This window comes from Agrococcus phoenicis (assembly GCF_047302415.1).
GTDB lineage: Bacteria > Actinomycetota > Actinomycetes > Actinomycetales > Microbacteriaceae > Agrococcus.
Genome location: NZ_CP154854.1, coordinates 1,681,454 through 1,794,634, shown reverse-complemented (window position 1 = coordinate 1,794,634; position 113,181 = coordinate 1,681,454). Strand labels below are relative to the sequence as shown.

Genomic DNA, 113,181 nt, shown 5'->3' with positions numbered 1-113,181 from the left:
ACGATGATGAGGGCGCTGACCCAGTCGGCGCCGAGGATGCGGATGCCCACCAGCATCGGCACGACCGCCGCCGCGATGACGGCCGGGATCGTCTGCACGTAGTAGTCGTCGAGGTCGTCGAGCCCGTCGGTGGCGAGCACCGCGGTGCCGCCTCCCGCGGTCCCGGTCGCGACGCGGGAGGCGCCGTCGGCTCCGGCTGCCGCTGCGGCGCCGCGTCCGCTGCTCGCGGGCCCTCCCGCCCGGTCGCCCGTCGCGATCTGCTGCCAGAGCTGACCGCGGATGCCCCGCTTGACGTCGGTGGCGATGCGGCGCGCCAGCACGGAGGTGCCCCACTCGGCGCCGGATCGCAGCAGCGCGCCGGCGATCCCGACGATCAGCACGACGCGCAGCGCCTCGGCGCTGAGACCCACGCCGCCCGCATCCGCCGCGGCCAGGCCCGCGATGCCGCGCGCGATCGCCTCCGCGATCAGCACGAGCCCGGCGGCGCGCAGGGCTGCGAGCAGGCCCAGCAGGTAGGTGCGGATCCGCGGCACCGGCCCGAGCGTCGGCCGCCGGAAGCCCGGCGTCGACGCGGCGCGCTGCGCCTCGATCACCCACGGGTCGCGGCTCGGCGGCTGCGCCGCGCCGTGCTCGACAGGTGTCTCGGATCCGGGGCGCGGCACGCATCCATCGTCTCATTCGCCGCTATGCGCCACCCATCGCTCGGACTCTGCCATCGGGGGCGGATGCGCGCGGATACGATGACGGCCATGACAGCCCCCGACCCTGTGGAGCGCTTCATCCGGGAGCACGTCGCGAGCGGTCTGGCGCTCAACGCCACGGACGACCCGGGCAGCCACGCGGCGTACATCGTGGCCGCGGCGAGGGCGCGAGGCTTGCGCGTCGAGCAGGTCGGGCAGCAGCACTGCTACTTCTTCGGGCCGCACGGCGTGGTGGGCGGCATCAAGAACATGGCGACGTCGCTCGTGAGCACCACTGCGATCTCGGCGTCGAACTCGAAGCACGTGTCGAAGCTGCTGTTCCTGCAGCACGGGATCCCGGTGCCGCGCGGGGAGCGCTTCGCGCGCGACGCGTACGACCGGGCGCTCCAGCACCTGCGTTCCGCGAGTGGGCCGCTCGTCGTGAAGCCGGATGGGGGCCGCGGTGGCGAGGCCGTCGCTGTCGGCGTCCGCAGCGAGGCGGCCTTCGCGCAGGCCTGGCGTGCCGCGGCCGCGTCGAAGGAGAGCATCGGTGTGGTCGTCGAGGAGCAGGTCGAGGGGGTCGACGTGCGCGTGCTCGTGGTGGAGGGCCGCGCGGTCGCCACGGCCTCGCGCATCCCGGCGTTCGTCGTCGGGGACGGCGCGAGCTCGATCACCCGCCTCGTCGAGGCGAAGGGCGAGATCCGCAAGCGCCACCGCTACCTCGCGCGGCTGCCGATCCAGCCGGATGCCGCGTGGCTGGCCCAGCGCGGGCGCTCGCTCGAGACGGTGCCGCGCGAGGGCGAGATCGTCACCGTCAACGGCGCCGCGAACCTCTCGCAGGGCGGTGAGCACATCGACGTCACCCAGCGCGTCCACCCCGACGCGCTGCGCCTCGCTGTGCGCGCCGCTGCGAGCATCCCCGGCATGGGCGTGTCGGGGATCGACCTCATGCTCCCGGCCCTCGAGTCGGCCGACGGCGCGGTGGTGCTGGAGGCGAACACGGGCGCGAACCTGTCGATCCACCACGTGCCGGGCTACGGTGCGCCCGTCGATGTCGGCGCGGCGATCGTGGATGCGATGCTGGCGCGGGAGGCCGCGAGCGTCGGTGCCTGGCGGCGCTTCCGGCGCACACCCGCCGGCCGGCGCGCCGCGCGAGTGGCTCGCGCGATCACGCGCACGCGATGATGCAGACCTGGTCGTCGCCCTGAGCCGCCGGAGCCCGCGCGCCGCGCAGACGACGCGCGTCCGTGCGCGACGTGGAGCCGAGGCCCTGCACGTTTCCTGACGGGATCCTGCGTTGCGCTCGCGGTGCGCACCGGTGAGGCTGAGCCCCATGGAGCGGATCAGGCTGACCCTCGACGACGCCGAGTACGGCGCGGTGCACGACGCGCGCCGAGAGCTCGAGGGCGCCGGAGCGCTCGCACCCGACGAGGTGGTGATCACCACGCTGGCCGGCGGCAGGGGCCGACCGAACCAGGCGTTCATCGCCGAGACGCTGCTGATCGTCGGCGGCGTGCTGGCGCTCGCGAAGCTGCTGCATCGCTGGTGGCGCGAGGCGCAGCCCGGCATCGTCATCGATCTGCGAGCGGATGCCGCCCGGAACGTCTACCGCGACGACGCGCTGCCGGGCAACGTGGTCGTGACGATCACGGCCGACGGCGCCGCTGCCACCGTGCAGGTGCTCGACGAGGGCGTCGATGCCGTCGAGCGGATCCTCGGCAAGATCATCGACGCCGTGGCGACGCCCGCAGCGACGATCGGGGATCGGATCGTGGACCTGCTGCTCGATGCGCTCGAGGGCGAGCTCGCCGACGTCGAGGCGGGCGCGCAGGGCACCACCGAGCGCGTGCACGGCGTGCGCTAGCGCGGGTCGCGCCTCATAGGAAGTCGGCCAGGCCCCTCAGCAGCCGGTCGATCTCGGCGTCGTCGTTGTAGGGCACGAGGCCCACGCGCATGCCCGCGTCCACGTCGAGCCGCAGCGCCGCGAAGGGCTCGAGGGCGTAGAAGCTGCCGGCGGGGGCCACGACGTCGCGCTCGGCGAGGAAGCGGTAGCCGTCGAAGGGATCGCGGTCGGCGAAGGTGAAGAAGAGGGTCGAGGTGCGGTCGCGCGCGACGGAGTGCAGCGCGACCCGGTCGCCGAAGCCTGCCAGCCCCTCCTCCACGCGACCGCGCAGGCGCAGCTCGTGCCGCTCGATCGCCTCGTTGGCCGCGACGAGGCGCTCGCGGCGGGTGGTGCCCTCGCCGAGGCTCGCGATGAAGTCGACCGCTGCCGCGGCGCCTGCCATGAGCTCGTAGGGCAGCGTGCCCAGCTCGAAGCGCTCGGGCACGGCGTTCGACGACGGCAGCAGCTTGTCGGGCTCGAGCGTCTCGAGCAGCGCCGGCGCTGCGGCGAGGGCGGCGCAGTGCGGCCCGTACAGCTTGTAGGGCGAGCACACCAGCAGGTCGGCGCCGAGCGAGGCCATGTCGACGCTCGCGTGCGCCGCGAAGTGCACGGCGTCGACGAAGACGAGTGCGCCGACCTGGTGCGCGCGGGCGGCGATGCGCGCGACCGGCGGCATGGTGCCGATCAGGTTGGATGCGGCCGTGACGGCCACGAGGCGCGTGCGGTCGTTGACCAGCTCGTCGAGGGAGCCGAGGTCGAGGTCGCCGCTGGCGGGGTCGAGCGGCAGCCATCGCACGACGGCGCCGACGCGCTCGGCCGCCTGGATCCAGGGGCGCACGTTCGAGTCGTGGTCGAGCTGCGACACGACGACCTCGTCGCCCGCTGTCCAGGTCTTCGAGAGCGTGCGGGAGAGGTCGTAGATGAGCTGGGTGGCGCTGCGGCCGTAGACGATGCCGTCGGGGTCGGCCCCGAGCAGGTCGGCGTAGGCGCTGCGGAACGCGGCGACGGCCGCGTCGGCGTTGCGCTCGCTGCGCGCGACGGTGCCGCGGTTGGAGAGCGGTGCGGTGATCGTGCGGGCGATCGCCTCGCCGACGACAGCCGGCGTCTGCGTGCCGCCCGGTCCGTCGAAGTGCGCGAGCCCTGACTCGAGCGACGGGAACTGGGCGCGCAGCGCTGCGACATCGAGGCTCGCGGTATCGAGGCTCACGGTGCTCCTTCGGCGGCGGCTCGCTCGGATCGAGCCGGGTGCTGCCACTCTCTCACCTCGACGGTGTGATCCCGGAGGTGCGTGGCATCCCGGGCGAGCGCGATGCGCGCTGCGCGCGAGTGCGCCCGCGCCGACTTGTGGCGTCGGCGCGGGCGCGGGCCGCTAGGCCGCGGTGGAGCCGTCGGGCTTCGGGATGACGGTGAGCACCCGGCGCACGAACTCGTCGTACGTCTGCATCCAGGTGGAGAGGAACTCCTTCGACGACTCGTCGGCGACGGCGTCGTCGTCGTCGAGCAGGTCGTCGGTGAACTGGATGTAGGCCTCGATCTCGTTCATGATCGGGGCGTTGCAGAACGACATGATCGACTTCAGGTGCTGCTGCGCGACGGCGGTGCCGATCGCCCCGGGCGAGGTGCCGATGATGCCGACCGGCTTGTGGCTCAGGGCGTTCTCGCCGTAGGGCCGCGAGGCCCAGTCGATCGCGTTCTTCAGCGCGCCGGGGATCGAGCGGTTGTACTCGGGGGTGACGATCAGGATGCCGTCCGCGTCGGTGATCGCCTGCTTGAGCGCCACCGCCTCGGGCGGGTAGTCGTCGTCGCGATCGCGGTCGTACAGCCCGAGGGTGTCGATCTCGATGAAGCTGAGCTCGAGGCTGTCGGGCGCCAGCTTCATGAGGGCGTTCGCGAGGCGGCGGTTGATCGACGAGGCCGCGATGCTGCCACAGATCACGCCGATCGTGTACGGGGGTTCGTGGTGGTAGGTGTCAGCCATGGCGCCAGCATGCACCCGTGACCTGGACGCCCCGTGACCGCCGACGCCGATTCTCCACAGGTGTGGAGTGTGTCGCAAGCGGATTGCAAGGGAGGCGGATCATGATGAGCGCATGACGATCTACACGCTCGACAACGGAGTCGAGTACCAGGTGGCGGAGTGCCCGCTGTGCGAGCTGCGAGCGCCGCGCGTCCGCGCCTGGGACGGGCTCCTGCACTGCCACCGCTGCGACATGATGTGGCGGGAGACGCCGACGGCGGCCGCGCGTCCGGCGGCACACGCCCCGACAGGGTCGCGGCGCCCCCACGCCGCATGAACGGGAGGTGCGGGGTCCTCCGGGCGAGGGTGCGCAGCAGTCGCGTCGCCTCGACGGCCCCGCCCGCGTCAGGAGGGCTGCGCGACCCCGGCGACGATCTCCTGCAGGGCCTCCACGTGGCCGCGGTAGGCCCGCTTGCCCGCCGGCGTCAGCGTGAGCCAGATGCGGCGGGAGTCGCGCGCCGCGCGCTCCTGCGCGACGTAGCCCGCCTCGACGAGCGCCGCGACCTGCTTGCTGAGCGCGGAGGCGCTGATGCCCACCGCATCCTTGACGACGGCCAGCTCGACCGTCGCGCCGGCGTCGAGCATCGCGCAGATGCGCAGCCGGTGCGTCGGGTGGATGACGGGATCGAGCTGCGCGGTCACCGGCGAGTGCTCCGCAGGTGCAGCACGGAGGCGAGGGCGTAGGCGACGATCGCCCCGACGGTGCAGGCGATGATCGCCCAGGGCAGCTCGGCCGCGCGCGCGAGCATGGCCAGCAGCACGAAGGCCCCGGATGCCGCGACGAGGATGCGGAATCCGCGGCTGGTCGGGATGGCGAACGGCGTGCCCATGCGGCGGCCCGCCCCGTAGTTGAGCGCTGCCATGGCGCTCGCGAGCGCGACCACGACGATCGCGCCGATCATGGACGAGGGGATGAGGCCGGCGATCGCCACCCCGCCCAGCAGCAGCGCGTTGGCGGGGTAGAGCCAGAGCGGCCAGGGGCGGTCGCGCACGGCACGCTCGGCAGCGGCGACCGCGGCGAGGCTGGCGGCGGCATCCCCACGGTCAGGTGTCTGCTCGATGGTTTCCATGGTGGAAACGATAACCGATCGTTTCCGGCCGGGCAACTACTTCTGCGAGGCGGCGCTGCGTGGGCTCGGCGCGCGGTACCTCCGGCAGCTACGCCTCCGCCTGCTCCGGCTCGCTCAGCGCGGCATCGCCCTCCGCGATGAAGCGGTAGACGAGCGCGTCCACGCGCTGCTGCTTCGGCAGCGACAGCGCAGCGACCAGCAACCGGCGCGACGACAGCACCGGCGCGGGTGTGGTCGCGAGGTCGTACTCCGAGTAGCCCGCGGCGCCCCACTTCGACATCCGGTGCTCCCAGTGGAAGAGGTCGTAGAAGTCGTACCCCCGCAGCGCCTCGACCGAGAAGTCGCAGAACTCCATCCAGCGCCCCAGCTCGGCGATGAGCGCCGGGTCGTGCTGGAAGGCGGAGGAGGTGAACTTGCTCGCCAGCAGCTCGGGCCGGAGGTCGCGGTCGTCGGTGGTGCGATACATGCCGGTGATGATCGCCCCGCCGACGCCGAAGATCGTCGCGGCCTTCGCCGGCGCGGCGAGGTACAAGGCGTTCGCGAGGTTCGCGTACCGCTGCCAGGTCGGGAAGGTGGTGCGGTACAGCTTCGCGAACTGCGACGTCGGCGACAGCTGCGGCACGTCGAGGGTGAGGTGCCGCAGGCCGGCGGTGACCGCGATGCGATCGGCGGTCAGCAGGTCGGTGCGCGTCGACTTCTCGGGGCGATGCAGGGGGTGATAGGTCAGCGCGACGGCGTCGGCCTCCCGCAGGTCGGCAAGGCCCGCCTGGAGCACCGCGCGCGAGTCGCGCCCGGCGGTGAGCGTGAGCACGGTGACGTCCGCGACCGAGATCCAGTTGCGCACCTGCTGCCCGAGCTCGTCGCGGAAGGCCTCGGCGGCCTCGCGCGCGGGCAGCTCGACGCGGTCTGCGCGGGGCCAGAAGCGCTCGTGCCGCGCATCGGTGCCGCGGATGCTGAGGCGCGCGTTCGCGAAGACCTGGCCGACGTCGTCGTGGCCGGTGATGAGGCCCGGCAGCCACCTGCCCGCGGGATCCTCGTAGTCGGGGTGCGCGGCGACCCAGCGCTTGCGCGAGCTGCCCAGCCCGCCGGCGAGCTGCGACAGGATCTCGGTGTGCGAGGCGATCGCGACGCCGCCGGTGCCGCGGTGGAAGAAGGCGGAGCGCGAGGCGAGCGGATCGCCGTAGACGTCGAGCCGCTCGCCGCGGGCGACCAGCACCACGTACCTGCCGGAGACCCACGCGATCGACTCGTCGAGCGCATCCGTCTGCGCCGCATGCCCCGTCTGGCGAGACAGCGCCTGCAGGATGCGCTCGGCGACGCGGTCGCGCCGCTTCGGGCCGGCGTCGTCGAAGGCCTGGCCGAGCACGAGCACCTCGGCCACCGCGGAGCGCGCCGCCTGGCGCTCGAGCACCGGGTCGAGGCGCACGTGCCAGCGGCCGACGGTCAGGTGATCCCAGCCCTCGCGCGGCGCGAAGGGCGTGGGGCCGTCGGTGACGACGAAGCCCTTGGCGAAGGTGTTCGCGTAGCCCCACACCTTGTAGCCGGGGCGCAGCTGCTGCTCACGGCGACGGAGGTCGGCGAGCGCCTGCCGTCGCCGGTGCTCGCGGCGCTTGCCGAGCAGGGCGTCGAGCATGGCGGGCTCCCGGGAGTGGGCGGCGCGGTCGAGTGCTGCGACCGCCGTCTGCCTCGAGCGTAGTCGGCGGAGGCGACGCGCTCAGGCCGCTGCGCGCGCCCGGTGAGCGAGCTCAGGCGTGGCGCGGCGTGCGGGCCGGGCGGACGCCGTTGGCAGCACCAGCGGCAGCACCAGCCGCAGCACCAGCGGCAGCGCCCACAGCGGCCGCCGCGACCCCGGCGCCGAGCGCCAGCGCGCCCGTCGCGAAGTCGTGCTCGACGCCCGACAGGTGCGCGTCGAGCGGCTCGCGGGCCGTCTTCGCCCAGCTGCGCACGCCCACGGCCTCGCGCACCAGGCTGATCGCGAAGACCGGCCACAGCACCCAGGTGTAGGCGAGGTAGGGGAGCAGGTAGCCGAGCGCGATGATCGGCCGCAGTACCCCGGCGGGCGCGATCGTGACGAGCGAGGCGTACACCGGCGCGGTCGCGAGCACGACGAACGCGGCGAGGAACCACAGCCCGCCGCCCACCCACGGCACCCCTTCGACCACGAACAGCCACAGCGAGCCGACCAGTCCGAGGCTCATCACCACCTGCAGCACCGGGGTGAGCAGGTAGTGGGCGTGGTCGACGCGCGCTGCGGCCGACGCATCCATCGCCCCGGTGCCGCGCAGCATCGGCACCGACTGCCAGGCGCCCTGCGCCCAGCGGATCCGCTGGCGCCACAGGCGGCGCAGGCTCGTGACGCCCTGCTGCTCGACGGCGGTCAGCACGGTCTGGGCTCCGCGCCAGCCGGCGCGCATCAGCCGGATGCCGATGTCCTGATCCTCGGTGAGGCGGTCGCGCCACGGGCCGCGGTCGATCTCGCGCGGCAGGTGATCCTCGGCGACCACGTCGTCGAGGGCGGCGAGCCGCACGTACTGCCCGTTGCCGCCCATGTTGGCGGTGCCCCAGCGCGAGCGGCCGAGCTGGAAGACCTGCGCGGTGATGGCGAACTCGATGTGCTGCGCCCAGGTGAGCGCGTGGCGGCGGTTGTAGATGCGCACGAGCGACTGCACGCCGCCGACCCGCTCGTCGGCGAACGCCGCGGCGATGGCGGGCGGCGAGTCGGGGGCGATGCGCCCGTCGGCGTCGACCACGCCGATGATGACCCGGTCGGTGCTCCAGCGCGAGTACTCCGGTCGCAGCAGCACATCCTCGTGCAGGTGCCGCCAGGCGTCGTCGAGCCCGGCCGACTTGCCGTTGCGGGCGTTCGGCATCGTGCGGCGCAGCACGTGCAGCCCCGGCATCTCGAGGGCGAGCTCGGCGAGGATCGTCGGCGTCGCGTCCTCGGATCCGTCGTCGATCACCAGCACGACCTTGTTGCTCGCCTCGACCGCGGCCAGCCGCGTGACGCTGTCGCGGATCGTGACCTCCTCGTCGAGCGCGGGCACGACGTAGACCCAGAGGAACTCCGACTCGTCGGCGCCCTCCACGGCGCGCGCCTGACGGCGGCGCTCGCGTGCGCCCTGCACCAGCAGCACCGTGACCATCACGATGCCCAGCAGCGCGACGAGCAGCAGCCCGAGGAGCGCCAGCTGCACGGGCACGGGCAGCCCGGCGTAGGGGTTCCAGGCGGCCGAGGTGACCGAGATCGCTGCGTCGAGGGTCGACGCGACGCTCGTGGATGCGGTGGACGGTGCGGTCGCGACGCTCGCGAGTGCGCTCATGAGATGTGCCTTCCTGGGCACGGCGAAGCGAGCCGGAGCGTGATCCCGGCTCGTCGACGTCGATGCCACCCGGGCGTCTCAGCGCGACCCTGTGTCGCCCGGCGCTCCGGTGAGGAAAACTTACGTCCGGCGCATCAATGCGGGCGCGGGTTTCCACCTGAGGAAACCCCAGGTTCCTCCGAACGTCGTCTCAACCCGAGCGGATTGGCTGCGACACGTCGTTCAAATCTTAAGGTTCGCTCAGTGAGGGCGGCGAGCAGCACGCCGATCGCGGCCCCCGTGCCGTTGGCGACGACGTCCTTCAGGGAGGCGACGCGACCTGGCATGAAGTGCTGGATCGCCTCGATGCCGACGGTCAGCGCGAGGCAGAGCGCGAGCGCCACCCACCATCGCCGCGCGCCGAGCACGAAGGTCAGCAGCAGCGCGAGCGGCACGAACATCGCCACGTTGGCGAGCACCTCGAGCCGGGTCCAGTAGATCCACTCGAACATCTCGCGGTCGTGCAGCCACTCGATGCCCCGCACCACCCGCGGCTTGAAGCGCAGCAGGAAGTGGGTCGGCCACAGCGTGATGAGCGCGATGACGGGCACCGCGAGCAGCAGCCCGATGACGCCGATGTGCCGCAGCGGGGCAGATGCGCGGCGCGCGCCGCGCACGATCGGTCGCGTCGCGCTCATGGGTCGATTCTCGCGGCCTGACCTGTGACGCGCCTACGCTCGCGAGAGGATGGGGGCGTGAAGCCCTTCCAGACCCTCCGAACCGGCCTGTGGCACCTCCGCAAGGGCGGGGTGCAGCAGCTGCGGTCCTGGTCGCGGCGCCGCGGTGTCGCCCAGCGCAACAGCGCCGTCGCGCCGCCTGCGAGCGGCGCCACCTCCTTGCCCGCCTGGCCGGTCGCCGAGCGCCCGACGCGCCGCCCGGGCATCCGCGTCGGCACCATCATGGATACCTTCTCGGCCAGCGCCTGGGGATACGAGTTCGACGTCGTCGAGCTGAAGCCCAAGGAGTGGCTCGAGCAGGTCGAGCAGCAGCCGATCGACCTGCTCTTCGTCGAGTCGGCCTGGTCGGGCTCGCGCGGCGCCTGGAAGTTTCAGCTCAGCGGGCCGAAGGCGCCGCCCGAGGCGCTGCGGGCGCTCGTCGCCCACTGCCGTGACCACGGCATCCCCACCGTCTTCTGGAACAAGGAGGACCCGCCCCACTTCGAGGACTTCCTCGAGACGGCGCGGCTGTTCGACCGCGTGTTCACCACGGACGCGAACATGGTCCAGCGCTACCGCGAGGTGCTGGGGCACGACCGCATCGACGTGCTCGGCTTCGCCGCGCAGCCGGCGCTGCACCACCCGATGCGGCAGAAGGGGCTGCACCAGGTGCGCGACATCGGCTTCGGCGGCAGCTACTGGTCGCACAAGTTCCCCGAGCGGCAGGCGCAGATGGAGCTGCTGCTCGGCGCGGCCGCAGAGGTGGCCGAGCGCCGGGGGATCGGCTTCGACATCTACTCGCGCTTCGAGGACGATCCGAAGTATCGCTTCCCGGAGGTCTTCGAGGGCTTCGTGCGCGGCTCGCTCGACTACGACCAGATGCTGACCGGCTACCGCGCGCACAAGGTGATGCTCAACGTGAACTCGGTCGTCGACAGCCCGACGATGCTCGCGCGCCGCGTCTTCGAGATCCTCGCGAGCGGCACGCCCGTCGTGACGACCCGCAGCCCCGCGGTCGAGCACTGGTTCGACGACAGCGAGATCTCGATCGTCGACGACCAGGAGGAGGCGGCACTGCTGCTGCGTGCGCTCGTGCGCTCTCCCGAGCTGCGCGACCGCCAGGTGCACCTGGCGCAGCGACGGATCTGGCGCGAGCACACGTTCTCCCGTCGGGCCACGCAGGTGCTCGAGTCGGTCGGCATCCCCGACCCCGCCGCCTGGCAGCGGCCGAACGTCAGCATCATCGCGCCCACGATCCGCCCGCACCTCGTGCCCGGGATCATCGCGACCGCCGGCCGCCAGGTCGACGTCGACGTGCAGCTCGCACTGCTGCTGCACGGGTTCGACGCCGATGAGGCCGAGCTGCAGTCGCTCGCGCGCGAGGCGGGCATCGCCGAGCTGATCGTGCTGCGGGCCGACCGCGAGACGTCGCTCGGCGCCAACCTGAACCGGCTGGTGCGGGCGACCGACGGCGACGTGATCGCCAAGCTCGACGACGACGACGTCTACGGCGACCACTACCTGCTCGACTCGTGCTTCGCGCTCGACTACTCCGGCGCCGAGCTCGTCGGCAAGGAGGCCCGCTACCTGCACCTCGCGGCGATCGACGCGACGGTGCTGCAGAACCCGCAGCGAGAGCACCGGTGGTCGGATCTCGTGGGCGGCCCCACGATGGTCGGGCCGCGATCGACCTGGCAGGCGACCCCGTTCGACGACCGCACGCTCGGCGAGGACACCACCTTCCAGCGCGCGATCCTCGCGGCGGGCGGGGGCATCTACAGCGCGGACCGCTTCAACTTCATCCAGATGCGCAGCGCCCGCGCCGGCCACACCTGGCACACCGAGGACGAGCGGATCCTCGCCAACAGCGACGTGCTGAGCTTCGGGCTCGCGGAGGCGCACGTGCGGCTCTGAGGGCCAAGGGTTGGCAGCGCCCTCGCGATCATCGGCCACGAGCCTCGAGACGGTGCTCCGGTAGCATCCAGGGGGTTTCGGAGGCGTGCCTGGATGTCGAGCGCGCGAGGGAGTGGTGGCCGGTGAGATCGATGGTGCAGGCGGAGGGTCTCAGCCGCGCTGACGTGCTCGCGGGTGACCGCGTCTCCTATGCGAGAGGCTTCGTCGTCTCCGATGGCGAGGTGCTCGCACCCGAGCACTGGTCCACGCTCCAGCTCGACAGCCGGTGGCAGCTGCGCTGGGACCCCCGTGTCGCCATCGCGCGTGCCCAGCATGGCGCGTCCCACATCGTGGTGATCGGCACGCCGCTGCACCTCGACGCGCCGAGGGAGAGCGGCAGCGCCATCGCAGCGCGCCTGCTGCACGCGCTCGCCCGGAGCCTCGACGAGTTCCAGGACCAGGTCGATGCGCTGTGCGGGCGCTTCGCCGTGCTGCGGATCGATCGCGATGAGCTGCGCGTGCAGAGCGATGCCGCTGGTCTGCGCACGATCGCGTTCTCGACGAGGGGCGCGCACGTCGTGGGCTCTCACACTCGGCTCGTCGCCGAGTGCATCGGCGTGCAGGCGAGCGCTCTGGCCTACGCCACCTACTTCCGTGACAACGGCATGTTCCAGTTCCCTGGCCGCCACACGGAGTACGACGGTGTCCTCTCGCTCACCCCCAACACGGAGCTCAGTGCGGTGAGCCGGACGACCGTGCGCGTGTTTCCTCGCGGACCTGTCGTGCCGTGCACGATCGACGAAGCGGCGCAGGCCATCATCGAGGCGGCTGACGCGCAGGTCGGGTGGCTGCGGCAGCGCGACCGCGTCGTGCTCTCGATCTCTGCCGGTGTCGACAGCCGATCATCGCTCGCACTCCTTCGGGGGCTGACGCCGAACCTCGAGCTCTTCACCTATGACCTCACCTACGCGCAGAAGAACGCGGGCAACCGATTCGATCGCGAGGCCGGAGAGGCGCTCGCCCTGCTGGCAGGTGTCGATCACCAGGTCGTCGCTGTCGAAGACCGCGAACCGGCTGGTCCACTGCACAAGGCGATGCACAGCAACAGCCGGGCAGTCCACTCGCGCAAGCTCGCGAACGCCTACGTCGAGCAGCTTCCCATCGATGCGCTGCACGTGCGTTCCCACGTGCATGGCGTCGTGAAGGGCCACTACCAGAAGTTCAACTACGGCCACCGCGGCTTCGACGGCGGCGTGCTGGCCCGCATCGCCAGCGCCGACAAGGCGGTCGATCCGAAGATCGCCGACGCCTTCGAAGCGTTCCGCCTCGAGACGGCGTTCGATCAGCGCTTCGACTACGACCCGCTCGACCTCCTCTACTGGGAGTATCGCGGCGCCCTCATCCAGGCGCCCGCTCTGCTGGAGAGCGACCTCGCGCTCGACACGCACGCTCTGTTGGCGAGTCGGCGGCTGCTCGCGCGCGTGCTCGGGCTTCCGGTCGGCGACCGCAAGGCTGCTTCGGTGTTCCTGCGGGTGATCGAGCTGCGATGGCCGGAACTGCTCGAGGTGCCCCTGAACGGTCGAGATGCACGGGCTCAGGGCTACCGCTGATCGCCTCGCTCCACCGGGTAGGATGAACAGATGCACGATCAGCAGAACTCCGGAGGGGCCGCCGGGGCCACGATCGGGCTCGCCCACGAGACCTGGGGCGCTCTGGACGACTTCGACGTCAGGGCCGCGACCGACACGCCAACGCGCCACGACGTGCTCGGGGCGGAGCTCCCGCTCTCCGCGCTGGCGGTGCGGCGCCCCGGAGCGCGACGCTTGGTCGTCCACCTCCACGGGACGCTGAACCGCGCTTCGGTGACGCTGCCGCGCTTCGAGCGGCTCCGCACGCTCTCCGAGCTCGACACGAACCTGCTGCTCCTCGCCGACACCACGCTGACCGTCGAACCAAGCTTGCCGACAGCCTGGTACGTGGGCACGCCCGAGGTGGCGCTCACCGACCGGTACTCGGCACTGATCCGAGCAGTCATCGAGCAGTGGGGCATCGAGCACACCGTGATCGCCGGCGCCTCCTCAGGCGGGTTCGCCGCACTTGCGCTGGCGCCCAGGGTCCCGGAGGCCCTGTCCGTCGCCTTCTCGCCGCAGACGAGGATCCGGCTCCGACCCACGGCTCGCCCGTTCCGCCAGTTCGTCTACAACCGGTTCGGCGGCTGGGACGGCATCGAAGCCCGGCCGGAGCTCCGCCCGCGGGTGGATCTGACCCAGCTCTACGACGAGCTTCCGGGTGGCCGCACGTGGTACGTCCAGAACACCGGGGATGCCGAGCACATGGAGCAGCACGCTGCTCCCTTCATGGCGGCACACCCCGATCGAGTCACGATGATCGAGGAGTACCACTGCCCCGGCCACAACCCGCCCAGCCCCCGCCGCGTGACCGAGTGGATCCAGCAGGCACTGGATTCGCCCGGCAGCGATCCGCTCGAGTTCGTCAAGCGGCCCCCGCCTGAGGTGCCGATCATCGTGCGCTGAGCAGCGCACTCATCCTTCGGGGTCGTGAAGCGCTTCCACGCCGTGCTCCTCGTGCAGCTGCCTCAGCACCTCGCCGTAGACAGCGGGCATGTAGTGGAACGGCGCCAGCCCCCAGCGGTGGCTCGGATCTGCGAGCACATCGTTCACCGAGAGCTCCACCATGGGGAAGCCCTGCTGGCGCAGCGCGTCGTAGTACCGCAGGTAGCGCTCGTTGGCGTCTGCCGCCCGGACGCCCATGCTCCACGGCGTCGGCTTGCCCTCTGTCGTGCGAATCGCCCACGGGACCTGCAGGACGGCCGTTCGTTCGAGCAGCCCACGCTCGCTGAGCATCGCGTGCATCTGCCGCGCGCGCTCGGACCAGAGCTCGAAGTGCTCGTCTGATCCGAAGGGGAGGTGCTCCGCCTCGTCGAGGAGCTGCGCGACCCGCTCTGCGCGGATGGTGTCGATGCTGCGCGTGACGAACGTCCCGTCGGCGAAGCGGTGGACACCGTGCCGTTCGTCCGCGAGGTCCCACAGGAGCACGTCGATGTCGTCGGCGTGCTGGTCGAGCCGGTCGTGCAGCGTCCCCGCGAAGTCAGCGCGGATCATCCGCTCCTGGAACTTCGACGCGATGCCGAGGTCGACGGGCAGGTGCGACGAGGCATCGCTGCCCGCGGAGAGGAGTGACTGCCGTGCGATGTAGCCGCGAAGATCCACGCTGTCGCGCGGAGCGAACTCGATGGTGTCCCTCGCGACGCAGCTGCCGTAGACGAGCACTCGCGCCGCGCGGTCTTCCGAGTAGGTCACAGGTCTCCAGCACATCCGGCGCCCGCCCACCGCGGCCGGGCCATCCGCTCAGACTACCGGGAGCGGCTTCGGACGACGGGGGCTCTTCAGAAAGATGCGGTTCGCGATAGATTCGAGAATTGCGCGTCCTCATTCCGCAGTGCGCGCAGCACCTGGCCGCACTCGGGGCGTGCCGGGCACATCGCTGATCTGGACGAGGACCGCTGCATGGAACCTGCCATCCCCAACGTCTGTGTCGTGGGCATGGGCTACATCGGCCTCCCGACCGCGGCGATCCTCGCCGCCACCGGGAGCACCGTGGTGGGAGTCGATGTCAATCCGCACCACGTGCGAGAGATCAACGCCGGTCGAGTGCCGTTCGTCGAACCGGACCTCGAGTCCGTCGTCGCGGGCGTCGTCGCCCAGGGACGACTGCGGGCGCAGGCTGAGGTGCCGCACGCGGCCGCCTACATCGTCGCCGTGCCCACGCCCTTCACCGAGGACTACTCGGTCGACCCCTCCTACGTCCGCGCAGCCTCGGAAGCGATCGCCCCGCAGCTGAGAGGCGGCGAGCTCATCATCTTGGAGTCGACCTCGCCGCCCGGGCTCACCGAGCAGATGGCAGATTTCATCCTCGCAGCGCGACCGGATCTGACGGCTGAGGGCGGCCAGCAGCACAGCCTGTACTTCGCGCACTGCCCTGAGCGCGTGCTGCCCGGTCGCATCATGGTGGAGATCACCGACAACGACCGCATCATCGGGGGTGTCACCCCAGAGGCAGCGGAGCGCGCTCGCGAGCTGTACGCCACCTTCTGCAAGGGCGATCTCCTGGTGACGGACGCACGGACGGCAGAGATGGCGAAGCTGGCGGAGAACTCGTACCGCGACATCAACATCGCCTATGCCAACGAGCTCTCGATGATCAGCGAGCGGCTCGACATCGATGTGTGGGAGCTGATCGCACTCGCGAACCACCATCCGCGGGTCAACATCCTGCAGCCAGGACCGGGCGTCGGCGGGCACTGCATCGCGGTCGACCCGTGGTTCATCGTCTCCGCCGCTCCCGAGGAGGCGAAGCTGATCCGCCTTGCGCGCGAGGTGAACGATGCCAAGCCGGGCTATGTGCTCGAGAAGGTCATGGCGCAGGCAGCGCGATTCCGCGACCCCGTGATCGCAGCCCTCGGCATCGCGTTCAAGGCCGACATCGACGATCTGCGGGAGTCGCCGTCGAAGCTGATCGTGGAGCGCCTCGGTCGGGAAGTCCCTCACGCACGGATCTTGGTGGCGGAGCCGCACATCGAGACGCTGCCCGAGAGCCTGGCCTCGTTGGGATCGGTCGAGCTGCTCGATACCGAAGCTGCGATCGCAGCCGCCGACATCGTGCTGGTGCTGGTCGATCACAGCGCCTTCAAGAACCTGGATCGCGATCTCTTCCGCGAGAAGATCATGGTCGACACCAAGGGACTGTTCCGCACCGCTCAGGCTGCGGAGTCCAGGGCATCAGCGCTGCGCTGATGCCCCGCTACGCTTGTTCCAACCCCTGCACAACGCTCGCAGCGCCGTGACCGGCGCCCGCGCGCACCATCGGAGACACCACGCATGAACGACACAGCAGGCGCGATCGACGGGATGGCTTCGGCCGACGTCGACTACTCGTCGATCGACATCCCGAGCATCGAGCAGCAGCGCGAGGGCCTTCGCGGCGCAGTCTTCGAGTCGGAGAAGAAGCACCGGATCGTGTTCGTCGGTCGATTCTTCCAGGGCTCCACCGGCATCGTCGCCTCCCTCCACCGCGCTCTCGAGGGAGTCGGGCACACGGTCTTCGAGCTGGAGTACGCACGGCACAGGGCTGCGTTCGATCGCTCGAGCGGCGCGAACGGCGGATACGGGCCGGTCTTCTTCCGCCCTGAGGCGGTGGAAGCGGTGTTCCGCAGCTTCCGTCCTGAGATCGTCGTGTTCTGCGCGGGAGGCGTGGTGCTGGACGAGGAGGGCCAGCAGTGGTTCAAGGAGCGCGGCATCCTCACGATCGGTCTGACGCTCTCAGACCCGGACGTGCAGGACTCGGTGATCGACCACATCGGTCGCTTCGACTACCACACGACGAACGCAGAGCTCTCGCTCGACCGGTACCGGGCAGAGGGGCACTCGAACACCTTCCTCATGCCCTTCGGCATCGACCGCGACTACATCCTCCGCGAGGTGCCACCCGCCCCAGAGCTGACCGCCGACGCCATCTGCATCGGCCACGCGGCCGGGCGCCCGGAGCGCCACGAGGTGATGACCCGTCTCGCTGAGCTCGTGCACGTGCGGGTCTACGGCAACGGATGGCCGTTGCCGGGAGCCGAGCCGGTCTCCGGTGACCGACTCCTCCAGGCCGCCCATGAGGGGATGATCCACGTCAACTTCCCCGCGACGCGCGCCGGCTTCACGAACGTCAAGTGCGGGGTCTTCGAGACGATCGGCGCCGGTTCCATCCTCGCGACCGCCCGCTTCGACGAGATGTCGCACCTCTTCGACTACGGCGACGAGATCCTCGGATACGACGATGCTGAGGACCTCGCGCAGCAGATCGCGGCGCTCAAGGCCGATCCCGTCGCGCTCGAGCGCATCCGCCGCAAGGGATTCGCGAAGCTCCTCGGGCATCACCTGTACGAGCACCGCTGGTTGCGACTGTTCGCGGACATCGAGGCAGACCTCGCCAGCGAGGACGGCAGCAAGGACTCGGCGGAGCGCGATCGCCTCAGCGCGATCCTCGCTGTCACCCATGGTCGCCCGCGGCACGTCATCATCTCCGGCTTCTACGGGGCTCAGAACCGGGGCGACGACCTGCTGCTCGACGCCATCGCAGGGTCGCTCCAGCGCGCCGACGAGGACGTCAACGTCATCGTCGCCGCGGTGCAGCCCACCGAGGTCGAGCGTGCCTCCGGCTACCAGGCGTTCCGTCGCACGGACATCCACGTCGCAGAGCGCTTCGCGTCCATGGCGACCTCCGTCATCCTCGGCGCCGGCGGCCTCTGGCATGACTACACGATCGCCAAGGCTGGCGGCGTGTCGGGCATCATGACGAGCGCAGCGGTATCGCCGTCGCACCTCGTACAGCTGCCCCTGATGGTCAAGGCCTACGGCGGTTCCTTCCACGTCTACGGCATGGGCGTCGGGCCACTGACCGACGAGGCCGCCAAAGCGGCTGTCCGGCTCTCGGGCTCTCTCGCCTCCAGCGTCACCGTCCGCGACGACGAGTCGAAGGCGCTGCTCCGCGGCGTCGCCGATCATTGGAGCGCGCAGCCCGTCGTCGCACCAGACGCCGTCTACTCGCTGCCGATCGACACGGCGGAGCCGTCGATCGACCTGCCGGAGCGCTACGTCCTCCTCAACGTGCGACCGTGGGCGGACAACGGAGCCTCGCTGAGGCTCCGGGACGTCGTGCTGCGCATCGCAGAGCGCCTGGGCGTCGCCGTCGTGGGCCTCCCGATGCAGAACATCGACGAGAAGCACCTCGCTGCTGCGGAGGGCGAGACCGAGATGCTCACCGCGATGGTGCCTGCGGGGATGTCCGGCCCCGAGTTCTTGGGCGTGATCGACGGCGCGGCTGCGATCGTCTCGATGCGCTTGCACGCCAACCTCCTGGCACACCGGCTCGGCCGCCCCGCAGTCGGCTTCTCCTATGACGAGAAGGTTCGCTCGCACTTCGCGCAGCTCGGCAGGTCTCGCATGGTGCTCGACCTGGACGCAGAGGAGGCGGAGATCGAGGACGCGATCCGCGCAGCGCTCGCCGAGCAGGAGCTGCCCCTGGCGGTGAGGGAGCGCGTCCGGGAGCTCGAAGCCGCGTCGTTCGACGCGATCGACGGCGTGGCGAGGTCGATCGCTGCCGGGCCCGTCCAGATCTCCCCCATCGCGGGCATGGTGCACGTGCCGGCCGAGACCGCGAAGCCGACGGCGAAGAGCGCTGACCTCGGAAAGGTCATCTGGTCCGACGATCAAGCCCTCGACCTCGGTCGCGCTCGTGTGAGCTCCGGCAACGCGCTCGATGCTGAGGCGACCGTCGAGCACCGCAGGAAGCGCGTGCGCGGTGAGGACACCTTCGCGCTGGACGCCCGCGCTCCCCGCAAGGGAGACTTCGTCGAGTGGGACCTCGTGCTGCCGGCGTCCGAGGAGGGGCTGCGGGTCGAGCTCTGGATCAAGCAGAAGTATCCCGAGCGCCCACGACTCCGCGGCTACCTGGCGTACACGGTGACCGCGGACGACGTCGAGCTGTTCACGCAGGATGTCACCGCCTGGCAGCCGCGGAACACCGTGTGGGTGGCCATGGGTCCCTCGCTGCTGCAGCGCCACATCAAGGTGCGCCTGCATGCGCTGCGGGACTGCCCGGACTGGAACTGGGGCCCCGCTTCCGAGATGACGATCGAGCGTGGGCGCAAGGACGCATGGCACGGCGACGAAGCGCTGCGCTGGGGTGCTTCCAGCCCCTACGCGCAGGATGGCGCGCAGCCGGCGTTCGACGCGCTGGAGCAGCTCGCCGCGGCGACTGCTGCGTCGTTGCGTCAGGTCGCAGGGCACATCCCAGCTGGGGCGCACGCGGTCGAGGGCGCGGTCTCCGATGCTGGCACCCCGATCCGCTTCTCGGCGGCGCAGGTTCGCGCGGGCAACCTGCACGACGCGTCACGAGAGGTCGACTCCTTCCGCAGCACGTCAGAGGCTGGCGACACCTTCGGCCTCGTCGAGGGAGCACCGAAGCGCGGAGACTTCGTCGACTGGCGCTATCGCGTGCGCTCGGTCGAGGGCCAAGGCGTTCGTGTCGAGCTCGCGCTGCAGCAGAAGTACGGCGAGATCAGGAACGTCGCCGGCCACATGGCCTACTCCGTGATGGTCGGGGACGAGATCCTCTTCACCCAGGACATCACGGCCTGGCAGCCGCGGAACACGGTGTGGATCGCAGTCGGCCCCGAGCACTCGGACCCGGTCGTCACCGTGCGTCTGCACGCGCTCAAGGATTGCCCCGACTGGAAGTGGGGCGAAGCATCGCCGCTGACCGTGGAGCGCGGGCGCGCACTGCAGTGGGCTGGCGGAATGGGGCTCGCATGGGGCGCTTCGAGCCCCATGGCGCTCGGCCTCCGCGCCGAGCCGGAGACCGCGACGGACTAGCGGAGCTCGAGGACACGCACCCCGGTGGCATGCATCGGCACGGGGAGCGTGTCCTCGACCACGCGTGCGTCGAGCTCGAAGGCTGCTTCGGGCGTGATGCCCTGCAGCGCGCCACGGTACTCGAAGCGAACCCGGAGGCGATGCCTTGCGGAGTGCGGCGCGGCGACGGCCAACCGCGTCGCGCCAGCCATGCTGCTGCTCCAGACCGGCTCGCCGTCGAAGAGGATGCTCGCGACGAGTCCGGCGCTCGTCGGCGCATAGCTCCGAGGACCGACTCCGAGCCGAACGATCGACTGCGGCCGCCAGCCGAGCTCGTCGAAGGAGATCTCGCACGAGGCGCCTCGCTCGAGGAGCTCCCCGGACGAAGCGAGGCGGAGCCCGGGGAGGGGGCCAACGAGGGGCGCGCGGAGGAGCTCGTCGACGGCGCGGACGGCGTCGGTCGCCTGGCGCAGCGCGGCGTGCGCGGCGTCGATCGAGCGACCCGCGCGCCGGGAGGTCTCGAGCCTCCAAGCCTTGCGCCCCAGCTCCGACGTCGACGCGAACTGCGTCGTCGCGTCTGCCAGTGCCGGCCAGTGCGACAGCGCAGCGGTTCTCGGCATGAGCGCTCGCCCGACCGCCGCTCGAACGTGGACGAAGAGGTCGTCCAGCTGCGGGTTCCCGCGCGGTCCCCGAGGGACGATGACTCCGGCGTCAGCGGTGACCGCGGCAGCGAGCTCGGCAGGGGCGAGCGCGGCGAGCGCCTCCCACGTCTGCAGGGGGATCGCGGCTGCTTCGAGCACGCCGTCGAGCCCTGGCACGCTCGTTCGCTCGGCTGCGGCGTCGACCGCGATCCTGACGGCGGTGCCCGACGCGCGTGCTCGCTGCGCCTCGATCGCGCGAGCGAACGTCGGCGTGATCAGGCGCGGCAGGCTGACGACATGCCGGAACCCCGCGTCGCGGAACTTCTCGACGGCTGCCTGGCTGGTCAGTGCCACGAGGTCGTAGGAGGCGACGACGGCGGCGGAGGCGCGAGTCGGCGCGTCGAGGTCGGCGATGAGGATGGCGCGGTCGCCGCCGGCAGGAGCGGGCAGCTCGGGGAGGTCGACCACGATCACGCACGAGGTGGATCCTGGCACGACCTGCCGGCCGACCTCGAGGGGGTCGAGTGGAGCAGATGCGGCGGGCACCGACTGCACCGCCACGCCCAGCTCCTGCAGCGCCTCGACCACTGCGGTCGAACGACTCACGGGACCCGCGCCCGATGGCGTGACGACGACGGCGCGCTCCGGCACCGGGTGCGGCTGCCCGACGATCGCGCCAGGCCGTGCCGGTCGCGCCTCGGCCCGCGCCGAGGCGGTCGAGACCGAGTCGCGAGCGAGCGTCGCGTCGACGACGTCGGCGAACCATCGCGTCCGAGCCGTGGCGTCGAGCGCCATCCAGTCGTCATCCAGGAGGAAGCGCTCGATCGCGATGGCCCGAGAAGAGGCTGAGAAGTGTCGGTCGAAGCGTCGGAGCACAGCGCTGCTCTGCTCGGCCAGGCGCACCGCGTCCCACGAGGGATCCCTGACGATGTCGATCGCCTCGTCGACGCTGGATGCGACCAGCATCTCCGGATACGTCTCGAAGCGCGGTCGTCCTGCGACGATGGAGATGGTCGGGATGCCCATCGCCATCGTCTGCACCACTCGGCTCGGATACTCGAAGTGCCCGAGCTCGTCCAGCCCGGGGAACCAGGTCTCGAGCCCGCGGTGATCCGCGAACCGCTGCGGGATGTTGATCGCCCAGTCCGTCCTGGCTCCGGCCGCGATCACCTCGGCGTCGGTGTCGAGGTAGCCCGCCGCGCGCCGGGCGTAGTCAGAGCCGACCTTGCCGTGGATCCGGATGTCGTCGCCGAACCGAGCGAGCTCGAAGTAGCGCCGTCGACGCACCTCGTCGTGCACGTTGCCCAAGAACATCGCCCGGGACTCGGCCGGCTCCTCGCCCCACACAGCAGGGAACGCCTCGTGGTCCGTCCAGAACGGCAGGTTCACTCCGGTCGGCCGGCCGAAGAAGCGCTCGTAGTGCTCGAGCACTGCCGTCGATCCGCAGTGCAGGATCCGGTCGTACTGATCGACGACAGGGGCGTACGACAGGTCGAACAGCACGGGGTCGTCGGAGAACCAGGCCGTGAGCCGTGCTCCGGCATCACGCAATCGCTGCAGCATGCGCGGCGGCAGCGAGGCTGGCCGCATGACGATGACCCAATCGGGCTCGTGCGCGATGGTCTCCGCCACCGCCCGGTCGAGGTGCGACACATTGGTGTGCGGCGCGGGGAAGCGGAACCCGTGACCGATCTTCCCGGTGGTGTGCACCGCGTGCCCGCGGGCGACCAGCGCGCGCTCCAGCGATTCGTGCAGGTGATGCTCGAGGATGCCGTCGAAGATCGCGATGCGCATCTCACGCCTCCCAAGCTGACGGCGCGTCGTCGTCGGCCGCGATGAACGAGAAGGGATCCGCAGCGTACGCGCGAGCCGAGAGCGCGGCTCCCGCGCTCTGCTCCAGCTCCAGCAGACGGGTGGCGGCGCCGGCGCGCGCGACCCATGCCCCTCGTCGAACCTCGTCGACGTGCTGCTCTTCCGGCGTACCGGCGTCGAGTCCTCGCCACGACGCCTTCGTCACGACGTCTCCGACGGGATATCGATCGAGCAGCATGACCAGGTCGGAGAGGTAGTCCGGCGCGTACTGGTGCTTCGCATCCATGCTCGCGACGAGCGTTGTCGCCAGCGGGACGCGCGGCGAGTGCGACGACAGCTCGAGCTCGGGCCACTGCGCTGGATCGAAGCGAAGGTCTCCGCCATCGCGGGCGCGGACGCCGACGCGCAGCGGGCCCTCGATCAGGTCGTGCACCCGCTGGCGTCGCAGCGTGAGCAGCGCTTCGGACACGTCGTGGTCTGATGCCGTCAGCACGACGCTCAGCGAAGGACGCCGCCGTGCTGCGTCGAGACCGATTCGCTGCGCGATCTGCTCGACTCGATGCTCGTAGAGGTGGGCCCGGGACACGCGGCGCCAGGCACGCTGACCGATGCGGCGCCGCTCCAGCGGGTCACCGAGCACGAGCTCGAGCGCATCGCGCACCTCGTCCTCCGTGTCCGCGAGCAGCACCTCGTCCTCCGCGAACACCGCTGCTATCGCTGGGGAGCGCGGTGAGACGACGACGGTCTTGCTGGCGGCGAGCTCGAAGATCCGGCGGGCGCACATCGTGCGCGAACCCTCGACCGAGTTCACGTTCAAGAACACGCGGTGACGCTTGTACTCGCGCACCATCTCCTCGTACGGCAAGGAACCGCGGATCCGGTCCGCGTAGCGGTCCGGGAACTGATAGCGCTCGTCTCCGCCTTGCATCCTCGAGTAGATCGCGAAGTCGAAGTTCGCCGCGGCTGAGAAGAGGACATCCATCTGCGCCCTGCGCTCGGGGTACTTGTGCCGGAAGTACTGACCAGCGAAGCAGACACCGCCCTCGCGCATGCCGTCGACAGCGATGGGGTTGTGGATCGTCGGCGACGCGGCGAACTGCAGCACCTCCGCCGACCCGGCACCCGCAGCGAGGTACTCGTCGACGAGCCGGCCCTCGGTCGTGAAGACGTGGTCGAACGTGCGCGCGAGGGGGAGGAAGTCCTGGAAGTGCGGCGGATCCTCCTTGTTCCAGAAGACCGTCGGGATGCCACGATCCCTGGCCTCATCGATGAGTCGCATGACGCTCGGCTTCGGACCGGATGTGCCGGTCAGCTGATGCAGCCAAGCGCCGTCGTTGCCGCTCCACGCGGACTCGACGAAGAGCAGGTCAGGAGCGATCAGGTCGAGGTCTGTGGCGACGTTCGAAGGCTCGATGGGCCAGAGCTCGAGCGCATCGGAGAAGCTCGAGTGCGAGAAGCGGTCGAGCACGCTGACTGCGCGAAGGCGGCCCCGGCCGGGCTCCGGAGCAGCGGACGGCGGAAGGTGCAGCGCGGCGAGCGGCGTCGTCGGTTCGATCATGCGCGCCCCCAGTCGCTGCCCCCGCCGAAGGGTGCCCAGACCGCCAGCACCCGATCCCTGTGCTCTGTCGCCAGCGATGCCCCGATGGCAGCGCTGAGCGTGTCGATGCCGACGCTCCCGGACCTCGTCGGTATGGCGATCACGGTGTCGTGCTGCCAGCGGAAGGCTCGGCGCAGCCATCGGAGCTCTTCCGGGTCGCACTGCGCGAGGGCAGCCGGCTCGATCAGCACGTGGGTGTGCGAGCCGTGAGCCAACGAGGGCAGCGCCGCATCGCCGGGTTCCACCACCTCCACGACGTCGGCGTCCTCGGGCAGCGACTCGGGCAGCGGACCGCCGATGAGGAGGATGCGCGCTCGCATCGTCGCCCCGGCGATCAGGTCCAGCACGTCTCGGGAACGAGCGTCGGCCGGCTCTCTCGTGGTCGGGGAGACCGGCTGCTCGGCACGCTCGCTCCGGAGCGACTCCAGCGTCGCGAGGATCTGACGCATCCGCTCGTAGCCAGCCTGCTGTGCCGCTCTCTGCGACCGCAGGAGACGCAGCGTGGCTCTGCTGTCGAGCGCGGTGCTGATCGCGAGCGCACCGAGGCTGAGCGAGAGCGTCGCGATGGCTGCTGCTTCCAGCGCGAGAATCCCGAGCACGGCGGCTGCGAGGGCGAGCGACACTGCGGCCACCGTCAGCATCCTGGGCCAAGCAATCGGCACGAATGTCCTCTCGACGGGTTTGGCGGCTCGTTCGACTCTAGTCGCGCGCGGTCGAAGGTGGCGAAAGCACCGAGCGGATACGGTGGGCAGGTCCCCCGAGCGAGAGAAGACCACCACTGTGCTCAGCACTGACGCCGAATCGACACCGCGGGGCAGCACCGAGCGCCAGCGCGCAGCGTGGTCCGCGCGCGCCGAGGGCGAGCGCCTGACCGCCGACGTCGTCGTCGTCGGGGGAGGGCTCGGCGGCATCGCCGCCGCGGTCGCGGCCGCGCGGCGAGGAGCGAAGGTCATGGTGGTGGAGGGCACGCACATGCTGGGCGGGCAAGCGACCGGGGCTGCTGTCTCCGCGATGGACGTGACCAGCATGTACGACAAGTCGCTGCACGAGTACGGGCTCTGGAGCGAGTTCGTCGATCGAGTGAAGGCGATCTATCGCGACGAGCTGCAGCGCAACGTCTACACGTCGCGCTATCGCGTGGACGGCTTCGCACCCAACGTCGTGGTCGTCGAGCGAGTGCTCGGCGAGATGCTCGACGACGCTGGGGTGCGATGCTTCCGCAACGCCCCGCTCGAGGGCATGGACCGGACCGTGCATGGCGTGCGCGTGCGAGCGCGCGGGATCGAGATCATCACGACCTTGGCCGTCGACGCCACGGAGACGGGTGCAGTGCTGCGCGCGGCGCGCGCCGGCTACCGCCTCGGCAACGTCATCGTCCCCCCGGCGGCGGAGCCGCCGGACGAGCTCCACACGGTGATGATCCAGGACATCACCCTGGCTGCAGTCGTCCGACGCTACGACGGAGGCTTGCCCGAGTGGGCGCGCATGACCGCAGCGCCCCCGTCGTACTGGCGCTACCGAGGCGAGGCGCGGGAGTACTTCCCAGACTCGCCCGGACACCAACGGGAAGGCCTCAACGGCTTCGCCGGCTACCGTGGCACCCCGGATCTGCTGAGCGACGACGACTACTCGGGCCTCGACTGGGAACGCATCTCGAAGACGTCGCTCAACTTCCACAACGACCAACCGGTCACTGCCGCCTACCTGGAGGACGACGCTGCGCGGGCTGCGGGTGATCGCGAAGCGCTGTTGCGCACGCTCGCGATCCTGTACTACCTCCAGGTCGAGCTCGGACTCCCCTGGGGGCTCGCTGACGACGATGGGTTCGACCATCGGCTCGACGAACCGACCTTCGACGACGATCTGGTCCCCTTCGCAGCGATGCTCAAGCATCTGCCGCTCGCTCCGTACGTCCGTGAATCGCGGCGGATGCTCGGAGTCGCGACGCTGACCGGCAAGGACATCTTCCGTCGCGTGCATCATCAGCCTGCGCGGTGGGACGTGGATGCTGTTGCGGTGGGCACGTACCCTCCGGATCTTCACGGCGGCCGTGAGGAAGCCGATCTGGAGAAGGATCTCGACGAGTCGCTGAGCGACAAGCCGTCGACCTGGCGTGAAGGCCCCTTCCCCATCCCTCTTGGCGCGCTCGTGCCGCGTCGGGGCGGTCGGATCCTCGCCGCGGAGAAGAACATCTCTGTCAGCCGCATTGCCGCTGGCGCTGTCCGGCTCCACCCCACGGCGATGGCGACGGGTGAGGCGGTCGGCGCTCTCGCAGCGCTGGCGGTGCGCCATGACGTGCCGGTCGACCAGGTGCCGAGCACTGCGGTGCAGCTGAGCCTGGCCCAAGGCGGCGCGCTCCTGGCGCCGGTGCAGATACGCGGGATCGACGCCCGGGATCCGCGCTTCGTCCCGATATCGCTGGCGGTATGCCGACGCGTCGTGGATTGGCGCTACGTACGCCCGGTCGACGACCCCCACGGAGAACCATGGGTCGAGGTCGACCTCGCCCGCGCTGAGGTCGCGGGCCGGTCGCTCATCGCCCTGCAGAGCGACTGGGATGCGACGCCCGGGCGAAGCGACGAAGAGGAATGACGTGACAGATCTGAGGAGAGCGATGAACGCGACGCGACGGATCATCTCGAACGTGCTGAGCCGAGACGACGCAGCCTCGGTGGCGCGATCCGGCAGCGACGCGCACGTCCAGCAGCCGGAGGAGGCGGAAGCCATGTCGCAGCCACCCCGCTGGGCGCTTCCGACGCGGCCCGAGCGGGCGGCTGCAGCGCCGACCCGGATCGATCGAGCCGACCTCGCCGCCATGGAGGTGCCCGGCTCGACCCCCGACCAGCTCGCGTCATGGCAGGAGGTCCCAACAGCGCTCGAGCTCGAGACCGATCTCGTCGTCGTGGGCGGGGGCCTCGGTGGCGTCGCCGCGGCGATCGCCGCCGCACGTCGAGGAGTCGAGGTCGTCGTCGTCGAGCCGACGCACATGTTGGGCGGCCAAGCGACCGGTGCGGCGGTGTCGGCGATGGACCTCACCACGTACTACCACCGCACCCTCAACGAGCACGGGCTCTGGGCGGAGTTCGTCGCACGCATGAAGCAGCTCTACGAGCTTGAGCTCGATCACACCCTCGCGACCGCGCGGTATCGCGACGACGCCTTCGCCCCGAACATCGTGGTCGTCGAGCGCGTGCTCGGCGAGATGCTCGAGGAGGCCGGTGTTCGCTGCGTCCGCAACGCGCCGATCGAGAGCGTCGATCGCGGAGCCGCGAGCGTCCTGGTGCGCTTCCGCGGCGCGCGAGTCCGCGCAGCGCTCGCGGTGGATGCGACGGAGACCGGAGACCTCCTCCGAGTGGCGGGTGTCGCGTACCGCATCGGCAATCGCCTGGTGCCCGCCGCGGCGGCCACGCCCAGCGACCTCGATGAGGTCGCCATCCAGGCGGTGACGCTGGCTGCCGTCGTGCGGCGCTACGACGCTGGCTTGCCCGCGTGGGCGCGGCTGCCGGAAGCGCCCCCGGACTACCGCAAGTACCGCCTCACGATCTCGCGCAGCTACCCCGATTCACCAGGGCATCAGTTCGTGGGGATCAACGGGTTCGCGGGCTACCGCGCGACCCCCGATCTCAAGAACGTCGAGAGCTACTCGGGGCTCGAGTGGGAGAAGATCACGAAGACGACGCTGAACTTCCACAACGATCAGCCGGTCTCCGCTGCCTACCTCGAGGATCCGGAAGCTCGCGCTGCGGGTGACCGCGCAGCGATCTTGCGCTCGCTCTCGGTGATCTACTACCTCCAGGAGGAGCTCGGGCTCCCTTGGGGCGTCGCTGACGACGACGGGTTCGACCACGCGCCGGTCGAGCGCGAGATCGACAAGGATCTGCAGCCCTTCGCGGACTCGATCAAGCATCTGCCGCTCGCGCCCTACATCCGCGAGTCGCGGCGCCTGCTGGGTCGCACCACGGTGACGGGCAAGGACATCTTCCGGCGCAGCCATCATCAGCCCGCCCGCTGGGACGTCGACGCGATCGCCATCGGCACGTATCCGCCGGACCTGCACGGAGGCCGGAAGGAGGAGAACCTCGAGGCGGATCTCGGTGAGGTGCTGCAGGACAAGCCTCCCGTCTGGCGCGAAGGTCCGTTCCCGATCCCGATGGGCGCGATCGTCCCGCGCGACGGTGGACGCATCCTCGCGGCCGAGAAGAACATCTCGGTGAGCAGGATCGCGGCTGGCGCGGTACGTCTGCACCCCACCGTGTTCGCGACGGGCGAGGCAGTCGGGACGCTCGCGGCGATCGCGATCCAGACCGACACCCCGGTGCACGAGGTGTCCACCGTCGCGGTGCAGGCGAGCCTGATCCGGGGCGGCGCGCTGCTGTCACCGGTGCAGATCCAGGGCGTGAGATCGACCGAGGAGCGCTTCCTGCCGATCTCGATCGCGGTGTGTCGTCGCCTCGTCGACTGGACGTACGTGCGTCCGGCGGGCGATCCGGCGCCGGAGCCTTGGGTGGCGGTCGACCTCGACGAGGCAGAGCGCATCGGGCGCTCCTTCCTGGAGGCGCACGCCGCCTCATTCCGCTGAGTCGTCGACCGGCACGCTGCCCGTCGTCTAGCATCGACAGAGGCGCGACGGTCCTGCCCTTGGGTCCCCTGCGCGCAACGCACCATGCACATACTCCTGCTCACCCATTACTACGCTCCGGAGAACGGCGCTCCGCAGCGGCGATGGACTGCGCTGATCGAGCGCTTCACGGCTGCCGGACACCGAGTCACGGTCGTGTGCCCGCCGCCCCATTACCCGCACGGAAGGCTCGCACGCGGGGACCGGGGCGAGCACCGGGCGGGTCGCGAGAGCGTCGATGCAGCCGGGGCGCAGGTGATCCGGGTGTCGTTCCTGCCGCACGACGGGCGCATCCACACGCGGACGCTGGACCACCTCTGGGTCGCTGCGGCGACGATCCGTCGCGTCTCGAGCCTCATCCGCACCGGCGACCTGCGTCCCGACATCGTCGTCGCGACTGCCCCAGCGCTTCCGTCGCTCCTGGCTGGGCGCACGATCGCGCGTCGGTTCGACCTGCCCCTCGTCGCGGAGATGCGCGACGCGTGGCCCGACTTGGTCTCGCACACCCCTGGCCTGACCGCCGGTCGGGGGCCCGCGCATGCCATGAAGCGGTTCGTGCACGAGCAGATCACGGTGCTCCAAGCCGGCGCCGCGCATGTGGTGACCACGACGGAGAGCTTCGCCAGGGTGCTCGCGGATCGCGGCATCCGCCACATCAGCGTGATCCGGAACGGCACGAGTGCCGCACGCTACGACGTCGTGCCGCCGCGCGAGGCCGGCCACGCAGAGCTGCGCGTGCTCTACATGGGCACCATCGGTCGCAGCCAGGGTCTCGACACCGTCGTGCAGGCGGCTGCGCGGGTGCGTGACCTCGGCGTGCCCGTGGAGGTGCGGATCGTCGGTCACGGAGCCGGCCTGCGCAGCCTGCGCGAGCTCAACGCCCGGCTTGGCGGCCCCGCCCAGATCCTCGGCCCAGTCCCGGGCTCGGGTGTGCTCGAGCACTACGCGTGGGCCGACACCTGCGTGGTCTCGCTGCGCGACTGGGAGCCGTTCACGTGGACGGTGCCGTCGAAGCTGTACGAGCTGATGGCGACCGGCCGTCACGTCACCGCGGTCGTCGCAGGAGAGAGCGCTGGTCTCGTTCGCGAGTCGCGCAGTGGCGACGTCGTGCCGCCTGGAGACGTCCCAGCGCTCGCCGATCTCCTGCGACGGCTGCAGTCGAACCCCGAGCTCCTCGACGTCGGGGACTCCGGTCGCCGGTGGGTGGCCGAGCACGCCGAGTACGACGCGCTCGCCGAGCGCTACTTGGGCATCCTGAGCGCCGCGGCCGCCTGAGCGGTCACACAGGCCTCGCGAAGTCCAGAGGATCCCCGTCGGGGCTCTCGAGCGCCCGCTCGATCCATGCCCGGACACGCGTCCGCGTTGGTGGGTTGTGACCAGCGCAGTGGAACTCGTCGATGAAGGTGACGCGCTCGTCGCCGAGCTGCGCGAACGGATCTCGCTGCTGCTCGACATGCGTCTCGTCACCGCTGTTCTGGATGTACCAGACCCTGCCACCCTGCACATGGCCGTAGAGCGCAGCCAGGTCCACCCTCGGTTTCAGGGCGGGGTCGTCTTCGAGCGACTCGAACGTCGAGCGATCCGGAAAGGCTGCGCGCCGCAGGGCGTCTGCCCACTCGTCACCGAAGCGTCGAACGCTGACTTGGGGCGAGAACGCGAGCGCCAAGGAGTTCGGGACGTGCGGTGTGAGCGCCATGGCTCCGAAGCCCCCTGCCGAGGACCCCGCGATGATCACGCGTTCGACCCCGAGCTCTGCAGCGATGTGTCGCACCAGGGCTGCCAAGTGCTGCGTCGCGTCGTCGTCCTCGGAGCCGATGTACCAGCCGATGCGAAGGTTCGGGTTGAGCGCGAGCGTCGGGTCCGCGAGCAGCAGGACGTGCGCATCGAGGTCTTCCAACGAGGAGAGGCGCTCGAAGCGAGGCAGCTCGTAGCGCTGTCGCTCGATCGACCCGTGCAAGTGCACGACGAGCGCAGGGCTGGACTCGCGGCGGAGCAGCAACGATTGCAACGCGAGGCGACCGCGCGCATGCACATCATGACGTGCGCGCGGCGGCGCGCCGAGCACATCGATGTCCTCGACGGCGCCCCATGTCAGATGGGCTGCGCCGTGGCGGTCGTCGAAGGCGTTCGTCAATGAGCCTCGAAGGTGAAGTCGGGCTCGCGCTCGCCCACACCGAGCAGGGCGGCGATCGCGGCGACGGAACGAGCCGATGCCCTCCCGTCGCCGTACGGGTTCACGGCGTTCGCCATGGCGGCGTAGGCATCAGCGTCGTTGAGCAGGTGGTTGGCTTCGAAGACGATGCGCTCGTAGTCCGTTCCGACGAGGCGAACGGTGCCCGCGTCGACGGCTTCGGGGCGCTCCGTGTTCTCGCGCATGACGAGCACGGGCTTGCCGAGGCTGGGCGCTTCCTCCTGCACGCCACCCGAATCGGTCAGCACGATCCGGGCCGCGGCCATCGCCTTCGTGAACTCGGCATAGGGGAGCGGCTCGGTGACGATGACGTTCTCCTTGCCCTCCAGGTGCGGCAGCACCGCTTCGCGGACCACCGGGTTGCGGTGCACGGGCAGGATCACGATGTGGTCGCTGTGCTCGTCGGCCAGCGTGGCCAAGGCTCGCCCGATCGCATCCATGCTGTCGCCGAGGTTCTCGCGTCGGTGCATGGTGGCGAGGATGATGGGCTTGCCGCTGTCGAGGGCTCGCGCCACAGCGGGATCCGTGGGCACGGTGTCCCATGACGACGCCTCGAGGAGCGCGTCGATCACGGTGTTCCCCGTGACCACGATGGTGGACGGCTCGACGGACTCATGGAGCAGATTGTCCCGCGACCCCTTGGTGGGAGCAAGGTGCAGCTTGGCGACCTGGCCGATGAGCTTCCGGTTCGCCTCCTCCGGGAACGGAGAGTCGATGTTCCCGGTGCGGAGCCCGGCCTCGAGGTGCACGACCGTCACCTGGCGGTTGAAGGCCGCGATCGCAGCCGCCATGGCGGTCGACGTGTCGCCCTGCACGATGACGACGTCCGGCTGCTCGGCGAGGATCAGCTCGTCGATGCCTGCGATGGCGCGCGACACGATGCCGTTGAGCGGCTGCCCCGGCTTCATCAGGTCCAGGTCGTGCTTCGGCGTGATGCTGAACATCGCGTTGACCTGATCGAGCATCTCTCGGTGCTGACCGGTCACGACAGCGATCGACTCGAACCTGTCATCTCGCTCGAGCGCGTCGATGACGGTCGCGACCTTGATCGCCTCGGGACGCGTGCCGTAGACGGTCATGACCTTGTGCTGTGACATGTGTACTCCTTGTCGCCGGGCTCAGCTCGAGCTACGAGCCGAGTGCGGGTGGATGAGATGTGGTGGCGCTGATGAGCGCGTTCTTCGCGGCCTCGAGCTTGCCCCGCGCGATGCTGTGGGCGTAGTAGCGGTACATGTTGGCGACCTCGTCGGCTGGTCCGTCGGCCACGAGGCTGCCGGCGTCGAGCCAGATGGCTCGGGTGCACATGTCTTCGATGGTCTTCGCTGCATGGCTCACGAGGAAGACGGTGCCGGCTCGGGTGATGAGCCCGTGCATGGCCTCCTTGGCTCGCTCGGCGAAGGACGCGTCACCCGTGGAGAGCGCCTCGTCGATCATGAGGATCTCGGGATCCGCCGCGACGGAGATGGCGAAGCGGAGCCTCGCACCCATGCCCGACGAGTACGTCTTCATCGGCTGCTTGATCGCATCGCCGATGCCTGCGAGCTGCTCGATGCGCTCCTTGGCGAAGTACGCGTCGTCGGGCGTCATCCCCATGGCGAGCGTGCCGAGCCAGATGTTCTCCTCGCCGGAGAGCTCCGGCACCAGGGCTGCGCTGACGCCGAGGAGCTGGGGCTGCGCTGACGCGACGACGGTGCCGGAGGTCGCGGGCTGCAGTCCGGCGAGCACGCGGAGGAGCGAGCTCTTCCCCGATCCGTTCAGCCCGACGATCCCGACCATCTCGCCTTCGCGAGCCGCCAGTGAGATGCCGCGCAGCACGGGCCCGGTGACGGCCTTCTTGCTCCCTCGACGCCACCAGCCGCTGCCGCTGGAGCGGCTCACCGTGTAGCGCAGGCGCAGGTTCTCCGCTGCGATCGTCACCTTGGGCTCGCCGCTGAGGCGCCAGCCGGTCGTCAGTTCACTCGCGGGCATATCGTTCCTCATCCCACCAGAAGAGCGTGAACCCGATGATGAGCGCGCCGAACGCCCATGCAGACAGCTGCAGCCAGTTCTCGAGGGGCGGAGCGGCGCCATCCATGAGCGTCATCCGGTACATGTCGAGCACGACGTAGATCGGGTTGGCTTGGATGATGGCGAGCAGCGTCGGGTGGTCGACGAACCGTTCGATGGGGAAGATGACGGCGGACGCGTACATGAGGAACCGAGAGACGAAGCTCATCGCCTGGGCCAGGTCAGGCAGGCGTGCGCCGAGCCACCCGAAGAAGAGCACGAATCCGAGGCTCATCGTGAGCTGCAGCCCGAGGATGAGGGGGAAGAACGACCATGCGACGTTCGGGGATTCGTGCGGCGGGATCGCCATGATCATGATGAGCATCACGATCATCGCCGGTGCGGAGCTCATCACGTCGCGGAGCACCATCGAGATCGCCAGCGCCGCACGCGGGAAGGCGAAGGCTCGGATCATCGCCTTGGAGCTTCGGATCAGCGTGACACCAGCGGTGATGGCGCGCGCAGACAGCTGGAACATGAACACGCCGATGATGATGAAGGCGAGGAAGTTGTCCATGCCTCGCGACATGTCCAGGATGAGTCCGAAGACGACGCCGTAGAAGGCCGCGTCGAGCAGCGGACGCAGGACGTACCAAGCGACACCGAGGCGCTCGTTCGAGTACCTCGTGACGGTCTCGCCTCGCGCGGCCGCCCAGATGAAGTGCCGGCGGTCGAAGAGCTCGGTGAAGTACTCGCGCAGAGGAGGCCGAGTTCCCACGCGCCGGAGGTGCGAGAGGTCTCCGTACTGCGAGCCGAGCTGCGTGCGAAGCGGCGTCGACAATGCGGAAGCGCCAGCTTTGCGCGTCGACCAGGCCCTCTTCCACTTTGACCGGAGTCCTCGGGACTCAGGGCGCTGCGACGTGGCGACCATTCGCGATCCTGGGCATTCCTCTTGAGGGACGGGACGAGGCGTGACGCCTACCGGCGCACTGCTCGATCCTCTCACACGCCTCGATTCGCGACGACTTCCGCGAACCTCTGCTCGTAGGTCGCGCCGATCGCTCGCCAGGTGCGCGTGGCCGCCCGGGCGGCGCCGAGGCGGACGTGCTCGGCAGCGAGCGTCGGGTCGGCCATCAGCGCGGTGACGCGCTCAGCCAGGGCTGCAGGGTCACCGGGAGGCGCCGCAGCGCCGAGCGCATGCAGGTCGTCGCCGATGGTCTCGAGCAGCGGTGGCAGGGCGCTGACGAGGGTGGGGCGACCGCTCGCCATCGCCTCGATGGGCTTGAGCGGCGAGACCGTCCTCGTGACCTCGCGGTCGTGCCGCGGGATCGCGAACGCGTCGAGCGCCTCGCGGTAGCCGGCGACCGCCGCTCGATCGACGCGGCCCGCGAACCTGGCGTGCTCGCCGAGCCCGAGCTCGGCAGCGCGCGCTTCGAGGGCGGGGCGGGCGGTGCCGTCGCCGACCAGGAGCACGCGCACGTCGTGCCCGTGCCTGCGGGCGATGGCCGCCGCATCCAGCAGCACGTCGAACCCCTCGTACTCGACGAGCGACGAGGTCGAGCCGACCCAGAAGCCGTCGCGCGGCAAGCCCAGCGCTGCGCGCGCGTCGGCGGGCGAGGGCGGGGTGTGCGCGAGGAGCGCCTCGTCGATGCCGTTCGGGGTGAGCGCGATGCGCTCGCGCGGCACGCCGCGGCCGACGAGGTCGTCGCGCATGCTGCTCGAGAGGGTGAACACGGCATCGGCGGCGCTCGCGAGCTCTGCCTCGCGCTCGCGGGTGAGCCGGAAGCGCTCGCTCCGGGTGGCGCGCTCGCGGGCGGCGTCGCTGCCGAGGCTCGCGATCCAGGTCTGCTCGAGCATGCCGCGCACCTCGTACGCCCAGGGCAGGCGCAGCGCGTCGGCGACCTCGCGCACGACGATCGCGTTCGGGTAGTGGGTGGTGGTCTGGAGCACCGCGGGCCGCGCCCGACCCGCGAGGGCCGCCAGGGCATCCGCCTGCTGACCGAGGCGGCCGTCGGGCGTCGGCGCGAGGCGAGCCGGCAGAGCGCGGTGGTAGTCGATGCCGTCGATGGTGTCGACGCCCGCGGCGGCCAGCCCGCCGACGACGACCGGGTAGCCCACCCGCGTCATCGCGACCGGGTCGAGGCCGGCGGCGCGCTGCGCCCGCAGTACCTCGTGGGAGCGGACGGTGTAGCCGGACTGCGTGTGGGGGAGCGAGTTCGTCAGGAGGTGGAGCACTCCTCGGCCAGCGGGCGCTGGCGCATCGCCCCGCATGATCCAGCGGAGGCGGGTGCCCGGCGTCATCAGCGCGAGCTCGGCCCGCAGCGCGCGGTGCAGGCGCGACCCGGGCGCGTGGCGCTCGAGCAGCGCGATCGCTGCCGTCGCCTCGCCGATCTGCCACGCGGCGCGAGCGCGGGCGACGGGGTGCACCCGCTCGTCGTCGACCACGAGCTCTGGCCGACCGGCGGCCTGCGCGATCTCGGCGGCGAGCCGGCTCAGGCTGCCGTGCTGCGCGGTCTCGTCGAGGTGCGCGCGGGTCGCGGCCAGGTCGCCGGAGAGCCAGATCTCGACGAGTCGACGATCGGCTCCGCGAGCTGCGCGGGCGGCGGCGAGCAGGGGGCCGCGGGCGGCCGGGAAGCGGCGCGCCAGCTGGATGCCGAAGGTCAGCGGGTCGTCGAGGACCGAGCGCGCTGCCGTCGTGGCGGCCATGCCCGCGTTGCCGAGCAGGCGGGGCGCGCGCTCAAGGATCTCGGCTGCTGCATGGCGTCGGTCGGCGTCTGCGGGCATGCGTGCAATCATCCCACCTCGCTGTCGGCGTGTGCCGCTCGCGCGGATTCGCTGAGGAAAGTGAAGATCGCGCACATTTGCATTCGTGCGATGACCTGACTTCAGTCGCAATTGCGCGGAATGGGATGCGGGATTCGAGCGGATGATGCGATAGATTTCTCGTCATGGCTAAGAAGACCTTCGTCCAACTCGTCGACGACTTCTCGGGCGACAGCATCTCGGACGGCGAAGGCCGCACGGTTCGCTTCGCATTCGACGGGGCCGAGTACGAGATCGACCTGACCAACGAGCACGTCGAGGAGTTCTCGAGCGTGCTCGAGCGCTATGTGCACGCATCCCGCCGTGTCTCCGGGCGGCGCAGGACCGGCGGCAGCACCACGAGCCGCGCCAGCGGCGGCAACTCGGAGACCGCGGCAATTCGTGAGTGGGCAGAGTCGCAGGGCCTGAAGGTCGCGACTCGCGGCCGCATTCCTGCTGACATCGTGGAGCAGTACAAGAACCGCTGAACCACGCCACGAGAAAGCGCCGCACCGTCACCCGGGGCGGCGCTTTCGGTATCTGGGGGACAAAGTCGGGTTACTGCGCTACTGCACTCAGGTTCCACCGGCATCACGCTCGCGAGGAATGCAATTGCGGTCGAGCGGGCATGCCTGATCGATGGGGAGCGGGCGGCGGCTTCTGCGCGGGGACCCGCAGCGTCGGAGCTCTGTCGCCGCCCTCCACCGAGCGGCCGGCGGCCCGCTCGTGCAGCGCCAAGCATGCCGTGTGCGCGTCGTCGAGCGAGCCCCAGTAGCCGACGAGCGTGCGCTGCTCGCGACGGGGGTTGGCGGTGACGGCGCGGTAGTAGGGCTCGCGCCGGGGCCCGAGCCACACGAGCCGGATGATCGCGAGCGGCTGCCCCGAGAGCGGGTGCAGGACATCCCACTCGGTGGGGCGGAGGGTCATGCGGCGACCGTAGGGGTGGCCGCTGACGTCGCTCGGCTACCGCGTCAGGACGATGGTCAGGACGAGCACCACGAAGGCGGCGGCGATCGCGGTGAGGGTGATGATGCGGCGGGACATTCGCGGGTCCTTCGGTCTCGTGACGCGTGCAGGCCTCGCCCGCGCGCTCCTCAACCTACGCGGGTGGGTGCGCTTCGCGACCTCCGGGGTGCGGGGTGGGGCTACGGGGTCGTCAGGAGGGCGCGGACGGCCTCCAGAGGGACGGGCAGCCAGTCGGGGCGGTTGCGCAGCTCGTAGACGACCTCGTAGAGCGCCTTGTCGAGCAGCAGGGCGCGGAGGACCGGATCCTCCGGGTCGACGCGACCGAGCGCCTCGCCGTAGCCCTCCAGGAACTCCGCCTGGCGAGCCTGCACCCACTCGCCGGCGACGCTGCCGTCGGCCTCGGGCTCCTGCTGCAGCGCCGAGCCGGCGGCGTAGTCGAACGAGCGCAGCATGCCGACGACGTCGCGGAGCCGCGGCTCGCGCACCATGCGCTCGTGCATCGGTCGCAGCGGCTCGCCCTCGAAGTCGAGCACGCGCCAGTTGCCGTCGGCGGCCCGCAGCACCTGGCCGAGGTGCAGGTCGCCGTGGATCTGCTGCAGCTCGCCGATCGAGTCGATCGCGCGCAGCCGCTCACCCGCGTCGGCCAGCCCGTCCTCGAGCCCCGTCAGGGCGCTCGCGGCCTCCTGCCGCGCCCAGGCGAGTCGCTGCTCGAGGCCGCTGACGAACCGCAGGGTGTCGGCCTCCTGCGACTGCGCGGTGCCCAGCGCATCCGCCAGCGCCTTGTGCACGGAGGCGACGGTCGCGCCGAGCGCACGGGTGTCGGGCACCGGGCTCGCGTCGCCGCGCAGCGTCGCGCGAGCGTGGCGGCGGTAGAGGTCCCAGGCGTCGTGGGCGTCGGCGACGAACTCCGAGACGGCGAGCAGGTGGCCGGTGACGCTCGCCTCACCCGCCTGCCACGTGGCCGTGATCGAGGCGAGCAGGCTGGGCACGCTCGCGCAGCCCGCGCGGGTCAGCGCGCCCGTGACCAGCACGTCGGGGTTGTCGCCGGGGGAGACGACGCGGAAGACCTTCGCGATCCAGGTGTCCTCGTCCGAGGTGCCGGAGCCGCCGATGATCGACGTGTTCGACTGCTCGCCGGTGATGACGTGGATGTGCCCGGCGGGCGCGGGCGCGGCGGTGGCATCGCCCTCGAGGCCCTCGACCGAGCGCGTACCGGTCGCGACGTCGACGAGCGCCTGCACGACCGCCTTGTCGGCGCACGCGTCGACGAGCCAGCGATCGCCGAGCTGCGCGATGGGCGCTGCGGTGCGCTCGTCGCGCCACGCGACCGGCACCTGCAGCAGGGTGTCGCCCGCTCGCAGCAGCAGGATCGCCGCGTCGCCCAAGTCGTAGGCGTGGGCGAGCGTGACGTCGACCTGCTGATCCTTCAGCGGGTACCAGCGGGTGGTCGGCATCCACGCTGCGATGGCGTCGATGACGGAGGGGTCGTCGAAAGCGGGCGCGTCGGGCTCGGTGGGTGCGCTCATGGGGCCACTATGCCCCGTGCACATGCACGCCGGCTCCGGATCGCACGCTCACCGTGTGCCGGGCGCTGCGCTGCTCCTGTCGCTCGCTGGCAGTGCGCTGCCATCAGATCGCGCGCTGCCACGCGCCATCGCGCAGCATCAGCACGATCGGGGCGCCGAGCTCGTCGTGCGCGGAGAGGGTGATGTAGGTGAGGTCGTCGCCGGCGACGACGCTGTCGAGCGGCAGGTCGGTGGTCTCGGACCACTGGTGGAGGCTCGTCGAGCCCGTGACGCTCGACTGGAGGTCGGAGAGCACGGCGGCGATGTTGGCGCTGCTGTAGAGCTGTGGCCTTGGGGGATCCTTCTGCATCCCAGAAATGTACCCCAGTGTGTCCCCCAAATGGCTGGGAGGTGTCTGGGCGGAGGGCGGGCGTCGGATCGACGCGATTCAGCGCGCGGCTGGCTCCGCAGCGCTTCGGCTCGACGCGACCGGGTTGCCGACGACGGTGCCGTCGACCGCGCTGGCCCGGGACGGCATCCGCTGCAGGATGCGGCGCAGCACCAGCCAGGCGATCAGGCCGACCACCGCGAGCACGACGAGCGCCGGCATCGACTGGCCGAGGCCATAGAGGAAGGTCGCGCCCCACGCGAGGAGGCCCTGCCAGCCGGCCACGAGGCCATCCCAGAAGCTCGGGGTGCCGGTCGGGCCCTGCACGGTCGTCGAGCTGATCTGCACCTCGATCGTCGACATCGACACGCGCTCCGCGAGGTCGCGCTGCTGCGACAGCAGGCTCTCGAGCTCTGCCGTGCGCTGCGTGAGCTGCGCCTCGACCTCGAGCAGGGTCTCGGTGTCGGCGGCAGTGGTGAGCAGCTCGGTGAGTCGTTCGACGGATGCGCGGGAGGCATTCACCCGCACCTCGAGATCGCGCACCTGGTTGGTGACCACCTCCTCGCCGAGGTCGAGCGTCGTGACGTCGGCGAGGCCGCGCAGCGCGTCGAGCATCGCCTCGACCTCGGCAGCAGGCACGCGCACGGTGAGGATGGCCCAGGCCGGCTCGAAGTCGGTCGAGGCACCCTCGGCACGCCGGTCGATGGTGCCGCCGCGCTCCTCCGCGGCATCGCTGACGGCGTCGGCGACCCGCAGCGGCTCGCTCGCGCGCATCTCGACGCTGCCGGTGACGATCACCGCGCGATCCTCGACGGCGGCGCCGGGGAGGCCGGCCGCGCCGGTGTCGCCTGCGCCCGCGTCGTGCGCGGCGGATCCCTCGGCCGGCTCGGCGCCGCCGCCGCCCGCGGGTGCCTGCTCGGCGGTCACGCCCCAGTCGGGCGATGCGCCCGATCCGGCGATGCCCGCCGCGCCGCCCGTGGCGGTGCAGCCGGCGAGGAGGACGGTGCCGGCGATGACGAGGCCGGCCATCGGGACGAGTCTGCGGCTCATGCATCCAGCGTGCTCGCGCGGCCGCCGAACCGCAGCCCAACCTTTGCGGCGGCTCGGGCGTCAGCGCGCCCCGGGCCATCGTCGACCTCCTCCGGCGCTCGTGTCGATCGAGCGCGCATCCGCTCGTCATCGCCATGACGGGCCAGCACGGCACGCGGAGAGGAACGACCATGACCACCATCACCGCCTTCCAGAGCATCACCCTCGACGGCGTCATGCAGGGGCTCGGGCGCCCCGACGAGGACACGCGCGGCGGCTTCGCGCACGGGGGCTGGGGCGACGGCTACCAGGACGACGTGTCGATGCGGTTCGCCGCCGAGGGCATGAGCGAGGGCGGCGCCCTGCTGCTCGGCCGCCGCACGTATGAGGACCTGCTCGGCTTCTGGACGAGCTTCGACCAGCCCAACCCCTTCACCGACGTGCTCGTGCAGTCGACGAAGCACGTCGTGACGCGCGACAGCGGTGCGACGGCCGCCTACCCGAACACCGCGCTGCACGTGGGCGAGGCCGTGCAGACGGTCGCGGCGCTCACGGCCGCTGGGGGTGAGGACCTCACGATCATGGGCAGCGGCGAGCTCACCCGCGCGCTGCACGCGGCCGGGCTGATCGACGCCTACGTGCTCCAGATCCACCCGATCGTGCTCGGCTCTGGCACGCGGCTGTTCGGCGAGGGCGACCGCACCGACCTGCGGCTCGAGCGCAGCATCCCGACCGGCACGGGCGTGATCATCGCTCAGTACGCTGTCGCCTGAGGGGTCGAGACCGAGATCCCGAGCTCTCGAAGCACCGACGCTGACCGGAGGCACCCATGCGCTACACGCTGCTGCTGCACTACGAGGAGCACGACACCGCGTCGCTCGGCGACGAGGCCATGGCCGAGGGGCAGGCCGCGTTCGCGAGCTACGCCGCGACGCTCCACGCCGCGGGCGTGCTCGTGGCCGCCGAGGTGCTGCAGCCCTCGACGGCGAGCACGACGGTGGGGATGCGCGACGGGGCGCTGCAGGTGCAGGACGGCCCCTTCGCCGACACCAAGGAGCAGCTGGGCGGCACCGTCGTCATCGACGTCCCCGACCTGGATGCGGCGATCGCGATCGCGCGCGAGGCGCCGCCCGTGCACTGGGGCACCGTCGAGATCCGCCCCGGCGCGGTGTTCGCCGTCGACGGCGTCTGGGTCGCCAACGCATGACCGCTGCGGAGGCCCGCAGCGCCGCCGAGGGCGCGGCTCGGGCCTCCTACGGTCGGCTCGTCGGGGTGCTCGCCGCATCGACCGGCGACCTCGCGCTCGCCGAGGATGCGCTGTCTGGCGCCTTCGAGCGGGCGCTGACGCGGTGGCCCGCCGACGGTGTGCCCGACAACCCGGAGGGATGGCTGCTCACCGTGGCTCGCAACGCCCAGCGCGACGTGTGGAAGTCGTCGGCGGTGCGCGCATCCGCCCCCTTGGCCGAGGACAGCGCGCACGTCGACCCGCTCGCCGAGCACGACCCGCTCGCCATCGGCGATCGGCGGCTCGAGCTGCTGTTCGTCTGCGCGCACCCGGCGATCGACCCGGCCGCGCACACGCCGCTGATGCTGCAGGCGGCGCTCGGGTTCGAGGCGGCCGAGATCGCGCGGGCGTTCGCCGTGCCGCCGGCGACGATGGCGCAGCGTCTCGTGCGCGCGAAGCGGCGCATCAAGGATGCGAGGATCCCCTTCGCGGTGCCCGACCGTCGTGCGATGCCCGAGCGGCTGCCCGCGGTGCTCGAGGCGGTCTACGGCTGCGCGGCGCTGTCGTGGCGGGGCGATGCGGCATCGCTCGCGGGGGAGGCGCGGTACCTGGCGGTGACGCTCGCGTCGCTGCTCGAGCGGGAGCCGGAGGCGTGGGGGCTCGCGGCGCTGACGACGCTGACGCTGGCGCGCAGGGGCGGCGCCGATGGCACGCGGTTCGTGCCGCTCGACGAGCAGGACACGACGTCGTGGGATGCGGCGCTGATCGCCGAGGGGGAGGCGCACCTGCGGCGGGCATCGGAAGCCAGCGCGGCCGGCGCGGCGGGTGCGGCAGGCGTGGCTGGCGACGGAGGCTCGGGCGCCGCTGCCGCTCGACCCGGGTCGCCCGGGCGGTTCCAGCTCGAGGCGGCGATCCACGCCGTGCACTGCGACCGAGCGCGCACCGGGAGCACCGATTGGGCCGCGCTCCGCGTGCTCTACGACGCGCTGCTCACCATCGCGCCGAGCCTCGGCGCTCGTGTCGCTGCGGCGGTCGTCACCGCGCGCATCGACGGTCCAGGGGCCGGGCTCGCGGCCCTACCGGACGACGCGGAGGGCTTCCAGCCCTGGTGGGCCGCGCGAGCAGCGCTGCTCGCGGCCGCCGGCGCGGACGCCTCGGCGGCATACGAGCGAGCGGCGGCCCTCGCCGAGGATCCAGCGGTGGCGGCGCACCTGCGGGAGCGGGCACGGGTGTCACACCGGCCGTGAGCGGCCGCGGCGCTAGGCGTCCAGCCGCGCGATCGCCGACTCGACCACCGCGATCTGGGCGTCGTTGAGGTGCGCGCGCTGATGGGCCAGCAGCAGCTCGGTGGCGTGCGCGCTGAGCGGCGGGACGGCGTCGAGGTCGGTCGAGCCTGCCAGGAAGCGCACGAGCGCCGCCACGATCGGCTCGGTCTGCGAGGGCGGCGCATCGGCCTCGAGGTTCGAGAAGCGCTCGAGGAAGGGCAGGTAGCTCGCCTGCTCCTGCGAGAGGCGCCCGAGCATCGCGACGAGCCAGGCGAGGCTGGCATCGCCGCTCAGGTGCGCGACGAGCGCGAGCTGCTCGCGCTCGTACTGGCGCTCCCGGGCCGAGACGCGTGCGCCCCCGGTGAGCAGCGCGGCGAACGGGATGAGCGCATCCGGCATGTCGGGTGCAGCGCCGTCGTCGCGCAGCGCGGCGATGCGCCTGCGCCGCTGCTCGAGCCGCTCGATCTCGGCCGCCGCCTCCGCGTCCACCTGCTCTAGCAGCGCAGCGGCGGCATCCGGGTCGTCGATCACCCGGCGCACCTCCGACAGGGGGATGCCGAGCTCGGTGAAGCGCCGGATGCGCAGCAGCGCCGCCAGGTGCTGCACGCCGTAGCGGCGGTAGCCGTTCGCCGACCGATCAGGCTCGGCGAGCAGGCCGATCTGGTGGTAGTGCCGCATGGTCCGCACGCTCACCCCGGCGAGCGCGGCGATCTCGGTGCTGCGCATCTCAGCGGCTTCCCTCATGCTCGAGATCCTGCAACGACCTGGTTGCGAGCACGCTGAGCAGCGCCACCGCCCAGACCCCGGTGACCGCGAGCCCGGCGATGACGGGCGAGCTCAGCTCGGCGATGATCCCGGCGCCGCCGATGCCCAGCGGAGCCGCCAGCTGCAGCGCCGTGTTCTCCAGCGCGAGCACGCGGCCGCGCACCCGGTCGGGCGTCTGCTCCACCAGCAGCACGCCCAGCGTCGCGCCGACGAGCGCGCTGCTGAGGCCGACGATCGCCGCGCTCGCGAAGATGACGGGGGTCGAGGCGAGCGTCGAGAGGGAGGCGTAGCCGATCGTGAGCGCGCTGAAGCCGATCGTGAGCCACGCCCGGCGGCTGAGCCGCGTGCCCAGCACCGAGAAGCTGAGGCCGCCGACGAGCATGCCGGCAGCCATCGTCGACAGCACGAGGCCGAGCAGCTCCGGTCGCTCGATGGTCGCGAAGTGCAGCGGCAGCACGAGACCCTGCAAGCCGCCGCCGACGGTCGTCAGGCCCACGATCAGCACGATGACGCCGATGAGGAACCGGCTGTGCCGCAGCGCCGTGAACCCGCCGGTGATCTGCTGCCACGGGGTCTCGGGGCTCGCCGGGCTCCCGGGCCCGTGGGCGCTCGGGGTGACGCGGCCGGCCTCGCGGGGGATGACCAGCGTCAGCAGGGCCGCGCCAGCGGAGGTGCCGGCGGTGATGAAGAACACCGCGCTCGGCCCCAGCAGCGCCACCAGCGTGCCCGCGAGCGCCGGGCCGAGGATCAGCGCGACCGAGGTGAGCGTCTCGCGCACCCCCACCATGCGATCGAGCGAGACGCCGCTGCGGCGCACCACCGACGCCACCAGCACCTCGCGCGCGGTGCTGCCCGGCACATCCCCGAAGGCACCGATGATGCCCAGCACCACGAACCACCACAGCTCCAGCCCCCACAGCATGTCCACGACGGGCAGCGCCGCGATCGCGGCGGCCGAGATGATGTCGGAGGCGACGGAGAGGTTGCGCCGGTTCCACCGGTCGAGCACGAACCCGGCGACCAGGCCGATGAGCACGGCGGGCACCGCCGTCGAGGCGGCGATGATGCCCATGCTGAGCGGGCTGCCGGTGACCTGCAGGACGATGAGCGGCAGCGCGATCGCTGCGATCCCGTTGCCGAGCAACGACAGGAAGTGGGAGCCGAGGTAGGCGAGCGCAAGAGGGTGCATGACCCCACTGCACACGCTGACGTCGCGTCAGGGTCAAGGCGGGCTCCGCCGCTGCTACTTCCGCGCCTTCGCCTCCGCCTTCGCAGCCTTGAGCGCCGCCTTCGCAGCGTCGCGCTCGGCGGTCGCCTCGGCCTTGGCCTCGATCCCGCGCAGCCGCTCGGTGGCCTTCGCCACCGCATCCGCCGCCTTCGCCTCCGCCTGGCGCAGCTCCATGCGCGCCTTCTCGACGAGCTTGGCCGCCTCGCGCACCTGCTTGTCGCTCGCGATCGCGGCGGGCAGGGCGGCGATCGGGGCATCCTGCTCGTTGCGCTCGAGCCAGCGCTCCACCCCGTCGAGCAGGCGCCGCAGGCCGAAGCCGAAGCCCACGTCGGCGTCGGTCTCGCGATGCTCGAACACGCCGGCGCGCACCGCCGGTGCCAGCAGCGGGAACCGCTCGTCGGTGACGAGCGCCGGCAGCGCCTGGCGCACGGCATCGTCGACCGCCGCGTTGCTCGACGCCTTGGCGTAGAGGCCGATGTAGCCGAGCAAGAGGAGCAGGGTCGGCAGCTTGCCCGCGTCGGGCATGCGCACGCCCTCGAGCGCCGCGAGACCATCCTCGATGATCGCGAGCCGGTTCGGGGTCGTCGGGATCGACGACGGCGGCAGGTCGGCGAGCCACGGGTGCGCGTCGTAGGTCGTGCGCACGAACATCGCCCACTCGGTGAGGCGCTCGCGCCACGTGCTGCCCGATCCCGGCACCGTCACCTCGCTCGCGGTGTCGAACATCAGCAGCAGCAGGTCGTCCTTGCCGGTGACGTAGCGGTACAGGCTCATCGGTGCCGCGCCGAGCCGCGCGGCGACCTTGCCCATGCTCACGGCATCCAGGCCGTCCGCGTCGGCGAGCTCGATCGCGGCCTCGACGATGCGCTCGGTGCTGAGCTCGCGCTTGGGGCCCCGGTGCGGCAGCGCGGCCACGCCCCACGTGACCGCGTGGGCGTGGGGGAGCGCGGGGCTGTCGGGATGCTCGTCGTGGTCGGCCGTGCGCGAGGGGTCGATCGGCTGGTGCGGGTCGATGCTGCGGTGCTCGTCGGTCATGCGGTCACTGGCGATCGTCGGGGTGCGTGCCGGTGCGCTCGCCGGTCTCGAGGGCGGCGAGCTGCGCCATGTCGTCGTCGGTGAGGCTGAAGCCGTCGACGTCGCGGTTCTCGGCGAGGCGGTGCGGATGGGTCGACTTGGGTATGAGGGCGCCGCCGAGCTGCAGGTGCCAGCGGATGATGGCTTGCGCCGGGCTCACGCCGTGGCGCTCGGCGATCCGGCCGATCGTCGCGTCCTGCAGCACGCGGGCGCGGCCCAGCGGGCTCCAGGCCTGGGTGACGATGCCGTGCTGCTCGTGGAACGCGCGCAGCTCGTGCTGGGGCAGCCACGGGTGCGACTCGACCTGGTTGATGGCGGGCGCGACGCCCGTCTCGTCGAAGAGGCGCTGCACGTGCTGCTCGGTGAAGTTGCTGACGCCGACGGTGCGCACCCGGCCCTCGCGCTGCAGCGCGATGAGCTCGCGCCAGACGTCGACGAAGCGATCGCGGGCGGGCCGCGGCCAGTGGATCATGTAGACGTCGATGCGGGTGCCGAGCGCGCGCTCGCTGGCGTCGAAGGCACGGCGGGCAGCTTCGGGCGTCTGCTCGGGGTCGCCCCAGAACTTGCTCGTGACCGTCAGGTCGTCGCGGGCGACGCCGTCGTCGACCGCACGGGCGAGGGCTGCGCCGAGCGCCGCCTCGTTCCCGTAGAACTCCGCGCCGTCGATGAGACGGTAGCCGGCGTCGAGGCCGGCCGCCACGACCCGCTCGGTCTCCTCGCGCGGCACCTTGTACAGCCCGAAGCCGAGGGCCGGCAGGCTGCCGGTGCCGTCGTTGAGCTCGAGCGTGCGGGGCATGTCGTCGATTGTGTCAGGCGATGGGTTGCGCGCGGGGCGATGGTGTCTCGCACCGCGGTCGCGGCGGACGCTCTCGCGGCGCAGATCCGACCTCGATACGGTGGCGACGCACGCTCGATCACCGCGCGATTGGAACCACGATGACGACTCCCGCATCCAGCTCCCCGGCCGCCGGCGGCACCCCGGGGGCCACCCCGGAGCTCGGCCGCATCGGGCTCTGGCGCAGCGGTCCGCTCCTCACGCCCGAGCTGGCCACGAGCGTCGAGCGGCTCGGCTACGGCACCATCTGGATCGGCGGGTCGCCCGCCGCCGACCTGCGGATCGCCGAGCAGCTGCTCGATGCCACCGAGCACGCCACGGTCGCCACCGGCATCGTCAACATCTGGGCATCGCCCGCGACCGAGGTCGCCGCCTCCTTCCACCGACTCGAGCGCGCGCATCCCGGCCGCTTCCTGCTCGGCGTCGGCATCGGCCACCGCGAGGCGGTCGGCGATCGCTACCAGAAGCCCTTCGCCGCCCTCGTCGACTACCTCGACACCCTCGACGCCGAGGGTGTGCCGGCCCGGCGCCGCGTGATCTCGGCCCTCGGGCCGCGCACGCTCGAGCTCGCAGCCGCGCGATCCGCTGGCACGCACCCCTACATGACGACCCCCGCGCACACGCGCTTCGCGCGCGAGCTGATCGGCGCGGATGCGCTGGTCGCGCCCGAGCAGCGACTCGTCCCGGGCACGGATGCAGCGGCGGCGCGCGAGGCGGCTCGCGGGTTCCTCGAGCGCTACCTGGCGCTCGCGAACTACCGACGCACGCTCGAGTCGCACGGGTTCACCGCGGCAGAGCTCGACGGCGGCGCGACCGATGACGCCGTCGATGCGCTCGCTCCGCACGGCACGCCCGCAGACCTGGCCCAGGCGGTGCGAGCGCAGATCGACGCCGGGGCCGACCACGTCTGCGTGCAGCTGCTGCCGCAGCGCGACGACCCGCTGGCGGGACTCGAGGCGCTCGCGAGCGAGCTCGGCTTGCGCTGACGCGGCGACCGCAGCGGTGGCGCTCGCTCAGCCCTCCTGCACCAGCCGCATCGAGACGAGCTCGCTGAAGCCTGCCCGGCGCGCGAACCGCATCGGACGGCGCTCGACGACCGTGAAGCCGAGCTTCGCGTAGAGGCCGAGGGCCGCGACGTTGGTGTCCTTGATGTCGGCGAGCACGTACTCGCTGTAGCCGGGCAGCGCGAGCAGGTGCTGCAGCAGCGCGGTGGCGACCCCGCGCCCCTGGAACGCCGGCTCGGTGGAGACGAAGCCGATCTCGGCCACCTGCGGTCGCTGATCCTTCGACGGCGGCATGAACCAGCGCCGGATGACTGACGCTGCGACGCTGCCGCGCAGGAGGCCCAGGTGGCGCCTGATCTCCACCGGGCGGGGGTCGAAGAGCGTCTCCGCGCCGGAGGTGAGCGAGGCGAGGCCCGCGGGCTCGTCGTCGATGAGCGCGACGAAGAAGCGCTCCAGCAGCAGCATGTGCTCGAACGCGTCGGCGAGCTTCCCGGTGTCGCGGGAGAAGCCCGCGAAGTCGTCGGCGAAGGCGCGCACGTAGACCTCGGCGATGCGGCGACGGAAGGGCTCTTCGAGCTCGTCGCCGCGCTGCACGGTGATGGTGTGGGCCACAGCGATCCTCCGCGCGCGCCTGCTCAGCCGGCCGGGGTGGTCGGCTGCCGGTGGCTCCAGCCGTCGCCGCCGCGCAGGTACTCCACGCGCACGTGCTTCCGATCCAGCGTCGCCTGCAGGAACACGAACCGCGTCGGCTCCAGCGCCCACAGCACCCAGTCGGGGTTCGGCTCGCCCGCGTAGCTGGGGCGCTCCTGCCAATCTGCCTGCGACGCATCCGGGCCCAGATCGGTGACGAATCCCGACACCTCGACCTGTCGGCCGAGCTCGCGCCAGAAGAACAGGGCCGTCGCGACGGGGCGCGCCTCCAGCTCGCCGGCCTTGCGCGAGCCGCGGTTCGACGAGAACTGCAGGCCGCGCTCGTCCACGTCCTTGACGATGAGGGTGCGGCTCGCCGGAGCACCGTCGTCGCCGATCGTGCTCATCGTGAAGGCGCTCGGCTGTCGCTCGCCGCTGTCGATCGCGTCCTCGAGCCAGGAGGTGAAGAGCTCGAGCGGATGCTGCGGGACGCCCTCCGGATCGAAGCTCGGCATGGCCTCGGGGAACGTGGGCAGCGCGCGCAGGCGCTCACGGAGCTCGCTCATGCGGCCACCCTATGCCGCGCCCCCGGGCCGCTGCCCGCTCTGCTGGCTGCGGATCGGCGGGTCGGTGAGCAGCAGGCCGGCGGCTCGCGGCCCGGCGACGGGCGCGCCTCAGCGGGGCAGCTCGACCGGCGCGGTCTCGGGTGGCTCGCCGATGCCGTGCCGCAGGTCGGGCTGATGGCGCCGGAACACGGCCGCGATCGCCGCCGCGATCGCCACCATCGCGACCGCCACCCAGATCGCGCCGACGCTGCCGACCGCGTCGATCGCGACGCCGGCGACGGCAGAGCCGAGCGCGGCGCCCAGCAGCTGGCCCGTGCCGATCCACGCGTACGCCTCCGGGGTGTCCGCGAACTTCACGGTGCCCGCGATGATCGCCGAGAACGCCGCGAGCGCGGGCGCCGTGCCGATGCCGGCGATGAAGAGGGCGATCGAGAGGCCGACCACCTCGGTCATCGGCACCGCGATGGCCATGCCGAGCATCACGATCGCGAGCCGGATGGCGACCGACCACCGCGTGATGGCCCGGCCGCCGAGCGCGAACCCGCCGAGCAGCGAGCCCAGCGCCGAGACGCCCAGCACCAGCCCCGCCTCGAGCGCCCCCTCGCCGAAGGTCGCGACGACACCCGCCTCGACCGCCGAGAAGCCGCCGATGAACATCGCCGAGACGACGACCGAGAGCAGCACGGGCGGCTTGCGCAGCACGCGCCCGAGCTTGCGGGTCGTCGGCGGGATGCGCAGCTTGCGCACCTCGGGCGACGCGATGAACAGCAGCGCGCCGAAGAGCTGGATGCCGAGCGTGACCAGCAGCGTCGGCCCGGTGCCCATGATGGACACCAGCAGCGTCAGCAGCACGGGCCCGAACACCCAGATGATCTCCTGCAGCGCCGCGTCGAACGAGAACAGCGGTGCCAGCAGGCGCTGCGGCACCATGCGCGGGTAGAGCGTGCGCACTGTCGGCACGACCGGCGGCATCGCGGCGCCCGCGACGATGCCCGCCAGCACATCGGCCCACAGCGGCACCTCGAGCACCGACATCGCCAGCAGCGCCCCGATCGAGACGAGCGTCGTCACGACGAGCACCTGCACGGTGCCGAAGCGGCTCATCAAGCGCGACACGAAGGGCCCGGCGACGGCCATGCCCACGGAGAACGCCGCCAGCACGAGCCCGGCGGCCGTGTAGGAGCCGTGCTGGTGCTCCATGTGCATGAGGATGCCCAGCGAGTACATGCCCGCGGGGAAGCGCGCGATGAGCTGGGCGATCATGATGCGCGCCAGCCCCGGAACCCTCAGGACCTCGCCGTACGCATGCACCAGCAGATCCTATGGCCAGCGGGCGCGGCTGGTGGAGCCCGCCTCAGTCGTGTCTTGGCGTCTTGATCAGCAGCCCTGCGACCAGGAAGACGAGCGCCACCACGAAGTGCGCGGCTGCCCAGAGCGTTCCCTCGAAGGCGAACGGCACGACCGGGTTCCAGGCGACCGCGATCGCGAGGAACACGGGCACCCACCACCAGTGCTTGGCCTGGATCGCGAACCACATCACGATCAGCGCGAGGATCGAGACGACGAAGCGCACCGGCTCATCCCAGGTGCCGGCGAGCCATGCCTGCGCGATCACGAGCGCGAGCGCGGCCAGCAGGCCGGGGGCGAGCGCGTTGCGCTGGAAGGCGGGGCCGTATCGCTTGTCGTCCATCGCATCCAGGGTATTCGTGGTGGGGCCGGGACGCGTGCGGGCGCGGGTGAGGTGCGGGAGGCGCCACTCACGTGCCGGAGGCGCCACTCACATGCGGGAGGCGCCATTCAGGTGCGGGAGGCGCCATTCAGGTGCGGGAGGCGCCACTCACGTGCGGGAGGCGCCGCTCGGGTGCGGGAGGCGCCAGTCGGCGGTGGGCGGCGCTACGGGGCGAGGGCCTTGCGGATGCGCTGGGTCGACACGGGGCCGGAGGTCCCGAGCTGCTGCGCGAAGAGGCTCACGCGCAGCTCCTCCAGCAGCCAGCGCGCCGCGACCAGCCGCTCGGCCCTCACCGCGCCGTCGGTGCCGGCCACCGCATCCGTCACCGCCTGCGGCAGCGGCAGCGCGCCGCCCGCCGCCGTGAAGAGGGCCGTGGCCTGCTCGACCTCGGTCATCCAGGTGCGGTCGCGGTTCGCGGTCTCCGGCAGCCGCTTCACGCGGTGCTCGATGGCCCGCACGTAGACCTCGAGGCGCTGCAGCCGCCCGAGCCCCGTGCGGCTGACGAAGCCGTCGAAGATCAGCTGGTCGAGGTGCGACCGCGCATCGGCGAGCGCCGCCATGTGCGCCAGGCTCGCGCCCTCGCGGATCGCGCGGTCGGCGTTCCGCGCAGCGGTGAGGATCCGCGCGACCTGGCTCGCGAGGCCGAACATGCGGTCGACGAGGCCGTCGGCGACCCGAGCGCGCAGCGCCTCGAACTCGGCGACAATCGCGGGAGGCGCCGCGCTGCCGCCCATCTCGGCGTCGATGATGGCGAGCATCAGGTCGTCGAAGAGGCGATCGGTCGAGGCGTAGGGGCTCGCGCCGAGCGCCAGCTTCTCGGCGCCGGTGAGGTGGGACTGCACGTACGGGCCGGGGCTCGGCACCTGCCGCAGCAGCAGCTGCCGCACGGCGGCGCGCTGGTCGCGCTGCTGCGCCTCCCGCGTGCTGGCGAGCCGGATGCCGACGGTCGGGCCGGAGCCCTTGCCGGCGCCAGCCTTGGGCGCGCCGGTGATCGCGTACCCGGGGTAGGCGCGCACCGTGTTGCCGCCCTGCTTCACGTCGATGTGCGCCGGCAGGTCGAGGTTGAAGCCCGCCACCTCGTCGCGCTCGAGGTCGCTCGTCACCTGCACCGCGACCTTCGCGACCTGCGCGGTCGCCTGCGCGCCGAAGCGCCGCTTGAGCGCCTCGAGGTCCTTGCCCTGCCCGAGCCGGCGGCCGCGGGCATCCTCGACGGCGAAGGTGGGCTTCAGGTGGTCGGGGATGCGTCCCCAGTCGACGTCGGCGGCGGTGGCCTGCACGTAGGCGGTGCGGCTGATGCGGGTCGCGAGCACCTCGGCGAGCGAGCGCGGGGCGTCGGAGGGGCCCGCGGCCGGAGGCTCCGCGGGCAGCTCGGCGAGCATCCCGCGCGCCCAGTCGGCCGCGGGCACGACGTGCTTGCGCACGTGCTTCGGCAGGCTCTTGATCATCGCCGTCAGCAGCTCCTCGCGCATGCCCGGCACGAGCCAGTCGAAGCCCGCTTCACTCAGCCGCGGCAGCACCGCGAGCGGCACGTGCACCGTCAGCCCGTCGTCGGCGGTGCCCGGCTCGAAGCGGTAGCTGAGCCGCAGTCGCTGCTCGCCCTGCTGCCACTTCGTGGGGAACTGCTCGTGGTCGACCCGGGCGTCCTCGCCCGTGAGATCCTCGCGGGTCATCGTCAGCAGGTCGGGTGTCGTCGTGCGCGCCGTGCGCCACCACCCCTCGAAGTCGCGCGTCGAGGCGACGTCGGCGGGGATGCGCGCGTCGAAGAACTCGAAGACCGCCTCGTCGCCGACGAGCAGGTCGCGCCGGCGCTGACGCTCCTCGAGGCGCTCGATCTCCCGCCGCAGCTCGCGGTTCTTGCGGTCGAAGTCCTGCGGGGAATCCCACTCGCCGTCGACGAGCGCGTGCCTGATGAAGAGCTCGCGCGCATGCTCCGGGTCGATCCGCGAGAACTGGATGCGGCGGCGCTCGACGATCGGCACGCCGAAGAGCGTGACCCGCTCGAAGGCCACGACGGCGCCCTGCTTGCGCTCCCAGTGCGGCTCGCTCACCTGCCGCTTGACGAGGTCGCCCGCGAGCGGCTCGGCCCACGCGAGGTCGATGGATGCGGCGTTGCGCGCGAACAGCCGGCTCGTCTCGACCAGCTCGGCGGCCATGACGGCGCGAGGCGGCTGCTTGGCGAGTGAAGAGCCGGGGAAGATCTGGAAGCGGGCACCGCGGGCTCCGAGGTACTCGGCGCGCTGGCGGGTGCGGCGGCCGTGCTGGCGCGCGCTCTCGCCCGGCCGGGGCTGCTGCGCCTTGCCGGTCTCGTCGATCACGCCGATGCGGCCGAGGAGGCCTGCGAGCAGCGCCTTGTGCACGGCGACCGCGTCGACGCCCTCCGCGGGGCGAGCAGCGCCGTCGGCGCGCGCCTCCGCAGGTCGAGGAGCGTCGGCGCGCAGCGTCGACGCGTCACGAGACCGGGTGGCGCCCTTGGCCTCGTGGCGCGATCGTGCTGCGCCCGCTCGCTCCTCGACCGGCGGAGGCTGCGGGGCGCGCTTCAGGCCCAGCGCCCTCGTCAGCTGCCGCACGACGTCCTGCCACTCGCGCACCCGCAGGAACGACAGGTGCTCCGCCTTGCAGAGCTTCCTGAACTGGTTGCCCGACAGCTGCGCCTGCTGCTCCTGCAGGTAGCGCCACAGTGCCAGCAGCGTGATGAAGTCGCTCGTCGGGTCGGCGAAGCGCGCGTGCGAGCGATCCGCCTCCTCGCGCCGCTCGAGCGGTCGCTCGCGCGGATCCTGGATCGTCAGCCCGGCGACGATCGCGATGACCTCGTGGGCGACGCCCGCGTCCCTGCCGGCCACGGCCATCCGCCCGAACCTCGGGTCGACGGGAAGCCGCGCCAGCTCGCGCCCGATCTTCGTGATGCTGCCGGCCTTCGAGATCGCGCCGAGCTCGAGCAGCAGGTCGTTGCCGTCCTTGATGTCGCGCGCGGCGGGAGGCTGCAGGAACGGGAACTCCGCCAGCGGACCGAGCCCCAGCGACGCGGCCTGCAGGATCACCGCTGCGAGGTTCGTGCGCAGGATCTCGGGGTCGGTGAACTCGGGCCGACGCTCGAAGTCGGCCTCGCCGTAGAGCCGGATCGCGATGCCCGGCGCCACCCGCCCGGCGCGGCCGGCGCGCTGGTCGGCGCTCGCCTGGCTGATCGCCTCGATCGGCAGCCGCTGCACCTTGCTGCGCACGGAGTAGCGCGAGATGCGGGCCGTGCCCGTGTCGATGACGTGGCGGATGCCTGGCACGGTCAACGAGGTCTCGGCGACGTTGGTCGCGAGCACGACGCGGCGGCGGATGCCCGCGCGGCTGCTGCGCTCGAAGACGCGGTGCTGGTCGGCGGCGCTCAGCCGGCCGTAGAGCGGCAGGATCTCGGTGGCCTGGCCGAGGCGCCCCTCGAGCGCCGACTGCGCATCGCGGATGTCGGCCTCGCTCGGCAGGAACACCAGCACGTCGCCCGCGTCCTCGCGCGCGATCTCGGCCAGCGCGGCCGCGATCCCGTCGACCGGGTCGACGTCGACGTGCGCGTCCTCCTCGTCGTCGTCGCGCGCGCCCGCGCTGCCGGTGCGGCCCGACCCATCCGTCCCCTGCGCCTCGGCGACGAGCGGCCGGTAGCGGATGTCGACGGGGAACGTGCGGCCCGACACCTCGATGATCGGGGCGTCGTCGAAGTGCTTCGAGAACGACTCCGGGTCGATCGTGGCGCTCGTGACGATGACCTTGAGGTCGGGGCGACGGGGGAGCAGCCGCTTCAGGTAGCCGATCAGGAAGTCGATCGTCAGGCTGCGCTCGTGGGCCTCGTCGATGATGATCGTGTCGTAGGCCCTCAGGTCGCGATCGCGGTGCATCTCGGCGAGCAGGATGCCGTCGGTCATCACCTTGATGCGGGTCTCGGCGCTCACCTGATCGGTGAAGCGCACCTTGTAGCCGACCTCGCTGCCCATCTCGACCTCGAGCTCCTCGGCGATGCGCTCGGCGATCGTGCGGGCGGCGAGCCGGCGCGGCTGCGTGTGGCCGATGCTGGTGCGGCCGAGCTCGAGGAGCATCTTGGGCAGCTGGGTCGTCTTGCCAGAGCCGGTGGCGCCTGCGACGATCACCACCTGGTGGTCGCGGATCGCCGCCATGATCGTGTCGCGCGCCTCGCTGACCGGGAGCTCGGCCGGGTACTCGATGCGCATCCCGCCATTCTCCCGCACGGCGGGCTGTGCGCGGCGCGCGGCCGCTGCCGCCGCCGCCGCCCTCGCAACTCCGACCCCGCCCGCCACGATCGACCTGGTGCACCGGGTCGGCATCGGCGGGAGGGGTCGGCGTTCGGTGCGACCGACCGGGCCGCGGGAGGCGGCTCGCGCGCAGGCCCGCTGACTCGATCGCGCGAGTAGCGTGAGCGCATGAGCGGGATCAGCGTGCGAGCAGCGGCCGAGGGCGACCGGCAGCGGTGGCAGGAGCTCTTCCGCGGCTACCGCACCTTCTACGAGCACCCTCGCGACGACGCCGTCGCCGAGCGCGTCTGGAGCTGGGTGCTCGACGCCGCTCGCCAGACGAACGCGCTCGTCGCCGAGGTCGATGGCACGATCGTCGGCTTCGCCCACTGGCGCCGCTTCGAGCGCCCATCGGTGGGCCAGACGGGCATCTACCTCGACCACCTCTTCGCCGACCCATCCGCTCGAGGGCTCGGCGTCGGGCACGCCCTCGTCGCGCGGCTGCAGCAGATCGCGGCCGACGAGGGCGCCGCGGTCGTGCGCTGGATCACCGCCGACGACAACCACACGGCGCAGCGCCTCTACGACCGCGTCGCGACCAAGACGCGCTGGCTGACCTACGACGCGGCGCCCGCACCCCGCTGAGCACGCATGCTCCCCGGGGCGCTCGGCGTCGTGGGGTGAGGCGAGGCTGGGCTCCCTAGCGTTACCCAGCCGAGCCGGGCAGGATGCGACGCATGGAGATCCACGACAACGGACCGCAGCGCAACGCGTTCGACATCGAGACCGCGACGCGCGAGAACACCAACTACCGCACCGTCGCCTGGTCGGGCGCGCACCTGCAGGTGACCCTCATGTCGATCGAGCCGGGCCGCTCGATCGGCCTCGAGGTGCACAACGGCACCGACCAGTTCCTGCGCCTCGACGCCGGCCAGGGCCGCGTCGTGATGGGGCCCTCGAAGGACGACCTGCCCTTCGAGCAGGACGTCACCGACGGCTGGGCCATCCAGGTGCCTGCCGGCACGTGGCACGACGTCATCAACACCGGCGACGAGCCGATGCGGCTGTACGCCATCTACGCCCCCACGCACCACGCGGCAGGCATCGTGCAGGAGACGCCCGATGATGCGGAAGCCGATGAGGACGCCGGGCGCGACGAGCCCCCGACCTGGGCAGAGGAGATCGACACCAAGGGCGAGGAGAAGGCCTGACGCCTCCGCCCCCGCGACGCGACGACGCCCGCCGGTCGATCCGGCGGGCGTCGTCGCGTCTGCAGCGGTGCTGGCGGCGGGATGGGTCAGCGCCGAGGAACCGTCAGGGCCGAGCGACGGTCAGGGCCGAGCGACTCCCGAGTCGTCGGAGGCTCCGTGGTCGTCTGCGGCATCCGAGCCCTCGCCGCTGGCGCCGTGATCGCCGACGCCTCCGGAGCGGTCTCCTCCGGTGCCGCCCTCGGGCGACGCCTCGACGTCGGTCTCCGCCGGGTCGGTCGTCATGTCGGGGTCGGCTCCGATCACCGCGGTGCCGTCGTCGGCGTGCTCGCTCGGCCCGGGTCGGTCGCTCGTCGCGGCGCTCATCGCTGCTCCCCGTGCTCCTGCTCGGCGGGCCGCTCGTCGGTGTGGGCAGCGGGGTCGCCGCCACCGGCGCCGAGCGCGGCGCGCAATCCGGCATCCATCGCGGGGTTCGCGTCGGCCCCGGCGGGGTCGACCGCCTCCGCCGCCTCGTCGTCGGGGATCCGACCGGTGTCGCTCGTCGTCATGCCTGCCTCCTTCGATGGCGGTGTGGTCTCGTCGGCCGACTCCCGAGCGCGCGCATCCGCGGCCTCCGCGGCGAACGCATCGGTGCCCGCAGCGCCCACGCTGGCGCTCGCTGGCGCACCTGCGGCGGCTGCGCCGGCCGCGCCGGTCGCTGCAGCGCCACCCAGCACCGCCGATGCGGCCGCGTCGCGCGCCGGGTCTGCTCCCGGGCTGTCGCCTGCGGCAGCCCACGCACGCCCCGCCGCGGCCGCCGAGGCCCGATCCGGCGCGGTTCCCGGAGCCGGGTCGTCGCTGTCGTCGGTGTCGCCGTCGAAGGGGTTGTCGCCGATCAGCGGCGGCAGCTCCTCGCCCTGCGCGCCGCGGCGCTCGAGCACGAAGACGGCGCTGAGCATCGTCATGATCGAGATCCCCACGTAGATCCACCCGAGGATGCTGTTGGGCAGCAGTCCCAGCGGATCGGTGACGCGCGTGTAGCTGAGGATCGCCAGCAGCCCGCCGAGACCGACGAGCACGCAGGTGGTGACCACGAACCACGTGGGGCGGGTGCGGCGGGTCGCGATGATCGCGCCGAGGACGAGTGCCGCGAGACCGAGCAGGTAGTGCATGCGGTCAGCCTAGGCGCACGCCCTGCGAAGCGCATCGGGTGCGGCACCGCGGGGCGACACGCGCAGCGGGCGACGCGTGGGCGCTCGCGCCTACGATGGAGCGAGTGACCAGCCAGACCACCCAGCCGTCCGCCTCCGGGCACCAGGCCGCCGGTCACGCCGCCACCGGAGGCGCGCAGGGTCATCCGGGGTTCGGCACGTGGGCGGCCGATCACCTCTCGCCCGCCTACCCCGAGCGCGCGGCCTGGGGCACCGCGCAGCCGCTGCGGGCATGGCAGCAGGAGGCGCTCGAGCAGTACTTCCGCACCGAGCCGCGCGACTTCCTCGCCGCCGCGACCCCCGGCGCCGGCAAGACGACCTTCGCGCTGCGCCTCGCCTCCGAGCTGCTGCGCCGCGGGGCCGTGCAGCGCCTCACCGTCGTGGCGCCGACCGAGCACCTGAAGCAGCAGTGGGCTGACGCCGCGCACCGCGCGGGCATCAAGCTCGACCCCGACTTCTCGAACGCCGACGGCGACTACCCGCGGCAGTACCACGGCGTCGTCGTGACCTACGTGCAGGTCGCGGCCCGCGCAGCCGTGCACGAGCGCATCACGCGCTCTGCAGCGAGCCTCGTCATCCTCGACGAGGTGCACCACGCGGGCGACGCGCTCAGCTGGGGCGACGCGGTGCTCGAGGCGTTCGGCCCCGCCGCCCGGCGCCTGTCGCTGACGGGCACGCCCTTCCGCAGCGACACCTCGCCGATCCCGTTCGTCGAGTACGTGCGCGACGAGCGAGGCATCCGCACCTCGCGCACCGACTACGCCTACGGCTACGACGCGGCGCTGCGCGATCACGTCGTGCGCCCGGTGGTCTTCATGGCCTACGCCGGCACGATGCAGTGGCGCACGTCCATGGGCGACGAGATGAAGGCGACGCTCGGCCAGGGCGACACGAAGGACATCACGAACGGCGCCTGGCGCACCGCGCTCGACCCGGGCGGCGCGTGGGTGCAGCAGGTGCTCCGCTCGGCCGACGTGCGGCTGACGCACGTGCGGCAGACGGTGCCGGATGCCGGCGGGCTCGTGATCGCGACCGACCAGGCGCAGGCGAGGCAGTACGCGCAGCTGCTGCACTCGATCTCCGGTGAGGCGCCCACGATCGTGCTCTCCGACGACGCCGGCGCCTCGGATCGCATCGCGACGTTCTCCGACGGCGACGCGCGCTGGATGGTCGCCGTGCGCATGGTGTCCGAGGGCGTCGACGTGCCGCGGCTGGCGGTCGGCGTCTACGCGACGAACGCGTCGACCCCGCTGTTCTTCCAGCAGGTGATCGGCCGCTTCGTCCGGTCGCGGCGCCGCGGCGAGATCGCCACGGTCTTCCTCCCATCGGTGCCGCCGCTCCTGGCGCTCGCGGCAGAGCTCGAGCGGCAGCGCGACCACGCCCTCGACCGCGAGCAGGCCGACGACCAGCTGCTCGACGACGACCTGATGGCCGCTGCCGAGCAGGGCGACCGCGAGGAGCGCGAGGCCTCGCCCTTCACGTGGGAACCCCTCGAGTCGAGCGCGACCTTCGACCGGGTGCTCTTCGGCGACGCCGAGTTCGGGCAGCTGGTGGAGCCCGCGAGCGAGGAGGAGCTCGACTTCATCGGCATCCCCGGATTGCTGGACGCAGAGGACGTCTCGGAGCTGCTGAAGCGCCGGCACGCTCGGCAGGCGGCGCGCATCCGCGAGCGGCCCCCGGTCGCCGCGGCCCCCGAGCCGCTGTACCGCACCATGCGGGAGGAGCGACAGCTGCTCAACTCGCTCGTCGCGATCGTCGCGAAGCGCCGCGGCGAGGCCCACGCGCTCGTGCACGCCGAGTCGCGGCGCGTGTGCGGCGGTCCGCCGGTCGCGCAGGCGTCCATGCAGCAGCTGCGCGACCGGATCCACTACCTGCGGAAGGTGATGGATCGCGGCCGCTAGCCCAGCGCGGGCCTAGTCGTGCTCGACCCAGCAGTTCAGCACCGCGGATGCGACGGCGTACGCCGCGCCGTCGTGCGTGGTGGAGCCGGCGAAGCCGTCCGGCAGCGCGGTCGCGTCGACCAGCAGCGTCTTGCCGTCGCGGATGAAGGCGACGATGCCGTCGCCGGTGGAGAAGGAGGGCAGGCCCAGGCCCAGCAGGCCCTCGATCTCCTCGGCGCCCGCGAGGGTGCTCTGCAGGCCGGAGAAGTGCGCCTCACCGGCCGCCGGATCGGACGTGTCGTGCACCGAGAGCCGCAGCGGTGCGCCGTCGATCTCATAGGTGCAGGAGTACATCGGGGCATCCCAGGAGGCTTCGCCGACCGCATCGCTCTCGAGGTCGAAGATGCCGGTGATGGCGTTGACCACCTGCCCGGCGCAGATCATCTGGGCCGCGGGGGAGGGCTCGCCGTCGGTGGCTGCGTGGGCCTCGTCGCCGTGCTCGGCGTGGTCCACGTCGCTGTGGTCACCGCCGTCGGCGCTCTCCTCACCGCCATGGTCGTGCTCCGCGCCCGACATGACCGTGCCGTCGGGCATGGTGTGCGAGGGCTCGGGCGCCGACTCCGGCTGGGTGGCGGCGGACGTCGCGCAACCGGTCAGCACGAGCGCCGAGGCGATCAGCAGCGCGATCCGGGTGGTGCGGGCCATGAGGTCTCCGATCGGTGGGATGCGTTCTCGAGGCGTTCGTCGCGGCGCGCACGACGGATTGGACCTGCTCGGGGAAGAATCTCCGACACGTCCAATCCGCACGATCGCCCGCGCCGAAGAGCCTTCTACGGGACGCAAACCCTTGCATCCCCCGATCCTTCGAAAGAGGTATCAGCATGAAGAAGAAGTCAATCCTGCTGGCCGCGCCGATGCTCGGCGTGGGCATGCTCGCGCTGAGCACCGCTCCCGCGATGGCACACGACGTCACCGGTTCCTACTGGTCGGACCTGGGCGAGATCAACAGCTCGGGCGCCACGGGTGAGGCGTGGATCGATGTCGAGGGCGACATGGCCACCGTCACGATCAACGCCTCCGGCCTCGCCGCCGAGTTCGACGGCGCTGCCTACCCGCACGTGCAGCACATCCACATCGGTGCGCAGGGCGTCTGCCCGTCCGATGACGCCGACACGAACGGTGACGGCATCATCAGCACGACCGAGGGTGGCCCGTCGTACGGCGACATCGGCACGACGCTCTCGATCGGCGACGCCGACAAGAGCCCGGCCGCCGGTCTCGACCTCATGGTCGCGCCGTCGGGCGACACGATCTCCTACGAGGAGACCTTCGAGATGAACCACGAGACGCGTGACGCGCTGGCTGACGGCACCGCCGTCGTCGTCGTGCACGGCCTCGACCCGGCCACGCAGCCTGAGGGCGCGACCGAGCCGAGCGACCTGGTGCCCGAGCTCCCGCTCGCCGCCACGTCGCCCGCGCTCTGCGGTGCCCTCGCCATGGCTCCGGCCGGTGGCGTCGACACCGGCGTGGTGACCAGCGGATCGAACGGTGCCGAGCTCGGTGCCGTGGCCGCTGGTGGCGCGCTCGTCGTCATGCTCGCCGCTGGTGTCTACATGGTCCGTCGCCGCACCGCGACCGACAGCTGAACCATCAGCAGTCTGCATCGATGATGCTTCACGGATCGGGCCGTCGCCTCCGCCTCACCGCGGTGGCGGCGGCCCTCCTGCTGTCCCTGACCGCCTGCTCGGCCGCGAGCGACGACGGAGCGGCCCCCGACGCATCCGCCACCGCGCCGGTCCAGTCGCAGAGCCCCGCGCCGGCGGAGACCCCGCAGGCGGAGACCCCCGCCGCGGAGCCGACCGAGGAGGCGCCGCTCGAGATGGCCGCCTCGACGCCGGTCCGCGTCCAGATCCCGGCGCTCGAGCGCGACGCCGAGCTGATCCAGACCGGCCTGCGCGCAGACCGCACGCTCGAGGTGCCGCCCGACGCCGAGGGATCGCCGGCCAGCTGGTACGACGGCTCGCCGACGCCGGGCGAGCCCGGGACCTCGGTGCTGCTCGGGCACGTGAACTCGCTCACCGACGACAGCGGGGTCTTCTACGACCTGCAGTCGCTCGTGGCGGGCGACGAGGTGCGCGTGCTGCGCGAGGACGGCTCGACGGCCGTGTTCGAGATCTACCGCGTCGAGTCGTTCGCGAAGGACGAGTTCCCGACGCGCGAGGTCTACTACCCGGCGTCCGAGGCCGAGCTGCGCCTCATCACCTGCGACAACCTGGGCGGCACGACGGACGGGTTCCCGAACAACTTCATCGTCTTCGCCACGCTGGTGGAGGCGGCGTAGCCGCATCCGCCCGACCCTGATCGACCGGCTGCCGCCGCTCGATAGGGTCGGGAGCATGCAGCAGCACGAGGTCAGAGCCCACAGGAGCGCCGAGAACCTGCCCCGCGAGGAGCAGCTGGCGTGGAAGATCGCGCAGGTCGCCGTCGACCCGGTCGAGGTCGACCCCGAGGTCGTCGAGATGATCGCGAACCGCATCATCGACAACGCGTCGGTCGCGATCGCATCGCTCAACCGGCCGCCGGTCGTCTCCGCCCGCGAGCAGGCCCAGCGCCATCCCTACCAGCCGGGCGCGGCGGTCTTCGGCATCGAGGATCGGGTGAGCCCCGAGTGGGCGGCGTGGGCCAACGGCGTGGCCGTGCGCGAGCTCGACTACCACGACACCTTCCTGGCCGCGGAGTACTCGCACCCGGGCGACAACATCCCGCCGATCCTCGCCGTCGCGCAGCACGCGGGATGCGATGGCCGGGCGCTCGTGCGGGGCATCGCGACCGGCTACGAGATCCAGGTCGACCTGGTGCGCGCGATCTCGCTGCACAAGCACAAGATCGACCACGTCGCGCACCTCGGTCCGTCGGCTGCAGCGGGCATCGGCACGATGCTCGAGCTCGAGGCGGAGACGATCTTCCAGGCGGTCGGGCAGGCGCTGCACACGACCACCGCCACGCGGCAGTCGCGCAAGGGCGAGATCTCGACGTGGAAGGCGCACGCGCCGGCCTTCGCGGGCAAGATGGCCATCGAGGCCGTCGACCGCGCGATGCGCGGGCAGACGAGCCCCGTGCCGATCTACGAGGGCGAGGACGGCGTCATCGCCTGGCTGCTCGACGGCTGGGAGGGCTCCTACAGCGTGCCGCTGCCGGCGCAGGGCGAGCCCAAGCGCGGCATCCTCGACACCTACACGAAGGAGCACTCGGCCGAGTACCAGGCGCAGGCCTGGATCGACCTCGCGCGCAAGCTCTCCGCCGAGCGCCCCGAGCTGCGCGAGCCCGAGAACGTCGCGTCGATCGTGCTGCACACGAGCCACCACACGCACACCGTGATCGGCTCCGGCGCGAACGACCCGCAGAAGTACGACCCGACCGCCTCGCGCGAGACGCTCGACCACTCCATCCCGTACATCGTCGCGGTCGCGCTGCAGGATGGCGGCTGGCACCACGTGGGCTCCTACGCGCCGGAGCGCGCCCAGCGCCCCGACACGGTCGAGCTGTGGAACAGGATCACCACGCTCGAGGACCCGGTGTGGACGCAGCGCTACCACGACCCCGATCCCGACAAGAAGGCCTTCGGCGGCCGCATCGTGGTCACGCTCGCCTCGGGCGAGGTGATCGAGGACGAGATCTCGGTGGCGGATGCGCACCCGGCAGGGGCGCGCCCCTTCGGCCGCGCGGAGTACGTGCAGAAGCTGCGCACCCTCGCGCAGGGCATCGTCGAGGACGCCGAGATCGACCGCTTCCTCGGGCTCGTCGAGCGCTTGCCGGAGCTCACGGCCAAGGAGGTGCGCCAGCTCAACGTGCTCGCACCGGCGGGCACCATCGACGTCGGCACCACGAAGGGCCTGTTCTAGATGCTCTCGACGACGCGCACCCCGAACGAGAAGCGGAGGGCGCTGCGCGAGGGGCTCGCGTCGGGCTCGATCCAGCGGTTCCCGGGCGCCTTCACGCCCTTGACCGCGCCGCTCATCCAGCAGCTCGGCTTCGAGGGGGTCTACATCTCCGGCGCGGTCATGGCCGCCGAGCTGGGCCTGCCGGACATCGGGCTGACGACGCTCACCGAGGTGGCGCAGCGCGGCCGGGAGATCTCCCGCATGACCGACCTGCCGACGCTCATCGACGCAGACACGGGCTTCGGCGAGGCGATGAACGTCGCCCGAGCCGTGCACGAGCTCGAGGACGCCGGTGTCTCCGGCCTCCACCTCGAGGACCAGGTGAACCCGAAGCGCTGCGGGCACCTGGACGGCAAGGAGGTGGTGCCGACCGAGGTCGCCGCCCAGCGGATCGCGGCGGCCGTCATGGCTCGCCGCGACCCGGACCTCGTGATCATGGCGCGCACCGACATCCGCGGCGTGCAGGGCCTCGGTGCTGCGATCGACCGCGCCAAGGCGCTCGAGGCAGCGGGGGCGGATGCGATCTTCCCCGAGGCGATGGCGACGCTCGAGGAGTTCGCGGCCATCCGCGAGGCGGTGCAGGTGCCGATCCTCGCCAACATGACCGAGTTCGGCAAGAGCCCGCTCTTCACGCACCAGCAGCTGCAGGACGTCGGCGTCAGCATCGCCATCCACCCTGTCTCGCTGCTGCGCATCGCGATGGGTGCGATCGAGCGCGAGCTGGGCGGCCTGCGAGAGACCGGCACCCTCGACGGCGCCGTCGACCGCATGCAGACCCGGGCGCGGCTCTACGAGCTGAACGACTACGCCGCCTACAGCGCCTTCGACGAGGGCGTGTTCGACTTCGAGGTCCCGGAGGGCTTCCACCGCGCATGAGCCACCTCTTCTCGCCCGTGGACATCGGGCCCATCTCGGCACGCAACCGCGCTTGGGTCTCGCCCATGTGCCAGTACTCCTGCGAGGAGCAGGACGGCATCCCGGGCACCTGGCACCACGAGCACCTCGCCTCCTTCGCGCGCGGGGGAGCCGGCCTCGTCATGACCGAAGCGGCCGCGGTGGTCGCCGAGGGCCGCATCTCGCCGCAGGACGCGGGCATCTGGAACGACGCGCAGGCTGAGGCCTGGGCGCCGATCGCCCAGCGCATCCGCGACCACGGCGCCGTGCCCGCGATCCAGCTGGCGCACGCGGGCCGCAAGGCCTCCACCTACCGCCAGTGGAGCGGCAGGGGGTCGGTGCCGGCCGCCGAGGGCGGCTGGCCGGCGGTCGCGCCGAGCACGGAGGCGTTCGGCGCGTTCGCGGCGCCGCGCGCGCTGGAGGAGGGCGAGGTCGCGCAGCTGCCGGGGCGCTTCGCCGACGCCGCGCGCCGCGCGGTGGCTGCCGGGTTCGACGCCGTCGAGGTGCACGCCGCCCACGGCTACCTGCTGCACCAGTTCCTGTCGCCGCTGTCGAACACGCGGGCAGACGCGTGGGGCACCGACGGCGATGGGCTGCGGGTCGCGCTGCTGCGACAGGTGGTCGAGGCCGTGCGCGAGGCTGCTCCGGAGGCTGCCCTCATGGTGCGCCTGAGCGCGAGCGACTGGGTGCCGGGCGGCATCGACACCGCCATGACCATCGAGCACGTTCGCGTCGCGCTGGCAGCCGGCGCCGACTGGTTCGACCTGTCCTCCGGCGGGCTCGATCCGCGGCAGGAGATCCCGGTCGGACCCGGCTACCAGGTGCACTTCGCGCGCGCGGTGCGCGAGGCGACCGGCGCGAAGGTCAACGCGGTCGGCCTCATCGAGGATGCCGAGCGCGCCGAGCGCGTGCTGCGCGACGGCGACGCCGACGCGGTCATGCTCGGTCGGCCGTGGCTGCGCAACCCGCACTGGGCGCTCGCCGCAGAGGCCGAGCTCGAACGCGACCGCCCGCGCACGCGCGCCGACGCATCGGTCTGGCCTCGGCAGTACACCAGGGCGCGCCTCTAGGCGCTCCGAGCCCCGGTGCTCGCTAGCTCGGCGGTCACATCGTGGCGACGGGCGCGACCTTCGCCGAAGGGCTCCGGAAGATCTCCGGCGCTCAGCGCATCCGTGCGGATGATCCAGGCGGCGATGCGCATCACCGGAGATCTTCCGGGCCACACGCGACCACGGGCCAAGCACCCGCGAGGCTGACTCGAATCGGTGGGCGGGATGCGGCATGCTTGAGGCAGCGCCCAGCGTGGAGCGCGACCGCTCGCGACCCGACCGGCCCCGCCCACGCAACTCAGGCGGCTGCACCGAACAACGGGAGACCCGATGAGCATCGACCTGGACACCTATCAGCTGAGCGACGACGAGCTGGCGCTCGCCGAGGCCGTGCGCGACTTCGCCGACCGGGTCGTGGCTCCCGTCTCCTACGAGGCGGACCGCACGAAGACCCTGCCGATGGACGTCGTGGCGCAGATGGGGGAGATGGGCCTGTTCGGGATCCCCTTCCCCGAGGAGCTCGGCGGCCAGGGCGGCGACTACTTCGCGCTCTGCCTCGCGATCGAGGCCCTCGCGCGCGTCGACCAGTCGATCGCGATCACCCTGGAGGCCGGGGTCAGCCTCGGCGCGATGCCGATCTTCCGCTTCGGCACCGAGGCGCAGCAGGCGGAGCTGCTGCCCGAGCTGCTCGAGGGCACGGCGCTCGCCGGCTTCGGGCTGACGGAGCCGGAGGCCGGTTCGGATGCCGGCGCGACGCGCACCACCGCGCGCCTCGAGGGCGACGAGTGGGTCATCAACGGCTCGAAGCAGTTCATCACCAACTCGGGCACGTCGATCACGAGCTTCGTGACAATCACGGCGGTGACGGGAGAGGCGAACGGCCGCAAGGAGATCTCCACGATCTACGTGCCGAACGGCACCCCCGGCTTCACCGTCGAGGCGCCGTACGACAAGGTCGGCTGGCACGCTTCCGACACGCATCCCCTCACCTTCACCGACGTGCGGGTGCCCGCTGCCAACCTCGTCGGCGAGCGCGGCCGGGGCTTCGGCAACTTCCTGCACATCCTCGACGAGGGTCGCATCGCGATCGCGGCGCTCTCCACCGGCGCAGCGGAGGGCTGCCTCGAGGCCGCCGTCGACTACGCGAAGCAGCGCACCGTCTTCGGCGAGCCGCTCGCGAGCCGGCAGAGCATGCAGTTCCTGCTGGCGCGCATGCAGCAGCGCGTGCACGTCGCACGCCTCGCCTGGCACCACGCGGCGCGCCTGCGCGACGCCGGGAAGCCCTTCAAGACGGAGGCGGCGCTGGCGAAGCTCACTGCGAGCGACGCAGCGATGGACAACGCGCGCGATGCCACCCAGGTCTTCGGCGGGAACGGCTTCATGAACGAGTACCCGGTGGCGCGCCACTACCGCGACTCGAAGATCCTCGAGATCGGCGAGGGCACGAGCGAGGTGCAGCTGCTCGTGATCGCGCGCGCCTTGGGCATCGCCTGAGCGCTGCCGCCGTCGCCGGCGCTGCGCCTGCCGCTCGCACTGCCGCCGTCGCCGGCGCCATGCTGGCGAGCGGGGCCGCGTCACCATGAGAGGCCTCTCACGCCCGACTCCTCCGTGCCTCACGCTGGCCGACGATCGTTGCTCTCACGCAGGCACAGCCCCGATCCCGGAGCGCAGCATGAGCAGGAGGAAGTCATGAACACCAAGTGGATGGCAATCGGCACCGTCGGAGTCCTCGGGCTCGGCGCGATCGCAGCGAGCGCCGCAGGCGTCGCCAACGCGATGGAGCTGCGCAGCGCCGACGGCAGCGTCGTCGACGCGCAGTCGCTCCGCGGAGACGTCCTGGCGGGCGGCGCCGTGCAGATCAAGACCACCGGCACGCACGCCTCGGTCGTCTCTGCGGTCTCCGCGAGGAGCGCGCAGTCGGCAGCGGCCTCGGCCGCGCAGTCGGTGGCGGCACCGTCCGCCACGCAGTCCGCGGTCGCCCCCTCGGCCGCGTCGCCCGTCGTGGCGAGCTCGCCCGCCTCGGCGCCCTCGGCGCCCGCCGCGACGCAGCCGCAGCGGCCCGCCCCGGCTCCCGCCCCGGCTCCCGCTCCGGTGGTCTCGGCTCCCAGCCCGGCGCAGTCGGCGCCGAGCGCGCCGGCATCTGCGCACTCGGCTCCCGCCCCCTCGGCGCCGTCGATCCAGAGCCCCGCGTCGCCCCCGTCGGCGCCGTCGGCCGGTTCGGCCGGCTCAGCCGACTCGAACGACTGAGCAGCGCGTCGCACCCGCCGCGCACGAGACGCCCCGCCTCCCGGCGGGGCGTCTCGTCGTCACTCGCTGTCGCGCTCGTCCGCGCGGCCCGGCGCGTCCGTCCCCCCGCGCTCCTGGCGCTCGCGCCGCGCTCGCTCGCGGCGCTCCTCGCCGACCGTCAGCGCGTTGTCGCCGGATGCGGTGTTGCCCTGGCGATCCGGGCCCTTCTGCTGGATCCGGCCGGGCTCGAGCGTGCGCAGCACGTCCTCCGAGCTGATCGGCCCCGTGGTGGCGTCGGTGTACCACTCGGTCAGCGCGGGGTCGCCGGTGTCGAGCCAGGCGCCGGCGCCGTCATCCGCCGGCACCTCGCTCGCGCCGAAGACGAAGTCGTCGCCGTGCTCCTCGATGCCCATGCGCACGCCCTGCGCGATGGCCGTCTTGGCGTAGCGCCGTCGCAGGATGTAGGGGTCGGTGCTCAGATCCTTCCACCAGGCGAACATGATGCCGATCACGACGAACGCGAACGGCAGCGCGGTCACCACCATCAGCGACTGCAGCCCGCCGAGCGCGGTCTCGCCGCCGCCGATGAGCAGCACGGCGGCCGTGGCGCCCAGCAGCAGGCCCCAGAAGATCGTCGCCCACGTCGAGGGCTCGGGCTTGCCGCGCTGGCTCATCGACGACATGACGATCGATGCCGAGTCGGCCGCCGTCACGAAGAAGATGAGCACCGCGATCATCGCGATGACCGAGGTGATGGTCCCGAAGGGCAGGTTGCCGAGCACCTCGAACAGGATCGCCTCGGATGAGCCGGCCTCGCTGATCCCGAGCCCCTCCGACTCCATCCACATCGACGTGCCGCCGTAGATCGTGAACCACAGGAAGCAGACCGCGGAGGGCACGAGGATCACGACGGTCACGAACTCGCGCAGCGTCCGGCCGCGAGAGATCTTCGCGATGAACATGCCGACGAACGGCGTCCACGACACCCACCAGGCCCAGTAGTAGGTCGTCCAGCTCGCCATGAACGCGGCGGTGTCCTCGCCGTGGGTGACGTTGCGCATCAGCATGGTGCCGAGCTCGGAGACGTACGACACCACCGACGCCGGGATGAGGTTCAGCAGCAGGAGGGTCGGGCCGGTGACGAGGGCGAAGAGGCCCAGGAGCACGACGAGCAGCATGTTGATGTTCGACAGCATGCGGATGCCGCGCTTGACGCCGGAGACGGCGGAGATGATGAAGAGGCAGCTCAGCAGCGCGATCGCCGCCAGGATGAAGCCGTTGCCGAGCGGGCCGAGCCCGGTCACGACCTCGACGCCGCGACCGATCTGCAGCGCGCCGATGCCGAGCGAGATCGCGGTGCCGCCGAGGGTGACGATGATCGCGAAGGTGTCGATGATGGAGCCGATCCAGCCCTCGGTGCGCTGCCCGAAGATGGGGGTGAAGATGGCGGAGATGAGCGGCGAGCGGCCGCGGCGGTAGGCGCCGTAGGCGATCGCGCCGCCGACGAGCGAGTAGTACGCCCACGCCATCGGGCCCCAGTGCAGCATGGTCTGGGCCAGCGCCGAGTGCATCGCGTCGGCGCTGCCGGCTGCGTCGTCGAAGCCGTGCGGCGGCTCCATGAAGTAGGTGAGCGGCTCCATCGGCCCGTAGAACAGCAGACCGATGCCGAGGCCCGCGGCGAACAGCATCGAGATCCACGACGCCGTCGAGAACTCGGGCGCCTCGTCGTCGGCGCCGAGCCGGATGCCGCCGGTGCGGCCGAAGCCGACGAAGAGCATGAAGCCGACGACCGCGATGGTCAGCGCGCCGAACAGCCAGCCGAAGTTCGTCGACACCCAGGTGAGCGAGGTGCTGCCGACCTCGGCGATGTTGGCCGGGGCCAGGACGCCCCACAGGATGATGCCGATCACGAAGACCGAGGCGATGATGAACACCGGCCAGTTGGTCGTGAAGACGCGGCCGGTGCGCTCGACGCCGATGCCGGGGATGAGCGCGGGGTGCACCACGCCCGGTTCGGGGAGCCGGGGTGCCGCGAGATCCTTCACGACCTGCTTCACCGGGGTGCGCGGCTTCTGCGGCGGGCGACCCGGCGGCGTCTGTCCTGCGGTGCTGTCGGGCATGGCGAAGTCTCGTCTCTCGTGGCGGGTGCGTCTCGGAACAGCCCCTGCGGGCGCGACGAGAACCTACCGCGAAGCGTTGCAAGACCTGCAATCATCCTCAGCATCGTTGCGCCATCGTGACCCGGCGCGCCCCCGCGCGCGAGCGCCTCGGGGTCCCTCGCTCGTTCGCTGGACGAACGACTTCGTCAGGCCGGGTGCCCTAGAGTCGGAGTCGCGACGGCCGCACCGGCCGCGCCCACCGACGACGCACACCCGTACACGTCAGGAGCACCATGGCCGAGCCCGACATCAAGAAGGGACTCGCTGGCGTCTACGCCGACACCACCGAGATCTCGAAGGTCAACCCCGACACCAACTCGCTGCTCTACCGCGGCTATCCCGTGCAGGAGCTCGCGGCGACGCAGCCGTTCGAGGCCGTCGCGCACCTGCTGTGGCACGGCGACCTGCCGACGGAGGCGCAGCTCGCAGCGCTGCGCGCCGAGGAGCGCGGGCTGCGCGCCCTGCCCGACAACGTGCGGTCGGTGATGGATGCGCTGCCCGAGACCGCGCATCCGATGGACGTCGTGCGCACGGCCGTGAGCATCGTGGGCGCCAACGACCCGAACGCCGACGACGCATCCGACGACCTCGACAAGGCGTTCCGGCTCTACGCGGTGCTGCCGGCGATCGTCAGCTACGAGCAGCGCAGGCGCAGCGGTCACGGGATCGTCGAGCCGCGCGACGACCTCGACTACGCCGCGAACTTCCTCTGGATGTCGTTCGGCGAGGAGGCCGACCCGCTCGTCGTCGAGGCCTTCAACCAGTCGATGATCCTCTACGCAGAGCACTCGTTCAACGCCTCCACCTTCACCGCGCGCGTCGTCACGTCGACGCTCGCAGACCTCTACTCCGCGGTCACCGCCGCGATCGGCGCGCTCAAGGGCCACCTGCACGGCGGCGCCAACGAGGCCGTCATGGAGGTCTTCGACGAGGTCGGCACGGCCGACGGGGCGGATGCGTGGATGCAGACCGCGCTCGACGAGAAGCGCAAGATCATGGGCTTCGGCCACCGCGTCTACAAGAACGGCGACTCGCGCGTGCCGACGATGCGCGCGGCGCTCGAGCGGCTCGCCGAGCACTACGACCGGCCCGACATGCTCGAGATCTACGAGGCGCTCGAGCGCGCGATGGCCGACCGCAAGCCGATCAAGCCCAACCTCGACTTCCCGTCGGGGCCGGCCTATGCGCTGATCGGCTTCGACGTGCCCATCTTCACGCCGCTGTTCGTCGCCGCGCGCGTCACGGGCTGGACGGCCCACATCATCGAGCAGCGCGCCGACAACGCGCTCATCCGACCGCTCTCGGCCTACAGCGGGCCCGACGAGCGGCACGTCGAGGGCATCGACCCCGCCGCGCTACCCCAGGACACATCGACCATCGAGGAGACCGAATGAACGCCAACGCCCACAGCATCCCCAGCCTGCAGCTCAACGACGGGCGGATGATCCCGCAGCTCGGCTTCGGCGTCTTCAAGGTGGACCCGGACGAGACCGAGCGCATCGTGCTCGAGGCGTTCGAGGCCGGCTACCGCCACATCGACACCGCCGCGATCTACGGCAACGAGAAGGGCGTCGGTCGCGCGATCGCCTCCAGCGGCATCGCGCGCGAGGAGCTCTACATCACGACGAAGCTCTGGAACGACCGCCGCGGCGAGGCCGAGGCGCGCGCAGCGCTCGGCGAGAGCCTGGAGAAGCTGGGGCTCGACCACGTCGACCTCTACCTGATCCACTGGCCGACGCCGTCGGTCGTGAGCCCGGTCGAGACGTGGGAGACGCTCGGCGCGATGCGCGACGAGGGCCTCACCCGCTCGATCGGCGTCTCGAACTTCGACGAGCGCTACCTGCCCGAGATCCTCGAGACCGGCTTCCGCCCGGCGATCGACCAGATCGAGCTGCACCCGCAGTTCCAGCAGCGGGCGACCACGGCGCTCGCGGCCGAGCACGACATCAAGATCGAGGCCTGGGGGCCGCTCGGCCAGGGCAAGGTCGACTACGCGTCGACCGTCATCGGCGAGATCGCCGAGCGCCACGGCATCTCCTGGGCGCAGGCGACGCTCGCCTGGCACCTGCAGGCGGGCCGCATCGTGTTCCCGAAGTCGAACCGCCGCGCGCGCATGCAGGAGAACCTGGCCGCCGCGCAGGTGCAGCTGACCGACGAGGACATCGCCGCGATCGACGCGCTCGACCAGGGCGCGGCCGGCCGCGTTTCGGCCGACCCGGCAGAGGTGGCGTAGCCCAGCCCCGTCGCAGTCCAGAGCGGGACCCCTCCCGCCGCGCAGACCCGGTGCACCGGGTCGGCGTCGGCGGAAGGGGTCCCGCTGCTGCTGCTCGCAGGGCGGACGCGCCGCCCTGGTGCTCAGGCCGCGTCGCGCGGCGCCCGCTCGCTGCGCCGGCTCGCCAGGCGATCCAGCAGTCGGTGCTCGGTGTCCTCGCCGGGAGCGATGCCCGCGGGGATGCGCAGGAGGAAGACGAGTCCGAGCGCCCACCACAGCCCGAACAGCAGGTAGGACTGCGGGGCGATCGCCGCGGGCATGCCGGGGATGTACAGGCTGAGCAGCGCGGCGGTCGTCACGATCGCGGCGATGCCGAAGGCCTTGCCCGAGCGGGCCGAGCCCACGCGGAAGGGCCGGTCCATCCTGGGCTCGCGCTTCCGGAGCACCAGGAACACCACCGAGACCAGCAGGTACGCGATCACGATGCTGGGCGAGCCCGAGTCGACGAGCCAGCCGAGCATCCCCTGCCCGAAGAACGGGGCGATGGCCGAGATCGCGCCGACGAAGACGATCGCGTTCACCGGGGTGCGGAACCTCGGGTGCAGCGTCCCGAACCAGCGGGGCAGCATGCCGGAGCGGCCCATCGCGTAGAGCAGTCGCGTGCCGCCGATCAGCAGGGCGATCCAGGAGGTGAGGATGCCGGCGATGCCGCCCGCGAGCAGCACGTTGGCCATGATCGGGCTGTTGAACAGCGCTGCCATCGCATCGGCGGTCGCGAGGTCGGATGCCGCGAGCTCCGCGCCGGGCATCGACGAGGAGGTGGTGAGGATGACGATGACGTACCAGGCGGTCGCGATGAGCACCGAGACGACGATGAGGCGGCCGATCTTGCGCGGGCTGAGCTTGAGCTCCTCCGCGGTCTGGGGGATGACGTCGAAGCCGACGTAGAGGAAGGGGATGACGATGAGCACGGTCGCGAGACCCGCCGGGTTGGTGAAGAAGGGCTCCATGTTGGCGGCAGACCCGTTGGTGGTCGCCCCGAACACGAGCATGGCGCCGACGGCCAGGAGGAACAGCACGACGAACGTCTGGACGATGCCCGCGAGCTTGATGCCGATGACGTTGATGATCGTGATGATGATCGCGGCGACCGTGCCGATCAGCGCCCACACGAGGTAGACCTGGGAGTCGAAGACCGTCCAGAGCGGGATCTGGTTGATCTCGGGCACGATGTAGGCGATCGTGCGCGGCAGCGCGACGGCCTCGAAGGCGACGATGGCGATGTAGCCGCCCGTGATGCCCCAGGAGCCCACGAACGCCCACCGCGGGCCCATCCCGCGCATGAGGTAGTGGTGCTCGCCGCCCGCCTTCGGCATGGCGGAGGTCAGCTCGGCGTAGACGAGGCCGACGAGCAGCATGATGAGGCCGCCGATCACCATCGCGATCACCGCGCCGAGCGTGCCGGCGTTGTCGATCCACCCGCCCGTGAGCACGACCCAGCCGAAGCCGATCATCGAGCCGAAGCCGAGCGCGTACGCGTCGAGGGTGCCGAGCGTCTTCTTGAACTGCGGACCGTCAGCCTTGGCGTCCATGGGGCTCCTGTCGTCGGCCGGCGCGGTGCCGGTTGCCTGCGGTCACGCTACGCGGCTGGCAAGCGACAGCGCAATCCTGGCTGTGCCACCACGTGCACTAGGGTCGCCCTATGACCCTCGCCCAGCTGCGCGCGTTCATCGCGGCCATGGAGCTGGGCACCCTGACCGCGGCGGCGAACGAGCTCGACGTCTCGCAGGCCTCGGTGTCGGAGCTCGTCAGCCGGCTGGAGGCAGAGCTCGGGGTCGCGCTGTTCGTGCGCGGCGCCCGCAAGCTCGTCGCCACCGCCGCTGCCGAGCAGCTGCTCCCGTACGCGCTCCGATCGCTCGGCGCCGCGGAGGACGCGGCCGCGGCGATGCGCTCCCTCGCCTCGTTGGAGACGGGCGTGGCGACCTTCGGAGTCATGCGCAACGCGAACTTCTACGGCCTCTCGCAGCTCGTGCATCGCTTCCACGCCGCGCATCCCGGGGTGCGCATCCGCATGGTGGGCATCAACTCGCACTTCGTGGCTCGAGCCGTCGAGTCGGGAGAGCTCGAGGCCGGGCTGGTCGCGCTGCCGCTCGCGAGCGAGCGACTCGAGATCGAGCCGCTGATGGTGGACGAAGTGCGCTTCGCGACCGCCGGTCCTGCGCCCGCGGGGGGCGCGGCGACGATCCACGACCTGATCGCCGAGGGCGTCGTGCTGTACGACGCGCACAGCGGGTGGAACGACCCGACGCGTCGGCAGCTGCTCGACCGGGCGCAGGCCGCGGGCGTGCGGATCGAGCCCGCGATCGAGGTCGAGCAGGTCGAGAGCGCGCTCTCGCTCGTCGCCCAGGGGGTCGGCGCGACGCTCGTGAGCGCCTCGATCGTGCGGTCGGGCGGCCTGCCCGACGGCGTCGAGAGCTATCCGTTCGCGGAGCCCTTCGAGGAGACGATCGCGCTCGTGACCCGACAGGGGGGCTCGATCTCCCGCGCGACGAGCATCATCGCCGACCTGGCGAAGCGCTCGATCCGCGCGGAGCGGCGCTAGCGCCCCAGCGAGCGCGCAGGCCGAGCGGGAGAGCGCCGCTCGAGCCGCGCTGGAGCGAGCTCGCCGCACGATGCTCTGCGCGGGCGCCAGGTTCGTCGTCGGCGCCGGGCACTCTGCAGTCGCCGAGGTCTCCACAGGCGCGGGTGGTCGTGGCGCGCGTCAGCGCGGTGCTGTGCGACAGTGCGCGCGTGCACGAGTCGATCGCCCAGGAAGCGGAATCCATCGTGCGGTCGCTCCTCGACGAATGGCTGACGCCGCGGCGCGGGGAGTGCCTCGCCTGCTTCGTGCAGCGCGCGGTCGAGGCGTTCGGCTGCGACGGGCTGCGCTTCGCGAAGCGCTACCGCGACCTCGTCGCGCCGCGCGCCACGGCGCTCGAGCGCCGCCTCGCCTCCAGCGGTGGTCACTGCGACTGCGAGTACCTGATGCACGTCGTCGAGCCCGCTGGCCTCGGCGACCTCGATCCGACACCGCCCGACGCGATGCCGCGCTGCACGGGCGTGCGCCCGGGATCGACGCAGCCGTGCAGCAACTGGGCAACGCTCCGCCGGCCGCGCTGGCTGCCGGGGCGTGGCTGGTGCTGAGGCGCGGAGCAGCGTCGCCGGCGCGTTGCGCTCACGCGCCGAGGCCGGCGCGCTCGTAGGCTGACAGCATGCCCCTCGTGCTCGTCACCGGTGCCGCGCGCGCCACCAGCATCGCGGCCGCGATCGTGCCCCGCCTGCAGGCCGATGGCTGGACGGTGGTCACCAGCGACCTCGAGGCAGGCGACTACCCCTGCGACCTCAGCCGATCCGAAGCCCCGCAGCGACTCCTCGACGCGATCGCTGCCGACCACGGCACGATCGACGCCCTGGTGCTGAGCCACGCCCACGACGTCGAGACCGGGATCCTGGACACCACCGCAGCGGCCTTCGACCAGCACGTGGCGGTGAACGCGCGCGCATCGCTCCTGCTGATCGCGGGCTTCGCCAGGCAGGCGCGCGCCGAAGGCGGTGCGATCGTCGCCTTCACGAGCGACGCCACCACCGGCAACCTGCCCTACGGCGCATCGAAGGGCGCGCTCGATCGCATCGTCATCGCCGCAGCCCGCGAGCTCGGGCCCCGGGGCATCAGCGCGAACGTCGTCAATCCCGGTCCCGTCGACACGGGTTGGATGGACGACGGGCTCCGCGACCAGCTCGGCACGCACCAGCCGCTCGGGCGGCTGGGCACGCCCCAGGACATCGCGGGGGTCACCGCCTTCCTGCTGTCCGAGCCCGGCCGGTGGATCTCCGGCCAGCTGCTGCACGTCGACGGCGGGTTCTCCGCTCGCTTCTGAGCCGCCGACGGTCGCGCCGCCGGCGCAGCGGTGCCCCTACTGCGGCAGTCGCGGGGGCCAGAAGCGCAGGTGCATCGCCGCATCCGACAGCGTGATGCCGAAGGCGACCGGCATGAACCACACCGCCACCGCGATGCTCGCGACGAGCAGCACGAGGATCGCCGCCCAGCCGGCGGCGCGCCGCTCGACATCGCCGTCGGGGCCGTCGGCAGCCCGCTCGGGTGCCGCCGACGGCACCACCGCCTCCACGGCCGCCTCCAGCCGAGCCTCCTCCTCTGCGCCCGGCGCATCCGCCGTCGCAGGGATCTGCGCATGCGCCGAGCGCTTGCGCCCGCGGGGCGCGGCGGGCCGCCGCCCGACGAGCAGCTGCAGGGCGTACGCCAGCCCGATGATGAGGAAGGGCAGGAAGACGATCGCGTAGAACAGGAAGATCGTGCGCTCGGGGAACGCGAGCCACGGCCCGTAGCCCGCCGCGATCGCGAGCAGCAGGAAGCCCGCCGTGCGGTCGAGCGCGCGGCCCAGGTGGAAGAGCAGGAAGCCGACCGCGAGGATCCCGGCGTACCAGACGAGCACGTTCGGCAGCGCGGTGATCCACCACACGCCCGCATCGCCCGTGCCCATCTCGAAGCCCGTCGGCCTGCCCAGCCACAGCCACTCGAGCGCCGGCGACTGGTAGGGGTGATCCGAGTCGAGGCCGACGTGGAACCCCAGCTGCTGCGCGTGGTACATCCACAGCGACTGCAGCCCGAGCGGCACCCACGCGAGCAGGCCGCCCCACCGCAGGTCGACCCGCTCCAGCGCGAGCTGCGAGCCCCAGCCGCCGTCGAACCAGCCGGCGAAGCTCGCGATGTAGACGGCCAGCGCCGGGCCCACCAGCAGCACGAAGCTCGTCGGCGCCTGCGTGAGCAGCGTGCCGAGCCACGGGTGGCGGAATCCCGCGCGTCGTCGGTCGAGCGCATCCATCAGCACCGTCCAGAGGCCGAAGGCGGCGAGGAACGCCGCGCCCGACCACTTCGTGGCGCACGCCGCGCCGAGCAGGACGCCGGCGATCACGAGCCACGGGCGCCCCCACATGGCGGCGCCGAGGCGTCGCCGTCGCGCCGCGAGCGCGCGCACCGTGCGCGCCGGGGAGCCGCGCCGGTCGAGCAGCAGCGCGCCGGCGCCGGCGAGCACGAAGAGCGCGAGCACGCCGTCGAGCAGCGCCGTCCTGCTCATGATGATCGCGAAGCCGTCGATCGCCATCCAGAAGCCCGCGAGCGAGGCGAACGCGACCGATCGCAGCAGGCCGCGGGCCACCGCATACGTCAGCGCGACGAGCGCGATGCCCGCGAGCGCGCTCGGCAGCCGCCAGAAGAAGGGGTCGGCCATGCCGAAGGCGGCCATGGCCATGCCGATGATCCACTTGCCGAGCGGCGGATGCACGACGTAGTCGGCCTCGGTCGTCAGCCCGCTCGGATCGCCCGCCTCGAAGCGCTCGTTCGACCCCTCGGCCCACTCGCCCTCAAAGCCGAGCTGCCACATCGACCAGCCCTCCTTGACGTAGTAGGTCTCGTCGAAGGCCAGCTGGTGGGGGTGCTCGAGCCCGGCGAGCCGAGCGACCGCGGCGATGCCCACGATCGCGACAGGGGCGGCGATCTCGAGGGTGCGGCGGATGCGCGGCTCGCGCAGGCGCCGCTCGACGCGCAGGGCGGCCTCGGCCAGTCGCCGGCCACGGGGGAGGGAAGGTGCGACGGGAGCATCCGCGCGCGCATCGTGCCCGTCGACGTCGCGCGTGGAGGGAACGTCGCTCGGCAGGGTCACACGGGCGATTCTCGCACTTCGCGGCTGGCGCTCGAGCGCGGCAGCGCAGCGACCGGGGACGCGAGCGGTGGCGGCAATACGCTGGAGCGGTGATCATCCTCGGCGCGACCCCGATCGGCAACCTGGGCGACGCGAGCGGTCGCCTGCGCGAGGCGCTCGCAGCCGCGACGGTGATCGCTGCCGAGGACACGCGCACGACGAAGCAGCTGCTGCGCGCGCTCGGCGTCGAGACGCAGGCGCAGTTCGTCGCCCTCCACGAGCACAACGAGTCGGCGGCGGCGCCGGTGCTCGTCGAGCGCGCCCGTGAGGAGGAGGTGCTGGTGCTCACCGATGCCGGCATGCCCACGGTCTCCGATCCGGGCTTCCGCCTCGTGCAGGCTGCGGTCGCCGCGGGCGTCGGCGTCACCTGCTTGCCCGGCCCCTCCGCCGTGCTCACCGCGCTCGCGCTCTCGGGCCTGCCGACCGACCGCTTCGCCTTCGACGGCTTCCTGCCGCGCAGGGCGGGGGAGCGCGACCGCTTCCTCACCGGCGTCGCCCGGGAGGAGCGCACGCTCGTGCTCTTCGAGGCCCCGCATCGCCTGATCGAGTCACTCGAGTCGTTCGAGCGGGTGATGCCCGAGCGCCGCCTCGCCGTCTGCCGCGAGCTCACGAAGCGCTACGAGGAGGTGCGCCGCGGCACCGCCGGCGAGCTGCTGCCCTGGGCGCGCGACGGCGTGAGGGGGGAGATCGTCGTGGTGGTCGAGGGCGCCCGGCCCGCCCTCGCCGATCTCGACGCCGCGATCGCGCAGGTGCTGCTGCTCAGGCAGGGCGGCATGCGGCTCAAGGAGGCCGCCGCCGAGGTGGCGGAGGCGACCGGGCACGCGCGCAACGCGCTCTACCAGGCCGCGCTCGAGCACCCGAGTCGCGCGTCGTCACACGGAGGGGCTGGCTCCTAGACTTGAGCCCATGCCTGAGCGCTTCACCGTGACGACGCCGATCTACTACGTCAACGACGTGCCCCACATCGGCCACGCCTACAACGAGGTCGCGACCGACGTGCTCGCGCGCTGGCACCGTCAGCGCGGCGATGACACCTGGATGCTCACCGGCACCGACGAGCACGGGCAGAAGATCATGCGCACCGCGGCCGCGAACGGCGTCAGCCCGCAGGAGTGGACCGACCGGCTCGTCGAGACCGCGTGGATCCCGCAGCTCGAGCTGCTCGACATCGCGAACGACGACTTCATCCGCACGACGGACGAGCGGCACAAGGTGGGCGTGCGCATCTTCCTGGAGCGCCTCAAGGAGGCCGGGTACATCTACCACGGCGAGTTCGAGGGGCACTACTGCGTCGGGTGCGAGGAGTACAAGACGCCCGGAGACCTCGTGCCCGGCACCGGCGAGTTCGAGGGCCAGCAGGTCTGCGCGATCCACTCGCGCCCGCTCGAGACGGTGCGCGAGGCGAACTACTTCTTCAAGCTGAGCGAGTTCGGCGACCGGCTGCTCGCGCTCTACGACGAGCGCCCCGACTACGTGCAGCCCGAGCACGTGCGCAACGAGGTGCGCCAGTTCGTGAAGCAGGGCCTCACCGACCTGTCGATCAGCCGCAACACCTTCGACTGGGGCATCAAGGTGCCGTGGGATGAGACGCACGTCGTCTACGTGTGGTTCGAGGCGCTGCTGAACTACGTCACCGCGAACGGCTACGGCGTCGACGAGGAGCGCTTCGCCCGCCGCTGGCCGGCCACCCACATCGTCGGCAAGGACATCGCGCGCTTCCACGCCGTCATCTGGCCCGCCATGCAGATGGCGGCCGGCATCGAGATCTCCGACCACGTCTTCGGCCACGGGTGGCTGCTCGTCGGCGGCGAGAAGATGTCGAAGTCGAAGGCCACCGGCATCGAGCCGAAGCAGATCACCGAGGTCTTCGGCGTCGACGCGTTCCGCTACTACTTCATGTCGGCGATCGCGTTCGGCTCGGACGGGTCCTTCTCGTGGGAGGACCTCGACGCCCGCTACCACTCCGAGCTCGCCAACGGTCTCGGCAACCTCGCATCGCGCGTGATCGCGATGGTGCACAAGTACTGCGACGGCGTCGTCCCCGACGTCGAGGTCGACGCCGACATCGCGACGCTGGTGGCGGATGCGGTGGCGCGCGCCGAGCGCGCGATCGACGACTTCCAGATCCACGACGCCGTCGACGCCGCGATGTCGATCGTCGAGCGGCTGAACGGCTACATCACCGAGCAGGCGCCGTGGGTGCTCGCGAAGGATGCGGCGCAGCGCGACCGGCTGGCGGCAGTGCTCGCCTCGAACGTCCACGGCATCGGCGCGGCGGCGATCATGCTGGCGCCCGTCATGCCCCAGAGCGCGCAGAAGCTGTGGACCGCGGTCGGCGGCGAGGGCGAGGTCGCGGCGCAGCCGATCCAGCGCGCCCACGAGTGGCGCGGCACCGGCCGCGTGACGACGGTGCCGCCGCTGTTCCCGCGCGTCGAGGCCGACCCGGCCTGACCGGCGTCGGCCGTCCGCGGTCCGAGGGGCTCGCGGCCGCCGGCCGCGGGCGTCGCAGGACGCGAGCCGCTACCGAGCCGGCAGCGTCAGCGTGTAGCGGTGCTCGAGCCCCTCGAGCGCCACCTCGACCTCGGCACGAGCGTCGATCCCGTCGGGGAGCGCGAGCTCGTACGTGCGCGCCGCATCCGCACCGGGGCATGATCCCGGCCCGTCGAACGCCACCGACAGCTGCTGGTCGGCCACGACGGTGGGCGTGCCGGCGCTCGGCCAGCACTCGCCGCTGGCGGGCAGCGAGATGGCGAAGGTCTCGGCGCCGCTGACCCAGGTCGCCACGGCTCCCGTGCGCAGCACGTCGTCGACCGATGCTCCGCTGCCGCCCGGGATCCCGGGCTCGCCCTGCGTCGGCCGGTCGCGCCCGCCCAGCGGCGCGGCCTGCAGCGCGGCCGAGTCGGGGGCGACCGCGGGGCTCTCAGCGGCGCCCGTCTCGTCGACGCCCGTCGAGACGCCGTCGATCGGTCCTCCCGCGCTGTCGTCCGTTGCCGCGGCCGTGCAGCCGGTCATCGCGATCGCGGCGCCGATGGCGGCTGCCAAGGCGAGGCGCTGAGACATGCCGAACCGTCCTCCTGGTGGGTCGCTGTGCGATCGATGCTCGCACCGGATGCATGGTACGACCTGGAAGATACCTCAGGTTCTGCTCTGGCGTCGCGATCGTAGGCTGGAGGCATGCCCCACAGCCATGACGGGACCGCCCCCGTCCCGCACGCCCCCGGCGCTCCCGTCCTGCCGGGCGGCGAGTACATCCGCGAGCGCTTCGACGACGGCAAGCGCGACCTGACGCGGCCGCCGATCCCTGCGCCCCTCGCCGTGCCGATCTACGACAACCACACGCACCTCGAGATCAAGGACGGCGACGACTTCACCTCCGCGGACGCGCTGGCCGCCGCCGAGCAGGCGGGCGTCGCGGGCGTGATCCAGGTGGGCGGCGACGTCGAGTCGTCGCAGTGGTCGGCGGCCCTCGCCGCGCAGGATGCGCGCGTGCTCGCGGCGGTCGCGCTGCACCCCAACGAGGCACCGGGGTATGCCGCTGCCGGCACCCTCGACGACGCGCTCGCCATCATCGACGCGCTCGCTGCGCAGCCGCGGGTGCGCGCCGTGGGGGAGACGGGGCTGGACTTCTTCCGCACCGGGGACGACGGCCGAGCGGCGCAGCACGCGTCGTTCGAGGCGCACATCGAGATCGCCAAGCGGCACGGGATCGCCCTGCAGATCCACGATCGCGACGCGCACGACGCGGTCGTGGAGACGCTGCTGCGCGTCGGTGCGCCCGAGACCACCGTCTTCCACTGCTTCTCGGGCGACGAGCACCTCGCGCGCATCGCCGCCGAGCACGGCTGGTACCTCTCGTTCTCGGGCACCGTGACGTTCCCGAGCGCGAAGAACCTGCACGCCGCCCTGCGGGTCGCCGACCGCCGCCGCATCCTGGTCGAGACGGATGCCCCGTTCCTCACCCCGACGCCGTTCCGCGGTCGACCCAACAGCCCCTACCTCACGCCGCTCACCGTGCGGGCGATGGCCGAGCACCTCGGGGCCGACGCCGACGAGCTCGCGGCCGAGACGGTCGAGAACACCGTGCGCGCCTACGGCAGCTGGAGCGACGCGGTCTGACGCCCGGTCGTTCGCGCTCCCCGAGCCTGGTCAGCGCGACCCCGGTCGGCCCGCGCCCGTCAGCTCGTCCCTTCGGCGGGCTGGATGTCGACGGTGATCTCGTCCGCGTCAGCGGTCCACTCGTCGACCTGCGCCTGCGTGACCGAGGCGTCCGCGCCCGTCACGGGGAACGCCCAGCCGAACACGCGCATGTCCGCCGTGCACATCGCATCCGCCGCGTCGTCCTGCCACTCGAAGTCGATCTCCAGCATGCCGCCGTCGACCTCGGCCGATTCGCCGACGGGCTGGCAGTCGGTGCTGCTGCTGCCGGCGCCGAAGACGTGCACGAGCGAGTTGCCGACGCCCGCCCAGATCACGAGCGGCTCGCCCTGCGGGATGTCGTCGAGGCTCACCGTGCCCAGGATCGCCTCGTCCTCGATGCGGGTGGGCTCGCCCGCGAGCTCGCTCGGCTGCGGGTCGGCGGTCGCCGAGCCGGTGGGCTCGCCGCCGTCGCTCGGGGTCGGCGCCGATGACGCCGGCGGCGGGGGCGCGCTCGAGTCGGTGGGCCCACCGGCTGATGCGCAGCCGGCGAGCGCGATGACGGCGACGAGCGCCAGGGGGATGGTCCTTCGCATGACGTCCACTCCTTCGAGGCGCGGCCCGCGAAGCTCGCGGGTGGTTCCGCGCCTCCTACGGTGCCGGACGGGGCTGGGCGAGGCCTGGGCGCCGTCGAGCAGCTACCTCTGGGAGCGGGCGCGAGCGCTGCGATCAGGGCAGCTCGAGCACGTCGCCGGGGTCGAGCGTGCGCTGCACGGTCTCTCCGGCATCGCTGGTGCCGGAGAGCGTGACCTGCACGGGCAAGGTGGCGGTGACCGCGGAGGGGAGCTCGAGCTGCCAGCCGTAGACCACGAGGTCGTCGGTGCAGGTGTCGCCGGCAGCGGGTGCGAAGGCGATGTCGATGGCGCCGGGGCCGGCGGCCCTCGCGTCGATCGGCTGCGGCACGCACGCCTCGGTGCCGGAGCCGCTCATGACCACCGCGAGGGTGCGGCCGGGCTCGATCCACCACACGTCCAGCGCCGACGCTCCCTCGACGATCGACTGGGCCTGCGGCAGCCCGGATGCGTCGAACGGCGTGGGCGACACCGTCGCCCGCGGCGCGTCGTCGACCTCGCTCGGCTGCGGATCGGCGCCGTTCGCGTCGCCGTCGCCCAGCACCTGCTCGGGGGCGAGCTCCGTCTCGATGACGTCGTCGTCGCCCTGCAGGCCCATGAGTCGCACCGGGACCGCCCGGCTGTCATCGATGGTGTCGGCGAGGCCGAGCTCCCAGCCGTGCAGCCGGAAGTCCATGGTGCACGAGACCGCGGGATCGATGCTCTCGAACGCCACCAGGATCCTCGGCTCGCCCTGCTCGAGCGACGCATCGCTCGGCTGCGGGATGCAGCCGCCACCGCTGCCCGAGCCGCCCACGAACACCGCGATGGATGCTCCCGGCTCCGACCAGCGCAGCGCGTAGCCCTGCTCGGAGACCTCGTCCATGAGCCCTGCCTCCTCCAGCCTGGCGTCGTCGATCGGCACGGGATCGGCGCCGGGGACGCTCGCGACCATGGCGTCGGTGGGCGTCGGCGCCCCGGGCGCGGCGGGCTGGCCGGCGCAGCCGACCGTCAGCGCGGCTGCGCCGGCGAGCGCGAGCGCTGCGAGCATCCGTGACCGCGTCGAGGCGGGGGTGAGCGAGGCTCGGCGCCGGAGGGGGCGTGCCTCTGGCGCGGCGGGGGAGTCGGTGGTGCGCATGGTGATCCTCCTGATGCTGGGATGCCATCATCGCTCGCGCGGCTATGACCGGCGTGCGGCGGCGCTCGGCATAGGCTCGATGCGTGAGCGACACGACCGGCGGCGGCAGGCCCAGCGCTGAGACGCTGCTCGGCGCATCCGAGATCCGTGCGCTCGCTGCCGAGCTCGACCTCACGCCCACGAAGCGCTGGGGCCAGAACTTCGTCGTCGACGCCAACACGGTGCGACGCATCGTCCGCACCGCGGATGTCGCCGGCCGCGACGTCGTGGAGGTCGGCCCGGGCCTCGGCTCGCTCACCCTCGGCCTCACCGAGGTGGGCGCCAGGGTGGCGGCGGTGGAGATCGATCCGCGCCTGGCCGAGCTGCTGCCCCGCACGGTCGCGCGCAAGCAGCCGGCCGCGCGGCTCGAGGTGGTGCAGCACGACGCGCTGACGATCGAGGCGCTGCCGTTCGCGCCCGAGGCGATCGTCGCGAACCTGCCCTACAACGTGTCGGTGCCCGTGCTCATCCACCTGCTCGAGCGCTTCCCGACGATCGACCGCGCCCTCGTGATGGTGCAGGCCGAGGTCGGGCACCGGCTGGCCGCGCGGCCGGGCTCGAAGACCTACGGCTCGCCGTCGGCGAAGGTCGCGTGGTGGGGGCAGTGGGCGCTCGAGGGTGACGTGTCGCGGCAGATCTTCTGGCCCGTGCCGGGCGTCGACAGCGTGCTCGTGGGGTTCCGCTCGGGGCCGTCGCTCGGCTCCGAGGAGCTGCGGCGCCGCACCTTCCGCGTGATCGACGGCGCCTTCGGGCAGCGCCGCAAGATGCTGCGGCAGGCGCTCTCAGGGGTCTTCGGCTCGTCGTCGGCGGCGACCGAGGTGCTCGAGCGGGCCGGCGTCGAGCCGACGCTGCGCGGCGAGGCGCTCTCGCTGCCCGACTTCATCCGCATCGCCGAGGCCGCGGATCCCTCCTCGCGCCCCTGACGCATCCGCGCCCGCACCGTTCGCGACAGGTCGATGACGACGTGCTGTCCGGAGCGCCCCTGCAGCGCGGCTCGCCGTCTCGCTGCGATGCGTGGGCACGCTCAGGGCCTCCGCTCGCTCAGGGGCACCGGCCGCTCAGGGTCACCAGCCGCTCAGTGCACCAGCCGCTCAGGGCACCGTTCGCTCAGCCGCGGGCATCGAGCTCGGCGACCAGCCGCCGCGGTGCGGTGACCCGGAAGCTCGAGTCGAGCAGCTCCGCCACCCGCTGCCAGTCGGCGCCCTCGAGGTCGATCGAGATCCAGCCGTACGGGCCGAGGTACGCCGGCACGAGCGCGCCCTCGTCCAGCAGCGCCAGCCGCTCGTCGGCGTCGAGCAGCACGCTCAGCCGCGGCGGGTCGACGCCCGCGCGATGCTCCTCCTTGGTCATGCCGCCGGAGTAGGCGAAGACCTTCGTGGTGAAGAACGCCGGGCGGCCGTGCGACACCTTCTCGGCGGCGCCCGGCAGAGCGAGCGCCAGCTCGCGGAGGCGCGCGAGCAGCGGGTCATCGGCGTCGAACAGCAGCGGATGCGCCATGCGGCGAGGGTAGCGCGGGCCGCGAGCGCGTCGGCGGGCCGGGATGTCGCTGCGCGGAGGCGGGTCCCCATGCTCGGCGCCCGCTGTCAGGGAGGCGCTCGCGCCCGCAGTAGGTTGGACTCGTGAGTCGTGGCACGGTGCGGGCGAAAGCGCCCGGCAAGATCAACGTGCACCTCGGCGTGGGCGCGCTGCAGGACGACGGCTATCACGACGTCGCCACCGCGTATCAGGCGGTCAGCCTGTACGAGTTCGTCGAGGCGAGCGAGGCGAGCGACTTCTCGGTGCGCTTCTCCGGCCCGATCCCGCACCGGCAGCTCTCCACCGGCGCCGACAACCTCGCGATCCGCGCGGCGATGGCGCTCGCGCGCCGCGGTCGCGTCACCGGCGGCGTCGCGCTCTCGATCGAGAAGCACGTGCCGATCGCCGGCGGCATGGGCGGAGGATCCGCCGACGCGGCTGCGACGCTCGTCGCGTGCGACGAGCTCTGGGGGCTGCACCTGGGTCGCGAGGCGCTGCACGAGATCGCCCGCGAGCTCGGCGCCGACGTGCCCTTCGCGCTGGCGGGCGGCACGGCGATCGGCACCGGCCGCGGCGACCAGCTGAGCCCGGCGCTCGCGAAGGGCCAGTTCCACTGGGTGCTCGCCTATGCCGAGGCCGGCCTCTCGACGCCCGACGTGTACCGCGCGCTCGACGAGCACCGGGCGCTGCACGCCGCCGACATCGCTCCCGCCCACGACGTGCCCACGGTGGATGCGCGGGTGCTGCAGGCGCTCCGCGCGGGGGATGCGGGGCTGCTGGCCGAGGCGCTGCAGAACGACCTGCAGGCTCCGGCGCTGCGCCTCATGCCGCGGCTGGCCGGCACGCTCGAGCTGGGGGAGCGATCCGGTGCCCTCGCCGGCATCGTGTCGGGGTCCGGCCCGACGGTCGCGTTCCTCTGCGACGGGCTCGAGTCGGCGATCGAGCTGCAGATCTCGCTCTCGACCGCGAAGGTGCTCGCGGTCAAGGTGACCGGCCCCGTGCCCGGCGCGCGCCTCATCGACTGACCGCGCCCGCGGTGCTCCTCCGACCGGTGCATCTGCGCCTGACTGGGGCCGGCGCGCCAGCACCACTCGGGCACGATCGCCCCAGTCGGCCACCGATGAGTGCTGGCTATTCCGAACGGCGTTACGGCGTGCCAGACTCGCGCTATGCAGGCACAGCGCCTCGAGTGGGTCGACGTCGCCAAGGGCGCCGCCATCATCCTCGTCGTGCTCTTCCACGCCACGCTCTTCCTCGGCGACGTCGGGCTCGACTCCCTCTGGCGCTGGGCGAACCCGCTGCTGGAGACCTTCCGCATGCCGCTGTTCTTCTTCGCCTCCGGCATGTTCGCGGGCACGTCCTTGTCGCTGCCCTTCGCAGCCATGTTCCGGCGCCGCGCCTGGCCGCTGCTGTGGCTCTACGCGCTGTGGTCGACGGTGTTCCTGCTGGTGGTGCAGGTGCTGCCATGGGCGTGGGCGGATCGCCCGCGGCCCGCGATCGGAGACCTGCTCACGCTGCTGCTCGTGCCGAACGCCTCGATCTGGTTCATCTACGCGCTCCTCCTCTACTCGCTCGTGGGCTGGCTGCTGCGCCCGCTGCCGCCCTGGCTGCAGCTCGCGCCGGCTGCGGTGCTGTCGGTGCTGTTCGGCAGCGGCATGCTGAACACCGGCGTCGTGGCGTGGGACAAGATCCTGACGTACTGCGTCTTCTTCCTCCTCGCGCGGCACTTCGCGAGCGTCTCGGAGCGGCTGCGACCGGGGTGGTGGGCCTGGCCGGCGCTCGCCGCCTACGTCGTCGCGGGCACCGCCTCCATCGCGCTCGAGCTCACCCGCGTGCCCGGCGTGCAGCTGGTGCTGAGCCTCGGCGCCATCGCCGCCGGCATCCTCGCGGCCAAGACGCTCGCGCGCTGGCGCTCCTTCGACTGGCTGCGCTGGATCGGGGAGCGCACCCTGCCGATCTACGTGCTGCACTACATCCCGATCTTCCTCGCGGCAGCGCTGCTCGCGCCGCTGGCCGGCATGCTCGCGCCGGTCGCGGCGCTCATGCCGCCGATGGTGGCGCTCGTCGCGGTGCTCGCCTCGCTCGGCGTGCACCGCCTGCTGCACCGTGTGCCGCTGCTGTGGAGCGCGCCGCCGCTGCCCCGTCGGCGCGTCGCCGCCTGAGCCGACGCGCGCGCGGGCTCCCGCGTCGGCCACGCCGAACTGGGCGCCCGCCGCCGCGCGAGCGCGCCGCCGCCGCGTGCGCGAGAATGGAGCGATATGGCACATCTCCTGGGCGCCGAGCGCGTCGGCATCGCCTTCCCCACCCGCGTCGTGTTCGAGTCGATCTCGCTCGGCCTCGAGGACGGCGACCGCATCGGCATCGTCGGCCGCAACGGCGACGGCAAGTCCACGCTGCTGCGCCTGCTGGCCGGGCGGCTCGAGCCGACGAGCGGCCGCATCACGCGCCGCGGCGGCCTGCAGGTCGGCGTGCTCGACCAGCAGGACACGCTCGACCCCGAGAGCACCATCGGCGAGAGCATCGTCGGCGATCGCCCCGAGCACGAGTGGGCCGGCGACGCGCGCATCCGCGACATCCTGAACGGCCTCGTCGGCGACCTCGACTGGCACGCCCGCGTCGGCGACCTCTCCGGCGGCCAGCGCCGCCGCGTCGCGCTCGCGAGGCTGCTGGCGGGCGACTGGGACGTGCTCTTCCTCGACGAGCCCACGAACCACCTCGACGTGCAGGGCATCGCGTGGCTGGCCGACCACCTGAACGCGCGCTACGCGACCGGCCGCGGTGCGTTCGTCGCCGTGACCCACGACCGGTGGTTCCTGGATGCGGTGTGCACGGGCACGTGGGAGGTCCACGACACGCTCGTCGAGCCCTTCGAGGGCGGCTACGCGGCCTACATCCTGCAGCGCGTCGAGCGCGACCGCATGGCGGCGGCCACCGAGTCGAAGCGCCAGAACCTCATGAAGAAGGAGCTCGCGTGGCTGCGTCGCGGCGCGCCCGCGCGCACGGCGAAGCCCAAGTTCCGCATCGAGGCCGCCACGCAGCTCATCGAGGACGAGCCGCCCGTCCGCGACCCCATCCAGCTCGCGCAGCTCGCCGCGACGCGCTTGGGCAAGGACGTCGTCGACATCATCGACGCCTCCGTCGAGCTCGGCGGCCGCACGATCCTCGACGACGTCACCTGGCGCATCGCGCCGGGCGAGCGCGCCGGCATCCTCGGGCGCAACGGCGCCGGCAAGTCGACCCTGCTCGCCCTCGTCGCCGGGCGCATCCGCCCCACCGCCGGCCGCGTGAAGACCGGCAAGACCGTGAAGATCGCCGAGCTGACGCAGGAGCTGGCAGAGCTCGCGCAGCACGAGGACGATCCGGTGCGCACCGTCGTCAGCAGCCTGAAGTCGAGCTATGCCTCCGGCGGCAAGGAGCTCACGCCCGGCCAGCTGCTCGAGCGCCTGGGCTTCCGCTCCGGCGAGCTCTCGACCCTCGTGAAGGATCTCTCCGGAGGGCAGCGGCGCCGCCTGCAGCTGCTGCTGATCCTGCTCGACGAGCCCAACGTGCTGATCCTCGACGAGCCGACGAACGACCTCGACACCGACATGCTCGCCGCGATGGAGGACGTGCTCGACTCCTGGGCGGGCTGCCTCATCGTCGTCAGCCACGACCGCTACCTGATCGAGCGCGTCACCGACCACCAGTTCGCGATCGTCGACGGCGGCCTGCGGCACATGCCGGGCGGGGTGGATGCCTACCTCGAGCTCTCGGGGAAGGGATCGGTCGAGCGCACCGCAGCGCGGGCGACGCTCGCGCGCGACGAGTCGGGCGCCACCGCGGGCGACGCCGGAGGAGCGAGCGGCGCCCCCGCGCTCTCGGGCGCCGAGCGGCGAGCGCTCGAGAAGGAGGCCGCGAGCCTCGACCGCCGCCTCGAGAAGGCGAACGGCCAGCGAGCGGCGCTGCTCGAGCGGTTCGAGGGCGCAGACCACAGCGACTACGACGGGCTCGCCGCGCTGCAGGCCGAGCTCGCGGCGGTCGACGAGCGCATCGCGTCGCTCGAAGAGGCTTGGTTCGAGGCGCACGAGGGCCTCGAGCGCTGACGCGCAGGTCGAGGCGACCTCGCCCGCACGACCGGTCACCTCTCCCGCACGACGGGTCACGCCGCCAGGGCGACCGGATGTGCGCGGCGCGGTGGTGCGGTGCCCGAAGCGCGCTCGGATACAGTGGCGGGAGCCGCGCCGAGGCCGCAGCGCCCGTGCTGGACCACGAAGGGAGCGCCCATGTCGGAGCAGACGATCCTCGTCGTCGACGACGACCCCGCGCTCGCGGAGATGATCGGCATCGTCCTCGCAGGCGAGGGCTACGCGCTCGAGTACTGCGCCGACGGCGCCGAGGCGCTCGACCGCTTCCACGAGGTGCGGCCCGACCTCGTGCTGCTCGACCTCATGCTGCCCGGCAAGGACGGCATCCAGATCTGCACCGAGATCCGTGCCGAGTCGGGCGTGCCGATCATCATGCTGACGGCGAAGGGCGACCCGACCGATGTCGTCGTCGGCCTCGAGTCCGGCGCCGATGACTACGTCGTCAAGCCCTTCAACCCGAAGGAGCTCGTCGCGCGCGTGCGCACGCGCCTGCGGCCGCAGCGCAGCGCCGACACCGGCACCCTGCGCGTCGCCGACCTCGAGATCGACGTCGAGGGCCACCAGGTGCGCCGCGGCGGCGCGCCGATCGCGCTCACCCCGCTCGAGTTCGAGCTGCTCGTGACCCTCGCCTCCAAGCCCAACCAGGTGTTCTCGCGAGAGATGCTGCTGGAGCAGGTCTGGGGCTACCACTACAAGGCCGACACGCGCCTCGTGAACGTGCACGTGCAGCGGCTGCGCTCCAAGGTCGAGCGCGATGTCGACAGCCCCGTGGTCGTGACGACCGTGCGCGGGGTCGGCTACCGCGCCGGCGCACCGCAGGGCTGAGCCAGCGGTGGCCGCGCGACGCCGACCGCTGTGGGCGTGGGCGACGGGCGTCCTCCGCCGCTCGATGCAGGCGCGCGTCGTCGCTGCGAGCATGGTGCTCTCGACGCTCGCGCTCGTCGGCGTGCTCGGCTACATGTCCGCCTCCGTCGGCCAGAACCTCTTCGAGACGCGCCGCGACGACGCCCTGGTCGAGGCGGTGCAGGCGCGCAACCAGATGCAGCAGATCTTCAACGACGCCGTGACCCAGAACCTCACCAGCGGCGAGGTGGATGCGCTGCAGGACACCGCGCTCAACGCGATCGACGGCATCATCTCGAGCCGGTCGACCACCGAGTACGCGATGCTCCGCAGCGACGCGCAGGCGGAGACGGTCCTGTCGATGAACGACGTGCAGTCGCAGGCCTTCGACGCCGCGCTGCTGACGCAGGAGATGCGCACGGCCGTCGCCGGCGCATCCGACACGCCCTTCTACCAGTCGGTGCGCATCGAGACCGCGAGCGGCGAGCAGCCGGGTCTCGTCGTCGGCACGACGGTCGACGTGCCGCTGACCGGGCAGTACGAGCTCTACCTCCTGACGAGCCTGCAGTCGACGCAGGAGACGCTCGACTTCATGCAGCTGACGATGGTGATCGGCGGGCTGGTGCTCGTGGCGCTCATCGGGCTCATCAGCTGGATGGTCGCGCGCCTCATCGTCGGCCCCGTCCAGACGGCCGCCGAGTCGAGCGCGCGCATCGCCGCCGGTGAGCTCGACGTGCGCATCCCCGTGCGGGGCGACGACGAGATGGCGAAGCTCGGGCGATCCTTCAACGACATGGCCGACTCCATCTCCCGCCAGATCAACGAGCTGGCGACGCTCTCCACGGTGCAGCAGCGCTTCGTCTCGGACGTCTCGCACGAGCTGCGCACGCCGCTGACGACCATCCGGCTCGCGGGCGACGTGCTGCACGACCGTCGCGCGTCGTTCGACCCGGTCTCGAGCCGCACGGTCGAGCTGCTGCACACGCAGATCGAGCGCTTCGAGCAGCTGCTGGCCGACCTGCTGGAGCTCAGCCGCTTCGACGCCGGTGCCGCGCAGCTCGAGGTCGAGCCGACCAACCTCGTGCGGCTCGCCGAGCGCGAGATCGAGGCGGTCGAGCCGCTCGCCGCTGAGCACGGCATCGAGCTGCGCCTGATCGCGCCGGGCGGGCACTTCGAGGCCGAGGTCGACCCGCGCCGCATCCGTCGCATCCTGCAGAACCTGCTGGGCAACGCGATCGACCACGGCGAGGGCAAGCCGGTCGAGGTGATCGTCGACTCGTCGACGGACGCGGCGGCGATCGCCGTGCGCGACCACGGCATCGGGATGTCGGCCGAGGAGGCGAACCGGGTGTTCGACCGCTTCTGGCGCGCCGACCCCTCCCGGCAGCGTCGCACGGGCGGCACGGGGCTCGGGCTGTCGATCAGCCGGGACGACGCCGCGCTGCACGGCGGTTGGATCGACGTGTGGTCGCGACCGGGCGAGGGCACGCAGTTCAGGTTGACGCTGCCGAGGGCGGGCTCGCGGACGGTCGCATCGCCGATCGACCTGGCGCCCGACGACACGCAGCCGCTCATCCTGCCGGTCGCGATGCCGCTCGAGCCGGCCGAGCCTGCCGCCGAGCAGCTGCACAGCTCGCCGGTCGCGCTCGTCGACCCGACGGTCGAGCTCGGCTCCGAGGAGGTCGAGCGGTGATGCGCGCAGCGACCTCCGGGAGCGGGCGGATGCGGCGCTCGGCGATGCGCCGCGCGCTCGCGGCCGCGCTCGCGGTGCTGGCGCTCGCAGGCTGCGTCGCCATCCCCGACGGCGGCCCGGTGGTCGAGGGGCAGGTCGACGCCGACGAGCAGACCAACGACTTCGTCTTCCTCGCGCAGGAGCCGCAGCCGGGCGCGACGCAGGAGGAGATCATCCTCGGCTTCCTGGGCGCCGCGATCAGCCCGGCGGACGACTACGCGATCGCCCGCGAGTACCTCGCGGTCGGTGCCGCGGTCAGCTGGGATCCCGACGCGCGCGTCATCGTGCGCTCGGGCGCGCAGCCGCAGATCTCGTTCACGGGCGAGAGCGAGACGGCGGCGAGCGCGGCCCTCACCGCGCAGTCGGAGCTGAGCGCCGGTGGGGCGCTGCTGGAGGGCGGCGACCGCATCCTCGAGTTCGAGCTGCTGCAGGTGGGCGGCGAGTGGCGCATCGTGCGAGCCCCGGACGGCATCGTGCTCTCGGCGTCGACATTCGACACGCTCTTCCAGCCCCACGCGCTCCACTGGCTCACCCCCGACGCGACGCGCGCGGTGCCCGAGGTGCGCTGGTTCGAGCGCACGGCGACGACCATCGACGAGCGCATCATCGACGCGCTGCTTGCGGGGCCCTCCACGTGGCTCTCCCCGGCCGTGTCGACCTTCGGGGCCGTGGAGGCGCGCCGCGTGGGACCGCTGCGGGTCGACGGCACGACCACCTCGGTGACGCTCAGCCTCGACCAGGTTGCGCAGCTCGGCGACGGCAGCCTCGAGCCGCTCGCGGTGCAGCTGGCGCTGTCGCTGCGCGAGCTCGGCGTGCGCGAGGTGCGGGTGCAGATCGACGGCTCCGAGGCGTCCGCCTCGAGCGCCGACTTCGGGCCCATCGACGTGGGCGACGTCGACCCGCGCCCCCTCGTGCTCGAGGGCGCGACGCTGCGCTCGGTCGGCGGCGGAGCGCCCGCGGTGGCCGACGTCGGGGAGACCCTGAGCGCGATCGGCGCCACGAGCTTCACCGTCGGCCAGCAGGGCGGCGTCGCGCACACGGGCACCACCGCGGCGTGGGTGGTGTCGGATGCGGAGCCGGTGGTGATCTCCGCGGATGCGGCGGTCGTCCCCACCGTGGACGACAGCGGCTGGGTGCTGCTGCACGAGACGACCGGCCCGCAGCAGCTGCTGGCCTGGCGCGACGGGCAGCGCAGTGCGCTGTCGCTGCCGGCCGACGCCGGCCGCCCCGTCGCCATGGAGCTCTCGCGCGACGGAGCCCGACTCGCCTACGTCACCAACGAGGGCGGCCGCAGCTCGGTGTGGGTGCTCGCCGTCGTGCGCGACGCCGACGGCCGGCCCGTCACGCTCGGGGAGCCCTACCTGCTGCCCACGATCGAGGGCAGCGGCACCGACGTGACCTGGGTCAGCCCGACGCAGGTCGCGGTGCTCGCGACGGATGACGACCAGTCGCAGATCGCGGTGCTCACGATCGGCGGCGTCTCGGAGCAGCTGCCGATCCCCGGCGCCGAGGCGCGGGCGATCGTCGGCGGCAGCGACGGCACCGCGACGCTGCGCGCGCTCAGCGCCGACGGCGCCCTGCTCTCGCTGCGCGGTCGGGTCTGGAGCCCGGCGGCCGGGCTGCAGGCCCTCGACCTCATCGCGACGCAGCAGTAGCCGAGCCCGCGCTCCACAGCCGTCGGCCAGGAGGCGCGCGGTCGCGCACGCACCCGCCATCATCGGCCCCGTGGAGCAGGGGCGAGGGTGGTGGCGCGCGGCGCTGGAGGAGGCGCTGAGCGTCCTCTGGCCGGTCGAGTGCGCTGGCTGCGGCGCGCTCGACGTGGCCGTCTGCCCGTCGTGCCGGGATCTGCTGCTCGCCGGGCCGCTGCGCGAGCAGCTCGACGGGCTGCCGCTCGTCGCGGCCGCCGAGTACGCCGGCCGCGTGCGCTCCCTCGTCGTCGCGTGCAAGGAGCGCGGCGCGCGATCCGAGGCGAGGGCGCTGGGCGCGGGCCTGGCGCTCGCGCTGGAGGCGCTGCCCGATGCCGAGCTCGTGCGCGTGCCGCCGAGTCGCGAGGGGCAGCGGCGCCGCGGCTTCGACCCGGTCGCGCTGGCGGTGCGCCAGACGGGCATGCGCTCGTGGTCGCTGCGGCGCACCTGGCCGGCAGGCGCCCGGCCGGCGAGCGACGCGGGCGGGGCGCAGAAGGGGCGCTCCGCCGCGGCTCGTGCGCGTGCCGCAGCGGGTTCGCTCGAGCTGCCCCCGCGCGCGGCGCGTCGGCTCGCGGGGCGGCCCGTCGTCGTGGTCGACGACGTCGTCACGAGCGGCGCGACGGTGCGCGAAGCCGTGCGCGCGCTGCGCGCGGCCGGCTGCATGCCGGTCGGGATCGCGGGGGTCGCGCGCACCCCTCGGAGGCCCGGATCGCTCTGGCTCGTGCCCAGCGCGCCGGGGGTAGAGTGACGGCACGCAAGTCGGCGCAGCAGCCAGCTCGCGCCGACGCCGATCATTCCGGGAGGCCACGATGGACATCACGTTCGGCGCCAAGGGCGCAGACATCACAGACCGGTTCCGGGCATACGCCGAGGAGAAGCTGGCGAAGGTCACCCAGCTCCTCCCTCGTGCGACGGCCCTCGATGTCAAGCTCACGCGGCACGCGGTGCCCCACACCTCGGTGGCCGGAGGTCGCGTGGAGATCACGGTGCACGGCCCCGGCTCCATCATCCGCGCCGAGGCCGACGGGCCCGACAAGTACATGGCCTTCGACTCCGCCTACCACCGCGTGATGGAGCGTGCGCGTCGCGTGCACGACAAGCGCACCGACCACAGCGCGCGCAAGCGCACCCCCCTGCACGACGCCGTCGCGAGCGGCTTCGACCAGGTCGACATCACGCCCGCCGACCCCGCGGTCGTCGAGGCCGTGCTCACCGGGTCGATCCCGACCGTCGAGCAGCCGCACGAGGGCGAGACCGAGTGGTCGCCCGTCGTGATCCGCCAGAAGCGCTTCCCCGCCAAGCGCATGGGCGTGCGGGAGGCCGTCGACCAGATGGAGCTGGTCGGCCACCCCTTCTACCTCTTCATCGACGACGAGTCCGGCGAGTGCGCCGTCGTCTACCGCCGCAAGGGCTGGTCCTACGGCGTCATCACGCTCGACGACGACGTCTCCGAGGCGGAGGACGCGGGCACCGAGCGCGCCGCCTCCTGACCGATCGACACGGCCCGGTCGGGCCGGCCGCGCCCGCCTGACCAGGAGGCGCCCCGGGACCTCTGGGGCGCCTCCTGGCATGCGTTGTTAGGATGGGCAGTCGGTTACCGAACCGTTATCTTTCCCCCGAGCACGGGAGGCACACCACCGTGGCCAACATCTTCGAGAATCTGCTGCGAGCCGGCGAGGGCCGGCTGCGGCGCCGCCTGGAGCGCATCGCCAAGGACGTCTCTGCGCTCGAGGACGCGTTCGAAGACCTGACCGACGACGAGCTCGCCGGGGAGACCGAGGAGTTCCGACGCCGCCACGCCGAGGGCGAGACCCTCGACGACCTGCTGCCGGAGGCCTTCGCCGCGGTGCGCGAGGCGGCGAAGCGCACGCTCGGCATGCGCCCCTACGAGGTGCAGGTGATGGGCGCCGCGGCGCTCCACCTGGGCAACATCGCCGAGATGAAGACGGGTGAGGGCAAGACGCTCGTCGCGCCGATCGCCGCCTACCTGAACGCGATCCCTGGCCACGGCGTGCACGTGGTGACGGTGAACGACTACCTCGCCAGCTACCAGTCGGAGCTCATGGGCCGCGTCTTCCGCGCCCTCGGCATGACGACCGGCTGCATCATCTCCGGGCAGAGCCCCGAGGTGCGCCGCGAGCAGTACGAGGCCGACGTCACCTACGGCACGAACAACGAGTTCGGCTTCGACTACCTCCGCGACAACATGGCGCACTCCAAGGAGGCCATGGTGCAGCGCGGCCACGGCTTCGCCATCGTCGACGAGGTCGACTCGATCCTCATCGACGAGGCCCGCACGCCGCTCATCATCTCCGGTCCCGCGGCCGGAGAGGCGAACCGCTGGTTCGGGGAGTTCGCCCGCATCGCCAAGCGCCTGCGCGCCGGCATCGACTACGAGGTCGACGAGAAGAAGCGCACCGTCGGCGTGCTCGAGCCCGGCATCGAGCGGGTCGAGGACCTGCTGGGCATCGACAGCCTGTACGAGTCGGCGAACACCCCGCTGATCTCCTTCCTCAACACGGCGCTGAAGGCCAAGGCGCTCTTCAAGCGCGACTCGCACTACGTCGTCATGAACGGCGAGGTGCTGATCGTCGACGAGCACACGGGCCGCATCATGCAGGGCCGCCGCTTCAACGAGGGCATCCACCAGGCGATCGAGGCGAAGGAGGGGGTGCAGATCAAGGCCGAGAACCAGACGGTCGCGACGGTCACCCTGCAGAACTACTTCCGCCTCTACGACAAGCTCTCCGGCATGACCGGCACCGCGGACACCGAGGCCGCCGAGTTCATGTCCACCTACAAGCTCGGCGTCGTGCCGATCCCGACCAACAAGCCGCTGCAGCGCATCGACAACGCCGACCTCGTCTACGCGACCGTGGAGGGCAAGTTCAAGCACGTCGTCGACGACATCGTCGAGCGGCACGCGAAGGGGCAGCCGGTGCTCGTGGGCACCACGAGCGTCGAGAAGAGCGAGTACCTCTCGACGCAGCTGGCGAAGCATGGCGTCGCGCACGAGGTGCTGAACGCGAAGAACCACGCGCGCGAGGCCTCGATCATCGCCCAGGCCGGCCGCGTCGGCGCCGTCACCGTCGCCACGAACATGGCCGGTCGAGGCACCGACATCATGCTCGGCGGCAACGCCGAGCACCTCGCGGTCACGAAGATGCAGGAGCTCGGCCTCAGCCCCTCCGAGACCCCCGACGAGTACGAGGAGCGCTGGGACGAGGTCTTCGCCGAGGTCAAGGCCGCGGTCGCCGAGGAGGCCGCGAAGGTCATCGAGGCCGGCGGCCTCTACGTGCTCGGCACCGAGCGCCACGAGTCGCGACGCATCGACAACCAGCTGCGAGGCCGCTCCGGCCGTCAGGGCGACCCGGGTGAGAGCCGCTTCTACCTCTCGATGCAGGACGACCTGCTGCGCCTGTTCGGCGGCTCGGTCGCCCAGCGGTTCATGACCGCGGACGCGGACGAGGACGAGATCCCGCTGGAGTCGAAGATCTTCTCCCGCACGATCCGCTCCGCGCAGGCGCAGATCGAGTCGCGCAACGCCGAGATGCGCAAGAACGTCCTCAAGTACGACGACGTCATGAACCGCCAGCGCGAGGCGATCTACTCCGACCGCCGCCACATCCTGGACGGCGACGACCTCGACGCGCGCGTGCAGGGGTTCATCGAGGGCACGATCAAAGCGATCGTCGACGAGCACACCGTCGGCAACGACAGCGACGAGTGGAACCTGGAGTCGCTCTGGAACGACGCGAAGCAGGTCTACCCCGTCGGCATCACGATCGACGAGGTCGTCGCCGAGGCGCAGCCGCGCCTGACGGCCGACTTCGTCACCGAGCAGCTGCTCTCCGACGCCCGCATCGCGTACGCGAAGCGCGAGGAGGAGCTCGGCTCGCCCGCGATGCGGCTGCTCGAGCGCCGCGTGGTGCTCTCGGTCATCGACCGCAAGTGGCGCGACCACCTGTACGAGATGGACTACCTGCGCGAGGGCATCGGCCTGCGCAGCATGGCGCAGCGCGACCCGGTGGTCGAGTACCAGAACGAGGGCTTCGCGCTCTACCAGCAGATGATGTCGGCCATCCGCGAGGAGTCGGTGACGTTCCTGTTCAACCTCGAGGTGAAGGTGCAGCAGGGCACGACCGCCGCTGCTCCCGCGATCGAGGGCGGCGGCCTGGAGGTGCCGGAGGAGGACACCTCGAAGCTCACCTACTCGGCGCCCGACGAGGACGGCGAGGCCTCGCTGCACGACGCGAAGGGCCGCGAGCTCGACGCGGATGCGCCCAAGGTGCGCGCGAAGAGCGGCAACCCGGCTGTCGCGGCGCAGGCGAAGGCGCAGCCGGTCGCCGGCAACCGCGAGCAGCGCCGGGCAGCCGCGAAGCAGGCGCAGGCGGCGCCGAAGAAGGTCGGCGCGTTCGGCCAGGCCGCCGACTCCGAGCCCCAGGGCTGAGCCGCAGCACCGTCGCCGGCGCGGGGCGGGCTCAGTCGTCGATCGACTGCAGCCCGTTCCACGCGGTGATGCCGAGCGGCGGGCCGTAGGCGGCCGCGGTGCCGCCGTTCGAGTACACGGCGGTGATGTGCCCGGCGCCGGTGGCCTCGTCGACGTTGGAGACCCATCCGGAGCCGGAGGCGCCGTCGCCCATGGCGCACGCCGCGCCGTAGTTCGCGTCGCCGCCGAGCCCGTAGCTCGGCTCGTCCTCCGCGCAGTAGCGCAGCACCTCGGCGTCGAACTCGTCGTTCCCCGGGTAGCCGGCGAGCACGACGCCGTTGGTCTCGGCCGTGAAGCTCACGCCCTGGCCGCCCACCGCGTCCTCGAGCGTGCCGCCGTCGAGCGGCGCGAAGCGGATGAAGCCGAAGTCGAAGCCCATCCAGCCGTTGTCGTCGGCGCCGTCGAGCCACCGGGTGTTGGCCTCCAGGTACTGCTCGGGCACCCACAGCTCCTCGGCCTCCCAGACGCCGAACGGCGCGTCGCCCTGCTCGTAGCCGGGGGCGAAGCGGATGGCGTCGAAGTAGTCGCGGGTGTCGTCGTCCCAGATGCAGTGCGCGGCGGTGACCACGATCAGGCCGCTGGCGGAGTTGATCACGGTGCCGCTGCACGTGAAGGCGCCCGCGTCGGAATCCATCTCGATGCGCCCCGTGGTCGAGAGCAGCAGGCTCTCGCCGCTCGTGTGCGGCCGGCCGGGGTAGAGCTCGTCGCCGGCGTCGCTCGTCGGCAGCGCGATGCCCGCTGCGACGAGAGGGGAGCCGAGCGTCGGCTCGAGCACCAGGTCGAAGGCCGCGTCGGGCAGGTAGCCGACGGCGGTCTCGCCGGGCTCGCCCGCGTAGAGCTCGCCCGTGTCGGCCGTCGTCTCGTCGCGCAGCGTGATCGGTGCGTCGGGCTCGACGGGCGTCACCTCCGGCAGCGGCGTGGCAGGCGTCGCCGGCTGCGTCTGGTCGGGCTGCTGGCGAGGCGTGGTGGTCTGCTGCGGCGCGGCGGTGGGCAGCGGCGGCGGCAGGATGCAGCCGGTCACGGTGAGCACGGCGGCGGCGCCGGCGAGCAGCGCGAAGGGCCGGAGGGCGGTGCGGGGAGGGCGAGGCGGAGGCATGGTGCGACTCACGCTAGAGGCACCGGGCGAGGGCAGGCTGAGCGTCGCCGTGCGCCCGCGTCGACAGATAGGGCCCCCGCTCGCTTCGACAACGCGAGGGCGCCTCGATACCCTCGATGGTTGTCCAGACACGCGCACGGGGGAGTACAGCCATGGCAGATCGAGCCGCACGGCGAGCCGATTGGGCTCCGACCGAGGTATGGGCGAGGCTGCGCAAGCCCGTCTTCATCCCCGCGGTGCTCATCATCGTCGGCATGGTCGCCTTCGCCGTCATCTACAGCGGCACGGGCGGGAACGCCTTCGAGGTGCTCAACAGCACCATCACCGAGGGTGTCGGCTGGTGGTACATCCTGGCCGCCACGGGCTTCGTGGCCTTCGCGCTCTACTGCGGCCTGTCCCGCATCGGCAGCATCAAGCTCGGCCGCGACGACGAGGAGCCGGAGTTCTCGACCCTGTCGTGGTTCACGATGCTCTTCAGCGCCGGCATGGGCATCGGGCTCGTGTTCTTCGGCGTGGCCGAGCCGCTGTCCCACATGACGACGCCGCCGGAGCGCGCGGGCGTCGAGGGCGGCACCGACAGCGCCGGCCGCCTCGCGATGGATCTCACGATCTACCACTGGGGTCTCCACGCCTGGGCGATCTACGTCGTCGTCGGCCTCGGCATGGCCTACATGACGTTCCGCCGCGGCCGCCCGCTGTCGATCCGCTGGCTGCTGGAGCCGCTCCTCGGCCGGGAGCGGGTCGAGGGCTGGATCGGCCACGCCGTCGACGTCGTGGCGATCGTCGGCACGCTCTTCGGCGTCGCCACGTCGCTGGGCTTCGGCGTGCAGCAGATCACCGCCGGCCTCGAGTACCTGGGATGGGTCGAGGGCTCGGCCACCTTCTCGGTCATCGTCATCGCCATCGTCACCGGCCTCGCCACGCTCTCGGTGATGTCGGGCCTCGACAAGGGCCTCAAGTGGCTGTCGAACATCAACATGTCGCTCGCGGCGCTGCTGGCGATCTTCGTGCTCGCGCTCGGGCCGACGCTCGTGCTGATCCAGGCGATGGTCGCCAACACCGGCAGCTACCTCGCGTCGCTGCCGGGCATCATGCTCGAGACGTGGCCGCTGGCCACCGACACCTGGGCGGGCGACTGGACCATCTTCTACTGGGGCTGGTGGATGAGCTGGGCGCCCTTCGTGGGCATGTTCATCGCGCGCATCTCCCGCGGCCGCACGATCCGCCAGTTCGTCTTCGGCGTGCTGCTCACGCCGACGCTGATCGGCATCGCGTGGTTCACGATCTTCGGCGACTCGGCGATCCTGCGACAGCTCTCCGACGGGGACATGCTCGTCGACGGCGAGGTGAACACGTACACCTCCCTGTTCCAGCTGCTCGAGACCTTCCCGCTCGCCGCGGTGACGAGCGTGCTGGCGATCGCGATCATCGTGTTCTTCTTCGTCACCTCGTCGGACTCCGGCTCGCTGGTGATCGACATCATCGCCACGGGAGGCGCGACCGAGACGCCGCGGCTCACGCGCGTCATGTGGTCGGTGCTCGAGGGCCTCGCGGCCGCGGTGCTGCTGCTCGTGGGCGGGTCGGCATCGCTCACCGCGCTCCAGACCGCATCGATCGCGACCGCCGTGCCGTTCTCGATCATCATGGTGCTGACGTGCATCTCGCTGCTGCGCGCCTTCCACTACGAGGTCGCGAACGCGCCGCGCTACATGCGCGCGCGCATCGCCTCCGCGCCGCCGGAGCCTGCCGATGCGCCGGCCGCGCAGGATCAGCCGAGGCGCCGCTGGCGCGGGCGCCGGGATGTCTCGTCGACCTTCGTCGGCCTGCCGGCGAGCCAGCCCGCGGCCGCGAGCCCTGCGGCCGGCGGCGAGTTCCTGATCGCGCTCCACGAGGTGCCGACCGAGGCGGTCGACCTGAGCGCCGAGGGCGTCGCGACGCTCGACGAGGAGCGCGTCGTGCAGGATCCGATCGCCGGCGAGGTGTTCGACACCCCCGAGTTCGCCGCCTCGCAGGCGGGTCTCGAGCACGAGCTGGAGCAGACCGCCGCCGAGGCCGAGGCGGGGGAGTCGCCGGAGGCGCCGGCGAGCCGCTGATCCACGCTGCCGGGCCCCGGGGATCGCTCCGGGGCCCGGCAGCGGTCGCGGCGATCTGGCGCTAGGCGGGCGGGTCGACGGCGACGAGCAGGATGCCCGTCCAGTGGCACGCGAAGGCGATCACGGTGCAGATGTGGAAGAGCTCGTGGAAGCCGAAGTGCCCGGGGAACGGGTTCGGCTTCTTCGTGCCGTAGAAGATCGCGCCGACCGTGTAGGCGAGGCCGCCGGCGATGACGAGCGCGGCCGTGGCGGCATTGGCTGCCCAGATGTCGCCCATGAAGGCGACCGCGGCCCAGCCGAGCGCGAGGTAGATGGGCACGTAGAGCCAGCGCGGGGCGGTGAGCCAGAAGACCCGGAAGGCGATGCCGAGGAGCGCGCCGCCCCAGATGACCGACAGCAGGATCCAGTCGGTCGGTGAGGTGAGCGTGAGCAGCGCGATCGGCGTGTACGAGCCGGCGATCAGCAGGAAGATGTTGGCGTGGTCGAGGCGCTTCATCACCACCCGCGTGCGCTCCTGCCAGTCGAAGCGGTGGTACACGGCGGAGATGCCGAACAGCAGCACGCCCGAGAGCGCGAAGACCGCGGTCGACCAGGTCGCCACGGCGCCGTTCGCGAGCACGACGAGCACGATGCCCGCGATGAGCGCGAGCGGCGCGGTCGCCGCGTGGATCCACCCGCGCCAGGAGGGCTTCCCCTCGACCTTCGCCTCGGCGATCGACTCGCCTGCGGCTGCGATGAAGGGGAGGTGCGCGCCGTCGACGACCTCGTCGAGGGAGCTGCCGTCGTGACTGGAGGAGTCGCCCGGAGCGCCGGGCGCGATGCGTGCTGCCATGCCTACAGCGTAGGGCGTACGCAGTACCGGAGGTGGCATCCGAGTCGGTGGGCGCCCGGTAGATTCAGCAGATGCGACTGCGCAGCGCCCCGGGCTCACGGCTCGTGTACCGCTACTACGAGCGGCGACTCCGCCGCGACCTCGAGCGCGCGCCCGTGCCGCGGCACATCGCCATGATCATCGACGGCAACCGCCGCTGGGCCCGCGAGCAGAAGCTCGCCACCGCAGGCCACGGCCACCGCGCCGGCGCCGTCAAGCTGCGGGAGTTCGTCGACTGGTGCGCCGAGATCGACGTCGAGGTCGTCACGATGTACCTCCTCTCGAGGGACAACCTGACCGGTCGCGCGTCGCAGGAGCTCGGCGAGCTGTGCGAGATCATCGCCGAGCTCGCCGACGACCTCTCGCACCAGCCGGGTCGCCGGATCCGTCACGTGGGCGACGTGCGAGGGCTGCCCGTGCCGCTCGTCGATGCGCTGCAGGGCGCCGTCGACCGCACGGCCGGCAACGACGGCCTGCAGGTGAACCTGGCGGTGGGCTACGGAGGCCGGCACGAGCTGGTCGAGGCCGTGCGGCGGATCCTGGAGCGGGCAGGGACGTCGAGCCCGGCCGAGCTGGCCGAGCGGCTGACGCCCGAGCTGATCGCCGAGCACCTCTCGACCGCCGGGCAGCCGGATCCCGACCTCGTGATCCGCACCTCCGGCGAGCAGCGCCTCAGCGACTTCATGCTGTGGCAGAGCGCGCACAGCGAGTTCTACTTCGTCGAGGCGCTCGGGCCGGACCTGCGCGAGGTCGACTTCCTGCGCGCCGTGCGGGCGTACGGGCTTCGGGAGCGCCGCTACGGGAGGTGACGCCGGGCATGTGCCCGGCAGGTTGCCGGCAGGTGAACAGAGCCGGCGCCTCCGTGTGTCGCCGAGCATGCGCGGGCGCCGAGCGTAGATTCGGCCCTGTCGGGCAGTTCCGCCCGGCAAGCGAGCGGCCTTCGCGCCAGCGAGCACCACGGGAGGCGATGGCCGCGTGATCCGACCCCGGTCGGAAGGAGCGTCACGTGCCTGATCTCGCCACCACCCCCGCAGCCGGAGCCGCCGAGGCCGAGCGCCTCGAGACCCGGCAGCGCACCTACGTGCTCGACACCAGCGTGCTGCTGTCGGACCCGGGGGCGATCCACCGCTTCGCCGAGCATCAGGTGGTGATCCCCGTCGTCGTGATCGCAGAGCTCGAGAAGAAGCGCCACGACCCCGAGATCGGCTACTTCGCCCGCAAGGCGCTGCGCAACCTCGACGACCTGCGCACCGTCCACGAGCGGCTCGACTTCCCCGTGCCCACCGAGGGCGGCGGCAGCCTCCGGGTCGAGCTCAACCACTCGAACCTCGCCGTGCTGCCGAGCGGCCTGCAGCTGGGGGACAACGACTCGAGGATCCTCGCCGTCGCCTCGAACCTCGCCGGCGACGGGCTCGACGTCTGCGTCGTCTCGAAGGACATGCCGATGCGCGTGAAGGCCGCCTCCATCGGGCTCGCGGCCGAGGAGTACCTGGCGGAGCAGGCTGTCGACTCGGGCTGGACCGGCATCGCCGAGCTCGCCCTCTCGGGCGAGCAGATCAACGCCCTCTACGAGCAGGAGCGGCTCGAGACGGCGCTCGTGGCCGACATGCCGCTCAACACCGGCCTCGTGATCTCCTCCGAGCGCGGATCCGCCCTCGGCCGCGTGACGCGCAGGGGCGAGATCTCGCTCGTGCGCGGCGACCGCGAGGTCTTCGGCGTGCACGGCCGCTCGGCCGAGCAGCGGCTCGCGATCGACCTGCTGCTCGACGACGAGGTGGGGATCGTGTCGCTCGGCGGCTCTGCGGGCACGGGCAAGTCGGCGCTCGCCCTCGCTGCCGGCCTCGAGGCGGTGCTCGAGCGTCGCCTGCACAAGAAGGTCATCGTCTTCCGGCCGCTGTACGCGGTGGGCGGCCAGGAGCTCGGGTACCTGCCGGGCGACAAGGACGAGAAGATGAACCCCTGGGGGCAGGCGGTCTACGACACGCTGGGCGCGCTCGTCGGCGACAACGTGCTCGACGAGGTGGCCGACCGGGGCATGCTCGAGGTGCTGCCGCTCACGCACATCCGCGGGCGCTCGCTCCACGACGCGTTCGTGATCGTCGACGAGGCGCAGTCGCTCGAGCGCAACGTGCTGCTGACGGTGCTCTCCCGCATCGGGCAGAACTCTCGCGTGGTGCTGACGCACGACGTCGCGCAGCGCGACAACCTGCGCGTGGGGCGGCACGACGGCATCGCGGCCGTGATCGAGACGCTGAAGGGCGAGGACCTCTTCGGTCACGTGACGCTCATGCGCTCGGAGCGCTCGCGCATCGCCGCGCTCGTGACGAGCCTGCTGGAGGGCTAGCGGCGCCGCTCTGGTGCAGCGTGATGGAGCGGGTCGGGATCGGCGCACGAACTCGGACGGTCGCGCCCTCGGCTGCCACCGGGGTCGGACGTCGCTCGCGAGCTCGGAGCGCAGCGGGGCGGCCGTCGGCTCTCGCGGCGAGCGTGTGCGCATGCAGCAGCTGACGGCGGTCGAGGCGCGCCGGATGCGGCTGGTCGCGCAGGGGCTCGACCGTCGTGCTCGCGCGGGTGCTGACGACGGGAGCGCTGCCAGCAGGGGCGCCAGCCGCGGCAGCAGCGCAGGCGGCGGCGCCGGGGGAGCGGCCTCCGCGCTCGGTCGCACGCCGACGCAGGTCGTGCGGCGGATGGTCGCGATGCAGGGCCAGGACCTGCTGCAGGTGCTGCAGGCGATCGCGATCCGCTCGGCGCCCGGCACGAGCCTCGACGACGTGCGCGCGGTGTTCGACCGCGGCGAGCTCGTGCGGTCGTGGGCGATGCGCGGCACGCTCTTCGTCGCGACACCGGATGCCCTCGCGTCGCTCCACGCGGCGGTCGCTGGGCGGATGCGCACCCGGGAGTGGCGGATGTGCCTCGACCGCGGCATCGACGAGGCGGCGGCCGAGCGCTCGGCCGCCGTGCTCGTGGAGCTGCTCGCCGATGCGCCGCAGCCGCGCCCAGCGCTCATGGCCGCGTGGGAGGCGGCGGGGATCGACGTCTCCGGCGGCCGCGGCTACCACCTGCTCGCGCTGCACTCCTACGCCGGGCTCGTGCGGTTCGGCCCGTTCGCCGGCACGGCGCAGCTGCTCGTCGGCGGCGCCGCGCCCGCAGTGCAGGGGCCGGATGCGGCGCTCGCCGAGGCAGTGCGGAGCCTCGTCGCCGCGCGGGCGCCCGTCAGCGAGGCCGACATCGCCTGGTGGCTGGCGCTGCCGAAGTCGACGGTGCGCGCGGCCTTCGCTCGGGCCGAGGGCATCCGCGAGGTGCTGGTCGGCGGCGCCCCGATGCTCGTGGTCGAGCAGGGCCTCGAGGGCCGGCGCTCCGGGGTGCTGCTCGTGCCGGGCTTCGACGAGTGGATCCTCGGCTATCGCGATCGCTCGCTCACGGCGGGCGCCGAGATGCACGCCGCGCTCGTGCCGGGCAACAACGGCGTCTTTCAGCCCGCCGTGCTCGTCGACGGGCGCGCGGTCGGGCGCTGGCGCGCCGCTCGGGGTCGCGGCGCGCCCACCGTCGAGCTGATCGAGCAGGTGTCGGCGGCGACCGCCGCCGCGATCGAGCGCCACGTCGCGGCCTGGCCGCACGGCTGACCGGAGCCCTGCGGCCCGAGGTCCAGCGGCCTGAGGCACCGAGGGTCCGGCGTCAGAGCTCCAGCACGCCCCGCCAGACGCTCTCGCCCGAGTGCGTGGGATCGCCGTCGAACGGCTCGACCGAGACATCCACGATCGGGTAGCCGGCGAGGTCGAGCCCGTCCGGGAGCACGATCTCGGTGGTCGACGCGTCGAACAGGCCGACGCTCACCATCCCCTGCACGTCGCTGTCGATGAGCCACACGTCGAGGTAGCCGTCGACCTCCGGCAGCCGGTCGGCCTCGAGCAGCAGCACGCGATGCCCGTCGCGCTCCACGATCCGCGCCTGCGCCGGATCGACGATGGGCTGCAGCGGGTCGAGCTGCACGGCGGCGAGGCTCGATCCCTGCGCGCCGGAGCCGAGCTGACCGACCGAGAGCCAGACGGCGCCTGCGGCGATCGCCGCGGAGGCGAGGCAGGCGGTGACGAGCGTCGCGACGCCGAAGCGGCGAGAGCGCCGACGCCGCGGTGCGACGTGCCCGGAGCCGGTCGCCGATGCCGCCGGCTGCTCCGACTCGGCGCTCGGGGTCGATGCGTCGTGGCTCGCAGCATCCGTGCTCGGACCCCCTGCAGCGGCGGACACCGATCCTCGCGCTGCGCGCGGTGCCGACCCCTCCTCGACCTCTGCGGCGATGCGCTCCCAGAGGCCGGCGGACGGGGCGGCCGGCGCGACGGCGCCCGCGCGCATGCGCACGGCGGTGCGCCGCAGCGCTTCGACCTCGCCACGGCACTCGCCGCACGCCGCGAGGTGCGCGCTCGCCTCGGCACCGGGCTCGCCGAGCGCGATCGCCGCGATCTCCTCAGGCGACAGGTGTCGCATGCGCGTCCTCCCATCGGTCTCGCAGGCGCCGGAGCGCCCGCGAGAGGTGACTCTTGACCGTGCCGACAGGCATGGCGAGGTCGTCGGCGATCCACGAGGCCGATCGATCCTCCAGCACGGCCAGGCGCACGATGGTGCGCTGCGGCTCACCGATCCGCTCGAGCTCCTCGGCCACGGTGAGCGCGTCGATCACGGCATCCGGCACCGGGTCGCCGTCGCCGTGCTCGAGGTGCAGGGCGAGGTCAGCAGGGTCGGTCGGCTGCTCGTGCGCGCTGCGCGCCCGCCAGTGGTCGGCGATGCGCCGACGCGCGATCCTCATGATCCACGCTCCGAGCGGTCCGGCATCAGGGTCGTAGCCGGCGCGCGAGCGCCAGACCGAGACGAAGGTCTGCTGCACGACGTCCTCCGCATCCTGCGGCGGCATCGCTCGGCACGCGATGGCGTAGACCATGCCGCCCCAGCGCTCGTAGGCCGCCCGCAGCGCGTCCGCGTCATCGCGCGCGAACGAGCGCGCGATGCGATCCTCCTCGATGGCTGCATCGGACACCTGCTCACGCTATCCCAGGTCGCCGGCTCATGACCGGACCGGTGTCGCCGTCACGACGATGTTGTCCTCGTACGCGCCGGCGGCCGCATCCCACTCGCCGCCGCACGTGATGAGGCGCACGACGTGCTCGCCGCTGCGGGCGAAGAGCGACTCGAGCGGCAGGTCGTCCTTCGAGAGCTGCTCGATCGAGGTGATCTCGAACCGCTGCAGCTCGCCAGATCGCATCTCCACCTCCACGACGTCGCCGGCGCTCGCCTGCAGCACCGCGGCCATCGGCGCGGCGCCGATGTCGCTGTCGACGTGCGCGGCGAGCACGGCAGAGCCGTCTGCCGCGCCGGGCTCCGGGCCGTAGCGGTACCAGCCGAGCTCCGACACGAGCTCCGGCACATCCATCTGCCCGTCCTCGCGCACCCCGACCGGCACGACGCCGAGGTCGAGGCCCACGGATGCGACGCGCACGCGCGCGGGCTCGTCGCGGGAGGCAGCGGGTGCGGTGGGGGCTGCGTCGCGGAAGCCGACGCCGGCCGGCGCCGCGGGCGACTCGGTCGCGGCAGGCGCTTCGGTGGCATCCGGCGTCGCGATCGCCGTGCTCGGCGCGCCGCTGGGCGCACCCGTCGGCGCGCCCTCGCTCGCGGCATCCAGCCCGCGGGGGATCAGGAGCCACGCGCCGACCGCGATCGCGGCGATCGAGACGATCGCGAGCAGCGCCCGGATGCGACGCTGGCGCACACGCAGGGGCTCCCGCCGCGACCTGCGCGACGGGAGCCCCTGCTGCTCGTGCATGCTCAGCGCTGCTGCCCAACCGGGCGCAGCGTGCGAGCGGCGACGGCCGCGAGGCCGAGCAGGCCGGCGAGCACGATGCCCACGCCGAGCGCGCGCTGGCCGTCAGCTGCGCCACCGAGGCCCGAGGGCACGCCGGTCGGAGCGGAGTGCGCCTCGACCGTCTGCACCGCGAGGTCGAGCGAGCCGTCCTCGGCGCTGCCCCATGCGGTCACGATGGTGTTGACGCCCTCGGCGAGCTCGAGGTCGGCCGGGCCGATCACGACGTCCTCGGTGCCAGCGAGCACCACGTCCGCAGCGACGGTGCCTGCGGCGGTGTCGAGCATGGCCTCATCCGGGTTCGTCAGGCCCTCGACGACGGCGTCGCCGTTGGCCCGCACGTCGACGGCCGGGGCCGCAGCGAGGTGGCGGACGGTGAGGCGCGTCTCGCCGGCGGCGATCGGCTCGGTGCTGTTGGCGAATGCCGACAGCGTCGGGTCGCCGCCCTCGGTGAGGTGGGCGACGAGCGTCAGGTTCGCCGAGGCGGGCACCTCGACGCCCATCGCCTCGATCGCGGGCTCCGCCGAGTCGGGCATGTCTCCGTCTGCGAACACCTGGATGTCGTAGCTGCCCGGGGCGAGCATCATCGGGTCGGTCAGGGTGCCGGGCTCGAAGTCGGCGATGGCCTCTTCGCCATCGATGTAGACGTCGACCGTGAGGCCGGGCACGCCGTGCAGCACCGACACCGTGGAGTCCCCTTCGGCAGCCATGGCGGGTGCTGCGGCGAATGCCGACAGCGCGACTGCGGCTCCGACGCCGATCGCGAGCTTGCGCTTCATGATGTCTCCTTGATCCGTGCGGCGCCGGATGCGCCGTCTGCTCTGGTATCGCAGCGGCGACCCCGATCGGTTGCAGCGCCCCGTCGACCGTGCATCCCGGGCGTGTCGCGGCGGTGCGGCACGCGCGCCGGCAGATGGCCGTGCGCTGCGGCTGTGGAGGGCAGCATCCGCCGCGCGCCCTCCAGCACTACGGTGTCGGCCATGACCGACCGGGCAGCGCCGACCGCGCGCGGCGACGACGCCCCCGACTCCGGGCTGTGGGGCCCGGTGCGGCCGGTGCGCCTGCGGGCGTCCGACGGGCTCGGCATCCCCCTCGCCGTCGCGGTCGCGGTGCTGCTGATCGCGCGAGGGCTCGATGCGGTCGCCGTCGTGCCGCTCGTCGCGGCCGCTGCAGCCGCGCCGGCGCTCGCCCGCATCGACATCCTCGAGCGACGCCTGCCGAACGCCATCACGGTGCCGCTGCTGCTGCTCGGTGCGATCGCCTGCACCGCGCGGGCGGCCGCGGGCGACCTCGCCATGCTCGCGGCCGTGGGGGTCGGCGCCGCGCTGCTCACGATGGCGGTGGTCGGCGGGATGGGGATGGGCGACGTGAAGCTCGGCACGGCCCTCGCCCTCGCGAGCGCGCCGCTCGGCTGGGCGGCGCCGCTCCTGGCCCTCGCCGCATCCGTCATCGTCGGCGGGGTCGCGGGGCTCGGAGCGCTCGCGCTGGGCCGGCGGACGATCGCCTTCGGCCCGTGGCTGCTCGTCGGCCATGCCGTGGCCGTCGCGACGCTGGTCGCCGCGCGTTGATCGGCGCACGACTGAGCTCGGCGCGCGCCGTGTGACGCTCCGTGACAGCCCGATTGCTGCCGGGAGGGCGCGCGTTCCTAGCGTGGAGCCATCACGCACCACCTGCCCGCACCACCTGCCAGCACCACCTGAAGGAGCCACCATGTCTCACCGCAGCCTCCGCCGCTCCGCCGGCCGATCCCTCGCCGCAGCCGGAGCGCTCGGCGCCGCGCTCGCCCTCGTGGGCTGCGCCGCCGGGTCGGCGCCCGCCGACTCCGAGGCAGGCGCACCGGCCGATGCCGCCGCATCGACGCTCGGCACGCCCGAGAACCCCGTGCAGCTCGGCGTCGTGGGCGCTGCCGAGGCCTACTGGACGGCCTTCGAGGAGGCCGTCGAGGCCGAGGGCATCGAGCTCGACATCATCGACTTCACCGACTACAACCAGCCGAACCCCGCCACGAGCGAGGGCGAGCTCGACATCAACCAGTTCCAGCACATCATCTACCTCGCGAACTACAACGCGCAGGCCGGCGACGACCTGCAGCCGATCGGCTCGACGGCGACCTACCCGATCGGCCTCTACTCCTCGCAGCACGAGTCGGTCGAGGAGATCCCCGACGGGGCAGAGGTCATCGTGCCGAACGACGACACCAACCAGGCGCGCGGCCTGCTGGTGCTGCAGTCGGCGGGTCTCATCGCGCTCGAGGAGGGCGGCACCCCGTACTCGACCGTCGACGACATCATCGAGGAGGAGTCGCGCGTCACCGTGAGCGCTGTGGACGCGGCCATCACCGCCACCTCGCTGCCCGACGTCGCGGCCGCGATCGTCAACAACGACTTCCTGACGGATGCAGGCATCGACCCGGCCGATGCCATCGCCCAGGACGACCCGGCAGACCCGGCCGCGCAGCCCTACATCAACGTCTTCGCGACCACGGCCGAGAACGCCGACGACGAGGTACTGAACCGCCTGGTCGAGATCTTCCAGACCGACGAGGAGGTGCAGGCCGGCGCGCTCGAGTCCTCCGGCGGCACCGGCCTGTTCGTCTCCACGCCGAAGGCCGAGCTGCAGGAGTCGCTCGCCGCGGTGCAGGAGGCGCTCGAGCAGTAGCGCGCTGGAGCTCAAAGCGGCGGCCCTTTCGGGCCGCCGCCGCGACGCCAGCGCCGCCGCCCGTCCCGGGCGGCGGTCTGCGCAGGAGCAGCGCCGCCGCGATGCCCTTACCGCCGCCCGTCCCGGGCGGCGGACCGCGCAGCAGCAACCCAGCCACACGACCTCATCAGCCGAGCACCCCGACCTCAGGAGCCCCCATGTCGCACATCGTGATCGACCGTGTCTCGAAGCGGTTCCCGCCGGCCAAGCGGGGCGGCGACGCGATCGTCGCCGTCGACGACGTCTCGCTCGCGATCGAGCGGGGCGAGGTCTTCGGCATCATCGGCTACTCCGGCGCCGGCAAGTCGACCCTCGTGCGGCTCATCAACCAGCTCGAACCGGTCACCGACGGCACGATCACCGTCGGCGACGTCGACATCAGCGCGCTGCGCGGCAGGGCGCTGCGCGAGCAGCAGACCGGCATCGGCATGATCTTCCAGCGCTTCAACCTGCTGACCTCGCGGACGGTCGCCGGCAACGTCGCCTACCCGCTGGAGGTGATCGGGGTCGCGAAGGCCGAGCGCCGCCGGCGCGTCGAGGAGCTGCTGGACTTCGTGGGCCTCGGCGGTCGCGCCGACGCCTATCCGGAGCAGCTCTCGGGCGGCCAGCAGCAGCGCGTCGGCATCGCCCGCGCGCTGGCCGCGAACCCGCAGATCCTCCTCGCTGACGAAGCCACCTCCGCCCTCGACCCCGAGACGACGGCCGAGGTGCTCGACCTGCTCGCGCGCGTCAACCGCGAGCTCGGCGTCACCATCGTCGTGATCACCCACGAGATGGAGGTCATCACCCGCATCGCGGATCGCGTCGCCGTCATGGAGGCGGGGCGCGTCGTGGAGACGGGCCCCACCTACGACGTCTTCACGAGGCCGCAGACCGCGGTCGCTCGGCGATTCGTGCAGACGGTCGTGCGGGCGCTGCCGGAGGGCGACGAGCTCGCCCGCCTGCGCGCGCAGCACGAGGGCCGCTTCTTCACCATCTCGTTCATGGACGAGGGGGCGTCGGAGGCGCGGGTCTTCGCGGCGCTCGCGAGCGCGGGCGTCGACTTCAACCTCGTGCACGGAGGGGTCGACGACATCCGCGGCCGGGTCTACGGGCTGCTGACGATCGCGGTGCGCGGCGACGACGCCGCGGTCGAGCGCGCGGTCGCCGGCATCGGCGCAGGCGTCAGCGTGGAGGAGCAGCGATGAGCGACGTCGTGGGCGTCCTGCCCGACCTCCTCGAGCAGACCGGCATCATGCTCTGGATGGTGGCGGTCTCGCTCCTGCTCGGCGGCATCGGCGGGCTGATCATCGGCACCGGGCTGTACGTCACGCGGCGCGGCGGCATCCTGCAGCAGGGCGCGGTGTGGTGGGTGCTCAACATCCTCGTCAACACGTTCCGGCCGATCCCGTTCATCATCCTGCTCGCCGCGCTGCAGCCCATCGGGCGGCTCGTCGTCGGCAAGGGCATCGGCACGGAGTACGCGGTGTTCGCCATCGCCATCGCCGCGACCTTCGGCATCGCCCGCATCGTCGAGCAGAACCTGGTCGCGCTGCCGACCGGCGTGATCGAGGCGGCGCGAGCGACAGGGGCGAGCCCGTGGCGCATCATCCGCACGGTCGTCATCCCCGAGTCGCTCGGCCCGCTGGTGCTCGGCTTCACCTTCGCGGTCATCGCGATCGTCGACATGTCGGCCGTCGCGGGCCTCGTCGGCGGCGAGGGGCTCGGCAATTGGGCCGTGACCTACGGCTACCGGCAGTTCGACGAGGTCGTGACCTGGTCGGCGCTCGTGGTCGTCGTGGTCGTCGTGCAGCTGATCCAAGCGCTCGGCAACGGCCTGGCTCGCCGCATCATGCGGCGCTGACGCGCTCGCTGGCCATCACGCCGACGCCGGAAGCCGGCGCCCGCGCCGAGGCTGTCGGGATGGGCGATCGGTCGCTAGGCTCGCCGTCGTGCTCGACGACGCCACCCTGCTCGCCATGGCGAGCGACCTCAGCCGGGTCGACGGCGTGGCGGGCGTCGTGCTCGGCGGCTCCCGCGCGCGCGGTGCCGCGGCGCCGGGCTCCGACGTCGACCTGGGCGTCTACCTGCGCGGGGCGGTGGACGAAGGCGCGATCGCGGCCCTCGCCGAGGCGTGGTCGGATGCGTCGGCGGCGGAGCCGCGCTGGACCGCGTCGGGCGCGTGGGGGCGGTGGGTCGACGGCGGTGCCTGGCTGGTCGTGGGCGGCACGCCGGTCGACTGGATCCGGCGCGACCTGTCGCGGGTGGAGGCGCAGTGGGAGCGCGCGCAGCGGGGCGACGTCGCCGTGCATGCCCAGCCGGGGCACCCGCACGGGTTCCTCGACGTCGCCTACTGCGGCGAGCTCGCCCTCGGCCGGGTGCTCGCCGACCCGAGCGGAGCGCTCGAGTCGCTGCGGGCGCAGCTGCAGGAGATGCCCGCACCGCTCGGCGATGCGCTCGCAGGCCGCATCTGGGAGGCGCAGCTCACGGTCGACGCGGCCGCGAAGGCGGCTCCGCGCGGCGACGCGAGCTACGTGGCGCTCTGCATCGCGCACGCGACGCTCATCGCCGCGCACGCCATCCACGGCCGCGATCGCGCGTGGTCGACGAACGAGAAGGGGCTGGTCGCCGCGGCAGCGCGCCTGCCGAGCGCGCCGGCGGGGTTCGCCGCGTCCGTGACCGACGCGCTCGCGCTCGGGGACGCCTCCGCTCCCGCCCTCGTCGCCGCGGTCGGGCGCGCTCGCCTCCTGGTCGACCGCGTCGAGGCGGCCGTCGCGCGCTGATCGGCCCCGAGGACGGCGCGCACCGGGCGCTCCGCCGGGCCGACGCCTCGCCCGCCGCGACGAGTCCCGTCAGTCGGCCGGCTCGGTCAGCGCAGCGGCATAGGCGCGCACCGACCGGTTGTACCGGGGCAGCGTCGGTTCGACGGCTTCGATGGCCACGCGCAACGCTTCGGCGTGACGGCCGGCCGAGTGCAGCGCGAGCGCCAGGAACACCCGCGGCGAGGCCCCGGTGGTCGGGTGCATCGGCGCGGCCTCGAGCACCTCGATCGCCTCGTCGACGCGGCCGGTGTTGCGCAGCGTCGAGCCGTACTGCACAGCCAGCTGCGCGTGCTGCTCGGGTGCGAGCCCGAGGCGCAGGGCGCGCTCGTACTCGCGCTCGGCCTCATGTTCGCGGCCGTGGGAGTCGAGCATGCCGGCGAGCTCGAACGCGGCCCGCCCGTCCGCGCCCGGATAGGCCGTTGCGAGCGACCGCATCGCTGCGATGGCAGCATCGGCGGGCAGCTCGTCGAAGCGCTCCCAGAGCTCGCCGACCGCCGCGCTCCACGCCGCCGCCTCCCACTCGGTGCTCATGCCGCGGCGCTCACAGCTCGAGCCCGGTGTGGTGCGCCGCGAACGCCAGCTGATCGGCGAACTCGAGCGCCGCGGCGTCCTTCGGCTTGCCCATGCCGTGCCCGGCCCTGGTGTCGACGCTCAGCAGCACCGGCGCATCGGTCGTCGTGCTCCTGGCGGCCTGCGCCCGCTGCAGCTCGGCCGCGAACTTGAACGAGTGGGCCGGCACGACGCGGTCGTCGTGGTCGCCCGTCGTGATGAGCGTCGGCGGGTGGTCGACGTCCTGCCGCACGCTGTGCAGCGGCGAGTAGGCGCGCAGCCAGCGGTGGGCCTCGGCGTCGTCGGGGTCGCCGTAGTCGCTCGTCCACGCCCAGCCGATGG

101 protein-coding genes (2 of these 101 only partly in view) are annotated in these 113,181 nt (G+C 72.1%); 53 read left to right on the top strand and 48 right to left on the bottom strand.

All coding sequences use genetic code 11. The annotated features are described in order from the left end of the window. Window positions 1-662, bottom strand: partial view of a thiol reductant ABC exporter subunit CydC gene (gene cydC / locus AA0Z99_RS08580; RefSeq protein WP_413316682.1) — the 5' portion only. Its footprint begins 2,959 nt before the window's first position; the window shows 662 of its 3,621 coding nt (coding positions 1-662); its start codon is at window positions 660-662; its stop codon lies off the left edge, out of view. 87 nt (window positions 663-749) lie between these two features. On the opposite strand from cydC, the gene AA0Z99_RS08575 reads away from it, so the two are divergent. Further along, window positions 750-1,865 carry a hypothetical protein gene (locus tag AA0Z99_RS08575; protein WP_413316681.1) on the top strand — a complete coding sequence of 372 codons (1,116 nt, stop codon included), beginning with the start codon at window positions 750-752 and terminating at the stop codon, window positions 1,863-1,865. 148 nt (window positions 1,866-2,013) lie between these two features. Further along, window positions 2,014-2,544: a hypothetical protein gene (locus tag AA0Z99_RS08570; RefSeq protein ID WP_413316680.1), complete on the top strand. Its 531-nt coding sequence runs from the start codon at window positions 2,014-2,016 to the stop codon at window positions 2,542-2,544. A 13-nt stretch (window positions 2,545-2,557) separates the two neighbouring features. On the opposite strand, the gene AA0Z99_RS08565 is transcribed toward AA0Z99_RS08570, so the two are convergent. Both AA0Z99_RS08565 and AA0Z99_RS08560 read right to left on the bottom strand, forming a co-directional pair. Beyond that, window positions 2,558-3,769 carry a cysteine desulfurase-like protein gene (locus AA0Z99_RS08565; RefSeq protein WP_413316679.1) on the bottom strand — a complete coding sequence of 404 codons (1,212 nt, stop codon included), beginning with the start codon at window positions 3,767-3,769 and terminating at the stop codon, window positions 2,558-2,560. 162 nt (window positions 3,770-3,931) lie between these two features. Next, window positions 3,932-4,540, bottom strand: a complete 609-nt coding sequence (locus AA0Z99_RS08560) for an NADPH-dependent FMN reductase (protein WP_413316678.1) — start codon at window positions 4,538-4,540, stop codon at window positions 3,932-3,934. 112 nt (window positions 4,541-4,652) lie between these two features. Here AA0Z99_RS08560 and AA0Z99_RS08555 point away from each other — a divergent pair, with 112 nt between their 5' ends. Continuing rightward, window positions 4,653-4,856 carry a hypothetical protein gene (locus AA0Z99_RS08555; RefSeq protein ID WP_413316677.1) on the top strand — a complete coding sequence of 68 codons (204 nt, stop codon included), beginning with the start codon at window positions 4,653-4,655 and terminating at the stop codon, window positions 4,854-4,856. 68 nt (window positions 4,857-4,924) lie between these two features. On the opposite strand, the gene AA0Z99_RS08550 is transcribed toward AA0Z99_RS08555, so the two are convergent. From AA0Z99_RS08550 to AA0Z99_RS08530, 5 genes are all read right to left on the bottom strand, one after another. Then, window positions 4,925-5,221: a transcriptional regulator gene (locus AA0Z99_RS08550; protein ID WP_413316676.1), complete on the bottom strand. Its 297-nt coding sequence runs from the start codon at window positions 5,219-5,221 to the stop codon at window positions 4,925-4,927. Further along, entirely contained in the window at window positions 5,218-5,649 is a 432-nt protein-coding gene (locus AA0Z99_RS08545; protein WP_413316675.1) for a hypothetical protein, read from the bottom strand. The genes AA0Z99_RS08550 and AA0Z99_RS08545 overlap by 4 nt, the downstream gene beginning before the upstream one ends. Before the next feature lie 88 nt (window positions 5,650-5,737). Beyond that, window positions 5,738-7,282, bottom strand: coding sequence for a hypothetical protein (locus AA0Z99_RS08540; protein ID WP_413316674.1), 1,545 nt, complete (start codon window positions 7,280-7,282; stop codon window positions 5,738-5,740). 112 nt (window positions 7,283-7,394) lie between these two features. Then, window positions 7,395-8,969, bottom strand: a complete 1,575-nt coding sequence (locus AA0Z99_RS08535; RefSeq protein ID WP_413316673.1) for a glycosyltransferase family 2 protein — start codon at window positions 8,967-8,969, stop codon at window positions 7,395-7,397. 134 nt (window positions 8,970-9,103) lie between these two features. After that, entirely contained in the window at window positions 9,104-9,646 is a 543-nt protein-coding gene (locus AA0Z99_RS08530; protein ID WP_413316672.1) for a VanZ family protein, read from the bottom strand. Window positions 9,647-9,703: 57 nt separating this feature from the next. On the opposite strand from AA0Z99_RS08530, the gene AA0Z99_RS08525 reads away from it, so the two are divergent. From AA0Z99_RS08525 to AA0Z99_RS08515, 3 genes are all read left to right on the top strand, one after another. Beyond that, the gene (locus tag AA0Z99_RS08525) at window positions 9,704-11,578 is read left to right on the top strand and encodes a glycosyltransferase (RefSeq protein ID WP_413316671.1); all 1,875 of its coding nucleotides are present in this window, start codon (window positions 9,704-9,706) and stop codon (window positions 11,576-11,578) included. Window positions 11,579-11,700: 122 nt separating this feature from the next. Further along, window positions 11,701-13,167 (top strand): hypothetical protein, encoded by a 1,467-nt coding sequence (locus AA0Z99_RS08520; RefSeq protein WP_413316670.1) that lies wholly within the window; start codon window positions 11,701-11,703, stop codon window positions 13,165-13,167. A 30-nt stretch (window positions 13,168-13,197) separates the two neighbouring features. Next, window positions 13,198-14,091 (top strand): alpha/beta fold hydrolase, encoded by an 894-nt coding sequence (locus tag AA0Z99_RS08515; RefSeq protein ID WP_413316669.1) that lies wholly within the window; start codon window positions 13,198-13,200, stop codon window positions 14,089-14,091. Between the two features lie 9 nt (window positions 14,092-14,100). Here AA0Z99_RS08515 and AA0Z99_RS08510 read toward each other — a convergent pair whose 3' ends face one another. Beyond that, a complete protein-coding gene (locus AA0Z99_RS08510) occupies window positions 14,101-14,877 on the bottom strand; it encodes a DUF6270 domain-containing protein (RefSeq protein WP_413316668.1) in 777 nt (258 codons plus the stop codon). 207 nt (window positions 14,878-15,084) lie between these two features. Between AA0Z99_RS08510 and wecC the strand changes: the two genes are divergently transcribed. Both wecC and AA0Z99_RS08500 read left to right on the top strand, forming a co-directional pair. Next, on the top strand, window positions 15,085-16,371 hold the full coding sequence (wecC, locus tag AA0Z99_RS08505; RefSeq protein WP_413316667.1) for a UDP-N-acetyl-D-mannosamine dehydrogenase: 1,287 nt from the start codon (window positions 15,085-15,087) through the stop codon (window positions 16,369-16,371). Window positions 16,372-16,455: 84 nt separating this feature from the next. Then, window positions 16,456-19,998: a polysaccharide pyruvyl transferase family protein gene (locus AA0Z99_RS08500; RefSeq protein ID WP_413316666.1), complete on the top strand. Its 3,543-nt coding sequence runs from the start codon at window positions 16,456-16,458 to the stop codon at window positions 19,996-19,998. Here AA0Z99_RS08500 and AA0Z99_RS08495 read toward each other — a convergent pair. Genes AA0Z99_RS08495 through AA0Z99_RS08485 form a run of 3 tightly spaced genes read right to left on the bottom strand, consistent with a single transcriptional unit; the run spans window position 19,995 to window position 24,818 of the window. Beyond that, on the bottom strand, window positions 19,995-22,412 hold the full coding sequence (locus AA0Z99_RS08495) for a hypothetical protein (protein ID WP_413316665.1): 2,418 nt from the start codon (window positions 22,410-22,412) through the stop codon (window positions 19,995-19,997). The genes AA0Z99_RS08500 and AA0Z99_RS08495 overlap by 4 nt on opposite strands. Window position 22,413: 1 nt before the next feature. Further along, a complete protein-coding gene (locus tag AA0Z99_RS08490) occupies window positions 22,414-23,988 on the bottom strand; it encodes a glycosyltransferase (protein ID WP_413316664.1) in 1,575 nt (524 codons plus the stop codon). After that, window positions 23,985-24,818, bottom strand: a complete 834-nt coding sequence (locus tag AA0Z99_RS08485) for a hypothetical protein (RefSeq protein ID WP_413316663.1) — start codon at window positions 24,816-24,818, stop codon at window positions 23,985-23,987. Before AA0Z99_RS08485 ends, AA0Z99_RS08490 begins: the two co-directional genes overlap by 4 nt. Between AA0Z99_RS08485 and AA0Z99_RS08480 the strand changes: the two genes are divergently transcribed. The 3 genes from AA0Z99_RS08480 (at window position 24,808) to AA0Z99_RS08470 (ending at window position 29,920) form a co-directional block, all read left to right on the top strand. Next, window positions 24,808-26,619, top strand: coding sequence for an FAD-dependent oxidoreductase (locus tag AA0Z99_RS08480; protein WP_413316662.1), 1,812 nt, complete (start codon window positions 24,808-24,810; stop codon window positions 26,617-26,619). The genes AA0Z99_RS08485 and AA0Z99_RS08480 overlap by 11 nt on opposite strands. Before the next feature lie 22 nt (window positions 26,620-26,641). Beyond that, window positions 26,642-28,606, top strand: coding sequence for an FAD-dependent oxidoreductase (locus AA0Z99_RS08475; RefSeq protein ID WP_413316661.1), 1,965 nt, complete (start codon window positions 26,642-26,644; stop codon window positions 28,604-28,606). 84 nt (window positions 28,607-28,690) lie between these two features. Next, window positions 28,691-29,920, top strand: a complete 1,230-nt coding sequence (locus AA0Z99_RS08470) for a glycosyltransferase family 4 protein (protein WP_413316660.1) — start codon at window positions 28,691-28,693, stop codon at window positions 29,918-29,920. A gap of 4 nt (window positions 29,921-29,924) precedes the next feature. Here the strand turns inward: AA0Z99_RS08470 and AA0Z99_RS08465 are convergent, their stop codons facing one another. The 5 genes from AA0Z99_RS08465 to AA0Z99_RS08445 form a co-directional block, all read right to left on the bottom strand. Then, on the bottom strand, window positions 29,925-30,779 hold the full coding sequence (locus AA0Z99_RS08465) for a hypothetical protein (protein ID WP_413316659.1): 855 nt from the start codon (window positions 30,777-30,779) through the stop codon (window positions 29,925-29,927). Then, entirely contained in the window at window positions 30,776-31,933 is a 1,158-nt protein-coding gene (gene wecB, locus AA0Z99_RS08460) for a non-hydrolyzing UDP-N-acetylglucosamine 2-epimerase (protein WP_413316658.1), read from the bottom strand. The genes AA0Z99_RS08465 and wecB overlap by 4 nt, the downstream gene beginning before the upstream one ends. 31 nt (window positions 31,934-31,964) lie before the next feature. Continuing rightward, window positions 31,965-32,804, bottom strand: a complete 840-nt coding sequence (locus tag AA0Z99_RS08455) for an ABC transporter ATP-binding protein (RefSeq protein WP_413316657.1) — start codon at window positions 32,802-32,804, stop codon at window positions 31,965-31,967. Beyond that, on the bottom strand, window positions 32,791-33,600 hold the full coding sequence (locus tag AA0Z99_RS08450; RefSeq protein WP_413316656.1) for an ABC transporter permease: 810 nt from the start codon (window positions 33,598-33,600) through the stop codon (window positions 32,791-32,793). Before AA0Z99_RS08450 ends, AA0Z99_RS08455 begins: the two co-directional genes overlap by 14 nt. 224 nt (window positions 33,601-33,824) lie before the next feature. Beyond that, window positions 33,825-35,606, bottom strand: coding sequence for a glycosyltransferase (locus AA0Z99_RS08445; protein ID WP_413316655.1), 1,782 nt, complete (start codon window positions 35,604-35,606; stop codon window positions 33,825-33,827). A 164-nt stretch (window positions 35,607-35,770) separates the two neighbouring features. Between AA0Z99_RS08445 and AA0Z99_RS08440 the strand changes: the two genes are divergently transcribed. Then, window positions 35,771-36,112: a histone-like nucleoid-structuring protein Lsr2 gene (locus AA0Z99_RS08440; protein WP_413316654.1), complete on the top strand. Its 342-nt coding sequence runs from the start codon at window positions 35,771-35,773 to the stop codon at window positions 36,110-36,112. 103 nt (window positions 36,113-36,215) lie between these two features. Here AA0Z99_RS08440 and AA0Z99_RS08435 read toward each other — a convergent pair whose 3' ends face one another. The 4 genes from AA0Z99_RS08435 to AA0Z99_RS08420 form a co-directional block, all read right to left on the bottom strand. Next, window positions 36,216-36,551, bottom strand: coding sequence for a hypothetical protein (locus tag AA0Z99_RS08435; RefSeq protein ID WP_413316653.1), 336 nt, complete (start codon window positions 36,549-36,551; stop codon window positions 36,216-36,218). 218 nt (window positions 36,552-36,769) lie between these two features. After that, window positions 36,770-38,116 carry a maltokinase N-terminal cap-like domain-containing protein gene (locus AA0Z99_RS08430; protein WP_413316652.1) on the bottom strand — a complete coding sequence of 449 codons (1,347 nt, stop codon included), beginning with the start codon at window positions 38,114-38,116 and terminating at the stop codon, window positions 36,770-36,772. 103 nt (window positions 38,117-38,219) lie between these two features. Then, window positions 38,220-38,465, bottom strand: coding sequence for a hypothetical protein (locus AA0Z99_RS08425; protein ID WP_413316651.1), 246 nt, complete (start codon window positions 38,463-38,465; stop codon window positions 38,220-38,222). A 78-nt stretch (window positions 38,466-38,543) separates the two neighbouring features. Further along, entirely contained in the window at window positions 38,544-39,533 is a 990-nt protein-coding gene (locus AA0Z99_RS08420; RefSeq protein WP_413316650.1) for a DUF4349 domain-containing protein, read from the bottom strand. A gap of 170 nt (window positions 39,534-39,703) precedes the next feature. On the opposite strand from AA0Z99_RS08420, the gene AA0Z99_RS08415 reads away from it, so the two are divergent. The 3 genes from AA0Z99_RS08415 to AA0Z99_RS08405 are packed head-to-tail and all read left to right on the top strand — an operon-like array spanning window position 39,704 to window position 41,984. Next, the gene (locus tag AA0Z99_RS08415; protein WP_413316649.1) at window positions 39,704-40,285 is read left to right on the top strand and encodes a dihydrofolate reductase family protein; all 582 of its coding nucleotides are present in this window, start codon (window positions 39,704-39,706) and stop codon (window positions 40,283-40,285) included. Between the two features lie 56 nt (window positions 40,286-40,341). Then, on the top strand, window positions 40,342-40,719 hold the full coding sequence (locus tag AA0Z99_RS08410; RefSeq protein WP_413316648.1) for a YciI family protein: 378 nt from the start codon (window positions 40,342-40,344) through the stop codon (window positions 40,717-40,719). Further along, complete coding sequence (locus AA0Z99_RS08405; RefSeq protein ID WP_413316647.1) at window positions 40,716-41,984, top strand: RNA polymerase sigma factor; 1,269 nt, start codon at window positions 40,716-40,718, stop codon at window positions 41,982-41,984. Before AA0Z99_RS08410 ends, AA0Z99_RS08405 begins: the two co-directional genes overlap by 4 nt. Before the next feature lie 12 nt (window positions 41,985-41,996). Here AA0Z99_RS08405 and AA0Z99_RS08400 read toward each other — a convergent pair whose 3' ends face one another. From AA0Z99_RS08400 to AA0Z99_RS08385, 4 genes are read right to left on the bottom strand one after another with little or no spacing between them, the layout of a single operon-like run. Further along, window positions 41,997-42,746 carry a MerR family transcriptional regulator gene (locus AA0Z99_RS08400; protein WP_413316646.1) on the bottom strand — a complete coding sequence of 250 codons (750 nt, stop codon included), beginning with the start codon at window positions 42,744-42,746 and terminating at the stop codon, window positions 41,997-41,999. Next, on the bottom strand, window positions 42,730-43,956 hold the full coding sequence (locus AA0Z99_RS08395; protein WP_413316645.1) for an MFS transporter: 1,227 nt from the start codon (window positions 43,954-43,956) through the stop codon (window positions 42,730-42,732). The genes AA0Z99_RS08400 and AA0Z99_RS08395 overlap by 17 nt, the downstream gene beginning before the upstream one ends. A gap of 54 nt (window positions 43,957-44,010) precedes the next feature. Next, a complete protein-coding gene (locus tag AA0Z99_RS08390) occupies window positions 44,011-45,030 on the bottom strand; it encodes a TetR/AcrR family transcriptional regulator (protein WP_413316644.1) in 1,020 nt (339 codons plus the stop codon). Between the two features lie 4 nt (window positions 45,031-45,034). Continuing rightward, on the bottom strand, window positions 45,035-45,865 hold the full coding sequence (locus AA0Z99_RS08385) for an aldo/keto reductase (RefSeq protein ID WP_413316643.1): 831 nt from the start codon (window positions 45,863-45,865) through the stop codon (window positions 45,035-45,037). 140 nt (window positions 45,866-46,005) lie between these two features. Here AA0Z99_RS08385 and AA0Z99_RS08380 point away from each other — a divergent pair, with 140 nt between their 5' ends. After that, entirely contained in the window at window positions 46,006-46,890 is an 885-nt protein-coding gene (locus AA0Z99_RS08380; RefSeq protein ID WP_413316642.1) for a TIGR03620 family F420-dependent LLM class oxidoreductase, read from the top strand. A gap of 27 nt (window positions 46,891-46,917) precedes the next feature. Here the strand turns inward: AA0Z99_RS08380 and AA0Z99_RS08375 are convergent, their stop codons facing one another. The 5 genes from AA0Z99_RS08375 to hrpA form a co-directional block, all read right to left on the bottom strand. Continuing rightward, window positions 46,918-47,520, bottom strand: coding sequence for an N-acetyltransferase family protein (locus tag AA0Z99_RS08375; RefSeq protein WP_413316641.1), 603 nt, complete (start codon window positions 47,518-47,520; stop codon window positions 46,918-46,920). A 23-nt stretch (window positions 47,521-47,543) separates the two neighbouring features. Next, window positions 47,544-48,104: a pyridoxal 5'-phosphate synthase gene (locus AA0Z99_RS08370; protein ID WP_413316640.1), complete on the bottom strand. Its 561-nt coding sequence runs from the start codon at window positions 48,102-48,104 to the stop codon at window positions 47,544-47,546. Between the two features lie 108 nt (window positions 48,105-48,212). Then, on the bottom strand, window positions 48,213-49,415 hold the full coding sequence (locus tag AA0Z99_RS08365) for an MFS transporter (protein ID WP_413316639.1): 1,203 nt from the start codon (window positions 49,413-49,415) through the stop codon (window positions 48,213-48,215). Window positions 49,416-49,458: 43 nt separating this feature from the next. Then, window positions 49,459-49,794, bottom strand: a complete 336-nt coding sequence (locus AA0Z99_RS08360) for a DUF6804 family protein (RefSeq protein WP_413316638.1) — start codon at window positions 49,792-49,794, stop codon at window positions 49,459-49,461. Window positions 49,795-49,997: 203 nt separating this feature from the next. Then, window positions 49,998-54,038 (bottom strand): ATP-dependent RNA helicase HrpA, encoded by a 4,041-nt coding sequence (hrpA, locus tag AA0Z99_RS08355; RefSeq protein WP_413316637.1) that lies wholly within the window; start codon window positions 54,036-54,038, stop codon window positions 49,998-50,000. Between the two features lie 210 nt (window positions 54,039-54,248). Between hrpA and AA0Z99_RS08350 the strand changes: the two genes are divergently transcribed. Continuing rightward, window positions 54,249-54,704: an N-acetyltransferase family protein gene (locus AA0Z99_RS08350; protein ID WP_413316636.1), complete on the top strand. Its 456-nt coding sequence runs from the start codon at window positions 54,249-54,251 to the stop codon at window positions 54,702-54,704. Window positions 54,705-54,796: 92 nt separating this feature from the next. Beyond that, complete coding sequence (locus AA0Z99_RS08345) at window positions 54,797-55,270, top strand: cupin domain-containing protein (RefSeq protein ID WP_413316635.1); 474 nt, start codon at window positions 54,797-54,799, stop codon at window positions 55,268-55,270. Window positions 55,271-55,390: 120 nt separating this feature from the next. On the opposite strand, the gene AA0Z99_RS08340 is transcribed toward AA0Z99_RS08345, so the two are convergent. After that, window positions 55,391-55,633, bottom strand: coding sequence for a hypothetical protein (locus AA0Z99_RS08340; protein WP_413316634.1), 243 nt, complete (start codon window positions 55,631-55,633; stop codon window positions 55,391-55,393). Then, complete coding sequence (locus AA0Z99_RS08335) at window positions 55,630-56,418, bottom strand: hypothetical protein (RefSeq protein ID WP_413316633.1); 789 nt, start codon at window positions 56,416-56,418, stop codon at window positions 55,630-55,632. Before AA0Z99_RS08335 ends, AA0Z99_RS08340 begins: the two co-directional genes overlap by 4 nt. A gap of 104 nt (window positions 56,419-56,522) precedes the next feature. Between AA0Z99_RS08335 and AA0Z99_RS08330 the strand changes: the two genes are divergently transcribed. After that, window positions 56,523-58,358 (top strand): DEAD/DEAH box helicase, encoded by a 1,836-nt coding sequence (locus tag AA0Z99_RS08330; RefSeq protein ID WP_413316632.1) that lies wholly within the window; start codon window positions 56,523-56,525, stop codon window positions 58,356-58,358. 12 nt (window positions 58,359-58,370) lie between these two features. Here the strand turns inward: AA0Z99_RS08330 and AA0Z99_RS08325 are convergent, their stop codons facing one another. Then, window positions 58,371-59,042 carry a hypothetical protein gene (locus AA0Z99_RS08325; protein WP_413316631.1) on the bottom strand — a complete coding sequence of 224 codons (672 nt, stop codon included), beginning with the start codon at window positions 59,040-59,042 and terminating at the stop codon, window positions 58,371-58,373. A 176-nt stretch (window positions 59,043-59,218) separates the two neighbouring features. Here AA0Z99_RS08325 and AA0Z99_RS08320 point away from each other — a divergent pair, with 176 nt between their 5' ends. The 7 genes from AA0Z99_RS08320 (at window position 59,219) to AA0Z99_RS08290 (ending at window position 66,468) form a co-directional block, all read left to right on the top strand. After that, window positions 59,219-59,983, top strand: coding sequence for a hypothetical protein (locus AA0Z99_RS08320; protein ID WP_413316630.1), 765 nt, complete (start codon window positions 59,219-59,221; stop codon window positions 59,981-59,983). 20 nt (window positions 59,984-60,003) lie between these two features. Further along, window positions 60,004-60,678 carry a class F sortase gene (locus AA0Z99_RS08315; RefSeq protein ID WP_413316629.1) on the top strand — a complete coding sequence of 225 codons (675 nt, stop codon included), beginning with the start codon at window positions 60,004-60,006 and terminating at the stop codon, window positions 60,676-60,678. Window positions 60,679-60,733: 55 nt separating this feature from the next. After that, the gene (locus AA0Z99_RS08310; RefSeq protein ID WP_413316628.1) at window positions 60,734-62,239 is read left to right on the top strand and encodes an MmgE/PrpD family protein; all 1,506 of its coding nucleotides are present in this window, start codon (window positions 60,734-60,736) and stop codon (window positions 62,237-62,239) included. After that, window positions 62,240-63,154 carry a methylisocitrate lyase gene (prpB, locus tag AA0Z99_RS08305; RefSeq protein ID WP_413316627.1) on the top strand — a complete coding sequence of 305 codons (915 nt, stop codon included), beginning with the start codon at window positions 62,240-62,242 and terminating at the stop codon, window positions 63,152-63,154. Continuing rightward, window positions 63,151-64,242, top strand: a complete 1,092-nt coding sequence (locus AA0Z99_RS08300) for an oxidoreductase (protein ID WP_413316626.1) — start codon at window positions 63,151-63,153, stop codon at window positions 64,240-64,242. Before prpB ends, AA0Z99_RS08300 begins: the two co-directional genes overlap by 4 nt. 309 nt (window positions 64,243-64,551) lie before the next feature. Next, the gene (locus tag AA0Z99_RS08295) at window positions 64,552-65,715 is read left to right on the top strand and encodes an acyl-CoA dehydrogenase family protein (protein WP_413316625.1); all 1,164 of its coding nucleotides are present in this window, start codon (window positions 64,552-64,554) and stop codon (window positions 65,713-65,715) included. Between the two features lie 195 nt (window positions 65,716-65,910). Next, window positions 65,911-66,468, top strand: a complete 558-nt coding sequence (locus tag AA0Z99_RS08290; RefSeq protein ID WP_413316624.1) for a hypothetical protein — start codon at window positions 65,911-65,913, stop codon at window positions 66,466-66,468. 59 nt (window positions 66,469-66,527) lie between these two features. Here the strand turns inward: AA0Z99_RS08290 and AA0Z99_RS08285 are convergent, their stop codons facing one another. Next, window positions 66,528-68,567 (bottom strand): BCCT family transporter, encoded by a 2,040-nt coding sequence (locus tag AA0Z99_RS08285; protein WP_413316623.1) that lies wholly within the window; start codon window positions 68,565-68,567, stop codon window positions 66,528-66,530. 272 nt (window positions 68,568-68,839) lie between these two features. Between AA0Z99_RS08285 and AA0Z99_RS08280 the strand changes: the two genes are divergently transcribed. Next, complete coding sequence (locus tag AA0Z99_RS08280) at window positions 68,840-70,000, top strand: bifunctional 2-methylcitrate synthase/citrate synthase (protein ID WP_413316622.1); 1,161 nt, start codon at window positions 68,840-68,842, stop codon at window positions 69,998-70,000. Further along, on the top strand, window positions 69,997-70,839 hold the full coding sequence (locus tag AA0Z99_RS08275; protein WP_413316621.1) for an aldo/keto reductase: 843 nt from the start codon (window positions 69,997-69,999) through the stop codon (window positions 70,837-70,839). Before AA0Z99_RS08280 ends, AA0Z99_RS08275 begins: the two co-directional genes overlap by 4 nt. Before the next feature lie 122 nt (window positions 70,840-70,961). Here AA0Z99_RS08275 and AA0Z99_RS08270 read toward each other — a convergent pair whose 3' ends face one another. Next, entirely contained in the window at window positions 70,962-72,410 is a 1,449-nt protein-coding gene (locus AA0Z99_RS08270) for an APC family permease (protein ID WP_413316620.1), read from the bottom strand. Window positions 72,411-72,520: 110 nt separating this feature from the next. On the opposite strand from AA0Z99_RS08270, the gene AA0Z99_RS08265 reads away from it, so the two are divergent. The 3 genes from AA0Z99_RS08265 to AA0Z99_RS08255 all read left to right on the top strand — a co-directional run bounded on the left by AA0Z99_RS08265 (window position 72,521) and on the right by AA0Z99_RS08255 (window position 74,735). Next, a complete protein-coding gene (locus AA0Z99_RS08265; RefSeq protein ID WP_413316619.1) occupies window positions 72,521-73,420 on the top strand; it encodes a LysR family transcriptional regulator in 900 nt (299 codons plus the stop codon). 188 nt (window positions 73,421-73,608) lie between these two features. Next, entirely contained in the window at window positions 73,609-74,001 is a 393-nt protein-coding gene (locus AA0Z99_RS08260) for a DUF2695 domain-containing protein (RefSeq protein WP_413316618.1), read from the top strand. Window positions 74,002-74,069: 68 nt separating this feature from the next. Then, the gene (locus AA0Z99_RS08255) at window positions 74,070-74,735 is read left to right on the top strand and encodes an SDR family NAD(P)-dependent oxidoreductase (protein ID WP_413316617.1); all 666 of its coding nucleotides are present in this window, start codon (window positions 74,070-74,072) and stop codon (window positions 74,733-74,735) included. Between the two features lie 36 nt (window positions 74,736-74,771). On the opposite strand, the gene AA0Z99_RS08250 is transcribed toward AA0Z99_RS08255, so the two are convergent. Further along, window positions 74,772-76,535, bottom strand: coding sequence for a dolichyl-phosphate-mannose--protein mannosyltransferase (locus AA0Z99_RS08250; RefSeq protein WP_413316616.1), 1,764 nt, complete (start codon window positions 76,533-76,535; stop codon window positions 74,772-74,774). An 89-nt stretch (window positions 76,536-76,624) separates the two neighbouring features. Here AA0Z99_RS08250 and rsmI point away from each other — a divergent pair, with 89 nt between their 5' ends. Both rsmI and metG read left to right on the top strand, forming a co-directional pair. Next, the gene (gene rsmI / locus AA0Z99_RS08245) at window positions 76,625-77,470 is read left to right on the top strand and encodes a 16S rRNA (cytidine(1402)-2'-O)-methyltransferase (protein WP_413316615.1); all 846 of its coding nucleotides are present in this window, start codon (window positions 76,625-76,627) and stop codon (window positions 77,468-77,470) included. 10 nt (window positions 77,471-77,480) lie between these two features. Next, entirely contained in the window at window positions 77,481-79,025 is a 1,545-nt protein-coding gene (metG, locus tag AA0Z99_RS08240; protein WP_413316614.1) for a methionine--tRNA ligase, read from the top strand. Window positions 79,026-79,094: 69 nt separating this feature from the next. Here the strand turns inward: metG and AA0Z99_RS08235 are convergent, their stop codons facing one another. Next, complete coding sequence (locus AA0Z99_RS08235) at window positions 79,095-79,634, bottom strand: hypothetical protein (RefSeq protein ID WP_413316613.1); 540 nt, start codon at window positions 79,632-79,634, stop codon at window positions 79,095-79,097. 114 nt (window positions 79,635-79,748) lie between these two features. On the opposite strand from AA0Z99_RS08235, the gene AA0Z99_RS08230 reads away from it, so the two are divergent. Then, complete coding sequence (locus AA0Z99_RS08230; RefSeq protein ID WP_413316612.1) at window positions 79,749-80,690, top strand: TatD family hydrolase; 942 nt, start codon at window positions 79,749-79,751, stop codon at window positions 80,688-80,690. A gap of 59 nt (window positions 80,691-80,749) precedes the next feature. Here the strand turns inward: AA0Z99_RS08230 and AA0Z99_RS08225 are convergent, their stop codons facing one another. Both AA0Z99_RS08225 and AA0Z99_RS08220 read right to left on the bottom strand, forming a co-directional pair. Then, window positions 80,750-81,304: a hypothetical protein gene (locus AA0Z99_RS08225; protein WP_413316611.1), complete on the bottom strand. Its 555-nt coding sequence runs from the start codon at window positions 81,302-81,304 to the stop codon at window positions 80,750-80,752. A gap of 133 nt (window positions 81,305-81,437) precedes the next feature. Continuing rightward, window positions 81,438-82,457, bottom strand: a complete 1,020-nt coding sequence (locus tag AA0Z99_RS08220) for a hypothetical protein (protein WP_413316610.1) — start codon at window positions 82,455-82,457, stop codon at window positions 81,438-81,440. 83 nt (window positions 82,458-82,540) lie between these two features. On the opposite strand from AA0Z99_RS08220, the gene rsmA reads away from it, so the two are divergent. Then, complete coding sequence (gene rsmA, locus AA0Z99_RS08215) at window positions 82,541-83,419, top strand: 16S rRNA (adenine(1518)-N(6)/adenine(1519)-N(6))-dimethyltransferase RsmA (RefSeq protein ID WP_413316609.1); 879 nt, start codon at window positions 82,541-82,543, stop codon at window positions 83,417-83,419. 184 nt (window positions 83,420-83,603) lie between these two features. Here the strand turns inward: rsmA and AA0Z99_RS08210 are convergent, their stop codons facing one another. After that, window positions 83,604-83,993, bottom strand: a complete 390-nt coding sequence (locus AA0Z99_RS08210) for an MmcQ/YjbR family DNA-binding protein (RefSeq protein ID WP_413316608.1) — start codon at window positions 83,991-83,993, stop codon at window positions 83,604-83,606. A 122-nt stretch (window positions 83,994-84,115) separates the two neighbouring features. Here AA0Z99_RS08210 and AA0Z99_RS08205 point away from each other — a divergent pair, with 122 nt between their 5' ends. From AA0Z99_RS08205 to secA, 9 genes are all read left to right on the top strand, one after another. Further along, complete coding sequence (locus tag AA0Z99_RS08205) at window positions 84,116-85,036, top strand: 4-(cytidine 5'-diphospho)-2-C-methyl-D-erythritol kinase (RefSeq protein WP_413316607.1); 921 nt, start codon at window positions 84,116-84,118, stop codon at window positions 85,034-85,036. A gap of 144 nt (window positions 85,037-85,180) precedes the next feature. Next, a complete protein-coding gene (locus AA0Z99_RS08200) occupies window positions 85,181-86,173 on the top strand; it encodes an acyltransferase family protein (protein WP_413316606.1) in 993 nt (330 codons plus the stop codon). A 96-nt stretch (window positions 86,174-86,269) separates the two neighbouring features. Continuing rightward, window positions 86,270-88,093 carry an ABC-F family ATP-binding cassette domain-containing protein gene (locus AA0Z99_RS08195; RefSeq protein WP_413316605.1) on the top strand — a complete coding sequence of 608 codons (1,824 nt, stop codon included), beginning with the start codon at window positions 86,270-86,272 and terminating at the stop codon, window positions 88,091-88,093. A 180-nt stretch (window positions 88,094-88,273) separates the two neighbouring features. Then, complete coding sequence (gene mtrA, locus AA0Z99_RS08190; protein WP_413316604.1) at window positions 88,274-88,960, top strand: MtrAB system response regulator MtrA; 687 nt, start codon at window positions 88,274-88,276, stop codon at window positions 88,958-88,960. A 7-nt stretch (window positions 88,961-88,967) separates the two neighbouring features. Then, entirely contained in the window at window positions 88,968-90,671 is a 1,704-nt protein-coding gene (gene mtrB / locus AA0Z99_RS08185) for an MtrAB system histidine kinase MtrB (protein WP_413316603.1), read from the top strand. Next, window positions 90,671-92,365: an LpqB family beta-propeller domain-containing protein gene (locus AA0Z99_RS08180; protein ID WP_413316602.1), complete on the top strand. Its 1,695-nt coding sequence runs from the start codon at window positions 90,671-90,673 to the stop codon at window positions 92,363-92,365. Before mtrB ends, AA0Z99_RS08180 begins: the two co-directional genes overlap by 1 nt. Window positions 92,366-92,435: 70 nt before the next feature. Further along, complete coding sequence (locus AA0Z99_RS08175) at window positions 92,436-93,143, top strand: ComF family protein (RefSeq protein ID WP_413316601.1); 708 nt, start codon at window positions 92,436-92,438, stop codon at window positions 93,141-93,143. A gap of 61 nt (window positions 93,144-93,204) precedes the next feature. Beyond that, window positions 93,205-93,885 (top strand): ribosome hibernation-promoting factor, HPF/YfiA family, encoded by a 681-nt coding sequence (gene hpf / locus AA0Z99_RS08170; RefSeq protein ID WP_413316600.1) that lies wholly within the window; start codon window positions 93,205-93,207, stop codon window positions 93,883-93,885. A gap of 149 nt (window positions 93,886-94,034) precedes the next feature. Continuing rightward, the gene (gene secA, locus AA0Z99_RS08165) at window positions 94,035-96,845 is read left to right on the top strand and encodes a preprotein translocase subunit SecA (protein ID WP_413316599.1); all 2,811 of its coding nucleotides are present in this window, start codon (window positions 94,035-94,037) and stop codon (window positions 96,843-96,845) included. A 31-nt stretch (window positions 96,846-96,876) separates the two neighbouring features. Here secA and AA0Z99_RS08160 read toward each other — a convergent pair whose 3' ends face one another. Continuing rightward, complete coding sequence (locus AA0Z99_RS08160) at window positions 96,877-97,980, bottom strand: trypsin-like serine peptidase (protein WP_413316598.1); 1,104 nt, start codon at window positions 97,978-97,980, stop codon at window positions 96,877-96,879. 152 nt (window positions 97,981-98,132) lie between these two features. Here AA0Z99_RS08160 and AA0Z99_RS08155 point away from each other — a divergent pair, with 152 nt between their 5' ends. Further along, window positions 98,133-100,073: a BCCT family transporter gene (locus AA0Z99_RS08155; RefSeq protein ID WP_413316597.1), complete on the top strand. Its 1,941-nt coding sequence runs from the start codon at window positions 98,133-98,135 to the stop codon at window positions 100,071-100,073. A gap of 61 nt (window positions 100,074-100,134) precedes the next feature. Here AA0Z99_RS08155 and trhA read toward each other — a convergent pair whose 3' ends face one another. Continuing rightward, entirely contained in the window at window positions 100,135-100,905 is a 771-nt protein-coding gene (gene trhA, locus AA0Z99_RS08150) for a PAQR family membrane homeostasis protein TrhA (RefSeq protein WP_413316596.1), read from the bottom strand. 71 nt (window positions 100,906-100,976) lie between these two features. Between trhA and uppS the strand changes: the two genes are divergently transcribed. The 3 genes from uppS (at window position 100,977) to AA0Z99_RS08135 (ending at window position 104,567) form a co-directional block, all read left to right on the top strand. Further along, window positions 100,977-101,753, top strand: coding sequence for a polyprenyl diphosphate synthase (uppS, locus tag AA0Z99_RS08145; protein WP_413316595.1), 777 nt, complete (start codon window positions 100,977-100,979; stop codon window positions 101,751-101,753). 197 nt (window positions 101,754-101,950) lie between these two features. Beyond that, window positions 101,951-103,288: a PhoH family protein gene (locus AA0Z99_RS08140; protein WP_413316594.1), complete on the top strand. Its 1,338-nt coding sequence runs from the start codon at window positions 101,951-101,953 to the stop codon at window positions 103,286-103,288. Between the two features lie 151 nt (window positions 103,289-103,439). Next, window positions 103,440-104,567 carry a winged helix DNA-binding domain-containing protein gene (locus AA0Z99_RS08135; protein ID WP_413316593.1) on the top strand — a complete coding sequence of 376 codons (1,128 nt, stop codon included), beginning with the start codon at window positions 103,440-103,442 and terminating at the stop codon, window positions 104,565-104,567. A gap of 52 nt (window positions 104,568-104,619) precedes the next feature. On the opposite strand, the gene AA0Z99_RS08130 is transcribed toward AA0Z99_RS08135, so the two are convergent. The 4 genes from AA0Z99_RS08130 to AA0Z99_RS08115 are packed head-to-tail and all read right to left on the bottom strand — an operon-like array spanning window position 104,620 to window position 107,571. Beyond that, on the bottom strand, window positions 104,620-105,426 hold the full coding sequence (locus tag AA0Z99_RS08130; RefSeq protein WP_413316592.1) for an anti-sigma factor domain-containing protein: 807 nt from the start codon (window positions 105,424-105,426) through the stop codon (window positions 104,620-104,622). After that, window positions 105,407-105,973 carry an RNA polymerase sigma factor gene (locus AA0Z99_RS08125; RefSeq protein ID WP_413316591.1) on the bottom strand — a complete coding sequence of 189 codons (567 nt, stop codon included), beginning with the start codon at window positions 105,971-105,973 and terminating at the stop codon, window positions 105,407-105,409. Before AA0Z99_RS08125 ends, AA0Z99_RS08130 begins: the two co-directional genes overlap by 20 nt. 27 nt (window positions 105,974-106,000) lie before the next feature. Then, window positions 106,001-106,756 carry a sortase domain-bontaining protein gene (locus tag AA0Z99_RS08120; protein ID WP_413316590.1) on the bottom strand — a complete coding sequence of 252 codons (756 nt, stop codon included), beginning with the start codon at window positions 106,754-106,756 and terminating at the stop codon, window positions 106,001-106,003. A 2-nt stretch (window positions 106,757-106,758) separates the two neighbouring features. After that, window positions 106,759-107,571 carry a DUF4397 domain-containing protein gene (locus tag AA0Z99_RS08115; protein WP_413316589.1) on the bottom strand — a complete coding sequence of 271 codons (813 nt, stop codon included), beginning with the start codon at window positions 107,569-107,571 and terminating at the stop codon, window positions 106,759-106,761. Window positions 107,572-107,772: 201 nt separating this feature from the next. Here AA0Z99_RS08115 and AA0Z99_RS08110 point away from each other — a divergent pair, with 201 nt between their 5' ends. From AA0Z99_RS08110 to AA0Z99_RS08090, 5 genes are all read left to right on the top strand, one after another. Beyond that, a complete protein-coding gene (locus AA0Z99_RS08110; protein ID WP_413316588.1) occupies window positions 107,773-108,360 on the top strand; it encodes a prepilin peptidase in 588 nt (195 codons plus the stop codon). Between the two features lie 142 nt (window positions 108,361-108,502). Then, window positions 108,503-109,450, top strand: coding sequence for a MetQ/NlpA family ABC transporter substrate-binding protein (locus AA0Z99_RS08105; RefSeq protein ID WP_413316587.1), 948 nt, complete (start codon window positions 108,503-108,505; stop codon window positions 109,448-109,450). A 197-nt stretch (window positions 109,451-109,647) separates the two neighbouring features. Then, complete coding sequence (locus AA0Z99_RS08100; RefSeq protein ID WP_413316586.1) at window positions 109,648-110,676, top strand: methionine ABC transporter ATP-binding protein; 1,029 nt, start codon at window positions 109,648-109,650, stop codon at window positions 110,674-110,676. Next, on the top strand, window positions 110,673-111,332 hold the full coding sequence (locus AA0Z99_RS08095; RefSeq protein ID WP_413316585.1) for a methionine ABC transporter permease: 660 nt from the start codon (window positions 110,673-110,675) through the stop codon (window positions 111,330-111,332). The genes AA0Z99_RS08100 and AA0Z99_RS08095 overlap by 4 nt, the downstream gene beginning before the upstream one ends. An 88-nt stretch (window positions 111,333-111,420) precedes the next feature. Then, window positions 111,421-112,251 carry a nucleotidyltransferase domain-containing protein gene (locus AA0Z99_RS08090; protein WP_413316584.1) on the top strand — a complete coding sequence of 277 codons (831 nt, stop codon included), beginning with the start codon at window positions 111,421-111,423 and terminating at the stop codon, window positions 112,249-112,251. Between the two features lie 69 nt (window positions 112,252-112,320). Here AA0Z99_RS08090 and AA0Z99_RS08085 read toward each other — a convergent pair whose 3' ends face one another. After that, window positions 112,321-112,821, bottom strand: coding sequence for a tetratricopeptide repeat protein (locus AA0Z99_RS08085; protein WP_413316583.1), 501 nt, complete (start codon window positions 112,819-112,821; stop codon window positions 112,321-112,323). A 10-nt stretch (window positions 112,822-112,831) separates the two neighbouring features. After that, window positions 112,832-113,181: the 3' end of a prolyl oligopeptidase family serine peptidase gene (locus AA0Z99_RS08080; protein WP_413316582.1), read on the bottom strand. The gene runs 1,729 nt beyond the window's last position; the window shows 350 of its 2,079 coding nt (coding positions 1,730-2,079); its start codon lies beyond the right edge, outside the window — the gene reads right to left on this strand; it ends in the stop codon at window positions 112,832-112,834.

Coding starts and splice junctions, on each gene's coding strand:
- AA0Z99_RS08475 (WP_413316661.1), top strand. CDS start 26,642: ATGAACGCGACGCGACGGATCATCTCGAACGTGCTGAGCCGAGACGAC.
- AA0Z99_RS08130 (WP_413316592.1), bottom strand. CDS start 105,426: ATGCGACACCTGTCGCCTGAGGAGATCGCGGCGATCGCGCTCGGCGAG.
- AA0Z99_RS08160 (WP_413316598.1), bottom strand. CDS start 97,980: ATGCCTCCGCCTCGCCCTCCCCGCACCGCCCTCCGGCCCTTCGCGCTG.
- AA0Z99_RS08110 (WP_413316588.1), top strand. CDS start 107,773: ATGACCGACCGGGCAGCGCCGACCGCGCGCGGCGACGACGCCCCCGAC.
- AA0Z99_RS08515 (WP_413316669.1), top strand. CDS start 13,198: ATGCACGATCAGCAGAACTCCGGAGGGGCCGCCGGGGCCACGATCGGG.
- AA0Z99_RS08210 (WP_413316608.1), bottom strand. CDS start 83,993: ATGGCGCATCCGCTGCTGTTCGACGCCGATGACCCGCTGCTCGCGCGC.
- AA0Z99_RS08100 (WP_413316586.1), top strand. CDS start 109,648: ATGTCGCACATCGTGATCGACCGTGTCTCGAAGCGGTTCCCGCCGGCC.
- AA0Z99_RS08420 (WP_413316650.1), bottom strand. CDS start 39,533: ATGAGCCGCAGACTCGTCCCGATGGCCGGCCTCGTCATCGCCGGCACC.
- AA0Z99_RS08220 (WP_413316610.1), bottom strand. CDS start 82,457: ATGCGCACCACCGACTCCCCCGCCGCGCCAGAGGCACGCCCCCTCCGG.
- wecC (WP_413316667.1), top strand. CDS start 15,085: ATGGAACCTGCCATCCCCAACGTCTGTGTCGTGGGCATGGGCTACATC.
- AA0Z99_RS08430 (WP_413316652.1), bottom strand. CDS start 38,116: ATGAGCGCACCCACCGAGCCCGACGCGCCCGCTTTCGACGACCCCTCC.
- mtrA (WP_413316604.1), top strand. CDS start 88,274: ATGTCGGAGCAGACGATCCTCGTCGTCGACGACGACCCCGCGCTCGCG.
- AA0Z99_RS08235 (WP_413316613.1), bottom strand. CDS start 79,634: ATGTCTCAGCGCCTCGCCTTGGCAGCCGCCATCGGCGCCGCGATCGCG.
- hpf (WP_413316600.1), top strand. CDS start 93,205: ATGGACATCACGTTCGGCGCCAAGGGCGCAGACATCACAGACCGGTTC.
- AA0Z99_RS08560 (WP_413316678.1), bottom strand. CDS start 4,540: ATGGCTGACACCTACCACCACGAACCCCCGTACACGATCGGCGTGATC.
- AA0Z99_RS08540 (WP_413316674.1), bottom strand. CDS start 7,282: ATGCTCGACGCCCTGCTCGGCAAGCGCCGCGAGCACCGGCGACGGCAG.
- AA0Z99_RS08350 (WP_413316636.1), top strand. CDS start 54,249: ATGAGCGGGATCAGCGTGCGAGCAGCGGCCGAGGGCGACCGGCAGCGG.
- AA0Z99_RS08085 (WP_413316583.1), bottom strand. CDS start 112,821: ATGAGCACCGAGTGGGAGGCGGCGGCGTGGAGCGCGGCGGTCGGCGAG.
- AA0Z99_RS08490 (WP_413316664.1), bottom strand. CDS start 23,988: ATGATCGAACCGACGACGCCGCTCGCCGCGCTGCACCTTCCGCCGTCC.
- AA0Z99_RS08390 (WP_413316644.1), bottom strand. CDS start 45,030: ATGACCGACGAGCACCGCAGCATCGACCCGCACCAGCCGATCGACCCC.
- AA0Z99_RS08095 (WP_413316585.1), top strand. CDS start 110,673: ATGAGCGACGTCGTGGGCGTCCTGCCCGACCTCCTCGAGCAGACCGGC.
- AA0Z99_RS08265 (WP_413316619.1), top strand. CDS start 72,521: ATGACCCTCGCCCAGCTGCGCGCGTTCATCGCGGCCATGGAGCTGGGC.
- AA0Z99_RS08340 (WP_413316634.1), bottom strand. CDS start 55,633: ATGAGCGCCGCGACGAGCGACCGACCCGGGCCGAGCGAGCACGCCGAC.
- AA0Z99_RS08495 (WP_413316665.1), bottom strand. CDS start 22,412: ATGCGCATCGCGATCTTCGACGGCATCCTCGAGCATCACCTGCACGAA.
- AA0Z99_RS08200 (WP_413316606.1), top strand. CDS start 85,181: ATGCAGGCACAGCGCCTCGAGTGGGTCGACGTCGCCAAGGGCGCCGCC.
- AA0Z99_RS08370 (WP_413316640.1), bottom strand. CDS start 48,104: ATGAGCGAGCTCCGTGAGCGCCTGCGCGCGCTGCCCACGTTCCCCGAG.
- AA0Z99_RS08535 (WP_413316673.1), bottom strand. CDS start 8,969: ATGAGCGCACTCGCGAGCGTCGCGACCGCACCGTCCACCGCATCCACG.
- AA0Z99_RS08575 (WP_413316681.1), top strand. CDS start 750: ATGACAGCCCCCGACCCTGTGGAGCGCTTCATCCGGGAGCACGTCGCG.
- AA0Z99_RS08155 (WP_413316597.1), top strand. CDS start 98,133: ATGGCAGATCGAGCCGCACGGCGAGCCGATTGGGCTCCGACCGAGGTA.
- AA0Z99_RS08400 (WP_413316646.1), bottom strand. CDS start 42,746: ATGAGGGAAGCCGCTGAGATGCGCAGCACCGAGATCGCCGCGCTCGCC.
- AA0Z99_RS08275 (WP_413316621.1), top strand. CDS start 69,997: ATGAACGCCAACGCCCACAGCATCCCCAGCCTGCAGCTCAACGACGGG.
- AA0Z99_RS08360 (WP_413316638.1), bottom strand. CDS start 49,794: ATGGACGACAAGCGATACGGCCCCGCCTTCCAGCGCAACGCGCTCGCC.
- hrpA (WP_413316637.1), bottom strand. CDS start 54,038: ATGCGCATCGAGTACCCGGCCGAGCTCCCGGTCAGCGAGGCGCGCGAC.
- AA0Z99_RS08555 (WP_413316677.1), top strand. CDS start 4,653: ATGACGATCTACACGCTCGACAACGGAGTCGAGTACCAGGTGGCGGAG.
- AA0Z99_RS08280 (WP_413316622.1), top strand. CDS start 68,840: ATGGCCGAGCCCGACATCAAGAAGGGACTCGCTGGCGTCTACGCCGAC.
- AA0Z99_RS08120 (WP_413316590.1), bottom strand. CDS start 106,756: ATGCACGAGCAGCAGGGGCTCCCGTCGCGCAGGTCGCGGCGGGAGCCC.
- AA0Z99_RS08320 (WP_413316630.1), top strand. CDS start 59,219: ATGAAGAAGAAGTCAATCCTGCTGGCCGCGCCGATGCTCGGCGTGGGC.
- AA0Z99_RS08440 (WP_413316654.1), top strand. CDS start 35,771: ATGGCTAAGAAGACCTTCGTCCAACTCGTCGACGACTTCTCGGGCGAC.
- AA0Z99_RS08230 (WP_413316612.1), top strand. CDS start 79,749: ATGCCCCACAGCCATGACGGGACCGCCCCCGTCCCGCACGCCCCCGGC.
- AA0Z99_RS08295 (WP_413316625.1), top strand. CDS start 64,552: ATGAGCATCGACCTGGACACCTATCAGCTGAGCGACGACGAGCTGGCG.
- AA0Z99_RS08310 (WP_413316628.1), top strand. CDS start 60,734: ATGCAGCAGCACGAGGTCAGAGCCCACAGGAGCGCCGAGAACCTGCCC.
- AA0Z99_RS08545 (WP_413316675.1), bottom strand. CDS start 5,649: ATGGAAACCATCGAGCAGACACCTGACCGTGGGGATGCCGCCGCCAGC.
- AA0Z99_RS08425 (WP_413316651.1), bottom strand. CDS start 38,465: ATGCAGAAGGATCCCCCAAGGCCACAGCTCTACAGCAGCGCCAACATC.
- AA0Z99_RS08405 (WP_413316647.1), top strand. CDS start 40,716: ATGACCGCTGCGGAGGCCCGCAGCGCCGCCGAGGGCGCGGCTCGGGCC.
- prpB (WP_413316627.1), top strand. CDS start 62,240: ATGCTCTCGACGACGCGCACCCCGAACGAGAAGCGGAGGGCGCTGCGC.
- AA0Z99_RS08415 (WP_413316649.1), top strand. CDS start 39,704: ATGACCACCATCACCGCCTTCCAGAGCATCACCCTCGACGGCGTCATG.
- uppS (WP_413316595.1), top strand. CDS start 100,977: ATGCGACTGCGCAGCGCCCCGGGCTCACGGCTCGTGTACCGCTACTAC.
- AA0Z99_RS08570 (WP_413316680.1), top strand. CDS start 2,014: ATGGAGCGGATCAGGCTGACCCTCGACGACGCCGAGTACGGCGCGGTG.
- AA0Z99_RS08345 (WP_413316635.1), top strand. CDS start 54,797: ATGGAGATCCACGACAACGGACCGCAGCGCAACGCGTTCGACATCGAG.
- AA0Z99_RS08455 (WP_413316657.1), bottom strand. CDS start 32,804: ATGCCCGCGAGTGAACTGACGACCGGCTGGCGCCTCAGCGGCGAGCCC.
- AA0Z99_RS08395 (WP_413316645.1), bottom strand. CDS start 43,956: ATGCACCCTCTTGCGCTCGCCTACCTCGGCTCCCACTTCCTGTCGTTG.
- AA0Z99_RS08500 (WP_413316666.1), top strand. CDS start 16,456: ATGAACGACACAGCAGGCGCGATCGACGGGATGGCTTCGGCCGACGTC.
- AA0Z99_RS08380 (WP_413316642.1), top strand. CDS start 46,006: ATGACGACTCCCGCATCCAGCTCCCCGGCCGCCGGCGGCACCCCGGGG.
- AA0Z99_RS08300 (WP_413316626.1), top strand. CDS start 63,151: ATGAGCCACCTCTTCTCGCCCGTGGACATCGGGCCCATCTCGGCACGC.
- AA0Z99_RS08470 (WP_413316660.1), top strand. CDS start 28,691: ATGCACATACTCCTGCTCACCCATTACTACGCTCCGGAGAACGGCGCT.
- AA0Z99_RS08385 (WP_413316643.1), bottom strand. CDS start 45,865: ATGCCCCGCACGCTCGAGCTCAACGACGGCACCGGCAGCCTGCCGGCC.
- AA0Z99_RS08270 (WP_413316620.1), bottom strand. CDS start 72,410: ATGGACGCCAAGGCTGACGGTCCGCAGTTCAAGAAGACGCTCGGCACC.
- AA0Z99_RS08225 (WP_413316611.1), bottom strand. CDS start 81,304: ATGCGAAGGACCATCCCCCTGGCGCTCGTCGCCGTCATCGCGCTCGCC.
- AA0Z99_RS08255 (WP_413316617.1), top strand. CDS start 74,070: ATGCCCCTCGTGCTCGTCACCGGTGCCGCGCGCGCCACCAGCATCGCG.
- AA0Z99_RS08435 (WP_413316653.1), bottom strand. CDS start 36,551: ATGACCCTCCGCCCCACCGAGTGGGATGTCCTGCACCCGCTCTCGGGG.
- AA0Z99_RS08445 (WP_413316655.1), bottom strand. CDS start 35,606: ATGCCCGCAGACGCCGACCGACGCCATGCAGCAGCCGAGATCCTTGAG.
- AA0Z99_RS08195 (WP_413316605.1), top strand. CDS start 86,270: ATGGCACATCTCCTGGGCGCCGAGCGCGTCGGCATCGCCTTCCCCACC.
- wecB (WP_413316658.1), bottom strand. CDS start 31,933: ATGTCACAGCACAAGGTCATGACCGTCTACGGCACGCGTCCCGAGGCG.
- AA0Z99_RS08335 (WP_413316633.1), bottom strand. CDS start 56,418: ATGCACTACCTGCTCGGTCTCGCGGCACTCGTCCTCGGCGCGATCATC.
- AA0Z99_RS08115 (WP_413316589.1), bottom strand. CDS start 107,571: ATGAAGCGCAAGCTCGCGATCGGCGTCGGAGCCGCAGTCGCGCTGTCG.
- AA0Z99_RS08315 (WP_413316629.1), top strand. CDS start 60,004: ATGATGCTTCACGGATCGGGCCGTCGCCTCCGCCTCACCGCGGTGGCG.
- AA0Z99_RS08285 (WP_413316623.1), bottom strand. CDS start 68,567: ATGCCCGACAGCACCGCAGGACAGACGCCGCCGGGTCGCCCGCCGCAG.
- AA0Z99_RS08410 (WP_413316648.1), top strand. CDS start 40,342: ATGCGCTACACGCTGCTGCTGCACTACGAGGAGCACGACACCGCGTCG.
- AA0Z99_RS08325 (WP_413316631.1), bottom strand. CDS start 59,042: ATGGCCCGCACCACCCGGATCGCGCTGCTGATCGCCTCGGCGCTCGTG.
- metG (WP_413316614.1), top strand. CDS start 77,481: ATGCCTGAGCGCTTCACCGTGACGACGCCGATCTACTACGTCAACGAC.
- AA0Z99_RS08180 (WP_413316602.1), top strand. CDS start 90,671: ATGCGCGCAGCGACCTCCGGGAGCGGGCGGATGCGGCGCTCGGCGATG.
- AA0Z99_RS08135 (WP_413316593.1), top strand. CDS start 103,440: ATGCAGCAGCTGACGGCGGTCGAGGCGCGCCGGATGCGGCTGGTCGCG.
- AA0Z99_RS08290 (WP_413316624.1), top strand. CDS start 65,911: ATGAACACCAAGTGGATGGCAATCGGCACCGTCGGAGTCCTCGGGCTC.
- AA0Z99_RS08530 (WP_413316672.1), bottom strand. CDS start 9,646: ATGAGCGCGACGCGACCGATCGTGCGCGGCGCGCGCCGCGCATCTGCC.
- trhA (WP_413316596.1), bottom strand. CDS start 100,905: ATGGCAGCACGCATCGCGCCCGGCGCTCCGGGCGACTCCTCCAGTCAC.
- AA0Z99_RS08105 (WP_413316587.1), top strand. CDS start 108,503: ATGTCTCACCGCAGCCTCCGCCGCTCCGCCGGCCGATCCCTCGCCGCA.